The organism is Thalassobaculum sp. OXR-137 (assembly GCF_034377285.1).
GTDB lineage: Bacteria > Pseudomonadota > Alphaproteobacteria > Thalassobaculales > Thalassobaculaceae > Thalassobaculum.
The window spans coordinates 281,866-393,342 of record NZ_CP139715.1 but is presented as its reverse complement, the minus strand read 5'-3'; the positions used below and the strand labels follow the sequence as shown (position 1 = coordinate 393,342).

At 68.2% G+C, this 111,477-nt stretch carries 107 protein-coding genes, 1 pseudogene and 3 riboswitches (2 of these 111 cut by a window edge); of the genes and pseudogenes, 73 read left to right on the top strand and 35 right to left on the bottom strand.

Going from position 1 to position 111,477, the window contains the following annotated elements; translation table 11 throughout:
* From T8K17_RS01870 to T8K17_RS01735, 28 genes are all read left to right on the top strand, one after another.
* A protein-coding gene (locus T8K17_RS01870; protein WP_322331200.1) for a hypothetical protein crosses the window boundary here: on the top strand, positions 1 to 33 show its end. The gene continues 582 nt to the left of window position 1, outside the view; 33 of the gene's 615 nt are visible here — the last part of the coding sequence; its start codon lies off the left edge, out of view; it ends in the stop codon at positions 31 to 33.
* Positions 30 to 227, top strand: a complete 198-nt coding sequence (locus tag T8K17_RS01865; RefSeq protein WP_322331201.1) for a hypothetical protein — start codon at positions 30 to 32, stop codon at positions 225 to 227. The genes T8K17_RS01870 and T8K17_RS01865 overlap by 4 nt, the downstream gene beginning before the upstream one ends.
* Entirely contained in the window at positions 154 to 426 is a 273-nt protein-coding gene (locus T8K17_RS01860; RefSeq protein ID WP_322332821.1) for a TraR/DksA family transcriptional regulator, read from the top strand. The genes T8K17_RS01865 and T8K17_RS01860 overlap by 74 nt, the downstream gene beginning before the upstream one ends.
* The gene (locus T8K17_RS01855; RefSeq protein ID WP_322331203.1) at positions 423 to 827 is read left to right on the top strand and encodes a DUF2730 family protein; all 405 of its coding nucleotides are present in this window, start codon (positions 423 to 425) and stop codon (positions 825 to 827) included. The genes T8K17_RS01860 and T8K17_RS01855 overlap by 4 nt, the downstream gene beginning before the upstream one ends.
* Positions 824 to 1,129: a hypothetical protein gene (locus tag T8K17_RS01850; RefSeq protein ID WP_322331204.1), complete on the top strand. Its 306-nt coding sequence runs from the start codon at positions 824 to 826 to the stop codon at positions 1,127 to 1,129. Before T8K17_RS01855 ends, T8K17_RS01850 begins: the two co-directional genes overlap by 4 nt.
* An 8-nt stretch (positions 1,130 to 1,137) precedes the next feature.
* Entirely contained in the window at positions 1,138 to 1,713 is a 576-nt protein-coding gene (locus T8K17_RS01845) for a phage protein Gp27 family protein (protein ID WP_322331205.1), read from the top strand.
* Positions 1,710 to 3,347, top strand: coding sequence for a hypothetical protein (locus tag T8K17_RS01840; RefSeq protein WP_322331206.1), 1,638 nt, complete (start codon positions 1,710 to 1,712; stop codon positions 3,345 to 3,347). Before T8K17_RS01845 ends, T8K17_RS01840 begins: the two co-directional genes overlap by 4 nt.
* Before the next feature lie 11 nt (positions 3,348 to 3,358).
* On the top strand, positions 3,359 to 4,963 hold the full coding sequence (locus T8K17_RS01835) for a DUF935 domain-containing protein (protein WP_322331207.1): 1,605 nt from the start codon (positions 3,359 to 3,361) through the stop codon (positions 4,961 to 4,963).
* 3 nt (positions 4,964 to 4,966) lie between these two features.
* Positions 4,967 to 6,193 (top strand): phage minor head protein, encoded by a 1,227-nt coding sequence (locus T8K17_RS01830; RefSeq protein WP_322331208.1) that lies wholly within the window; start codon positions 4,967 to 4,969, stop codon positions 6,191 to 6,193.
* Positions 6,194 to 6,779: 586 nt separating this feature from the next.
* Entirely contained in the window at positions 6,780 to 7,817 is a 1,038-nt protein-coding gene (locus T8K17_RS01825; protein WP_322331209.1) for a phage protease, read from the top strand.
* A 3-nt stretch (positions 7,818 to 7,820) separates the two neighbouring features.
* On the top strand, positions 7,821 to 8,660 hold the full coding sequence (locus T8K17_RS01820; protein WP_322331210.1) for a hypothetical protein: 840 nt from the start codon (positions 7,821 to 7,823) through the stop codon (positions 8,658 to 8,660).
* A 15-nt stretch (positions 8,661 to 8,675) separates the two neighbouring features.
* The gene (locus T8K17_RS01815) at positions 8,676 to 9,572 is read left to right on the top strand and encodes a Mu-like prophage major head subunit gpT family protein (protein WP_322331211.1); all 897 of its coding nucleotides are present in this window, start codon (positions 8,676 to 8,678) and stop codon (positions 9,570 to 9,572) included.
* Between the two features lie 2 nt (positions 9,573 to 9,574).
* On the top strand, positions 9,575 to 9,940 hold the full coding sequence (locus T8K17_RS01810) for an HI1506-related protein (RefSeq protein ID WP_322331212.1): 366 nt from the start codon (positions 9,575 to 9,577) through the stop codon (positions 9,938 to 9,940).
* The gene (locus T8K17_RS01805; RefSeq protein ID WP_322331213.1) at positions 9,937 to 10,356 is read left to right on the top strand and encodes a DUF1320 domain-containing protein; all 420 of its coding nucleotides are present in this window, start codon (positions 9,937 to 9,939) and stop codon (positions 10,354 to 10,356) included. The genes T8K17_RS01810 and T8K17_RS01805 overlap by 4 nt, the downstream gene beginning before the upstream one ends.
* A 2-nt stretch (positions 10,357 to 10,358) precedes the next feature.
* Positions 10,359 to 10,895, top strand: coding sequence for a phage virion morphogenesis protein (locus tag T8K17_RS01800; protein WP_322331214.1), 537 nt, complete (start codon positions 10,359 to 10,361; stop codon positions 10,893 to 10,895).
* The gene (locus T8K17_RS01795) at positions 10,892 to 11,323 is read left to right on the top strand and encodes a hypothetical protein (protein ID WP_322331215.1); all 432 of its coding nucleotides are present in this window, start codon (positions 10,892 to 10,894) and stop codon (positions 11,321 to 11,323) included. Before T8K17_RS01800 ends, T8K17_RS01795 begins: the two co-directional genes overlap by 4 nt.
* An 11-nt stretch (positions 11,324 to 11,334) precedes the next feature.
* Positions 11,335 to 11,628 (top strand): hypothetical protein, encoded by a 294-nt coding sequence (locus T8K17_RS01790; protein WP_322331216.1) that lies wholly within the window; start codon positions 11,335 to 11,337, stop codon positions 11,626 to 11,628.
* A 5-nt stretch (positions 11,629 to 11,633) separates the two neighbouring features.
* The gene (locus T8K17_RS01785; RefSeq protein ID WP_322331217.1) at positions 11,634 to 12,896 is read left to right on the top strand and encodes a hypothetical protein; all 1,263 of its coding nucleotides are present in this window, start codon (positions 11,634 to 11,636) and stop codon (positions 12,894 to 12,896) included.
* 168 nt (positions 12,897 to 13,064) lie between these two features.
* Positions 13,065 to 13,598 carry a hypothetical protein gene (locus tag T8K17_RS01780; RefSeq protein ID WP_322331218.1) on the top strand — a complete coding sequence of 178 codons (534 nt, stop codon included), beginning with the start codon at positions 13,065 to 13,067 and terminating at the stop codon, positions 13,596 to 13,598.
* A gap of 8 nt (positions 13,599 to 13,606) precedes the next feature.
* Positions 13,607 to 13,990, top strand: a complete 384-nt coding sequence (locus tag T8K17_RS01775; protein ID WP_322331219.1) for a DUF1799 domain-containing protein — start codon at positions 13,607 to 13,609, stop codon at positions 13,988 to 13,990.
* The gene (locus T8K17_RS01770; RefSeq protein ID WP_322332820.1) at positions 13,987 to 19,749 is read left to right on the top strand and encodes a phage tail tape measure protein; all 5,763 of its coding nucleotides are present in this window, start codon (positions 13,987 to 13,989) and stop codon (positions 19,747 to 19,749) included. Before T8K17_RS01775 ends, T8K17_RS01770 begins: the two co-directional genes overlap by 4 nt.
* Positions 19,746 to 21,362, top strand: coding sequence for a hypothetical protein (locus T8K17_RS01765; RefSeq protein ID WP_322331221.1), 1,617 nt, complete (start codon positions 19,746 to 19,748; stop codon positions 21,360 to 21,362). Before T8K17_RS01770 ends, T8K17_RS01765 begins: the two co-directional genes overlap by 4 nt.
* A gap of 1 nt (position 21,363) precedes the next feature.
* Positions 21,364 to 22,218: a hypothetical protein gene (locus T8K17_RS01760; RefSeq protein ID WP_322332819.1), complete on the top strand. Its 855-nt coding sequence runs from the start codon at positions 21,364 to 21,366 to the stop codon at positions 22,216 to 22,218.
* A 9-nt stretch (positions 22,219 to 22,227) separates the two neighbouring features.
* Complete coding sequence (locus T8K17_RS01755) at positions 22,228 to 22,791, top strand: hypothetical protein (protein WP_322331223.1); 564 nt, start codon at positions 22,228 to 22,230, stop codon at positions 22,789 to 22,791.
* 16 nt (positions 22,792 to 22,807) lie between these two features.
* Positions 22,808 to 23,230, top strand: coding sequence for a hypothetical protein (locus T8K17_RS01750; protein ID WP_322332818.1), 423 nt, complete (start codon positions 22,808 to 22,810; stop codon positions 23,228 to 23,230).
* A gap of 65 nt (positions 23,231 to 23,295) precedes the next feature.
* Positions 23,296 to 24,075 carry a glycine-rich domain-containing protein gene (locus T8K17_RS01745; RefSeq protein WP_322332817.1) on the top strand — a complete coding sequence of 260 codons (780 nt, stop codon included), beginning with the start codon at positions 23,296 to 23,298 and terminating at the stop codon, positions 24,073 to 24,075.
* Between the two features lie 7 nt (positions 24,076 to 24,082).
* Positions 24,083 to 24,730 (top strand): hypothetical protein, encoded by a 648-nt coding sequence (locus tag T8K17_RS01740; protein ID WP_322331226.1) that lies wholly within the window; start codon positions 24,083 to 24,085, stop codon positions 24,728 to 24,730.
* Positions 24,731 to 24,957: 227 nt separating this feature from the next.
* The gene (locus T8K17_RS01735; protein WP_322331227.1) at positions 24,958 to 25,755 is read left to right on the top strand and encodes a DNA adenine methylase; all 798 of its coding nucleotides are present in this window, start codon (positions 24,958 to 24,960) and stop codon (positions 25,753 to 25,755) included.
* A gap of 262 nt (positions 25,756 to 26,017) precedes the next feature.
* Here T8K17_RS01735 and T8K17_RS01730 read toward each other — a convergent pair whose 3' ends face one another.
* The 5 genes from T8K17_RS01730 to T8K17_RS01710 all read right to left on the bottom strand — a co-directional run bounded on the left by T8K17_RS01730 (position 26,018) and on the right by T8K17_RS01710 (position 30,629).
* Entirely contained in the window at positions 26,018 to 26,623 is a 606-nt protein-coding gene (locus T8K17_RS01730; protein ID WP_322332816.1) for a peroxidase-related enzyme, read from the bottom strand.
* Positions 26,624 to 26,696: 73 nt separating this feature from the next.
* A complete protein-coding gene (locus T8K17_RS01725; RefSeq protein ID WP_322332815.1) occupies positions 26,697 to 27,344 on the bottom strand; it encodes a hypothetical protein in 648 nt (215 codons plus the stop codon).
* Between the two features lie 194 nt (positions 27,345 to 27,538).
* Positions 27,539 to 28,351 carry a glucose 1-dehydrogenase gene (locus tag T8K17_RS01720; RefSeq protein WP_322332814.1) on the bottom strand — a complete coding sequence of 271 codons (813 nt, stop codon included), beginning with the start codon at positions 28,349 to 28,351 and terminating at the stop codon, positions 27,539 to 27,541.
* 34 nt (positions 28,352 to 28,385) lie between these two features.
* Positions 28,386 to 28,940: a carboxymuconolactone decarboxylase family protein gene (locus T8K17_RS01715; protein ID WP_322332813.1), complete on the bottom strand. Its 555-nt coding sequence runs from the start codon at positions 28,938 to 28,940 to the stop codon at positions 28,386 to 28,388.
* 225 nt (positions 28,941 to 29,165) lie between these two features.
* Positions 29,166 to 30,629: an amidohydrolase family protein gene (locus tag T8K17_RS01710; protein ID WP_322332812.1), complete on the bottom strand. Its 1,464-nt coding sequence runs from the start codon at positions 30,627 to 30,629 to the stop codon at positions 29,166 to 29,168.
* Between the two features lie 222 nt (positions 30,630 to 30,851).
* Here T8K17_RS01710 and T8K17_RS01705 point away from each other — a divergent pair, with 222 nt between their 5' ends.
* The 3 genes from T8K17_RS01705 to T8K17_RS01695 all read left to right on the top strand — a co-directional run bounded on the left by T8K17_RS01705 (position 30,852) and on the right by T8K17_RS01695 (position 35,153).
* Positions 30,852 to 32,966 (top strand): hydantoinase/oxoprolinase family protein, encoded by a 2,115-nt coding sequence (locus T8K17_RS01705; RefSeq protein ID WP_322332811.1) that lies wholly within the window; start codon positions 30,852 to 30,854, stop codon positions 32,964 to 32,966.
* An 11-nt stretch (positions 32,967 to 32,977) separates the two neighbouring features.
* The gene (locus tag T8K17_RS01700) at positions 32,978 to 34,672 is read left to right on the top strand and encodes a hydantoinase B/oxoprolinase family protein (RefSeq protein WP_322332810.1); all 1,695 of its coding nucleotides are present in this window, start codon (positions 32,978 to 32,980) and stop codon (positions 34,670 to 34,672) included.
* Positions 34,673 to 34,751: 79 nt separating this feature from the next.
* A complete protein-coding gene (locus T8K17_RS01695; RefSeq protein WP_322332809.1) occupies positions 34,752 to 35,153 on the top strand; it encodes a hypothetical protein in 402 nt (133 codons plus the stop codon).
* 32 nt (positions 35,154 to 35,185) lie between these two features.
* Here T8K17_RS01695 and T8K17_RS01690 read toward each other — a convergent pair whose 3' ends face one another.
* The 5 genes from T8K17_RS01690 to T8K17_RS01670 all read right to left on the bottom strand — a co-directional run bounded on the left by T8K17_RS01690 (position 35,186) and on the right by T8K17_RS01670 (position 38,246).
* Positions 35,186 to 35,440, bottom strand: coding sequence for a hypothetical protein (locus tag T8K17_RS01690; RefSeq protein WP_322332808.1), 255 nt, complete (start codon positions 35,438 to 35,440; stop codon positions 35,186 to 35,188).
* Between the two features lie 128 nt (positions 35,441 to 35,568).
* Complete coding sequence (locus T8K17_RS01685; protein WP_322332807.1) at positions 35,569 to 35,808, bottom strand: hypothetical protein; 240 nt, start codon at positions 35,806 to 35,808, stop codon at positions 35,569 to 35,571.
* A gap of 152 nt (positions 35,809 to 35,960) precedes the next feature.
* Positions 35,961 to 36,215, bottom strand: coding sequence for a hypothetical protein (locus T8K17_RS01680; RefSeq protein WP_322332806.1), 255 nt, complete (start codon positions 36,213 to 36,215; stop codon positions 35,961 to 35,963).
* 13 nt (positions 36,216 to 36,228) lie between these two features.
* A complete protein-coding gene (locus T8K17_RS01675; protein ID WP_322332805.1) occupies positions 36,229 to 37,560 on the bottom strand; it encodes an aspartate aminotransferase family protein in 1,332 nt (443 codons plus the stop codon).
* On the bottom strand, positions 37,557 to 38,246 hold the full coding sequence (locus T8K17_RS01670; RefSeq protein WP_322332804.1) for a class II aldolase/adducin family protein: 690 nt from the start codon (positions 38,244 to 38,246) through the stop codon (positions 37,557 to 37,559). Before T8K17_RS01670 ends, T8K17_RS01675 begins: the two co-directional genes overlap by 4 nt.
* Before the next feature lie 92 nt (positions 38,247 to 38,338).
* Between T8K17_RS01670 and T8K17_RS01665 the strand changes: the two genes are divergently transcribed.
* On the top strand, positions 38,339 to 38,926 hold the full coding sequence (locus T8K17_RS01665; RefSeq protein WP_322332803.1) for a PAS domain-containing protein: 588 nt from the start codon (positions 38,339 to 38,341) through the stop codon (positions 38,924 to 38,926).
* Here T8K17_RS01665 and T8K17_RS01660 read toward each other — a convergent pair.
* From T8K17_RS01660 to T8K17_RS01645, 4 genes are all read right to left on the bottom strand, one after another.
* Positions 38,901 to 39,917 carry a C-terminal binding protein gene (locus T8K17_RS01660; RefSeq protein WP_322332802.1) on the bottom strand — a complete coding sequence of 339 codons (1,017 nt, stop codon included), beginning with the start codon at positions 39,915 to 39,917 and terminating at the stop codon, positions 38,901 to 38,903. The two genes, T8K17_RS01665 and T8K17_RS01660, sit on opposite strands and share 26 nt — an antisense overlap.
* 239 nt (positions 39,918 to 40,156) lie before the next feature.
* A complete protein-coding gene (locus T8K17_RS01655; protein WP_322332801.1) occupies positions 40,157 to 41,623 on the bottom strand; it encodes a RimK family protein in 1,467 nt (488 codons plus the stop codon).
* A complete protein-coding gene (locus T8K17_RS01650; protein WP_322332800.1) occupies positions 41,624 to 42,838 on the bottom strand; it encodes a GNAT family N-acetyltransferase/peptidase C39 family protein in 1,215 nt (404 codons plus the stop codon).
* Positions 42,839 to 42,876: 38 nt separating this feature from the next.
* Positions 42,877 to 43,623: a hypothetical protein gene (locus T8K17_RS01645; RefSeq protein WP_322332799.1), complete on the bottom strand. Its 747-nt coding sequence runs from the start codon at positions 43,621 to 43,623 to the stop codon at positions 42,877 to 42,879.
* 194 nt (positions 43,624 to 43,817) lie between these two features.
* Between T8K17_RS01645 and T8K17_RS01640 the strand changes: the two genes are divergently transcribed.
* Positions 43,818 to 45,827 (top strand): methyl-accepting chemotaxis protein, encoded by a 2,010-nt coding sequence (locus T8K17_RS01640; RefSeq protein WP_322332798.1) that lies wholly within the window; start codon positions 43,818 to 43,820, stop codon positions 45,825 to 45,827.
* Positions 45,828 to 45,896: 69 nt separating this feature from the next.
* Here T8K17_RS01640 and T8K17_RS01635 read toward each other — a convergent pair whose 3' ends face one another.
* The 3 genes from T8K17_RS01635 to T8K17_RS01625 are packed head-to-tail and all read right to left on the bottom strand — an operon-like array spanning position 45,897 to position 48,909.
* Positions 45,897 to 46,964 carry a M48 family metalloprotease gene (locus T8K17_RS01635; RefSeq protein ID WP_322332797.1) on the bottom strand — a complete coding sequence of 356 codons (1,068 nt, stop codon included), beginning with the start codon at positions 46,962 to 46,964 and terminating at the stop codon, positions 45,897 to 45,899.
* Complete coding sequence (locus T8K17_RS01630) at positions 46,961 to 47,341, bottom strand: hypothetical protein (protein ID WP_322332796.1); 381 nt, start codon at positions 47,339 to 47,341, stop codon at positions 46,961 to 46,963. The genes T8K17_RS01635 and T8K17_RS01630 overlap by 4 nt, the downstream gene beginning before the upstream one ends.
* 38 nt (positions 47,342 to 47,379) lie before the next feature.
* The gene (locus tag T8K17_RS01625) at positions 47,380 to 48,909 is read right to left on the bottom strand and encodes a CHASE2 domain-containing protein (protein ID WP_322332795.1); all 1,530 of its coding nucleotides are present in this window, start codon (positions 48,907 to 48,909) and stop codon (positions 47,380 to 47,382) included.
* Positions 48,910 to 49,048: 139 nt separating this feature from the next.
* Positions 49,049 to 49,145, top strand: a riboswitch (TPP riboswitch).
* Positions 49,146 to 49,216: 71 nt separating this feature from the next.
* Here T8K17_RS01625 and T8K17_RS01620 point away from each other — a divergent pair.
* The 6 genes from T8K17_RS01620 to T8K17_RS01595 are packed head-to-tail and all read left to right on the top strand — an operon-like array spanning position 49,217 to position 55,046.
* Positions 49,217 to 50,362: an ABC transporter substrate-binding protein gene (locus T8K17_RS01620; protein WP_322332794.1), complete on the top strand. Its 1,146-nt coding sequence runs from the start codon at positions 49,217 to 49,219 to the stop codon at positions 50,360 to 50,362.
* 27 nt (positions 50,363 to 50,389) lie between these two features.
* Complete coding sequence (locus tag T8K17_RS01615; protein ID WP_322332793.1) at positions 50,390 to 51,280, top strand: branched-chain amino acid ABC transporter permease; 891 nt, start codon at positions 50,390 to 50,392, stop codon at positions 51,278 to 51,280.
* Positions 51,281 to 51,301: 21 nt separating this feature from the next.
* A complete protein-coding gene (locus T8K17_RS01610; RefSeq protein ID WP_322332792.1) occupies positions 51,302 to 52,960 on the top strand; it encodes an ABC transporter permease subunit in 1,659 nt (552 codons plus the stop codon).
* The gene (locus T8K17_RS01605) at positions 52,960 to 53,679 is read left to right on the top strand and encodes an ABC transporter ATP-binding protein (protein WP_322332791.1); all 720 of its coding nucleotides are present in this window, start codon (positions 52,960 to 52,962) and stop codon (positions 53,677 to 53,679) included. Before T8K17_RS01610 ends, T8K17_RS01605 begins: the two co-directional genes overlap by 1 nt.
* Before the next feature lie 34 nt (positions 53,680 to 53,713).
* On the top strand, positions 53,714 to 54,400 hold the full coding sequence (locus T8K17_RS01600) for an orotate phosphoribosyltransferase (RefSeq protein ID WP_322332790.1): 687 nt from the start codon (positions 53,714 to 53,716) through the stop codon (positions 54,398 to 54,400).
* Between the two features lie 25 nt (positions 54,401 to 54,425).
* Positions 54,426 to 55,046, top strand: coding sequence for a glutathione S-transferase family protein (locus T8K17_RS01595; RefSeq protein WP_322332789.1), 621 nt, complete (start codon positions 54,426 to 54,428; stop codon positions 55,044 to 55,046).
* A gap of 112 nt (positions 55,047 to 55,158) precedes the next feature.
* Here T8K17_RS01595 and T8K17_RS01590 read toward each other — a convergent pair whose 3' ends face one another.
* The 3 genes from T8K17_RS01590 to T8K17_RS01580 are packed head-to-tail and all read right to left on the bottom strand — an operon-like array spanning position 55,159 to position 57,769.
* The gene (locus tag T8K17_RS01590; RefSeq protein ID WP_322332788.1) at positions 55,159 to 55,875 is read right to left on the bottom strand and encodes a DUF1028 domain-containing protein; all 717 of its coding nucleotides are present in this window, start codon (positions 55,873 to 55,875) and stop codon (positions 55,159 to 55,161) included.
* 42 nt (positions 55,876 to 55,917) lie between these two features.
* Positions 55,918 to 56,859 carry an aldo/keto reductase gene (locus tag T8K17_RS01585; protein WP_322332787.1) on the bottom strand — a complete coding sequence of 314 codons (942 nt, stop codon included), beginning with the start codon at positions 56,857 to 56,859 and terminating at the stop codon, positions 55,918 to 55,920.
* A 25-nt stretch (positions 56,860 to 56,884) separates the two neighbouring features.
* Positions 56,885 to 57,769 (bottom strand): phytanoyl-CoA dioxygenase family protein, encoded by an 885-nt coding sequence (locus tag T8K17_RS01580; protein WP_322332786.1) that lies wholly within the window; start codon positions 57,767 to 57,769, stop codon positions 56,885 to 56,887.
* A 117-nt stretch (positions 57,770 to 57,886) separates the two neighbouring features.
* Between T8K17_RS01580 and T8K17_RS01575 the strand changes: the two genes are divergently transcribed.
* Entirely contained in the window at positions 57,887 to 58,138 is a 252-nt protein-coding gene (locus tag T8K17_RS01575; protein WP_322332785.1) for a hypothetical protein, read from the top strand.
* A gap of 5 nt (positions 58,139 to 58,143) precedes the next feature.
* Here the strand turns inward: T8K17_RS01575 and T8K17_RS01570 are convergent, their stop codons facing one another.
* Positions 58,144 to 58,602, bottom strand: a complete 459-nt coding sequence (locus tag T8K17_RS01570; protein ID WP_322332784.1) for a PaaI family thioesterase — start codon at positions 58,600 to 58,602, stop codon at positions 58,144 to 58,146.
* Between the two features lie 68 nt (positions 58,603 to 58,670).
* Between T8K17_RS01570 and T8K17_RS01565 the strand changes: the two genes are divergently transcribed.
* The 7 genes from T8K17_RS01565 (at position 58,671) to T8K17_RS01535 (ending at position 69,647) form a co-directional block, all read left to right on the top strand.
* Complete coding sequence (locus T8K17_RS01565) at positions 58,671 to 59,480, top strand: hypothetical protein (RefSeq protein ID WP_322332783.1); 810 nt, start codon at positions 58,671 to 58,673, stop codon at positions 59,478 to 59,480.
* On the top strand, positions 59,477 to 61,117 hold the full coding sequence (locus T8K17_RS01560; protein WP_322332782.1) for a DUF6504 family protein: 1,641 nt from the start codon (positions 59,477 to 59,479) through the stop codon (positions 61,115 to 61,117). The genes T8K17_RS01565 and T8K17_RS01560 overlap by 4 nt, the downstream gene beginning before the upstream one ends.
* Positions 61,118 to 61,146: 29 nt before the next feature.
* Positions 61,147 to 61,578 carry a VOC family protein gene (locus T8K17_RS01555; RefSeq protein ID WP_322332781.1) on the top strand — a complete coding sequence of 144 codons (432 nt, stop codon included), beginning with the start codon at positions 61,147 to 61,149 and terminating at the stop codon, positions 61,576 to 61,578.
* A 120-nt stretch (positions 61,579 to 61,698) separates the two neighbouring features.
* On the top strand, positions 61,699 to 65,112 hold the full coding sequence (locus T8K17_RS01550; protein ID WP_322332780.1) for an error-prone DNA polymerase: 3,414 nt from the start codon (positions 61,699 to 61,701) through the stop codon (positions 65,110 to 65,112).
* Positions 65,113 to 65,272: 160 nt separating this feature from the next.
* Positions 65,273 to 67,540, top strand: a complete 2,268-nt coding sequence (locus tag T8K17_RS01545; protein WP_322332779.1) for an ATP-binding protein — start codon at positions 65,273 to 65,275, stop codon at positions 67,538 to 67,540.
* Positions 67,533 to 67,928 carry a response regulator gene (locus T8K17_RS01540; RefSeq protein ID WP_322332778.1) on the top strand — a complete coding sequence of 132 codons (396 nt, stop codon included), beginning with the start codon at positions 67,533 to 67,535 and terminating at the stop codon, positions 67,926 to 67,928. The genes T8K17_RS01545 and T8K17_RS01540 overlap by 8 nt, the downstream gene beginning before the upstream one ends.
* 75 nt (positions 67,929 to 68,003) lie before the next feature.
* On the top strand, positions 68,004 to 69,647 hold the full coding sequence (locus T8K17_RS01535; RefSeq protein ID WP_322332777.1) for a choline dehydrogenase: 1,644 nt from the start codon (positions 68,004 to 68,006) through the stop codon (positions 69,645 to 69,647).
* A 443-nt stretch (positions 69,648 to 70,090) separates the two neighbouring features.
* Here T8K17_RS01535 and gcvP read toward each other — a convergent pair whose 3' ends face one another.
* From gcvP to T8K17_RS01515, 4 genes are all read right to left on the bottom strand, one after another.
* Complete coding sequence (gene gcvP, locus T8K17_RS01530) at positions 70,091 to 72,988, bottom strand: aminomethyl-transferring glycine dehydrogenase (RefSeq protein ID WP_322332776.1); 2,898 nt, start codon at positions 72,986 to 72,988, stop codon at positions 70,091 to 70,093.
* Positions 72,989 to 73,026: 38 nt separating this feature from the next.
* Positions 73,027 to 73,392: a glycine cleavage system protein GcvH gene (gene gcvH, locus T8K17_RS01525; RefSeq protein ID WP_322332775.1), complete on the bottom strand. Its 366-nt coding sequence runs from the start codon at positions 73,390 to 73,392 to the stop codon at positions 73,027 to 73,029.
* Positions 73,393 to 73,415: 23 nt separating this feature from the next.
* Positions 73,416 to 74,513 carry a glycine cleavage system aminomethyltransferase GcvT gene (gcvT, locus tag T8K17_RS01520; protein ID WP_322332774.1) on the bottom strand — a complete coding sequence of 366 codons (1,098 nt, stop codon included), beginning with the start codon at positions 74,511 to 74,513 and terminating at the stop codon, positions 73,416 to 73,418.
* A gap of 53 nt (positions 74,514 to 74,566) precedes the next feature.
* Positions 74,567 to 74,650, bottom strand: a riboswitch (glycine riboswitch).
* A gap of 3 nt (positions 74,651 to 74,653) precedes the next feature.
* Positions 74,654 to 74,772: riboswitch (glycine riboswitch) on the bottom strand.
* Between the two features lie 159 nt (positions 74,773 to 74,931).
* Positions 74,932 to 75,450 (bottom strand): hypothetical protein, encoded by a 519-nt coding sequence (locus T8K17_RS01515; RefSeq protein WP_322332773.1) that lies wholly within the window; start codon positions 75,448 to 75,450, stop codon positions 74,932 to 74,934.
* 177 nt (positions 75,451 to 75,627) lie between these two features.
* Here T8K17_RS01515 and ispH point away from each other — a divergent pair, with 177 nt between their 5' ends.
* From ispH to T8K17_RS01490, 5 genes are all read left to right on the top strand, one after another.
* The gene (gene ispH, locus T8K17_RS01510; RefSeq protein ID WP_322332772.1) at positions 75,628 to 76,587 is read left to right on the top strand and encodes a 4-hydroxy-3-methylbut-2-enyl diphosphate reductase; all 960 of its coding nucleotides are present in this window, start codon (positions 75,628 to 75,630) and stop codon (positions 76,585 to 76,587) included.
* An 18-nt stretch (positions 76,588 to 76,605) separates the two neighbouring features.
* Positions 76,606 to 77,568: a homoserine kinase gene (locus T8K17_RS01505; RefSeq protein WP_322332771.1), complete on the top strand. Its 963-nt coding sequence runs from the start codon at positions 76,606 to 76,608 to the stop codon at positions 77,566 to 77,568.
* Positions 77,565 to 78,026 (top strand): ribonuclease HI, encoded by a 462-nt coding sequence (gene rnhA / locus T8K17_RS01500; RefSeq protein ID WP_322332770.1) that lies wholly within the window; start codon positions 77,565 to 77,567, stop codon positions 78,024 to 78,026. Before T8K17_RS01505 ends, rnhA begins: the two co-directional genes overlap by 4 nt.
* Before the next feature lie 192 nt (positions 78,027 to 78,218).
* Positions 78,219 to 79,226, top strand: a complete 1,008-nt coding sequence (gene dusA, locus T8K17_RS01495) for a tRNA dihydrouridine(20/20a) synthase DusA (protein WP_322332769.1) — start codon at positions 78,219 to 78,221, stop codon at positions 79,224 to 79,226.
* A gap of 21 nt (positions 79,227 to 79,247) precedes the next feature.
* On the top strand, positions 79,248 to 79,787 hold the full coding sequence (locus T8K17_RS01490) for an inner membrane-spanning protein YciB (protein WP_322332768.1): 540 nt from the start codon (positions 79,248 to 79,250) through the stop codon (positions 79,785 to 79,787).
* A 24-nt stretch (positions 79,788 to 79,811) separates the two neighbouring features.
* Here T8K17_RS01490 and T8K17_RS01485 read toward each other — a convergent pair whose 3' ends face one another.
* Together T8K17_RS01485 and T8K17_RS01480 are read right to left on the bottom strand one after the other, a co-directional pair.
* The gene (locus T8K17_RS01485; RefSeq protein WP_322332767.1) at positions 79,812 to 80,411 is read right to left on the bottom strand and encodes a hypothetical protein; all 600 of its coding nucleotides are present in this window, start codon (positions 80,409 to 80,411) and stop codon (positions 79,812 to 79,814) included.
* Between the two features lie 84 nt (positions 80,412 to 80,495).
* Positions 80,496 to 81,653 carry an MFS transporter gene (locus T8K17_RS01480; protein WP_322332766.1) on the bottom strand — a complete coding sequence of 386 codons (1,158 nt, stop codon included), beginning with the start codon at positions 81,651 to 81,653 and terminating at the stop codon, positions 80,496 to 80,498.
* A gap of 82 nt (positions 81,654 to 81,735) precedes the next feature.
* Between T8K17_RS01480 and T8K17_RS01475 the strand changes: the two genes are divergently transcribed.
* The 13 genes and pseudogenes from T8K17_RS01475 (at position 81,736) to T8K17_RS01420 (ending at position 94,725) form a co-directional block, all read left to right on the top strand.
* The gene (locus T8K17_RS01475) at positions 81,736 to 81,912 is read left to right on the top strand and encodes a hypothetical protein (RefSeq protein ID WP_322332765.1); all 177 of its coding nucleotides are present in this window, start codon (positions 81,736 to 81,738) and stop codon (positions 81,910 to 81,912) included.
* A gap of 198 nt (positions 81,913 to 82,110) precedes the next feature.
* Positions 82,111 to 83,193: a Fe(3+) ABC transporter substrate-binding protein gene (locus T8K17_RS01470; protein ID WP_322332764.1), complete on the top strand. Its 1,083-nt coding sequence runs from the start codon at positions 82,111 to 82,113 to the stop codon at positions 83,191 to 83,193.
* Between the two features lie 156 nt (positions 83,194 to 83,349).
* On the top strand, positions 83,350 to 84,231 hold the full coding sequence (locus tag T8K17_RS01465) for a TauD/TfdA family dioxygenase (RefSeq protein ID WP_322332763.1): 882 nt from the start codon (positions 83,350 to 83,352) through the stop codon (positions 84,229 to 84,231).
* Between the two features lie 36 nt (positions 84,232 to 84,267).
* Positions 84,268 to 84,975, top strand: a complete 708-nt coding sequence (locus T8K17_RS01460) for a dimethylsulfonioproprionate lyase family protein (protein ID WP_322332762.1) — start codon at positions 84,268 to 84,270, stop codon at positions 84,973 to 84,975.
* Between the two features lie 6 nt (positions 84,976 to 84,981).
* A complete protein-coding gene (locus tag T8K17_RS01455) occupies positions 84,982 to 85,818 on the top strand; it encodes an urease accessory protein UreD (protein ID WP_322332761.1) in 837 nt (278 codons plus the stop codon).
* Positions 85,819 to 85,902: 84 nt separating this feature from the next.
* Positions 85,903 to 86,205 carry an urease subunit gamma gene (locus T8K17_RS01450; RefSeq protein ID WP_322332760.1) on the top strand — a complete coding sequence of 101 codons (303 nt, stop codon included), beginning with the start codon at positions 85,903 to 85,905 and terminating at the stop codon, positions 86,203 to 86,205.
* A 15-nt stretch (positions 86,206 to 86,220) separates the two neighbouring features.
* Positions 86,221 to 86,523 (top strand): annotated as a pseudogene (locus T8K17_RS26270) (urease subunit beta); the annotation flags it as partial.
* Complete coding sequence (gene ureC, locus T8K17_RS01445) at positions 86,512 to 88,266, top strand: urease subunit alpha (RefSeq protein ID WP_416153189.1); 1,755 nt, start codon at positions 86,512 to 86,514, stop codon at positions 88,264 to 88,266. The pseudogene T8K17_RS26270 and the gene ureC, both read left to right, overlap by 12 nt.
* A gap of 342 nt (positions 88,267 to 88,608) precedes the next feature.
* Positions 88,609 to 89,193 (top strand): urease accessory protein UreE, encoded by a 585-nt coding sequence (locus tag T8K17_RS01440; protein WP_322332758.1) that lies wholly within the window; start codon positions 88,609 to 88,611, stop codon positions 89,191 to 89,193.
* Positions 89,141 to 89,866 carry an urease accessory protein UreF gene (locus tag T8K17_RS01435; protein WP_322332757.1) on the top strand — a complete coding sequence of 242 codons (726 nt, stop codon included), beginning with the start codon at positions 89,141 to 89,143 and terminating at the stop codon, positions 89,864 to 89,866. The genes T8K17_RS01440 and T8K17_RS01435 overlap by 53 nt, the downstream gene beginning before the upstream one ends.
* Complete coding sequence (ureG, locus tag T8K17_RS01430) at positions 89,863 to 90,492, top strand: urease accessory protein UreG (protein ID WP_322332756.1); 630 nt, start codon at positions 89,863 to 89,865, stop codon at positions 90,490 to 90,492. Before T8K17_RS01435 ends, ureG begins: the two co-directional genes overlap by 4 nt.
* Positions 90,493 to 90,663: 171 nt before the next feature.
* Complete coding sequence (locus tag T8K17_RS01425) at positions 90,664 to 92,343, top strand: PAS domain-containing methyl-accepting chemotaxis protein (protein ID WP_322332755.1); 1,680 nt, start codon at positions 90,664 to 90,666, stop codon at positions 92,341 to 92,343.
* Between the two features lie 378 nt (positions 92,344 to 92,721).
* Positions 92,722 to 94,725 carry a methyl-accepting chemotaxis protein gene (locus tag T8K17_RS01420; protein WP_322332754.1) on the top strand — a complete coding sequence of 668 codons (2,004 nt, stop codon included), beginning with the start codon at positions 92,722 to 92,724 and terminating at the stop codon, positions 94,723 to 94,725.
* Between the two features lie 66 nt (positions 94,726 to 94,791).
* Here T8K17_RS01420 and T8K17_RS01415 read toward each other — a convergent pair whose 3' ends face one another.
* Complete coding sequence (locus T8K17_RS01415; protein ID WP_322332753.1) at positions 94,792 to 95,829, bottom strand: asparaginase; 1,038 nt, start codon at positions 95,827 to 95,829, stop codon at positions 94,792 to 94,794.
* A 348-nt stretch (positions 95,830 to 96,177) separates the two neighbouring features.
* On the bottom strand, positions 96,178 to 96,897 hold the full coding sequence (locus tag T8K17_RS01410) for an HAD family hydrolase (RefSeq protein ID WP_322332752.1): 720 nt from the start codon (positions 96,895 to 96,897) through the stop codon (positions 96,178 to 96,180).
* A gap of 74 nt (positions 96,898 to 96,971) precedes the next feature.
* Between T8K17_RS01410 and T8K17_RS01405 the strand changes: the two genes are divergently transcribed.
* From T8K17_RS01405 to T8K17_RS01390, 4 genes are all read left to right on the top strand, one after another.
* On the top strand, positions 96,972 to 97,646 hold the full coding sequence (locus T8K17_RS01405; protein WP_322332751.1) for a GntR family transcriptional regulator: 675 nt from the start codon (positions 96,972 to 96,974) through the stop codon (positions 97,644 to 97,646).
* 286 nt (positions 97,647 to 97,932) lie between these two features.
* Complete coding sequence (locus T8K17_RS01400; RefSeq protein WP_322332750.1) at positions 97,933 to 99,171, top strand: CoA transferase; 1,239 nt, start codon at positions 97,933 to 97,935, stop codon at positions 99,169 to 99,171.
* A complete protein-coding gene (locus T8K17_RS01395; RefSeq protein WP_322332749.1) occupies positions 99,168 to 99,980 on the top strand; it encodes an enoyl-CoA hydratase/isomerase family protein in 813 nt (270 codons plus the stop codon). The genes T8K17_RS01400 and T8K17_RS01395 overlap by 4 nt, the downstream gene beginning before the upstream one ends.
* Positions 99,981 to 100,067: 87 nt before the next feature.
* Positions 100,068 to 100,985, top strand: coding sequence for a hypothetical protein (locus T8K17_RS01390; protein ID WP_322332748.1), 918 nt, complete (start codon positions 100,068 to 100,070; stop codon positions 100,983 to 100,985).
* Positions 100,986 to 101,110: 125 nt separating this feature from the next.
* Here the strand turns inward: T8K17_RS01390 and T8K17_RS01385 are convergent, their stop codons facing one another.
* Genes T8K17_RS01385 through T8K17_RS01370 form a run of 4 tightly spaced genes read right to left on the bottom strand, consistent with a single transcriptional unit; the run spans position 101,111 to position 104,913 of the window.
* The gene (locus T8K17_RS01385) at positions 101,111 to 101,707 is read right to left on the bottom strand and encodes a DUF2889 domain-containing protein (RefSeq protein ID WP_322332747.1); all 597 of its coding nucleotides are present in this window, start codon (positions 101,705 to 101,707) and stop codon (positions 101,111 to 101,113) included.
* 57 nt (positions 101,708 to 101,764) lie between these two features.
* Positions 101,765 to 103,072: an HlyC/CorC family transporter gene (locus T8K17_RS01380; RefSeq protein WP_322332746.1), complete on the bottom strand. Its 1,308-nt coding sequence runs from the start codon at positions 103,070 to 103,072 to the stop codon at positions 101,765 to 101,767.
* 7 nt (positions 103,073 to 103,079) lie between these two features.
* The gene (aroB, locus tag T8K17_RS01375) at positions 103,080 to 104,222 is read right to left on the bottom strand and encodes a 3-dehydroquinate synthase (protein ID WP_322332745.1); all 1,143 of its coding nucleotides are present in this window, start codon (positions 104,220 to 104,222) and stop codon (positions 103,080 to 103,082) included.
* A gap of 10 nt (positions 104,223 to 104,232) precedes the next feature.
* The gene (locus T8K17_RS01370; protein WP_322332744.1) at positions 104,233 to 104,913 is read right to left on the bottom strand and encodes a shikimate kinase; all 681 of its coding nucleotides are present in this window, start codon (positions 104,911 to 104,913) and stop codon (positions 104,233 to 104,235) included.
* 318 nt (positions 104,914 to 105,231) lie between these two features.
* On the opposite strand from T8K17_RS01370, the gene T8K17_RS01365 reads away from it, so the two are divergent.
* From T8K17_RS01365 to T8K17_RS01355, 3 genes are all read left to right on the top strand, one after another.
* Positions 105,232 to 107,091 (top strand): hypothetical protein, encoded by a 1,860-nt coding sequence (locus T8K17_RS01365; RefSeq protein WP_322332743.1) that lies wholly within the window; start codon positions 105,232 to 105,234, stop codon positions 107,089 to 107,091.
* A 1-nt stretch (position 107,092) separates the two neighbouring features.
* Positions 107,093 to 108,010, top strand: coding sequence for a site-specific tyrosine recombinase XerD (gene xerD, locus T8K17_RS01360; RefSeq protein WP_322332742.1), 918 nt, complete (start codon positions 107,093 to 107,095; stop codon positions 108,008 to 108,010).
* 67 nt (positions 108,011 to 108,077) lie between these two features.
* Positions 108,078 to 109,028, top strand: a complete 951-nt coding sequence (locus T8K17_RS01355; RefSeq protein WP_322332741.1) for an acetyl-CoA carboxylase carboxyltransferase subunit alpha — start codon at positions 108,078 to 108,080, stop codon at positions 109,026 to 109,028.
* Positions 109,029 to 109,191: 163 nt separating this feature from the next.
* Here T8K17_RS01355 and T8K17_RS01350 read toward each other — a convergent pair whose 3' ends face one another.
* Both T8K17_RS01350 and T8K17_RS01345 read right to left on the bottom strand, forming a co-directional pair.
* Positions 109,192 to 109,782: a DJ-1/PfpI family protein gene (locus T8K17_RS01350; RefSeq protein ID WP_322332740.1), complete on the bottom strand. Its 591-nt coding sequence runs from the start codon at positions 109,780 to 109,782 to the stop codon at positions 109,192 to 109,194.
* 29 nt (positions 109,783 to 109,811) lie between these two features.
* Entirely contained in the window at positions 109,812 to 110,819 is a 1,008-nt protein-coding gene (locus T8K17_RS01345; protein WP_322332739.1) for a GlxA family transcriptional regulator, read from the bottom strand.
* 184 nt (positions 110,820 to 111,003) lie between these two features.
* On the opposite strand from T8K17_RS01345, the gene T8K17_RS01340 reads away from it, so the two are divergent.
* A protein-coding gene (locus T8K17_RS01340) for a hypothetical protein (protein WP_322332738.1) crosses the window boundary here: on the top strand, positions 111,004 to 111,477 show its 5' portion. The gene runs 54 nt beyond the window's last position; the window shows 474 of its 528 coding nt (coding positions 1-474); it begins with the start codon at positions 111,004 to 111,006; its stop codon lies beyond the right edge, outside the window.

The following is a 111,477-nucleotide window of genomic DNA, read 5'->3' as shown; positions in this document are numbered from 1 at the left end:
GTCTATCTCGCACGCCAGGAGACGGGCCGATGAACGCGTCCATGATCCTGATCGGGATCCAGATCGCCGACGCGATCGCCGCGGGCATCCCGAACGCGATCGCCGCGAAGCGGGCGATCGAGCGCATGGTGGCCGAGAACCGCGACCCGACTGATGCCGAGTGGGCGGACATCAACGCTGTCACCGACGAGCTGCGGGCCAAGCTGCATGGGGACGGCAGTGCCTGATTTCGCCGACCAGGCCAGCGAGTACGAAGAGGCTGCGCGCGCTTCCGCTGTGAGGCGCGCGCTCTCCGTGCCGAAAGGCGACGGTCGGACCCACTGCATCGACTGCGGGGAGGAGATTCCGGAGGCACGTCGAGCGGCCGATCCGGGCGCGGTCACCTGTATCGATTGCCAACGTGACCGGGAGCGCGCGACACGATGATCGAGCTGGTTAAAGAGCTTAACGCGTGGGCCGGCCTGCTGTCGGTCGTCGGGATCGCGATGGTTTCCATCGCGATGCTGTATCTGCGAAGCGTGTTCGCTCCGCGCTCCGACCTGGAACTGGAAGTCGCGGCCAGGGACGAAGCGGCCAAGAAGGTGGTCGACCGAGTGGAGAAGCTGGAGCGAGCAGTCGATCGGCTCGAGCAGCGGGCGGCCACCGCGCCGACACAGACCGATCTGCAGAACATCGTGATCTCGATCGAGTCGTTTCGAGGCGACGTCAAGGCCATGGCGTCGGAGGTGACCGGTCTCGATCGGGAGCTTCGCCAGATCGGCCGGAAGGTCGACATGCTTGTCGAGAACGAGATCAAGGGCGCACAGAGCCAGAGGGTCAGCACATGAGCATCCAGGACATGCTGCGCGAGGAGCTGCGGCTGACGATCATCGTGACCCTCAACGAGGTACCTGGCCAGAGCGCCTACGAGGGCCTGCTGCAGGAAGCGATCGCGCGCTATCACAACCAGTTTCCGACCCGCGCCGAGCTTCAGGCAGAGCTGATCTGGCTTCGCGACGCCGGCCTGCTCACGATCGCCGAGCATCCGCAGCCGGGTCGTGTGAGCTACACGGCCACCCTGACGGCGCGTGGCGAAGCGACCGCCACCGGGCGGCTCAAGACCGCCGGCGTGCGTCGCCCGAACGCGTAGCGCTCCACATGAGAAAGCGCGGCCCGAAGAGCAAGATCGAGAAGCTGGATCCGGCCATCAAAGCCGAGATCGACCGGCTTCTGCACGTCGAAGGGCGCACGATCGACGACGTCGTTGAGTTCCTCCAGACGCTCAAGCTGGATGACACACCGTCGCGCGGTTCGGTCGCGCGATACAGCGCCACGACAGCCAAGATGCGCGGCGACATGGACCGAATGCAGTCTGTGACGTCTCAGCTGGCTAAAGAGTTCGGCGACCAGGACAACGACGCCGCCCGCTTCCTTATGCAGATCGCGCAGACCATCGCCTTCAAGCTGATGGACAAACACGCCGGCGCCGACAACGTCCTCGAGGTCGAGGAGTTCATGCTCCTGATGAAGGGCATGAAGGACATGGCCTCCGCGCGCAAGACCACGCTCGATGCCGAGGAGAAGGTCCTCGCCAAGCTGAAGCGCGAGGCCGCCAAGCTGTTCGACCAGGCGCAGCGAGACGCCCAATCCGCGGGTGAAGGAAAGGGCCTGTCGGCCGAGCGCCTGGCGCAGCTCCGCCGCGACATTCTCGGCGTCCGGGTCCAGGCCACATGAGCGAGCAGCTCCCCACCGCGACCATGCCGCCACCGCGATCGCCGATCGACGATCTGCCCCTGGGAGTGCTGCCGCCAGACGATCTCGATCCTCTGGCGGACGGCATTCTTATGGCCCACCAGGTGGAGTGGGTCTCCGACGAGTCCGACCTGAAGCTCGCCGAGAAGGGCCGCCGGACCGGCATCACCTTCGCCGAGGCCCTTGCGAGCACCTTGATCGGCGCGGCCAGCGCCTCGGCCGGAGGAGACAACACCTTCTACATCGGCGACACCAAGGAGAAGGGTCTGGAGTTCATCGGGACCTGCGCCAAGTTCGCGCGCAACGTCGCCGCCGAGTTGCTGTCCGTGGAGGACTTCCTGTTCGACGACGTCCAGGAGGACGGCAGCTCGAGGCAGATCCAGGCATACCGGATCCGCTTCGCATCCGGTTTCCAGATCTGCGCTCTGTCGAGCCGGCCGGCCAACATCCGAGGCCTGCAGGGGCGCGTGATCATCGACGAGGCGGCGTTCCATCCGAACGTCCGCGGTGTGATCGACGCCTGCAACGCTCTGCTCATCTGGGGCGGCAAGATCCGGATCATCTCTACTCACAACGGCACGCTGAACGCCTTCAACGAGCTGATCAAAGAGACCCGCGAGGGCCGGTACGACTACTCCATCCACCGCATTACGTTCGATGACGCGGTGGCCAACGGCCTCTACGAGCGGGTTTGTCTGCTGCGGAACTGGACGGCTTCGGCCGAGGGCAAGGCCGAGTGGTACCGCAAGGTCCGTCGGAGCTACGGCACGCGTGTCGATGCGATGCGGGAAGAACTGGACGCCGTTCCGCGGGAAGGCGACGGCGTGATGCTGCCCCTGGCTTGGATCGAGGCGTGCAGTATCGAGGACTATCGCGTCGCGCGCTGGGAGCCACCGGTTGAGGGGTTTGTTGACCTCCCCGAGGTTCAACGCCAGGCCGACATGCGCGCCTGGCTCGACGAGAACGTCGGCCCGCATCTAGAGGCTTTGAAGGATCTCCCGACGGCGATCGGTGAGGACTTCGCCATGCGCCAGGACCGGACCTGTATTGTCGTCGGCTACACAGCTCAGAACCTGGTGCGCCGAGCGCCGCTGGTGGTCGAGCTGCGGCAATGCCCCTACGACCAACAGAAGCAGGCGCTCTACTACATAGGGGCTCGGCTCAACCGGCTGCAGCGGATGGTCCTCGACGCCAATGGCAACGGCATGGTGCTGGCCCAGGAGGCTCGCCAGAAGTTCGGATCGAACCGGGTGACCGAGCTGATGGCCAACGACGCATGGTACCGAGAGAACACCCCGAAGTTCACGGCCGCTTTCCAAGATCGGACCATTTGGATCCCGGCCGATCGAGATGTCCGGGACGATCTGCGCCAGTTCCGAGTGGTCGGTGGTGTCGGCAAGATCCCGAGTGATATCCGCAACGAGGGCAGCGACGGTGGACGGCGGCACGGAGACGCCGGCCAGGCCCTGCTGCATTTCTATGTCGCGACGCTGACCGGGATCGTCGAGTTCGGATACGAGGCCGCGATCCCGATGCGTCGCCGGGTCGATGAATCACCCGCATATGGCACCGATGACGAAATGCCGGGCGCCCGGTTTGGACCAGGTGCCTGGTAGGAGACGAGAGCATGGCCAAGATCCCGACACTTGTTGGCCCGGACGGTGTGACGCCGCTACGCCGCGAGGTCCTTCTCGACGAGCTGGCCGGTCCGACCATGGCCGGTGTGCGCCGCCCGATCGGCGAGCACCCGTCGCGCGGCCTCACACCCGCCCGGCTCGGCACGATCCTGCGTGCCTCTGAGGAAGGCGACCCGGTCTCCTATCTCGAGCTGGCCGAGGACATCGAGGAGAAGGACCTCCACTACGTCGGCGTCCTTGGGGCGCGCAAGCGCGCCGTCGCCCAGCTCGAGATCACGGTGGAAGCGGCCGAGGACAAAGGCCCCTGGCAGGAGCACGCGGACTTCATTCGGGAATGGCTCCGCCGAGACGAGCTGGAAGACGAGTTGTTCGACATGCTCGACGCGATCGGCAAGGGCTTCAGCGTTGTCGAGATCCTGTGGGAGACGAGCGAGAAACAGTGGTGGCCGAGGCGTCTGGAATGGCGGGATCCCCGGTGGTTCATGTTCGACCTGGTCGACCTTCGCACCATTCGGCTGCGCGACGACGCCGGTCAGCCTGTGCCTCTTGCGCCGTACAAGTTCATCACGTCGATCATCCAGGCCAAGTCCGGCCTGCCGATCCGCGGCGGTCTCGCCCGGCCGGTGTCGTGGGCCTGGCTGTTCAAAAACTTCGGCCTGAAGGATTGGGTCTCGTTCCTGGAGACCTATGGTCAGCCGCTGCGGCTGGGCATGTATCCGAACGGATCCACGCCGGAAGACCGCCGGATGCTGCTGCGGGCCGTATCGCAGCTCGGTCACGACGCCGGCGGCATCATTCCCGACAGCATGAAGATCGACTTCGTTGAGTCGGCCTCGAAAGGCGACGGCGCCCTCTTCAGCAGCCTCGCGAACTTCCTGGATCAGCAGATCTCCAAGGCCGTGCTCGGTCAGGTGGGGACCACCGACGCGATCGCCGGCGGCTATGCGGTCGGCAAGGTTCACGACCAGGTGCGTCAGGATATCCAGCAGAGCGACGCCAAGCGCCTGGCGATCCCGATCAACCGGGACCTGGTCAAGCCGATGATCGATCTGAATTTCGGCCCGCCGAAGGATGGCAAGTACCCTCGGGTCTTCATCGGCCTGCCCGACCAGACGGACATGGCCAAGCTGATGCCGCTGATCGAGAAGTATGTCGACATGGGCGGCAAGGTCGGATCGTCCGTCGTCCGCGACAAGCTCGGCTTGCCGGATCCCGACAAGGACGAGGAGCTGCTGCAGCCCCGTCGGCGTGCCTCGCCGGGCGCACCGAACGAGAACCGAGATGGTGCGTCGGACCCGGAGCAGGACACGGCAACGGCCGCCGCCCAAGCGCGCGGCGATCGTGACGCCGTAACCGAGCTTGCCGACGAGGCGATTGACGACTGGCGCCCGATGGTCGAGCCGATCGTGGATCCGGTCCGCCAGCTGCTCGAGGACGTGACGAGCCTGGAGGAGCTGCGCGATCGCCTTCCGGAGCTGATCGAAGAGATGGAGCCCGACGAGGTCATCACCGTACTGGCCCAGGCCGGCTTTGCAGCACGACTGGCCGGTGAGGTCGACGCGCCGATCGACGACAGTTCCGACGCGGGTGCCTGATCGATGCCCGCGCTCGAATTGAAACCGCTTCCGCCGCGCGAGGCGGTCGACTACTTCCGCTCGAAGGGCTTCAAGGTGGGCTTTGCCTGGCAGGACGTCTGGCAGAGCGAGCACGCCCGGTACTTCACCGTAGCCAAGGCGATGCAGCTAGACATCCTTGAGGACATCCGCGGCGCCGTCGACCAGGCGCTTGCCGACGGCACCACCTTCGCTCAGTTCCGCGAGGGCCTGGAGCCACTGCTGCAGGCCAAGGGATGGTGGGGCCGGCAGCGCGTAACCGACCCGGTCACTGGCGAGGAGCGCCTGGCGCAGCTCGGCAGCCCGCGACGGCTGAAGACGATCTTCGACGTGAATCTCCGAACCTCATATGCGGCCGGCCGTTGGGAGCAGATCCAGCGCACCAAGCGGCTACGGCCCTATCTGCGGTACGTCGCCGTCGATGATGATCGCACCCGGCCGGAACATCAGGCCTGGCACGGTACCGTGCTCCCCGTCGACGACGCCTGGTGGTCGACCCACTACCCGCCCAACGGCTGGAACTGTCGTTGCACCGTGCGCCAGCTCTCGGCGAGAGAGGCCGAGCGGCTCGGCGGCGTGAGTGAAGCACCCGTCTTGAGGGAACGCCGGTGGGAAAACCAGCGGACCGGCGAGATCCAGAATGTGCCAGCCGGGATCGATCCGGGATGGAACTACCATGTCGGGCTCGCTGCCGACGCCGTCCGACGCGACGCGACCCTGGAGCAGGGCCTGTCGTCCGGCGCCACCCGCGCGCTGCTGGACAAGCTCGCCGGCGCCCGCCCGGATATCGCCCATGCGGCCCTGCGTGACGTTGTGCGATCGCCGGACTTCGCCCGCCAGCTGACGAAGCCGACCGTGCCCATGCCGGTCATGCGCCTGCCGCCGGCGGTAGCCGAAGAGATCGGCGCCAGGTCGCCGATCGCCGTTCTGTCGCCCGAGAGCTTGACGAAGAACCTCCGCCAGCATCCCGACCTGACCCCGGCTCAGTACCGGCAGCTGCCCGAGCTGGGCGCGGCGCCCTCCCTGATCGTCCAGGATCGTGACGTGTCGGTGGTGATCGTCCGGCGGCAGGACGGCCCGCTTATGGCGGCGGTCAAGGCGACGGACACGGGAGCCGCGACCTATGTGACGTCGTTCCGGCGGACCAACTCGGCCGATATCCGCCGGCTGATCCAGCGAGGTCGCATTCTGTTTGGATCCTGGGAGGAGTAGACGGCGCGCGGCGGGGCCTCCCATGAACCCCGCATTGCGCTCCCGTCTTCGTTACCGAGGACGGTGCTACGGCCGGGAGAGTTTCACCGTGTCGCGCGCGCCGCTCCTATCAGGTAGGCTCGCCATGAAATCCAGTCAAGCAATGGCTGAACGACACCACCGATCGGATCGAAGCGCGTTTAAGGTCGTTTAAATTCCAGTGATCGCTCCTCTGGAACAGACAGCCACCGCGCAAGGCGAGGCGCTAGGAAGCCCCAGGACGGCCGAGATCGCTCTGAGACCCCCGGTGATGCCCTGAAATCCCTTAAACGATTTTTAAACGGCCTGGAGCGCCTCCCAGGCCCATTCGGGAGTAGCTCGGCGGACTGTCTCTTGCCCGCGCACCCCGAAACCACCATGCTGGGGCCAGTTCGGGGGACTGATCCAGTCGACCGACCGGGCCTGAAGCCCCACCGAACCGCTTCCCGACCTTCCGTTTAATCGCTCCCCATGGTGACAGGTGTCACCATGTTTTCGGGCTGGTGGCGGCTCCACCATGCTCTCCATGAGCAAGAAGGTCACAGACCCCACGCGCCACGAAACCGGTATGGGCGCGGTTATTCAGCTTCCGGATCCGGTCGCCGGCGTTGCGCCCGAGTGGATCCAGCTGATGCCGCTCGGCCTCATTCAGCCGCGCGACGGACGCCCGCCGTATGAGCTAACCGACACCGCCTCGGTGATCGCGACCTCGATCTCGGCGGCCCGTGGCCTGGATCTCCCGATCGACTACGACCACCAGATCGACCTGTCGGCCGTCAAAGGCGTCGGCGGCACGGCCCGCGCCGCGGGCTGGATCAAAGAGCTTGCCGAGCGGGCCGATGGCATCTGGGGACGCGTCGAGTGGACCGCTGCTGCGGCCCAGGCGATCGCGGCCAAAGAGTATCGCTTCATCTCCCCGGTCTTCGACTACACGAAGGAAGGCCGGCAGATCGTCCGGCTGCGCCATGCAGCGCTGACGAACAATCCCGCCTTCGTCATGACCGCCCTTTCCCACCAGCAGCAGCACAAGGAGGTCCAGGTGGACCCGTTCCTGAAAGCATTGCTTGAGGCGCTGGGCCTCAAGGAGGACACCGACCAGGCGACCGCCCTGGCGCATGTTCAGAAGCTCTCCAGCTCGACGGCGATCGTCACTGCGATGGCCAGCAAGCTCGGCGTGAAGGACACGACCGAGACGGCCCTCGCCGCTGCGATCGACGAGGCGCGGAAGTCGACCGCGCCCGACCCGTCCAAGTTCGTGCCGATCGAACAGGTCACCGAGCTGCAGACCTCCCTGGCTTCGATCCAGAAGGAGCTGTCGACCGACAAGGCGACCGCGGCCGTCGATGCGGCGGTGAAGGCCGGGAAGGTCTCGCCGGCGCTGAAGGAATGGGCGACCGCCTACGCCTCCCAGGATCTCGCCGGCTTCAAGGCCTGGTCGGAGAAGGCGCCGGTGGTTACCGGCACCTCGGGCCTCGCCGCTCAGCCCCAGAAGGGCGAGGACGGGCTCTCCGAGATCGACCGCGCGATCGCGTCCCAGATGGGCGTGCCGCTCGAGGACTTCAAAAAGACCCGCCAGGCAGAGCTTGGCGTGCAGGCGGAGGGCTGATCCATGACGGCGCTGACCGGAGATCGCAACACGCCCGAGCGTTCGGGCGAACTGGTGGTGCTGCTGGTCGCGGCCGCCACCACCATCCATGCCGGCTCCCTGGTGGTCCTGAACGGCGGCTATGCCGAGCCGGGCTCGACCGCCACCGGGCTGATCGCCGTCGGCCGGGCCGAGGAGCAGGTCGACAACAGCCTCGGGGCCAACGGCGCGAAGTCGGTGAAGGTGAAGCGCGGCGTCTTCCAGTACGCCAACAGCGAAGGCGGCGACGCGATCACGGCCGCCAACATCCACAGTGCCTGCTACATCGTCGATGATCAGACGGTGGCCAAGACGTCGGACACCGGCGCCCGGTCGCGGGCTGGACGGATTATCGACGTCGATACCCGCGGGGTGTGGGTCCTGGTCGGCAACGGTCCGTTCGACAGCGATGCCGGCGCACTGCTCGACCAGAACAATCTGGACGACGTCGACGACGCGGCTACGGCGCGGGCGAACATCGGCGCCAACCAGGTGGTGCTCTCCGTCCCGGATGCCGCCGCTCTCGACGGCACCGACCCGATCCGGATCGTGAGCCCCGTCGCGGGGATGATCACCAGCATCCGTTCGGTGATCGACGGCGCCCTGACCACCGGCAACGCCACGCTGACGGCCGCCATCGGCGCGACGCCCGTCACCAACGGCGTGATCACGATCACTCAGGCGGGCTCCGCCGCCGGTGACGCGGACAGCGCCACGCCCTCGGCCGCCAACGTGGTGGCCGCCGGCGATGTCATCACCATCACGCCGGGTGGCACCAACGACGCGGCGCGGACCGCGGCGGTCACCCTGCTGATCGAAACCTGAGCCCCGGAGGCACCCTTGGAAGTCAATCGCGCATCGCTGGCTGGGATCAACACCAGCTTCAACACGATCTTCAACGGCGCCCTGGGCGGCGTCGAGACGACCTGGAACAAGATCGCCATGGAAGTCCCCTCGACCACCCGCGAGAACGACTATCGCTGGCTCGCCAAGCTGCAGGGCATGCGGCGGTGGGTTGGCGACCGTGTCATCAACAACGTGGCCAAGGATGGCTACAAGGTCGAGAACGAAGCGTTCGAGAACACGATCGGCGTAGATCGCGATGACATCGAGGACGATCAGATCGGGGTCTACAACCCGTTGGTCGCCGACCTGGGTCAGACGGCGGCCGAGCACCCGGACTTTCTGGTCTGGAACCTGCTGAAGTCCGGCTTCACTGAGGCCTGCTACGACGGCCAGTATTTCTTCGACACAGACCACCCGGTGATCGGCGAGAACGGCGACGAGCAGAGTGTTTCCAATTTCCAGGGCGGCGCCGGCACCGCCTGGTTCCTGTTGGACACCACGCGGGCGATCAAGCCGCTCATCTTCCAGATGCGCCGCCGGGCGCAGCTCACAGCGCTGATCAACAACACCGACCCGAACGTCTTCATGGCGAAGCAGTTCGTGTGGGGTGTGGACATGCGCTGCGCTGCCGGGTTCGGGCTCTGGCAGCTGGCCTATGCGTCGAAGCAGACGCTCAACTCCGAGAACTACTTCGCCGCCCGCGCCGCCATGATGTCCATGACCGGCGACCATGGCCGCCAGCTGCGGCTGCGCCCGAACCTGCTGGTCGTGCCGCCGAGCCTGGAGAAGAAGGCTCTGGAGGTCCTGAAGGCCGAGCGTGACGCGGCCGGTGCGACCAACGTGGCCCAGGGCACGGCCATGCACCACGTCGAACAGTTGCTGGCGGCCTGATCATGGCGCGCCCCGGCATCCGGATCTCCGCCCAGCGCGACGGCTTCCGTCGCGCTGGCGTCCGCCACCCGAAGAAGCCGACCGATTATCCGGTCGACCGCTTCTCCGAGGACCAGCTCCGCCAGTTTCTGGCCGAGCCGATGCTCTCCGTCTCTCCGGTGGAACTGGAGGACGACGAGGACGACAAGGCCGCCGCCGACAAGGCTGCTGCCGACAAGGCCGCCGCTGACCGGGCCGCTGCCGACAAGGCCGCTGCCGACAAGGCCGCTGCCGACAAGGCCGCTGCCGACAACGCCAACGCAGAGAAGGCCAACGCAGAGAAGGCCGACGCAGAGAAGCCTAAGAAGGGCAGCGGCAAGAGCGCATGACCTACGCCACGCAACAGGCCCTGGTCGATCGTTTCGGTGAGCTGGAGATCCTTCAGCTCACCGATCGCGATAACGTCGGCTCGATCGATGCGGAGGTGGTCGCCTCCGCCTTGGCCGATGCCGACGAGCTGATCGACAGCTACATCGCGGCGCGGGCGGCCCTGCCGCTCGCCACGGTCCCGGAGCGCCTGGTGCGTGTCGCCGGCGACATTGCCCGCTACTTCCTCCACGCCGATGCGCCGACCGAGCAGGTCCGCACCGCCTACAAAGACTCGCTCACCTGGCTGCGCGACGTGGCCGCCGGCAAGGCGACGCTCGGCGACGATGGAGTGACCGCCGCCGGGCCGGCGTCCGCGACCATCGAGTTCGTCGGCGACGATCGCCTGATGTCCCGAACCGGCCTGAAGGACTTCTGACCATGGCCGGCTTCTCCGCTTCCCTGTCGATCGACGAGGTCCGCGCGGCGACCGTGCTGTCGCAGTGGGCGGACGGCGGGCAGGATCTGACGGAGCTGTTGGATCCCATCGGCGCCGCGTTGCGCGACAACGTGCTCGACCGGTTCGAGACGGGCAAGGGTCCGGACGGGACCGCCTGGCCGAAGAGCCGACGAGCTTCTCAGGAGGGTGGCCAGACGCTGGTTGACAGCGCTCGCCTCCGAAACTCCATGACCTACGAGGCCTCCGCCGGCGAGGTCATGGTGGGGACCAACGTGATCTATGCGGCCATCCACCAATTCGGTGGCGTGATCCGCGCTAAGACCGAAAAAGGCCTGTCCTTCACGGTGCCTGGCTTCGCCGCTGAAGGCGGCCAGGAGGGCTTCGTCAACGTCCAGAGCGTGACCATGCCGCCCCGCCCGTTCGTCGGCTTCGGTCCGGAGGACGAGGCGTCCGTGATCGACATGTTCGAGGCTTGGCTGTTCACCCCGATCGCCATGGCGGCCGGGGGTGCGGCATGACGATCCTGTCGCAGACGATCGCACGCCTCCAAGAGGGCAAAGAAGCCAGTGGCCTGGTGCTGATCGAAGGTGTCGCGGAGTTCGCGGCACTCACCGGCAACCCGCCGCGCCACCTGCAACCCGCTGGCTATGTGATCGCTACGACCGACAGAGCCGGCAAGTCCGAGCTGATCGGGAAGCACCGGCAGCTCGTGACCCGCGGCATCGCTGTCGTGCTGGCGTTGGGCAACCTGCGGGATCCGCGAGGCGCCGGCGCAAGTCTGGCCATCGAAGACCTGGAGGCGACCGTCACCGCACAGCTGGCGGGGTGGAAGCCGACCGGGGCCGAGGACTCCATGCAGTTTGCCGGGAGCCGCACCCTCGGCCTGCGCGACCAGGTCGTGTGGCGCCAGCTCGACTTCACCGTCCGAACCAAGCTGCAACCGTAGGGAGCCGTCCGATGTCAGGAGGCCAATTCGTCATCGATCCGAAGACCGGCGAGCGCGTGCGCGTCGGCGAACCGCCGAAGTCTCTGAGCCGCGCCGAGCGTCGGGAGCTGGCGGCCCAGGCCGATAAGAAGGCCGAGCCGTCGGCCGAGAAGCCGGTCCAGGCGCTGCCCAAGCCGGCGGCCGAGCCGAAGTCCGACAAGCCGTCGCCGCGGCGATCGCCGACGAGCGACAGCAGCCCGCGCCCCCTGGGAACGAGCACCAGCTCGGCGAAGGCGGCGTCCGATTCCTCTAGCGGTAAGGAGTGACCGCAATGGCCGACGAAATCTCCATGAACACGGCCGTGCTGTTCAACCAGCTCGAGGAGACATACAACGTCTCTCCGGGTGCGATGGCCGCCAGCAACGCGGTTCTGATCAAGTCCATGACCGCCGTGCCGCTGACCGGCAACCGGGTCGAGCGCGACATCGTCACGCCGTACTTCGGCGCCAACCCCGGCAAGCTGGCCGCCAAGCGCGGGACCATGCAGTTCACCGTTGAGGCGACCGGCGCGGGCGAGACGGCGCTCGATGCCGGCCAGGCACCCGCGTTCGGCCGACTGCTGCGGCAGGCTGGCACGTCCGAGACTGTCCGTGCGCCGGCGGCGACGATCGCGGCGAGCCCGCCGACGGGCGTCGGCGGCCCCACCGGCACGTTCACCTACGCGGCCGGCGACCCCTACGAGGGGATCGTCGATCGCCTGGTCACGCTCCTGTGCACCACCGGGGGTGGGTCTGGCGTTGCGGAGTTCACGGTGAGCGCGCCGGCCACCAAGCACCTGGCGGCCTACGAGGCGACCGCGCAGGTCATGACGGATGCCACGGACTTCGATCTTCTGCACGGTGCGACCATCACGCCGACGGTCGGTACCGCCTTCGAGGTCGGCGACAGCTACACGATCCAGCTGTCCCCGCCTGGCTCCTTCTATGCGCCGATCAGCGACACCTTCGAATCCGGTGAGAGCTTCTTCCAGTATGGCACCAACCGGCATCGCTTCGGCGGGCAGCGCGGCAACGTCACGATCAACGCGGCGGCCGACGGCTACTTCGACCTGCAGTTCGACTTCATGGGTCTGCCGGGGGTGCGCTCGAGCGAAGAGATCCCGGCCGTCGACTTCTCCGCCTTCCAGGATCCGCTGATCGTCGACGACGACAACTCGCCCTACGTGGCGCTCGGCGGCGTGGAGATCGTGCTGCGGAGCTTCAACCTCAACGTCGGTCAGAACACCGTCATGCGGTCCCTGGTCGGTCAGAAGAAGGTCCGCACGTCAGGCCGCGCCTCTTCCGGCACGATCGTGTTCGAGGCGCTGGATCTCGACGACGCCGACTTCTTCGACAACCTGGACGACGGGTCGACCCTCACCTTCGAGCTGATCCACGGCCTGGTGCGCGGCGAGATCGTCCACCTGACCTGCACGCGGCTGGAGATCACCGGTCTGCAGTACCAGGACGAGGAAGGCGTGGCGATGTTCTCGGCCAACGTCACCGCGCTCCCGTCCGACGCCGGCAACGACGAGCTGCTGCTGGCGATCAAGTAGATCCCAAGCGAAACCGAGGAGGGCCTCGCCGCACCCGACACCCAATGGCCGGCGAGGCCCGACGATCCGGGAGTAGGCCCGCAGCTGGGCGGACAGCTGCTGAACGCGGGAGCTATGGCGCGTGACAGCCGGGAGAGACCGGCAACCGTTGTCTCAGAGGAGAGCCGCATGGCGCCCAGGAAACAGAAGCACGAGGACATCGACGCCTCGGACATTCCCCTCGATGCGTTCGAGGAAGGCGGCCTGTTCGTCTTCGATGCCCGCCCGGTGGTCCGCAACTGGCCGGCTCGGATCCGTGTGCCGATCGGCGATGGCCAGTTCCAGACGCACGAGATCCGGATCGACGTCGACTACCTGGACATGGACGCCTACATGCAGCTGCAGCAGGACATGACGGACTATGCGGCCAAGGGCGGCAAGCACGGCGACGCCGCCGACCCGCTCTACAAGCACCTGAAGGGCTGGTCTGGGATCGCCGCCCAGGGCAAGGGCGCGCTCGGTTATTCCGATGCCGCGAAGAGTCAGCTACTGCGCGACCCGCGGATCCGCGGCGCCGTGATGGAAGCCACCGCCCGCATGGTCCTGGGGATCGAGGAAAAAAACTCCGAGACGCCGCCCGAAGATGGGCAACCGCAGGCCGGCGGGCCAAACCGCGCGGCACGTCGGGCGGCGGAGGCGAAGACCAGGAAGGCTACGGAATAGCCGATCAGTTGCGCGATGCCGGTCAGGACGTCGACGCCTTCCTCGACGCACAGCGCCGGCGACGCGCCCGTCAACGCCGGCGGGAGCGGGAGCTGCCGGCGACCAGGCCGGCCTATCCGATCCTGCCGGCCAATACCGAGGCAGTGATGGTGTTTCAGCGGTGCCAGACCCAATGGACGTATGCCGGCGACCCGCCGGCCCATACGGGTCTGCGCGTCGAGGCCGTCACCGCAGTGATTGATGCGCTCGGCGTCCCGGCTGAGCGCCGGTCCGATCTGCTCGGCCGGATCCAGATCATCGAGATGAAGGCGCTCGAGGTGCTCAACCGGATCCGGATGGCGGACCTGGCCCGGATCCGCCGACAGCAACCCCGGCCGGCGAGGTCGCGATGACCGATATCGTCGTCGGCCTCACACTGCGTGCGGACGGCCGGGGCTTCGTCGGCGAGGTCCGCAACGCCCGATCGGAGCTGGCTGGGCTGCGCGACAGCGGTACCGGCGCCGGCCGCGCTCTCGAAGATCTGCGGCTGCGCAGCTCATCCGCGCTCGCATCGCTTCGATCGCTGCAGACCGTCATCGCCGGACTTGGCCTGGCCATCGGCGTGCGCGATGCCGTGCAGGAGTTCGCCGCTTACGAGCGCGGGCTGGTCGGTGTCGCCAAAACCGCCGATCTGAGTGCAGACCAGATCCGAGAGATGGGTGCCGCCGTCACCGAGATGGCCAGGCGCATGCCGTTCGCGCGCACCGAGCTGCTCGGCATCGCCCAGGCCGGCGGTCAGCTGGGCGTCAAGGGCGTGAAGGACCTGACGCTCTTCACCGAGACCGTAGCGAAGCTCGGCACCGCGTCCGACCTCGCCGGTGAGGAAGCGGCGACCAGCCTCACACGGATCCTCAACGTCACCGGCGAGGCGATCGACAGCATCGATACCCTGGCTTCGGTTATCGTGGCGCTGGGCAACAATGCGGCGGCCAGTGAGTCCGAGATCGCCCGTGTCGCCACACAGGTCGCCCAGGCCACCGCGATCTTCGGCGTCTCCGCCGGCGAGGCTGCGGGCTTCGGCGCGGCGCTCCGGTCGGTCGGTGTCCAGGCCGAGCTGGGCGGGTCCGCCGTCGGCCGGACGTTCCGGGCGATCGAAGAGTCCATCCGTGGCGGCGGTCAGCGCTTCCGTGAGCTGGCCGAGATCACCGGCATCGCCGGCGACCAGCTCCGCCAGACGTTCGAGCAGGACGCCACCTCGGTTTTCGTATCGTTCGTCGAAGGTGTGGGGGCGGCGGTCGAGAGTGGAGAGAGCGCGGCCGAGGTCCTGGAACGCTTCGGCCTGCAGGGCGAGGAACTGCTAAAAGTCCTTCCGACCCTGGCCGTCAACAGCGATCAGCTTAGCCGTTTCCTGGGAATCGTCGCCGACGAGACGCGCAATACGACCGCGCTGAACGAAGAGTATCTCCGGTCGGCGCAGACCTTGTCTTCGCAGCTGGCTCTGACCGGCAATGCACTGGACGAGATCGCCGCGTCCCTGGGTTCCGCACTCGCGCCGGCGATTGTTGAGGCGACCGATGATCTGCGGTCGTTCGTCCAGGAGGCGGTGGATTCCGGCGACGTCGCGGCGACCTTCGACGCGGTTGCCTATGCGGTCGGCGCCCTCTCGAGCAACTTGGACATACTCGCCGCCACCGTGGGTGTCGGAATCTTCGCCCGTATGCGGCCGGGGATCGTCGGTGTGCTGCAGTCGATCAATGCGCTGGTTCCGGCAGTCGCCTCGAGCACGGCCAGCTGGGTGACATTGAACGCCGCCGTCGCGACCGGAAGTGCCGTCGACCTTAACAGCGCTCGAGCAACCGAGCTGAAGGCGGCCGCCCAGGTCGCAGCAGCCCGCGCCAGTGTCGAGGCAACCGCGTCCACCCTGGCCCAGGTCAAGGCTGAGCGCGCGCGTGCCGTGGTGGTTGCAGGCTCCGCGGAGGCCGACCTGGCCCGCATTGCCGTCGGGCGCCAGGTGCTCGCAATCGAAGCCCAGCTACTGGCCCAGAAGAACGCGTTGGCCGCCGCCGAGGCCCGGCACCTGGCTGCCCTGCAAGCCACTACGGTCGGCGCCCGCACGGCGACCATCGCCATGCGGGGCCTGTCCGGGGCGATGAACCTGATCGGCGGCCCGGCCGGTGCTGCGCTACTTGCCGCCGGCGGGATCTACTACCTGGCGACCAGGCAGTCGGAGGCGTCGCAGGCCGCAGAGCTGCATGCGCGCGCGATCGAGGGCGTTAACCGCCAGCTCGGCCTGGGCGCCGGCCTCAGCCAGGACGCAGCGCAGCGCGCCCGTGAGGAGGCCGAGGCGAGCCTGGCGCTGACCGAGGCACTGATTGCCGAAACACAGGTCCGCGCGACCCGAGGCGGCCAGATGCGACGGGCCGCCCAGGAGGACCTGGCCGAATACAAGCGGCAGGCCCAGGAACTGCGCGAAGGGCTGAAGCTGCTCGATGTCCAGGGTGAGCTGCGCGCCCTCTTCGACGGCAACGAGGGTCTCTTCGGAGCCGGCGGTCTGTCGGGGATCCTGCCGACCAGTGGTCCAGGTGGCGGCGCCGATTTCGGGGGGCTGGCCACAGACGTCCAGTCGCTGGTGGACCAGCTCGATCCGATGGCGAAGGTCATGCGGGAGGCCAGCGACGCCGAAGAGCAGCTGCGGGCGTCGCATGAGAAGCTGACGGCCGCCGGCTACGACGTCGAAGCCCTGATCAAAGCGCTGAACCACGGCACCGACGCCTACGCCTTCGGGCTGGGCGCCGCCGCTCGAGCGGCCCGCGAGCAGGCCCAGGACACTACGCTGGCGCTACAGGTCCGCAAGCTCGAGGCCGAGGGCACCGAGCAGGCCCGCCAGGAGATCGTGCGGCTGACCGCTGCCCGCGAACTGGATCGCCTGGAGTCCCGTCGCCAGCAGGCCGTCATGGCGGCCGCACCTGGTCAGATCGGGGAGATCAACGCGGCCTACGCCGAGCTGCGCGCCGCGGTGCTGGCCACCCGCGACGCCGAGCTGGAATGGTCATCCGGCCAGGACGAGGCGCTGAAGGCACTGCGCGCGCGTCTGGATCCGATCGCCGAGAAGTATCGCGACGTCGACCAGCAGGCCCAGCTGCTGATGCGGGGCTTCGAGGCGGGCAAGCTCACCTACGAGCAGTACCTGGATCTGATCGCCCGCCTGGGCGACCAGGTGGAGGCATGGGCGGCCGCGCAGAACCAGGCGGCCGATGCCATGGTCCGCTCGGCCGAGGACCTAGAGTTCCAGAACGAGATCCGACGCCTGGAGCTGGAGAACACCGACGAGGCCCGCCGGCGGATCGTCGCGCTGACCACGGCGCGGAAGCTCGAGCAGCTGGAGCTGGAGCGGTCGCGCGCCCTGCTCGAGGCCCTGCCAGAACAGATCGACGCGGTGAACGCGGCCTACGATCGGATGCGCAAGGCGATCATGGACGAGGGCCAGGTGCGCGAGCTGGAGCGCATCAAGGATCAGGCCAACCCGCTGGCCGAGGCCTTCAAGACGGCGGCGGAGGGGATCCAGCGCGGCTTCAGCGACGCGATCACCAATGTCGTGCGCAACGGCAAGCTGCAGTTCAAGGATCTGGCTGGCAGTGCGAAGGACATCTTCGCGCGCATGTTCGGGGAGATCGCCACTCTGGCGATCGCCAAGCCGATCATCGTCCCGATCGTCGGCGCTCTCGGCCAGGCGGTCGGTCTGTCCCCGTCGGCGATCGCCAGCATCACCGGCCAGTTCGGAGGCGGTGCCGGCGGACTGACCGGCGCCCTGCCGGCCTTCTCAGGCGGCGGTGGCGGGCTGATCGGTGGCATCGGCGCCGGCATGGGGCTGATCAACCTGCTGCGCGGGGGCTCGCTGACCACGGGCTCGGCCACGATCGGCAACCTCTTCGCGTCGCTGGGCTCCAGGCTCGGCGGTGCTGAGCTGGGCGCCACGTTCGGCAATGCCGGCCTTGCCTTCGGATCTCCGCTCGGCTCCATCGGCTCCTTCGCCACCAACCTGCTGCTCGACCAGCTCCTGGGCGACCGAGGGATCGGCTCGACGATCGGCTCGACGATCGGCGCCGTCGCCGGTTCCTTCTTCGGTCCCTTCGGCACCATTGCTGGCTCGGCCCTGGGCAATGTCGTCGGCGGCCTCTTCGGTGGCGGTCAGACGCCTTCGGTCGGGCCGACCGGGGTGGCACGGATACCCAATGTCATCGGCACCAGCGAGATCCAGCTCTCCGCCGACAACGACGGCGACCCCACGGCGGCCGGCGAGGTTGCCCGGCGCATCCGGGAGATAGCCACCGAGGCCAGCGATCGCTACGGGGCGACCGGCTCTCGCGCATACGGGCTCGATGTCGGCGCCTTCTCCAATCCGGAGGGTGGTTCGGGTCAGTCGGCCGGCTTCAACCTGAAGGAAATCATCAACGGCCAGCTGGCAGATAAGGACCTGTTTCGAGGCCTGTCGGCCGACGAGGCGGTTACGGAAGGCGTGCGGCTCACGCTGCAGAAGGCCTTCGACGGTTTCGACACGGACCGCGTTTCGACAGCCCTCCAGAATTCGTCGGCCAAGACGATCGAAGAGCTGCTCTCGGACTTGGACTTCGCCGCCGGCCTGGACGAGTTGTTCCTGCCGGACCTCGATATCGCCGGACCGCTGAAGACGCAGCTGGATGCGCTGAAGGACGCTTTCGAAGAGGCCAAGGAACGCGCCAAGGAACTTGGCCTGGCGACCGAGAATTTGGCCGACAACTACGCGACCGCGGTCACCCAGGTGCAGCAGGGCTTCCGCACCAGCCTCGAGGCGGAGGCGGCCGGTGTAGGCGGCCAGTACAACCAGCTCCTCTCCCTTGCGGCACAGCTCAAACAGCTCTCTACCGATGCCGAAGTGGCCGGCGTGAGCGCCGATACCCTGGCGCAGGTGATCGACGGCCGCTTCCGACCCGTCATCGAGGGCCTCGGAGCCGGAGAGCTGCAGGCTCTGATCGATGCATTCAGCGGGGTGGCCGATCAGGTCCAGGGCGCGGACATCATTCTGCGAGAGCTTACCGAGACCCTAAATTCACAGGTGGTGGACTCCCTTACCCAGACTGCCGCAACCACTGCGGAGATCGCCGAGCAGCAAGAGCAAGCCCGCAATACCCTGATCGAAGCTTACAAGCGCGAGAGCGCCGAACTGCAGACCCTTCGCGACCGCATGATGGGGTTCGCAAACTCGATCCGTGAAACCCGGCGCGGCCTGGAAGTCAGCGACCTGGCCAAGGGCGGTCCCACCGATCGGCTGGATGCCGCGAAGGGTATCTTCGACGACGTGTTCGAGCGCGCCCAGGCGGGCAACGAGGACGCGATCGCCGGCATCGAGCAGGCGGCCCAGAACTATCTCCAGATCGCCCGCGAGGTCCTGGTGGGTGCGGACTATAACGCCGCCTTCGACATGACGGCGGACCGCCTGTCGCGTGTCGAGTCCGTTGCAAAGCAACAAGCCCAGATCGCCGATCAGCAGCTGGCGCAAATGCAGATGCAGGTCAGCCAACTCGTTTCGATCAACGACAACGTCATCTCCGTCGCCGACGCGATCCGCGATCTGGAAGCCGTGCTTGCAGCCGCCCCCAACGCTGCAACGCCCAGCGGCGGGTCTGCAGGAGATATCAGCGACCAGTACACGCGAGAGGAGCGGTATCTGGCGCGAAATTCGGACGTTGCGGCGTGGGCACAGGCGACGGCCGCGGCGGAGGGCGTTACCGACCCGGATCAACTACGCGTCCGCCTGAACCAGCTCGCATATCAACACGCTTACGAGTATGGCATCGCGGAAGGGCGAGAGTACGAAAAGGGCGGCTGGCATCCCGGCGGTCCGGCGATCGTGCACCCCGGCGAGCTGCTCTACACCGGCGGGCCGATGCACGTCTTCAACGCCCAGCAGTCGCTGGCGCTGATGTCCCGGCCGGCGAACACCAACACCATGGACATGACGCCGCTGGTCGGCGCGATCGGCCGGACCACCTCGGCGATCTACTCGGCCGGCGATCGCCAGGCCATGGCCACGGCAGATCTGGCCGGCCAGGTGGAGCGCATGGGGATGACCATCGCCGACCAGGGTCGCCAGATCCGCGATCTCTCCATGCAGCTGTCGAAGAGGTCATCATGAGCCGCGGGCGCATCATGGCCTACCTTGCCGAGGTCGACCTGACCGCGGCCGACGGCACGTCGCCGACGACGCTCTATCTCAGCGACCTGCCGATGCGCCCTTGGCCTTCGACGGATGCCAATCGCCCGAACCAGTCCTATGACAGCCGGATTCTGGAGGCCCCGTCGATCGGGCTCGAGGTCTTCGCCGACGCCTCCCGGCTCACCGGAGCGCTCGGCACGGGTGCTCTGGTGCTCTCCAATGCCGATGGCGCCCTCAACCAGTACCGCGGCTCCATCTTCACGGCCGTGCGCGTCTGGTGGGGCGAGATCAAGACGGACGAAGAGGAGGAACGCTCCTTTGCGGCCGACTTCCGCAAGATCGTCGACGCGCGACCGGAGGCGCCGGCCTGGGACGTCACCGGCAGTCGGCCGAGCCGACTGGAGATCCCGATCTACGATCGCCGGGCGGACCTGGAGAACGACATCCAGGAAGAGACCTTCGACGGATCCAACAGCGGAGCTACCGGCTACGAGGGCACCGCCGACGATCTCAAGGACAGCGTCAAGCCGCTGGCACTTGGCGACCTGGTTACCGCCAACATCCCGCTGATATGGGTCAACGCGACCGCCCAGGTCGCCCAGGCCCACGCCGGCGAGATGGAGGAGTATTCGGCGATCTACGATCGCGGGGCCGCCACCGGCCTGACCGACGACGGGGACGTGTCCGGATCTGCCTTCGACAGCGCTAGTCCGTCTGCGGGCCATCGGGTCACCGACCTCGGCCGAGGGCTGCTGAAGGTCAACCAGTCCTTCGGCGGAGTGGTCACCGCCGGCGTGAAGGGTGCGGTCGATCTGGTCGCCGGTGTGGGCTACCTCGACACCGCTCCGGAGCTGATCGCCGCGCTGATCGAGAGACAGGATCCGGCGGCCACGATAGGCCCCACCTTCGCGGCGATCTCCGAGACGGCGAAGGTCGGGCTCTACATCGCCGAGCGAACGTCGACCGCGCGCGTCATCGAGGCCTTGGCCCGGTCGATCGCCTGCTGGGTCCTGCCGGATCCGCTGGGCGTGTGGCAGATCGGCAAGCTGCACCTGCCGACCGGCTCGCCGGATCGCACGATCGATGACGTCGACATCATCTCCATTCGGCCGGGCGATCCCGAGGTCAGCCGGCCAGTATGGTCCGTCACGGTACGCGGCGGCCGGCTCTACCAGACCCATTCGCGCAGCAACCTGGCCGGCAGCATATGGGGCACTGACGCCGAGGAGCGCCTGCGTCGGGAGTGGCGGACCGGCATCAAGAAGGACACCGCGCTGCGCGACCTCTGGTGGCCCAATGTCCGCTCGATCGACCTGGAGACCGCGCTACGCGATCCGGCGGACCTGACCGACGTCGCCGAGCTGCTCTTCGACTGCATGTCGGTGCGCGAGGACGGCACGCCGTTCGCGGAGTGGGTGGTCACCGTGGAGCAGGATGAAGAGTGGCTCGACCTGTTGGCCGATCCTGGCATCGGCAAGGCGGAGGTCCGGCTCCGGTACAGCGCCGACGATATCGACCGGGTGATGATCGTCATGGCTGCCCAGCCCGGCCGGCCGACCGGCGGTCAGCTCACCTTGAGACTGTGGGGCTGAGATGACGACAGGTCGTATCCTCCTCGACAACCTGGCGCTCGACGCCACCCTGTCCGGCGGCAGCTGGGGCGGCACGCTCGACAACGTCCTGGATCCCCGGATTGTCAGCAAACCGGCACGGTGCGCCGATCCGTCCGACCTCGAGGCGAGCCAGTTCCTGATCACCTTCGACCGCAAGGTGTATCTGACCGATCTCCTGATCGGCGGTCACACAGCACTGCTCGACAGTCGCTACAGAGTCACCTGCTACGAGGGGGAGACCACGCTGCAGCAGATCGGATGGCACGACATCTTCGGGCGCATCTACCCGACGTCGTCGCTGCCCTTCGAACAAAGCAATTGGTACACGGGAAAGCCGCGCCTCAAGGACATCCAGGGCTATGCCCGCCATAAACCGATCCGGTTTCCGCTCTTCTGCTCGCCGGACAGTATTCTGGTCGAGCTGGACGTCCGCGATGTCGCCGAAGCTGGCAAGGACTTCGACATCGGATACCTAGCAGCGACCGCCGCGTTGACACCTGGCTGGACCTACGATTGGGGCCGAGAGCTGGCCATCGGCCGGCGCACTCAGGAAGAAGTCACCACCGGCGGCCGGGTGATCAAGTCACGCCGTACCAACGCCCGCGTGCACACGGTCAGCTTCTCGTCTCTGACCAAGGTCGAGGCCATGGCGATCTACGACCGCGCCCTGCTCGATGACGAGCACCCGATCGTCTTTGACCCGGATCGAACCGACTTGGTGCACGAGTTTCGGGAGGTTTTCCCCGCCGTCATGACCGTGGTGAGCCCGCCGCGCCAGGTCGACGAAACCGGCGACTGGTCGGTCACGCTCCGCTTTGAAGAAATGCAGGGATAGGAGATCAGCATGGCTATCGACTTTGCGACAGCGATCAGCCGGCTCCTGGCCGGATATTGGAACTCTGGGTCCAAGACCGACGCCAACCCCGGTGGTTTCGGCAACGACGGACACACCGAGAACCTGCCGGCCCTGGCCGAGGCGCTCGGCGTCGTCGGAAGCGAGGTCGCGACGAAGGCGACGGCTGCCAGCGGCGATGCTTCTGACGCATCGGACGCCGCCGACGCGGCCGGCCTCTCGGCAATAGCCGCTGCCGGCGCTGCGAGTGCAGCGGGTACGGCCCGCGACAAAGCTGAGCAGTGGGCGGACGCCGACGAAGACACTGAGGTCGAAGCGGGACGCTACTCGGCCAAGCACCACGCGGCCAAGGCCGAGCAGTCGGCGACCGATGCGGCGGCGGCCGTGAACGGCGTGAGAGTGTCCGCCAATGACGACACACCGAAGCACCTGGAGGAGGCGCTCCTACCTGGCGCCGGCATCGACATGGCCACTCAAAACGAAGGCGGCAACGAGACGCGCACCATCTCGGTCAATCTCGGTCTGATCGCCGGCATCGCCTACGCACTTAGCTGAGAGAGGAGATAACATCATGGCACTGACCAACACGCCCGCCTGGCCGCAGGTCCCGAAGATCGAGACGGCGGCAATCACCTCGGCCAACACCGCGACGGATGGCACTGGCGCGATTACGACCGTTGCCACGGCTGGAGCGAACGGCCGGCGCATTTCCGGCCTCTACGCCGGGGCGCGGGCCACGGTGACGGCGACGGCGGTTCGGTTCTTTCTGTCGACCGACGAGGGATCAACGTGGACCTATCTTCCGCGCCTCGATGCCCTCATCCCGGCGTACACTGTCACCAACACAACGGCTAATGCCGGGCGGGTTACCGTTATCGATCCGGAGGATCAGTACACGTTCCTGGATCTGCCGGCAGACGCGGTGCTCGGCGCTACCATCGCCGTCGCGCTCGGCGGCGGCGTCGTGATCGTGGCCGAGGGGCACGACTTCTGATGGCGCACCCGATGCAGCCAGCCGGGGGAAGGCCGTCCGGGACGCCGCCAGGTTACTCAAAGGCGGTGCGTGGTGCTGCGCTGGCAACGATTGCTGCGCTGCTCCTTGTTGGCGGCGGCGGCGGAGGAGGAGGAGGGTCTGTTGATGTAGGCGCCATCGGCGCTGGAGGCGGCGGTGGTGAGTTTCTTGAAATCACTACGCCATTCACCATTCAAAAAGGCGTCGATTACCCAATCAGGCCGGGTCTGGGCGGACGGGGCGGTGCCACGACTTCCGCTGCCGGCAATGTGGCGCAACGCGGCGAGAGCGGAGAGGCAACGTTCGCCTTTCGTTGGGCCGTTAACGGCGGCGGTGGTGGTGGCGCTCCGTATACGCCGGGTGGGGCGGGAACAGGAAACGGCAGCGGCTTTGACGGCGGTTCGGGTGGCGGCTGTATCACCGGATCATCGTCATCGGTCAAATTCAACTCTGCAAGCTACGGCTTTGGTTCAACTGGCCCAGGCGGGGCTGGCGCAGGCGGTACAAACGGGGGCGGAACCGCTGCCGGGCCGGGGCGAAGCTCATCCATCACAGGATCACCTGTAACCTACGCCGCTGGCGGACAGGCTGGCGTGACGAATGGGGGCCCGTCATTTCCCGGCGCCACCAATAACTCAGGTAATGGCGGTTTGGGTGGCGGCTCAACAGGCTACGACGACGGCCAAACCGGTGGTTCCGGTGTTGTCATCGTTCGCTTCCTGGCATCGGAAGGAACGCTTGTCGCTACTGGAAGTTTTTCGGTGGCAAATGACGGCTTGTACAAGATCGTCACGTTCACCGGCGCTGGCTCCTTTAAACTGATCTGAGGCTGACATGACCGACTGGCAAAGAGTGGAGCTGTCCGGGCCTACAAGCGTTGGGGAAGTTGGCGCATTGCCCGACTTCCTTGTCGGTCTAGCTCTCGACACGTTGACGGACCTTAGCTTGTTCGCGAGTACCTATCCGGACCTAGACGGTGTCGGTTACTGGCCAGTGGTAGATCTCCCGCCTCCAACACCGGGCCTTGGCCAAACCCTCGGACAGACGCCGGAAATGTCGATCGACGCTGAGCTGAAGCATGTCGGCCGCTCCTATCACTTGGAGTTTCTGCCGTTGGCCGAGCGGAAGGCAGTGCTGAAAGAGGCGATCACCGAGGAGTTCCGTCGTCGGCGAAATGGCGGCACGACCGCGTCGATCGGTGGATTCGACGTCGAAGTCTCAACGACACACGAGGCAGCGGTCGAACTTGATCGGGCAATCGCCAAGATCACCCGCACCAATTCGGCTGGCACCATCCCCGTCGTCACTCGCGGCAAGGCTCGGGTGACCCTGACGGCGGCGATCGCAACAGACATGCTTCGGGCGATCGAGGACCACGTTGCCGCCTGCCAAGAGAATGAGAACAGTCTCTATGGAGAGGTGGACGACGCCGAAACCCAGGCTGATCTGACCGCCATCGACATCATGGCAGGCTGGCCGTAACGGCCGCCGGAAGGCGTTTAAACGGTCCATCGACTGCATTTGAACGCCGTTTAAATACTGCCCCCGCTTCCGGGCGGGGGACGGGCTGCGCTAACAGCCCGAGCCGCGGGATGGACCCCCGCACCGGATACACCGGCCGCCATGGACAACCAGGTCGCCGGTCCCGCCCTCCCCGCGCGGGGGAACGGCGAGCGTAGGAAGGTACAGCGATGGAGTCGACTCCGAGATTGTTCCAAGACGAAGTGGACGTGCTTCAGGGCCTCGCGCCCTGGCTTGGCGGCAAGCGGGCGCTCGCCGGCCGCATCGTGAAAGAGATCCTGAGGATTCCGCACCGATGCTATGCCGAGCCCTTCATAGGCATGGGCGGCGTCTTCATGCGGCGGCCGAGACGGGCGGCGGCCGAGGTGATCAACGACGCGAGCGACGACGTCGTGAACCTGTTCCGCATCGCGCAGCGACACCCTGCAGCTCTGGCCGAGGAGCTGTCAGGCAAGCTGATGGGCAGGGCCGAGTTTGAGCGCCTGGCCCGACAGGATCCGGAGAGCCTCACGGACATCGAGCGGGCTGCCCGGTTCCTTTACCTCCAGTATGCGGGATTCGGAGGCAAGGCCACGTCCAGGACCTTCGGTGTCGACCCCGGTTCCCCTGCGCGCTTCCAGCCAAGCCGGGTCATGCGGCTGCTGAGGAGGGTCCACCAGCGCCTCGAAGGCGTGGTGATCGAGCGTCTCGACGCGGGAGCCTTCCTAGCCCGCTACGACCGGCCCTACACCCTGTTCTACTTGGACCCGCCCTACATCGGGTGCGAGGACGACTATGGAGCGGAGCTGTTCTCGGCCGTCGACCATCGCCGCATAGCCGACCACCTGGAAGGCCTGGCCGGGGCGTTCGTTCTCAGCATCAACGATTGCGACCAGGCGCGAGAGCTATTCGGCCGCCGGCGCTTGCTCGAGGTCGAGCTGTCCTACACGATCAACCCCGCAGCTGCCGACGTCCGGAGGCGAGAGCTGATCGTGACGAACCGATGAAGTGCGAGCTACCGGCCGTGGAGAATGCATGTGCTACAAAACCTGCTGTCCCGGACTCCAAAACCTGCGGTCCGGCTACAGAGGTGCTGGCGTAGGGGAAATCCACCCCCCCCCATCCCATACTCGACTTCCTGGAAGTGCGGAGCACTGTCCAGGATCATGCACCGACGCCGCCGCGTCAGGGTCCCGGATCGACCCCCGGCGCAAGGCCGGGGTTCCGTCCGGGAAGTCGGTTTGGGGTAAGGTAGGGAAGTGACTGCCCCTACCCGTGCTGCCAGTTGTCCGGGTCCGTGTTGTCGCCCGGGGACAGGCCGAGGATGTCGCCCTCGGTGTTCACGCCGAGGCCCAACACCGTGCGGTTGGCGTAGCCGAAATAGGCGGTGACCTGGTTGATCTCCAGAATCTCGCCGTCGTCCCAGCCGACCGACCGCATCTCCTCCACCATATCGGCGGTCATGGTCGCCGGATCGCGGGTCAGGTGCTCGGCATAACGCAGGGCGGCCCGGTGTTTCCTGTCGAAGGCGGGGGCGAAATCGCCGGCCTCCAGCGCGCCGCGGATCTCGTTCGCCCGGTCGTCGTCGGCGAGCAGCCGGCGCAGCCCCTGGAAGTGGTGCTCCACGCAGTAGGAACAGCCGTTCAGCAGGCTGACCTGCACGCCGATGGTCTCCAGGAAATGCTTGGGCACCGTGTTGGCCGCATGGTGCAGCACGTACTTGTAGAGGGTCATGTGCCCCTCCATCGAGTGCGGCCGCAGCGAATGCGCCATCATGATGTTGTCGACGTTGTCGCCCGGCCCCTTCACCCGGTCGTACAGGGTCTTCAGGCGGCCGGTGGCGTCCTCGTAGGGGACGGTGTTTATCCAGGTCATGCGATGCGCCCTCCCGGTTGGTCGTGCGACGGTACACCGACGCCCCGACGGCCGGTACAGGAGAGTCTCGCGTCTACTCCGTGGTCTTTTTGCGCACCCGCGCCTGCTGGCGCGCCTGGTCCTCGCGGGAGAGGTTGAACGGATCGACCGGGATGTTGCCGACAATGAACTGGGAGCAGACCTCGCCCTCGTAGGTCATCGGCAGGACGACGCGGCGCCAGCATTTCGCGCTCACCCAGTCGGGCGAGCGGTGAAGGCTGTAGATCGGGCGCCGCGCCCGATAGGCCGCGAGGTAGATCGCGCGATACATCAGCGCCAGGTTGTTCCGGGTCACCCGGTTCATGTCCGAGACCCTCTCGCCGGTCCAGTCGCGGCCCGCATGGGCCGCCACGCCGGTGCCGTAGAGCCGGTAGCGGGCGTCGAAGCCGTCGCGCAGCACGTCGAGGATCATGATATTGCCCACCGCCGGCAGCAGGGTGAGCATGTCGAACTCCGCCCGGTTCTGGCGGCCGGTCTGCGGGTCGGTGTGTTTCTGCCAGTAGGAGAACAGGAAGCTCAGCTTCGTGTTCTCGAGCGTGTCCGGCGAGGTCGCGAAGAAGCAGGCGAGGCAGTCGGCGCTCAGGCGGCTCGGCGGACAGCCCTCGATGATCGCGGTGGCGGCCGCATCAAGCTCCGCGTCGGTCGGCTCGACCCAGTCGGGGTCGACGGTGCGGTCTACCAAGCGCATTCTCCTGTGCCGCCGCGCCGGGTCGCGGTCCTGCCCCACGTCGTGAGATCCGGCGTTGACGGTCGTCGTCGACCGCAACGCGACCACACTCCCGAGCGGATGTCACCCCTTCTCCCGCTAAGGTCACCGAGGGCGGACGCGGATGCACAACTGGGTTGTGCCGGCGGCCGACAGGGGGCTGCGCCGGCCTATCCGCGCACCGATGTCAGGCCGCCATCCACCGGCATGATCAGCCCGGTGACGTAGCCCGCCTCGTCGGAGGCGAGGAACAGGGCGGCATTGGCCACGTCCCAGGCGGAGCCCATGCGGCCGAGCAGGGGGACGCGGGCGTTGCGCTCCCGGCGGACCTCCTCGCGGTCGATGTTGCGCTCCCGCGCCCGGCGCTCGATCGCCATCGGCGTGTCCATCAGACCCGGCAGGATGGCGTTGGCGCGGATGCCGAACTCGGCGTTTTCGACGGCCAGATGGTGGGTGAGGGTGTTCACCGCCCCCTTGCTGGTCTTGTACGCGACGCCGCTGCGGGCGGTCGGCTCCGTCCGGCCGCTGATCGAGGAGGTGGAGGAGACGTTCAGGATCACGCCCGAGCGCTGGTCGCGCATGACCGGCAGCACATGCTTGCAGGTCATGACCATGCCCTTGAGGTTCATGTCGAACAGCCGGTCCCAGACCTCCATGTCCATCTCCGGCGTCGGCCGGTCGCCCAAGGACATGCCGACATTGTTGTGCAGGATGTCGATCCGGCCGTAGCGCTCGACGCAGGCGGCCGCCATGGCGCGGCAACTCTCCTCGTCGGTGATGTCGGCCTGGAAGGCGGAGGCGGTGCCGCCATCCTGGGCGATCATCGCGACCGTGTCCTGCGCCGAGGCCAGGTCCTTGTCGACGACCAGCACCATGGCCCCTTCCTGTCCGAAGCGCAGGGCGACGGCGCGGCCGTTGCCCAGGGTTTCGCCCGGCTGCTGTCCGCCGCCGACGACGATGGCGACCTTGTCCTTCAGGCGCATGCCCGTTCCTCCCGGTTGATCGTGTTCTTGTGGTTCAGGCCGGGAGCGGGAACTGCTCCAGCCAGGGGGCGTAGTCGTCCTCCACGTCGATCTGCAGGCTGGCGAGGATCCGAACCACCCCGCAGTAGAAGCCGATGGTGACGATGAGGTCGACCAGATCCGCCCGGTCGATCCCGGCTTCCAGGGTGGCGTAGGCGGTGTCGGTGACCGCCATCTCGGTGACCATCTCGCGGGCGGCGCGCAGTACGGCGGTCTCCAGCTCGGGGAAGCCGCCGCTGCACTCGGCCTCGGTCTCGCGGCTGATGGCGTGGATGTCCTCGGCACTGACTCCGAACTGCTCTACGCCGAGGCGGCAGTGGTGGGAGTATTCGTAGGGGCTGCGGGTGAGGTAGCCGACCTGGATGATGGCGAGCTCGCGCAGCCGAGGATCGAGGCCGCTGCCGTAGCGGATATGGCCGCCGATGGTGCCGAAGGCGCGGGCCATGCCGGGGCTGTTCGCCAGCGCCCGGTGCAGGGTGATCGGTCGCTTCAGCAGATCCTGGTCCTCGGGCGCGAGGTCGTCCGGCGTGAGATACGGAACGCGGGCCATGCGGTGGTTCCTCCCAGGGGTTTTATCGCGGAGCGCCTCTTGCGGGCGCCTTTTGGGGCATTCTTCGTGTAGAGGCCCTTCGACACGCCCCCGGATCAAGTCCGGGGGCTGCTCAGGGCGAGGTCTAAAATTTCGCCCTTCGACCTCGCCCCGAGCAGGACCCCGGCGGTTAGCCGGGGGCCGTGTCGAAGGGCCGGGGATCACGCGAAGGGCTGGGTTAAGGCCTCACAGGCTCTCCCGCGTCTCGAACACCATCGGGGCCATCTGGTCGACGGTGCGGCCGGCCCAGTCTCGGGTCGGGATGCTGGAGAACGAGCGTTCCTGTGCGGCCTGCAGCTCGTCCAGGGCGGCGCGCAGGTCGATGGTCGTCACCGCGCCGTCCTTCACCACCTGGTTGCCGTCCACGAACACGTCGCGGATGCCCCGGTCGGTGGCGGCATAGATCAGCGAGCGGATCGGCTCGCGCACCGGCATCATCGACGGCGCGGTCAGGTCGACGCAGACCAGATCGGCGCGGCAACCGACCGCCAGCTTGCCGATATCGTCGCGGCGCAAGGCCCGGGCCCCGCCGACCGTGGCGGCGTTGAAGATGTCGGAGGTGTTCAGGTCGTCCACCGTCTCGGCGATGGTGCGGGCCACCGTGGCGACGTTGCGCATCTCCTCCAGGAAATTGTGCGGATAGGTGTCGGTGCCGATGCCCATGTTGATGCCCTCGCGCACATAGCCGCCGAAGGTGCGCAGGGTGATGCCGCGGCGCATGAACACGGTCGGGCAATGGGCGACGGTGGTGCCGCTGTCGGCCAGCAGGCGCAGGTCCTCGCGGGTCGACCAGTGCACCCAGGGGTGATGGTCGAGGAAGATGCCGTGGCCGATGATCGCGTGCTCGCCCAGCACGCCGATATCGCTCATCCACTGCACCGGGGTGCGGCCGTGGCGGCGGATCATCTCCTGGAACTCGTTCACCGACTGGGCGGCGTGGGTCTGCCAGGGCAGGTTCCGTTCCTTGGCGTAGTCGAAGCTGTCGCGCAGCAGGTCGGCCGAGCAGGTGTCGATCTGCGCCGGCGCCATCATGCCCATCAGGCGGCCCGAGGGGTGCTGGTTGGCGAGGTCGATGGTGCGCATCGCCTTTTCCATCCCGGCCCGTCCGCCCCCGGTCTCGTCCCAGTCGTACTGAAGCTGGTGGCCGTCATTGGTGTACCATTTGGCGTCCTTGAACATCGGCGCCACGCAGGCGCGGATGCCGGACTCGGCCAGCACGTCGAGCCAGGCGTCGAACGGGAAGGAATAGTCGACCACAGTGGTCACGCCGCTGGTCAGCAGCTCGGCCATGGCGACCCGCAGGCTCGCGGCCAGCCCCTCGGGGTCGTTCTCGAAGATGGTGAGGAACTCGTAGAGCGAGGAATGGAAGAAGCCGGGGCTGCGGATCTCGTCGGTCACGCCCTTGCGCAGCGGCTCGCTGGTCGGGTGCGAGTGGATGTTGACCAGGCCCGGCATCACCATGCGCTCGGAGCCGTCCATCTCCACATCGACCTCGCCGGTATAGCGGCCGCCCACCTGGGTCACCACGCCGTTGGCGAAGACCACGTCTCCCCCCTTCAGGTAGACGTGGCGGCTCTCCTTGGCGTCCCAGGCGACGATCCAGGCGGCGTTGCGGATGACGGTGGTGCCGGGGGCGGACGGACCGCTCATGGGGAACTCCATTCTGTGGGGCGCGGCAGCCGGGGAGGCGGGCGCCGGGAAACGGGCGGGGTCGGCAAGGAGTCTAGCCCCACATGCGCGGCGGCCGAAAGACCTCCAAATCGACGTTAGGGACGCTTCTCGCGCATACAGGCGTTGACGTGGCGTCCAATCGTGGGAACGATCCTTCTCTTCCAAAATGCTGCACCGCAAACTCAGGATCGATTGTCTGCCATGGGCGCTAACCCCCAGTCCGTTCGTCTTGCCGTCGATGTCGGCGGCACCTTCACCGACGTGGCCCTCGAGATCGGCGACCCCGCCGCCGACGGCCGCCGCGTCACCTCCAAGGTCCTGACCACGCCGCGGGCGCCGGAGCAGGGGGTGATCGACGGGGTGGAGAAAGCCGTCGCTGAGGCCGGGATCGCGCCGGGCGACGTGACCCTGATCATCCACGGCACGACGCTGGCCACCAACGCGCTGATCGAGCGCAAGGGGGCGAAGACGGCGCTGATCACCACCGAGGGTCACCGGGACTCCGTGGAGATGGCGCAGGAGAACCGGTTCGAGCAGTACGACATCAACATCGACCGGCCGGATCCGATCGTCCCGCGCTACCTGCGCTGGTCGGTGCGCGAGCGCATGAACTACCGCGGCGAGGTGCTCATTGACCTCGACGAGGACAGCGTGCGCGCGCTGCTGCCGCAGTTCGAGGCGAACGGGGTTGAGGCGGTGGCCATCGGCCTGCTGCACTCCTACGCCAACGGGGCCCATGAGACGCGGGTGGCCGAGATCATCGCCGAGGCGCGGCCGAACCTGGCGATCACCCTGTCCTGCGAGGTCTGCCCGGAAATCCGCGAGTACGAGCGCCAGTCCACCGCCTCGGCCAATGCCTATGTTCAGCCGAAGATGGCCGGCTATCTGCGCAAGCTGGAGGACGAGATGCGGTCGCGCGGCTTCGGCTGCCCGTTCCTGCTGATGACGTCCGGCGGCGGCCTGACCGACCTGGATACCGCCGTGCGCTTCCCGATCCGGCTGGTCGAGTCCGGCCCGGCCGGCGGCGCCATCCTGGCGACCGAGATCGCCAAGGAATGCGGCCTCGCCAACGTCGTCTCCTACGACATGGGCGGCACCACGGCGAAGATCTGCCTGATCGACAATTACGCGCCGCAGATGACTCGCACCTTCGAGGTGGCCCGGGTCTACCGCAACATGAAGGGGAGCGGCCTGCCGGTGCGCATCCCGGCCATCGAGATGGTGGAGATCGGTGCCGGCGGCGGCTCCATCGCCCATGTGGACAGCATGGGCCGGCTGCAGGTCGGCCCGGAGAGTGCCGGCTCCGAGCCGGGCCCGGCCTGCTACGGCCGCGGCGGCGAGCGGCCGACCGTGACCGACGGCGACGTGGTCATGGGCAAGGTCGATCCGGCCCGCTTCGCCGGCGGCTCCGTGGCGCTTGACGTGGCCGCGTCCGAGAAGGCGGTGGCGACCGATGTCGGCGCGCCGATGCAGTTGGAAGGCCGGCTCGCCGCTTTCGCGCTGGCCGAGATCGTCGACGAGAACATGGCCAACGCCGCCCGCGTCCATGCCATCGAATGGGGCAAGGACATCTCCGCCCGCGCGATGATCGCCTTCGGCGGCGCCGCGCCGCTGCATGCCGCCCGGCTGGCCGAGAAGCTGGCGATCGATACCATCGTGGTGCCGACCGGCGCCGGCGTCGGCTCGGCCATCGGTTTCCTGCGCGCCCCGGTCTCCTACGAGGTGGTGCGCAGCCGCTACCTGCTGCTCTCCGACTTCGACGCCGGCTCGGTGAACGCGCTGCTGACCGGCATGTCGGACGAGGCCCGCGCCATCGTCAGCGCGGCGGCCGCCGGGGTCGAGCTGTCCGAGACCCGGGTCGCCTATATGCGCTACTCGGGTCAGGGTCACGAGATCACCGTGCCGCTGCCGGAAGGCGACCTGACCGCCGCCGACGGCGACGCGATCCGCAAGTCCTTCGAGACGGAATACGCCAAGCTCTACGGCCGCACGATCCCCGACGTGGAGCCGGAGATCCTGTCCTGGACCCTGACCGTCGCCGCCCCGATCGCGCCGGCGCCGGAACCGGTGGAGGCCGCGTCGGGTGCCGGCACCGCCGCGCCGATCGACAGCCGCGTGGTGTTCGATCCCGACCTGCAGCGCGATGCCGACTACGCCATCCATGCCCGCACGGACCTCGCGCCCGGCATGACCGTGGCCGGCCCGGCGCTGATCGTCGAGGACCAGACCACGACCGTCGTGACGTCGACCTTCAATGCCAAGGTGGACGGCCTCGGCTACCTGATCCTGACCGCCAAGCACAAGACGGCGGCGTGAGGAGAATGACCATGAGCACCAACCGTTCGGCCCTCGACCAGATCCACATCCAGATCCAGTGGAACCGTCTGCTCTCCGTCGTGGAGGAGCAGGCCCAGACCCTCGTGCGCACGGCCTTTTCCACCTCCGCGCGGGAGGCCGGCGACATCTCCGCCGGCGTGTTCGACACCGACGGCCAGATGCTGGCCCAGGCGGTGACCGGCACCCCCGGCCACGTCAACGCCATGGCCGCCTCGGTCGGGTTCTTCCTGGAGGTCTACCCGATCGAGACGATGAAGGACGGCGACGTCTACATCACCAACGATCCGTGGAAGGGCACCGGCCACCTGAACGACATCACCGTCGTCACCCCGACTTTCCTGGACGGCAAGCCGGTCGGTCTGTTCGCCTGCACCTCCCATGTGGTGGATATCGGCGGCCGCGGCTTCGGGCCGGATGGCCGGCAGGTCTACGAGGAAGGGATCAACATCCCGATCATGCCGCTGGCCCGCGAGGGCGAGGTCGATCGCGGCCTGCTGCACCTGATCAAGGTGAACGTCCGCAACCCGATCGAGGTGGAAGGCGACATCTACTCCCTGATGGCCTGCAACGAGGTCGGCGGGCGCCGGCTGGTGGAGATGATGCGCGAGTTCGGCATGGCCGATCTCGGCGAGCTCGGCCGCCACATCATCGACAGCTCCCGCGCCGGGATGCTGGAGGAGATCGGCAAGCTGCCCAAGGGCACCTACCACAACTCCATGCGGATCGACGGGTTCGAGAGCGAGGTCGACCTGGTCGGCTCGCTGACCGTGTCCGACGACGGGATCGACATCGATTTCGAGGGGACGTCCGGCACCTCGCGCTACGGCATCAACGTGCCGCTGACCTATACCCAGGCCTATGCCAGCTTCGGCGTGCGCTGCGTGATCGGCGGGTCGATCCCGAACAATGCCGGCTCGCTCGGCGTGATCCGGATCACCGCGCCCGAGGGCTCGATCCTGAACGCCCCGCCGCCCTGTGCCGTGGCCGCCCGCCACGTGATCGGCCAGATGCTGCCGGACGTCATGCTCGGCTGCCTGAACCACATCATCCCGGACAAGGTGCCGGCCGAGGGCACGAGCTGCCTGTGGAATCCGGTGCTGCTCGGCGGCCGCGGGATCGTCGACGGCGATTACGGCGACAGCCGGCCCTTCGCCATGAACACCTTCCACACCGGCGGCACCGGCGCGCGTCCGGGCAAGGACGGCATGGACGCGACCTCCTTCCCGTCGGGCGTGCGCAACACCCCGGTCGAGGTGAACGAGACCATCGCCCCGCTGATCTTCTGGAAGAAGGAGTACCGGACGGATTCCGGCGGTGCGGGCACCTATCGCGGCGGCACCGGCCAGGTGATGGAGATCGCCCATGCCGACGGCAGGCCGTTCGCCATCTCCTCGATGTTCGACCGGGTCATCCATCCGCCGCGCGGCCGTAACGGCGGGGCGAACGGGGCGACCGGAAAGATCTATCTGAAGTCCGGCCCGAAGCTGCAGGGCAAGGGACGCCAGACGATCCCGGCGGGCGACACGCTGGTGCTGGAGATGCCGGGCGGCGGCGGGCTGGGCAATCCGGCCGACCGCGATGCGGCGACCCTCGCCATCGACGTGCGCGACGGCTTCGTCAGCGAGGCCGCGGCCCGCGAGGCCTATGGCTGGACCGAGCCGCAGCTTGTCGCAGGCGACGATTGAGGTCTTGTCGCTCGCCGCTGAGTTGCGGATAACCGGTGGCGGGGCGTTCTGGGGAGAGCGCCCCGCTGACGGAGCCGGAATGGCGGAACTCGACTGGATCTACGATGAGACGCGGCGGCTGATCCAACTGACCTATACGGGCCCGTTGACCGTCGACGACATGATGCGATCCCGCACCGTGCGCCGGTCGCTCGGGTTGCAGCCCGGCACCGTCCGGGTGCTGGTGGACCTGCGCTACGCCGACCTGAGCGAACTCACCGCGGCGGCCTTCAAGTCGATGGAGACGGAACGCGTCGAGCGGATGGGCGGTCACGCGGACCGCGCGGCAGGCGTGTTCGGACGGGAGACCGATCTCGGCATCGCCGAGCTCTGGGCGGATTATCGGAACCGGTCGGCGCCCGGCTGCACGAGGATCTTCATGAGCAGGCGCGAGGCGATGGCCTGGCTGTTTTCCAACGAGTGGACGCCGCGCGACGTGTGAGGCGGTGGTCTGGCCGCGGCGACGAACCGCTCTTAGACCACAATGTTGAGAATGGACCCGCGCGGTGCGTTGGGGTTGAGCAGACGCACCTGATCGGCCGTCCGCTCCAGGTCGAATTGCCGGCGCTCGGTCTCGTCCAGCGGTTCCGCGAATACGGTCTCCTGCGGCCGCTCGGTGCCGGCGCGGGACGCACGGGCATCCGCCCGACGCTCCGAGGCGTCGGTGACTGCGCCCCGCTGGCCGTCGAGCGGGGGAAGAACCGGTAATCCTGTGGGGCCGATCGCCATGACCGTTGCTCCCGGTTACAAATCATTTTCTGATAATTTTATATAATTTGCTTGAATGTGGTTTCAAGAAGATTCGGCCGCACGGCGCGACCGCGGAAATTTCCAGGGAAAATGAAGGTCTTGGGCGGTCAGGCCAGGATGTCGACCACCTTGGCGCGCTGGCGGTTCAGTGCCGCCCGGCCGGTCTCGCGGATGTAGTCGAGGCGTTCGATCAGATCCATCTCGGCGACATCGCCGGCGGGCCGTCCGCGGACCAGGGGCTGTTGGGCGGGTTCGTTCGGCACACCGCTACCGTCGCCGGCGATCCGGACCTTGTCCGGGCTGGCGATATGCGAATCCCAGATCGGCGCGAGCAACCCGCTGATCATGGAGCTGTGACACCGTCGTTGAACCTACGATGTATATGGCATATCGCGGCGTGAATCGCAAATTCGATCCCGAAATGGCAAAATGGGATCGCATTCGTAAAGTGTGGTTACGGATTGGCGTTAAGGCCCGGTAACCATGCCAGGCTTGGCGCTCACCGCGCGCTTCCGTCGTCCGGCGGCAGCAGCTTCGATTTGAAGCGCTTCGCATAGCCGAGCGGATCGTCGGCGAAGCTGCCGCCTGTCGAGGTCTCGCGGGCCGTCTCGATGATGTGGCGGCCGGCATTCTCCACCGTCGGCCGGGCGCGGCGGGCCGCCTCGCCGGCGATCTCGGCCGCTTTCGCCCGCAGACGGGGGTCGGACGCCGCCCGCCTTACGGCTTCGCGGGCCAGTCGCGCGAACAGGCTCATGCCACCCTCTCCCTCATGCCACGCTCTCCTCCGCCAACGCCGCCTCGATCACGCCCCGACGGCTGTCCAGGAACTCCTCGAAGGCGGCTGCAAGCGTGTCGAACGCCGCCTGGTCCATCGGCAGCGACAGCACCATCATGCCCCGTCGGGCGGTGTAGATGCCGCCCTGGATCAGATCCAGGTGCATCAGGTCGACCAGCCGCCGGTTGCGCCGCCCCGCTTCCGGCGGAGAGGTGGGGGCGGTGCGCCCGGCATGCAATGCCATCATCGAGCCCCGCCCGGTCATCGCCAGCGGCAGGCCGCGATCCTCGATCGCCTTCTGCAGGCGGGCCCGCATGGCGTCGCCGTCGGCGTTGAGGGAGATCGCCCGCTCCGGCGTGTAGACATGGGTCAGGCCGGCCAGCCCGGCGGACATGGTGAAGACGTTGTTGTTGAACGTCCCGGCATGGGGCCAGGCGCCCGGCTGGCGCGGGTCGAACTTGGCCAGGATGTCGGCCCGGCCGCCGAAGGCGCCGAAGCTCAGCCCGCCGCCCAGATACTTGCCGAGGGAGATCAGGTCCGGGGTGATGCCGAGCAGACCGTGCAGGCCGGTCGGCGACAGGCGGGAGGTCATGACCTCGTCGAAGATCAGCAGCGCGCCGGTCTCCTGGGTCGCACTCCGCAGCGCCTTCAGGAAGGCCTCGGACCCGGGCAAGCAGCCGCCGGACCCGGACATCGGCTCGACCAGCACCGCGGCCAGCCGGTCGCCCTGCTCGCGGATCAGCGCCGCGCTGCCCTCGGCGTCGTTGTAGTCGCCCATGACGTAGTCGAACGGCGCGTTCAACGGCGAGCCGGAGAAGTACAGCACCCCGCCGTGATAGCCGCCCTTGAACACCATGACCCGGTCGCGGCCGGTGAAGGCGCGGGCGGTGGCCAGCGCCATCATGTTGGCCTCGGTGCCGGAATTGGTGAAGCGCACCCGCTCCAGCGCCGGGAAGCGGTTGACGATGGCCTCGGCCAGCCGCGCCTCCTGCAGGGTCGGCCCGCCCAGCACCCAGCCGTCATCGGCTGCCTGCTTGATGGCGTCGCGGATCACCGACTCGCTGTGGCCGTAGAGCCCGGCGGTGTATTCGCCCAGGTAGTCGACATACTCGTGCCCGTCCACGTCCCACAGCCGGCAGCCCTCGCCCCGGGCGAAGCGCAGGGGGTAGGGGTGGTAGTGCAGGACGGTGCGGGTGTTGCCGCCGGGCATGGCGGCCAGCGCCTGCTCCTGGATCGCGGCGCTCTTCGGATTGGCGGCGGTGAACCGCTCCGCCGCTTCGGAATAGGCGGCTTCCAGAGTCGCGTTGCTGCCTGCACTGCTCATGCCGTCCCCGCTTTCTTCGCGTCTACCGCGCCGTAGCCCATGGTTCCGAATTTCTCGCCGACCCGCGCGATCTCGTCGTCGGGCAGGATCACCGGCTTTCCGACCTGCAGGGTGCGCCAGTACATGGCCGCCAGGGTCTCGACCTCCACGGCCAGGGCCAGCGCCTTCTTCAGGTTGGGGCCGATGGCGATCATGCCGTGATTGGCCAGCAGGCAGGCCTTGCGGTCCTTCAGCGCCTCCAGGGCGGTGTCCGACAGTTCCTGGGTCCCGAAGGTCGCGTAGTCGGAGCAGCGGATGGTGGAGCCGCCGGCCTGGGCGATCATGTAGTGGAAGGCCGGGATCTCCATGCGCAGGCAGGCGAGCGTGGTGGCGAACATGCCGTGGGTATGAACGATGGCGCCGCAGTCCGGCCGGGCACGCATGATGTCCAGATGGAAGCGCCACTCGCTCGACGGCCGCCGGTTGTCGGAATGGCTGCCGTCTAGTTTCATCGTGACGATGTCCTCCGGCGCGATCTCCTCGTAGGGGATCGAGGACGGGGTGATGAAGAACCCGTCCTCCGGATTTTCTGACACCCGCACGCTGGCATTGCCGGATGTGCCCTGGTTGATGCCCAGAGCATTCATCTTGATGCAGGTGTCGATCACCTCCTGGCGCAGGGCGCGTTCGGCGGCGGACATGGGCATGGATCGGCTCCAGATCGTCGTCTCTGAAGCCGCCAGTCTACGCACGCCCGCAGCGGGTCGCCATCCCGTTCCGAGCCCTGGAGAGGGTCGAGTTGACCGCTTTCACCGGCGCGCCCACTATTCCGGCGCCGTTGGGTGTGACGGGGTGGGCGGCGGAGGATCTGTTGGAGAAGCTGGGCGCTGGTACGCCGGACGAGCTGCCGGCCTCCGTGGTCTCTGCGATCCGGACGCTGCTCACCTATTGGAACGACAAGCGCGGCACCCGGGCCATGCCCAGCCGGGCGGATTTCGATCCGATGGATGTGCCGCGGCTGCTGCCGCGCCTTCTGCTGATCGATGTGGAGGGGGTCCGCTCCGACGGCGCCGGCATCTTCCGCTACCGGGTCGTCGGCGGCACCGAGGTCGCCAATCGCGGACACAACCCCACGGGACGTCTGGTCGAGGAGGGGTTCTACGCAGAATCCCTGGAGAATGCGCTGGCCCATTACGAGGCGGTGCGTCAGTCGAAATGCCCGATCTACGACCGGGTCACCTTTCTCGACGACAGGAGCAGGCCGGTCCATGAGGACACGATCCTGCTCCCGTTCTCCGAGGATGGGACGACGGTGTCCCAGATCCTGGTCTATTCCCAGCAACTGCCCCTGGACGGGGCGTTCAAGCCTTCAGGAACGCGCCGTTGACGCAGTTCCACAGCTCGCCCGTCTCCAGGTAGCGCATCATCGTCTTGGTCGAGTTCGCCCGCGCGTCGTAGCGGCCGGCCTCGCTGTTGAAGGCGGCGTGCGGGGTGAGGATCAGGCGGTCCTTCAGCCAGTCCGGCTGTTCGGCGAAGGCCTTCACCAGCGGATCGTCCAGGCTGGCCGGCTCCACCGGCAGCACGTCGAGCCCGGCGGCGGAAATCTCGTTGTTGCGCAGGGCCTCGATGAGCGCGGCGGTGTCGACGATCGGACCGCGGGCGGTGTTGATCAGGATCGCGTCCGACTTCATCCGCTTCAGGGCGGCGGCGTCGATCATGCCGCGGGTCTCGTCGGTCAGCGGGGTGTGGATGCTCAGCACGTCGGCCCGCTCCAGCACCTCCTCCAGGCTCTCCACCCGCTCGATCTCCAGGGCGATCTCCTGGCCGCGCGGGGCGTATTTGTCGTAGCCGACGATGTGCATGCCGAAGGCCTTGGCCCGCAGCAGGGCGGCGGTGCCGATGCGTCCGAACCCGACCACGCCGAAGGTCTTGTGCCGGATCCGCCGCGGCTCGCCCCGGTTCCAGTGGAAGTTACCGGCCGGGTCGGCGGTCATGGTGCGGTGATAGGCGGTCAGCCCCCGGCTGAAGGTCAGCATCATGGCGATGGCGTGGTCGGCCACTTCGTTGGTGCCGTAATCCGGGCAGTTCGACACCGGGATGCCGGCGGCCCCCGCCGAGGCCAGGTCGATATGGTCGAAGCCGACGCCGCAGCGCACGATGATCTTGCAGTTCTTCAGCCGCGACAGGACCCGCTGGTCGATCGGCAGCACGTGCCAGACCAGCAGGGCGTCCACCTTCTCCCAGGTCTCGTCGGGGACGTCGGAGGCGTCGGCGGTGGTGTAGTGGATGAAGTCGACATCGCTCCCGGCGACCTCGCGCTCGACCCGGTGGTCGTCGTCGTGCTGGGCATCGGGAGTAAGAACGGTATAGCGGGCCACAGGCGCCTCCGGTTGGTTTCTTGCTTTGGTTGGGCGCGATGGTGGCTTGAGCGCGGGTCCGGGGCAACCCTTCGACACGCCCCCGCTGTCGCGGGGGCTGCTCAGGGCGAGGTCTGAAAATTAATCTCTGACCTCGCCCTGAGCAGCGCCCCTATGGGCGCGTGTCGAAGGGCCGTTGCCGGACTCGAAAACAGCAATCCCAGAGTAAATCCGGGACGGGGAGTGTGGAACGATTACACTTACCGCGCCTTTATGCGCGTGATGAAGCTGTCGATCAGGCGCTCGTAGAGCTTGTCCTTGAGCACCTTGTCTTCCACGCCCTGGTCGATGTTCGGGTTGTCGTTCACTTCCACGACGAACACGCCGCGGTCGTTCTGCTTCAGGTCGACGCCGTACAGCCCGCTGCCCATCAGGTTCGCCGCCTTCATCGCCACGTCGAGCACGTCCTTGGGCGTGTCCTGCACCGCGAAGGTGGCGAAGCCGCCGGATTTGCCCCGGCCGGTGGCGCCGTGGTTGTAGATCTGCCAGTGCTTCGGCGCCATCTTGTACTGGGACACGAAGAGCGGCTGGCCGTCGAGCACCCCGACCCGCCAGTCGAAATCGGTCGGCATGAATTCCTGGGCCAGGATCAGGTCGCTGTCGGCGAACAGGGTCTTGGCGATCTTCTTCAGCTCCGCCGGGGTCTCGGCCTTGAACACCCCGCGCGAGAACGAGCCGTCGGGGATCTTCAGCACGATCGGGAAGCCCAGCTCGTTCGCCGCCTTGGTCAGGCCCTTGGAGTCCAGGATTAGGGTCTTCGGCGCCGGCACGCCCTTGGCCAGCAGGGTTTCCGCCAGATAGACCTTGTTGGTACAGCGCAGCATCGAGGTCGGGTCGTCGATCACCGGCATGCCCTCGTCCTCGGCCTTGCGGGCGAAGCGCCAGGTCGGGTTGTCCAGGGCGGTGGTCATGCGGATGAACAGGGCGTCGAATTCCGACAGCCGGGCATAGTCGCGGGTGCGGATGCGCTCCACCGACACGCCCATCTTCGCGCCGACCCGCTCCAGGGCGTCCAGCGCCTTGGGATCGGAGGGCGGCATCGGCTCCTTGGGATCGATCAGGACCGCCAGCGTATAGCGCACCGGCCGCTTAGCCGACGGGTCGCGCCACTCGCGCCGCGTATGCGCGTCGAGCGCGGCGGCGAAGGTGTCGTGCTCGTCGGCCCGCAGCTCGTCGATGGTGCGCTGGCTGACGGTGCGGACATAGAAGCCCCAGGTCGCGTCCAGGGTGACCTTGACCCGCAGGATTGGCGCGCGGAACCGGTCGAACGCCTCGCGGGCGACCCGGGCGAACCGGGCGTCCTGGGTCCGGCCGAAATAGACGTCGATCGAAAACGACGCCTCCGGCGCTTCCTTCATCCTGCTCAGCGCCCGGGTCAGCACCCGCTCCACCGCGCGCACCCCGGTCCAGACCCGGCCCCGGTCCTTCAGCGCCAGGATGGTCGCCGCCGTCGGCAGCACCTTGTGGCCGCGCGCGTCGGCCAGCAGCGAGGCGTAGTAGCCCTGGCCGAGATAGACCAGGTCGCGGGACAGGTTGATGATCCGCACCGGCGCCTTGCCGGCGGATTTCGGGTCGGTGAGGTAGTCGGACGTGGCGACGACACGCAGACCTTCCGGCGCGGTCGGCAGATCGCTCGGCCGGTCGATGAGAATAACGGGCTGTGTCACTCAAGCGTCTCCGTTCGCGATGTAGACGACCGCCTGCAGGCGCGACCGCCCGAACCGCGTCATGGAGGTGAAGGCCGACCTAGGTATTGGCACATGGGTGCAGTCCATATCGGATTTCAACAGGTCCTCGTCCATATCCGGGTCATGCACCATGATAAATCTGTCGTCGACGCCGGTGACGACGACCCAGTGGGGCGCCTTCTCGGCGTTGAAGCGGTAGGAGCTGACCAGCATCAGCGGGATCCAGCCGGCGGCGATCGCCTTCTCCAGGTCGTCCGGCGTCGACCGGGTGACGTCGACCCTCACCCCGGCCTTGATCAGGTCCTTGGTCAGCATGGCCTGGACCCGCTGCAGCACCTGTTTCTTGGCCGGCGAGCGCACCGTGTCGATGAACAGGGTGCCTTCCTGGCTGATACAGACCCACGCGCGGAAACCGCGGTGATGGGCGGCGAGTGCCAGGCCGCGCGGTCCGCAGCCGCCATGGCCCGACGTCATGAAGATGGTGGTGGCCTCGCGCCAGATCCGCAGCTCCTCGTCCGGATCCGGGACGGAGCCGGGCTTCAGCGCCGCCATCGCCATCATCAGACTGGCCGGACCGCAGGTGAAGTCGGTGGTCTGGTGGATATACGGCACATGCGGGCCGTTCGAGCCCGGCACCCAATGCAGCCGCTTCTCGTAGCGCCAGCCGTCGCCGTCGTCCTCGTAGTAATGCGGCAGGACCCGCAGGCGGCGGTAGCCGAGCCGTTCGTACAGGGCGATGGCGGCGGCGTTGTCGGCGCGCACCTCCAGCCGCAGGGCGACGCATTCGTGTGCGCGAGTCACCTTTTCCGCGTGCTCGATCAGGGCGGTGCCGATGCCGGCGCCGGCGGCTTGCGGACGCACGGCGATGGAGTACAGCCGGGCGAGCGCCGTGCCCGCATGGAACAGGACGAGCCCATATCCCAGGATGATGCCGGACGCCTGTTCGGCGACGAAGAGGCTGGCCTTGGCGCGGGTCAGCATGCGGTGGAAGCTGCGCCGGGTCAGGCGGTCGCTATCGAAGCAGGCGGCTTCGATCTCGAGCAGCGCCGGGATGTCGGCGACGGTGGCCGGACGCAGGTCCGGGGCGGAGGTGGACTCCGCGCGAAGTTGGTTCATCGAAGTAGGATAGGCCCCCAGGACGGCCGGCGCATCAGGCAACGCGATGCCGGTCTCGACATTCCGCTCTTCGGCCATTCCGCGATCCGCCGCAATCGTGATTTTCGCATGGCTGGTCAGCGGTTTATGCGATCCACCGCGACCACCCGGTGGCGCACCGAATAACGCCGGTCGATCTCGCCGCGCGGGGCGATGTCCCACAGCCATTCCTCGTCGCCCTCCGGCAGGCGGGCGCCCTTGTTCGGGTCGAGCGTCGCGATCACGGCACCGCTCTCGTCCAGGATCTCGATCTCCCGGTCGGCCACCAGGCAGGTCGGGCAGGAGAAGGCGGCGAGCCAGGCGAGATGCGCCTCCCCCAGGTCGCATCCGATCCTCTCCGCCTCGGCATCGTCGCGGTGCCGGGTGGCGACCGTCGCGAGCTGCGAGATCAGGTTCACCGAGGCGACGAAGCCGATGGACGGGTCGTCCAGCCAGGCGGCGGGCGGGCGGATCTCCGCCAGCGCGTCGAGGCTCTCGGTGACGTCGTGCAGGCGGCAGACCACGTTGCCGAGACTGTCGGCCAGACGCCGGGTCCGCCGGGAGAAGGCCAGGTCCACCAGCACGACGGACCGGAACCGACCGCTCAGCGCCTCGAGCGGGACGTCGTTCACATGGCCGGCGCCGAGGATCAGGGCCGTCCCGTCCGGATCGCCGGCCTGCGCCGCCCGCATGACGGCGGCCCGCGACCGGGCCTCGTGCCCCGCCCAGGCGGCGGCGTTGCGCTGCCGGCGCGCGGCGATGGCCACGAACTCCCCGAGATGCCCCGACCGGCGCGCCAGCGGCAGGGACGGGGTGCGGATCCAATCGAATGCCTCGCGCAACATGGGGGCAAGAATGGCGCAGCCGCGACACCGCGCCTAGCCCGGGCAGCGGCGCCCCCGCTCTCCGGCGCGCGTCAGTTTTTATTATGATTCTAACATGCTGATTTAAAACAAAAAATTTTAGATATTCATAAACGGTTAACTGCTGGGAGAGAGAGTGCGCGCCGAACGAGAAGTCCCTTTTTGGAGAGTGGGAAATGGGTATCGGTAACACGATGACCAACATGAAGATCGGCACGCGCCTGACGGGGGCGTTCGGCGTCATCCTGGCGCTTCTGGCGGTCATGGCGGGAATCGTCAGTTTCAATCTGCTGGAGTCGCGCCAGCTCGTCGGTGAGTACCGCAGCACCGCAATGAATTCCAACCAGCTCAGCCGGGTGCAGGCCGAGGTCCTGACGACGCGCATCTACACCAAGGACGTGATCGCGGGGGCCAATCGCACCGTCATCGACAGCGCCCGCGCGGGCCTGGCCGCCGCGATCGGCCTGATCGACGAGACCATGGAGACGATCGTCGATCCGGATCAGGCGCGCCGGCTGAAGACGCTGCACGAGATGATGGAGACCTATGGCGCCGGCATCGACCAGGTCGTCGATCTGGACAAGCGCGCGCGGCTCCTCGAGCGCGACCTGCGGGGCCAGGCGGCGAGCCTGACCGCCGAGGTCGACACGCTGATGTCGGCGATGGCCGACGATGTCGACGCCAGCTGGACGATCTCCGTCCTGACCATGCTGTCCAACGACATCGAGGGCATGCTTGGGGCGACCCTGGAGTTCACCGAGTCGCGTAACGCCGACCACATGAAGGACGCGTTGGCCGCCAACGCGAAGATCGCCGATCACCTCGACACGCTGCGCGGCGCGGCCGATGCCGCGGCGCTGCAGCGGCTGTCGGCCACCCAGGCCGAGTTCCAGGCGGGCGTCGGGAACCTCAACGCCCTGTTCGCGCAGCGTACGGCGGCCACGGTGGGCACCCTCGAGCGGATCGGCCCGGAGGCCGCCGAGCTGATCGACACGATGCGGGACGCGTACGAGGAGATCCAGGACGGCATCGGGTCGGCGATGCAGTCCAATGTCGAGACCTCCCTGCTGGTCGCGGTGTCGGTTTCGGCGGTCATGGTGCTGCTGGGCGCGCTGGCCGCCGTCGTCATCGGCCGCAGCATCGCCCGGCCGATCATCGCGCTGACCCGTGCCATGGGCCGCCTGTCCGAGGGCGATCTGGACGCCGACATTCCGTCGACGGAACAGAAGGACGAGATCGGGCTGATGGCCCGGGCGGTTCAGGTGTTCAAGGAAAACATGATCCGCGCCAAGGCGCTGGAGGCCGAGGAAGAGCGTCAGCAGGAGGCGCGCGACCGACGGGCCGAGGCGGTCGAGCGGGCGATCCAGGATTTCCAGACCCGGATCGCCGAGCGGCTGGACGCCCTGCGCGGGGTGTCGGACGAGCTGTCCCACTCCGCGGACACGCTCACGGGCGTGGCGGCCGAGACCAAGGAGCAGAGCACGAATGCCGCGGCGGCCTCCGGGCAGACGGCGGCGAACGTGCAGAGCGTGTCGGCGGCGGCCGAGGAGATGGACTCCTCGTTCGGGGAGATCGTCGGCCAGGTCACCCGGGCCAGCACCTCGGTGGAGACGACCTCCGACCGGGCCCGCGACACCCTGATGGCGATCGAGGAGCTGAAGGATCAGTCGGAATCCATCGTCCAGGTGGTCGAGCTGATCAACAGCATCGCCGACCAGACCAACCTGCTGGCCCTGAACGCCACCATCGAGGCCGCCCGCGCCGGGGATGCCGGCAAGGGCTTCGCGGTCGTCGCCTCGGAGGTGAAGAGCCTGGCGACCCAGACCGGCAAGGCGACCGAGGAGATCGCCGAGAAGATCCGGCGGGTTCAGGCGTCCTGCGTCGCGTCGGTCGAGGCGGTGCGCGAGATCGTGGATCGGATCGAGGAGGTGAATTCGATCTCCGCGGCGATCGCGGCGGCGGTGGAGGAACAGAAGGCGGCGACCTCGGAGATCACCCGCAACATGCTGGAAGCGGCCCGGGGTACCGAGCAGCTCTCCGAGAGCATCACGCGGGTGAGCGACGCGACCGACCGCACGTCGGTGACCGTGGGCGGCGTGACCGAGGCGGCACGCCAGACCAGCACCGAGGCCGGCGAGATCAAGACGGCCATCGACCGGTTCATCCACGAGGTCCAGGCGGCGTAGCGTCTGGGGTCACGCGGAGCACCACGGAAGCAACCTCCCGGCCCGGAGGTTGCTCTCCTTTGAGCGGGCCTAGCCGCCGTAGCGCTTCTTGAGTGCCGCCCATTCGGTCGATTCCTTGAAGACCCGCCACTGGGCCAGGGCGTCCCGCATCTTGTTCATGTCGAATTTCGGCGCCTTGTAGTACTCCTTCTCGTAGAGGTTCAGGAGCTGGCGCCGGTCGGTCTGCGAGCGGGTGTGGTGTTCCTCTGAATCCGACAGGGCGGTGAGCCCGGTGGCGAAGGCGGTGCCGAGCCCCTTGAAGATGCCGCCCAGCCCTTCCTTCTCCTGGTCCTTGGATTTGTTGCGGGCCTCCAACTCGCGCTGGGTCTCGAAGACCGACGTCTCCGAGTGCCAGTCGCCGATCGTCTCCAGGACCTTGAAGGCGAGGGCGGTGTTGTAGCCGCACTCCCGCATGGCATCGATCCCGTAGAAATCGGCGTGGTCCTCGTGCCGGCGCTTCAGCATGTTCTCGAAGCTCTTGTTGCCGGCGAAGTGCTTGAAGGCGCCGACCGCCGTCCGCGCGCCGGCCGACGCATCGCTTTCCAGCATGGCTTCGAACTCGGCCGAGTTGTTGGGGTGCTGCATGGCGACGTGGCCGTACTCGTGCGCCAGCAGGAAGCCGAGCTCCAGCGGGCTGTCCAGAAGCTGGAGCGTGCCGACCGAGATCAGGATCAGCCCGCTGCGGTTCGCCAGGATCGTGCTCATCGGCTCCCCGGTCTTCGAATAGGAGGCGATCAGGTTGACGGTGACCGGCAGGTTGGGCCGCGGTCCGACGGTGGACAGGCAGTTCGCGAGGACGGCGTTCAGGTACTTGTTGGTCTTGGGGGCATCGAGAAAGACGTAGCCTTCCTTCTCCATCGCGCGCCGGTCGGCGGTGAGGCGTTGGCGCATCGCCTCCGGCCGGGCCTTCACCTCGCCGTAATGGCTCTGGAACACGCTGAACAGCCGGTCCCGTCCGATCTCCCGGGTGGTGACGGGGCCGGTCTGATTGTCGTCGCCCGGATCGGCGACGGCGCTTCCTGTCGAAAGGACCGTCGTCAGGGCCGCGCCCGCGACGAGCAGAGCGGCGACATACCTTGTGACGCGGGGGGCGGTCATTGACAGCCGCTCCCGAACGCGCGGGCGGTGCTCGAGCTCGCCTGGGTTCCCGCATTCGCGTGGCACCGCTCCTTCAGCGCGGCGGCGTCCGAGGTGACGACGTCGGCCGGGTTGATCCAGACCTTCTTGCCGTCGATCACCGCGTCGTACATGCCCATCTCGTTGAGCTGCGCGTCGAGCGGAAGCCGCTGCTGAGCGGCGGCGGCCGACAGCCGGTTCAGCTCGGCCATGGTCTCTGGCTGATACAGCGGCAGATCGTTGCTGAGCAGCTTCTCGATCACGACCTGCTCCGAGGCGGCGGGCAACGGCGCCAGGCCGATGCCGCAGAATCCGGCCAACAGCAGTATCGCCGTTCTTCTGTTCCATGATCCGGTCATGCGCGGGTCCTTCTGGTTGGCCGTGCTCGGGGCAGCAGTCACGGACGGGGGCGCTGGGGTTGCGGAGGCGGAAAGCTGAGCGACCGCATCAGGGTCTGCAGGCGGTCCTCCAGGTAGCCGAAGTACTCGGAGCTGTGGACGGACGAGATGGCGAAGACGATGGAGATGATCCCCAGCAGGTTCGCCGGCGCGATGTGGAAGGCGGCGACCTGAACCGTCGTCAGCAGGATGCCGACCATGCTGAGCATCACGAAGGACGAGAGGTCGAACAGGAAGCGGTAGCCGATCGAATGCTCTGGCCCGGGGGCGATCGGCTTCAGCACGGCGGCCCCGAAGGAGACCACCAGGCACAGCACGGTCCAGATCGTCAGCTCGAAGAGGCTTTTCAGGCTGACGCCCAGGACCTTCCTGTCCATCACGTAGTAGTCCTTGCCGAACATCAGCAGGTTTTCGAGCGCGGTGGCGTGGGTGTAGGTAGCGGACAGCGCCTCATGGGTGGGCGGCGCGGTCCACACTGTCGCGCCCTCGATCTCCGGCCCGTAGAACACGATCTTGTCGGTCAGGTATTCCGCCAGCTTGTCGTCGGGAAAGCCGCCCAGCAGATTGTCCAGCAGCAGCGTGGGATATCGCGGACAGCGTTGCAGCGTGTCCTCCGGCTCCAGCGAGACCCAGTTGATCACCTGACCGTGCCAGCTGGTGCCGACCTCCGGATTGCACCTGAACGCCTTCCAGTTGGCCTCGGCCTCCTCGGTTCCCCAAAGCAGCAGCATGGTCTCGGAGTCGAAGCTGAGGGTGACCTTGGTCTCGGAGTCCCGGCCGCGCTCCAGCTCCGATTTGGCGTTGGGGTTGGGCAGCACCACGGTCTCGGACTCAGTGCCGCGCTGCTTGGGATCGAGGAGCCGGCTGCAGGCCAGGCCCCAGGCCTCGTGGCGCTCCGGATCGCGCGGCATGCGCGCGCAATACGCACCGATCAGGGCGTTGGCCGGCGCCTGATGGGTCATCGAGCTTTCGCGCCACAGCCGGTAATCCAGGTAGTCGATCTCGTCCCGGGTCAGCCGCGTGGTCACCGGCGTCACGAGATTGGCGATCTGCGGCAGCATCCCGGAGCGGGATTCCGCCGATGTGACGAAGACCTTGATGTTCTTCCGCTTGTATTCGTTGAGCACCAGGATCAGCGGCACGATGCCCTTGACGTCCTTGTCCTTGGTGAAGAGCAGGTCGACGAAAACCGCTCTGGGCTCGAAGGTCAGGATCTTCTTCAGCACCCGGGCATGGTCGATATAGGGCATCGGCCATTTCGAGTGGGTCTCGACGAAGACATCGTCGATCAGCACCACCGCCATTTCCTGGTTCCACGTCGACGGCAGCTCGGGCCCCATCATGAAGCTGAACAGGTCGAGGGTCTTTTTCTCGGTGTATTGCAGGAAGCCGAAAGGATCGATGCTCTGGAGCGTGAGGCCCAGCAGCAGCATGGTCAGGAACCGGGCAAAATACCGCCGACGCCGGTCCGCCGGCCGGGGCGGGCTCTGCGGTGACGCGCGCGCTATCTCAGTCGTGTCCGTGTTCATGTCGCGGTCCCCCAACCCAGCCGCTTCCATCAACGCATGGACGCTGCTCCCGACAAGACAACGTTAAAAAAGAGAATTACTGGAATCAAGTGCACGTATTGTGGGATTTGACACGGGCCGGGGCAGGGCTCATGGTCGCGGGGTGATGCTGGGGTGCCTCCCGACGGGGGCTGAGATCAAACCCATCGAACCTGAACCGGGTCGCGCCGGCGGAGGGAGTCGTCACGGCGCTTGTCGATTGCCCTCCTTCGAGAACGCCGAACGCTCGGTCCCTCCCCCGGAAAGCCGTCCCGAGGAGTGAGACGCCATGCCTTTGCCTTTTGCCCGTTCCCTCGCGAGTCTCGGTGCCGCCGCCGCGATCCTGGCCGGTGCCGCGCAGACCGCCCGGGCCGACGATCCGCTTGCGGTTTCCGTGCTGGTGCCGATCACCGGCTTTCTGGCGCTGGAGGGCACCGCTCAGCGCAACGGTGCCGTCCTGGCCCTGGACAATCCGCCGGACGGGGTCGCCGTCGCCTATGACGTGGCCGACACCGCCACCTCGCCGGAAGTCGCCGTCACCGCCCTGCGCCGGGCGCTGGACCGGCAGAATCCGGTCGCCATCGCCGCGCCGATCTTTGGCACCCAGATGCTCGCCATGGCGCCGATCGCCGACCGGGCCGACGTGCCGCTGATCACCGTGTCCGGCACCGCCAAGCTGACCGAACTCGGCTACGACGTGGTGTTCCGCTTCTTCCCGACCGACGCGGTGGTGAAGGTTGCCCAGGCCCGCTATGCGGTCGAGGAGCTCGGCATGGAGAAGCCGGCGATCCTGTACCAGACCACCGCCTACGGCCAGAGCGGCCATGCCGAGCTGGTCCGCGTCCTGGCGGAACTCGGCGTCGAGCCGGTGCTGGAGGAAGCCGTCGATCCGGGCGTGAAGGACTTCGTGCCCGCCCTGGAGCGGGTGGCGGCGGCCGGGGCGGACGGTATCCTGCTGCAGCTCCACTCAGGCCCCACCGCGCTCGCCGTGCGCCAGGCCCATGAGCGCGGCTTCGCCGGCAAGATCGTCGCGGGCTCGGCCCTGCACCAGCCGACCACCGCCGCCCTGGTCGAGCCCGCCGCCCTGGCCGGCGTCTGCGCCGAAAGCGCGTCCTCGCCGATCTCCGAAAGCACGCCGGAGATCGCCGCCTTCGCCAAGGCCTACCGCGCCCGCTTTCAGGCCGAGCCCGACGCCTTCGCGCTGGCGCAGTATGACGGCATGAACATGGTGCTGGCGGCGCTCGCCGACGGGGCGCGCACCGCCTCCCAGGTCAGGGACTGGCTCGCCGGGCACCGCTACCAAGGGCTCGCCATGGAGTATGTCTCCGACGGCACCGGCAACATGGCCCATGACGCCATCATCCTGTGCTACGACGGGCAGACGCGGGTGCCGTCGGTGAAGAAGCGCTACGACAACGTCGACGGTATCCGCTGACCCGGTTCTCGCTGATATAATGCGGGCATGGTGGAAACGGCTCTCCAATTGCTTGCGACGGCGCTCGCGCTCGGCTCGGCTTACGCGCTGACAGCATTAGGTTTTGTGCTGATCATCAATGCCGTGGGTGCGGTTAATTTCGCCCATGGCGACCTGGTGATGGCCGGCGGATTCGCGGCAGTCGCGCTGGCGAGTCTCCTGCCGGACGGCCTGCCGGTTCCGGGGCTGATCCTGTTGCCGGCGGTCCTGGCCGCGATGGCGGCCGGCGGCGTGCTGCTGGCGGCGGTCGCCTACGTGCCCTTGCGCCGGGCGCCGCCGGTCTCGGTGTTCATCTCGACCATCGCCGTGGGCCTGATCCTGCAGCACGCGATCGCGCTGGGTGCCGGGCCGCAGCCCCGTGTCGGTCCTCCGCTGGTGGGGGGCGGCATGGTCGAACTGCTGGGCGCGGCGCTGTCCTACCAGCAGCTCGCGACCATCGCCGTGGCGGGCGTGCTCTGCGCGGCGGTCCACATTCTGCTGCACCGGACCCGGTTCGGCCGGCGGCTGCGGGCGGCGGCGCAGGATCCGGAAATGGCCAGGGCCTGCGGCATCGACCTGCGGATCACAATCGGCGCCACCTTCGCTCTGGCCGGGGCGCTGGCCGGCGGCGCGGGGTTGCTGCTGTCCAACCAGTATTTCGTGACGCCGACCGACGGCGCGGGTTTCATGCTGAAGGCGTATATCGCCGTGGTGGTCGGCGGCTGGGGCCGGATCTGGGGAGCGGCACTCGCCGCGCTGCTGATCGCCGTGTTCGAGGTGATGGTCGCCGCCGCGGTCTCCTATCTGGTGGCCGAAGCGATGCTTTATCTCGGGGTGCTGGTCCTGCTCATGCTGCGTCCCCAGGGTCTCTTCGGCGAGGCCGAGGGGCGCCGGGCATGAACGGTCCGCAGTGAGGGTGGAGTGAACAGACGCAGCCTTGTCTACGCCGTGCTGCTGCTGGCGGCGGGCGGTGCCCTGATCGGCGCCGGGGACGATTACGCCCTGCGGATCGCCACCCTGGCCGGAACCTACGCCATCGCCGCGATCGGCTTCCAGCTCGTCTTCGGACGGCTCGGGCTGCTGGCGCTGAGCCAGGGCGCGCTGTTCGCCGTCGGCGCCTATGCCCTGGCGCTGGCGACCGTGAGCTGGGGCTGGCCGCCGCTGGCCGGGCTCGGCCTGTCGATCGTGGTGCCGGCTCTGGCCGGCGCGCTGGTCGCGATCCCCATCGCCCGGCTAGAGTCCCATTACGTGGCGCTGGCCACCCTCGGTCTGGCCCAGCTCGTCCTGCTCGCCGTGACCAATCTGGAGGTCACCGGCGGGGCGAACGGGATGTATGGCATCCCGCCGCTGACGGTGCTCGGCCTCGACCTCGGCGGCGGCTGGCGCCTGCTCGCGGTGGTCTGGGGCGGCGTGGCGCTGGCGCTCGGAATCTTCTGGTGGGTGACCGCATCCGGGAGGGCCGCGCGGCTAGCGACCCTGCGCGATGCGCCGCTGACCGCAATCGCCCTGGGCCTCGACCCGGTCGGCGCCCGGCTGCTGGTCTTCGCCGTCGCCGGCGCGCTGGCCGGGTTCGCCGGCGGGTTCCAGGCTCTCGGCCTCGGCGTCGTCTCTCCCGCCGTCGCCCGGTTCGACGTCATGGTCACCCTGCTGGCGATCGCCGTGGTCGGCGGCCGGGGCAGTGCGTGGGGCGCGGTCGTCGGCTCGGTCCTGCTGGTGCCGCTGCCGGAGGTGTTCCGCGGGCTGGAGCAGGCCTATCTGCTGGCCTATGGCGTCGTGCTGCTGGCCGCGGTGATCCTGCTGCCGCGCGGGATCGATGGGCTGCTGGCAAAGGTCCTGCCCGACCTGCCCGGACCGGTGCCGCAGCCGCTGCGGGCCAAGGGCCGCAAGATCTCGGTGCTGCGCGCCGAGAAGCTGACCAAGCGGTTCGGCGGGGTTCAGGCGCTGGACGGGGCCGGATTCGACGCCCGCGCCGGCGAGGTGACCGGCATCATCGGCGCCAACGGATCCGGCAAGACCACCCTGCTCAACATCGTCACCGGGCTGGAGAGCGCCGATGGCGGGATCGTCCGGCTGGATGCCATCCCGCTGCTGGCCCAGCCGCCCCGCGCCCGCGCCGCCCTGGGCCTCGCCCGGGGCTTCCAGCATCCGGAGATCCCCGACGGGGTCGACGTGCTGGCGGCGGTCTCCGCCGCCGCTCCGGCCGCCGCCGGCATGGCCGCGCTGGAGCGGGTCGGACTGGCGCACAAGGCGCGCGCCGCCACAGCGTCCCTGGGTCCGGCCGACCGGCGGCGCCTGGACATCGCCCGGGCGCTGGCCACGGGCCCCACCGTCCTGCTGCTGGACGAACCGGCCTCGGGGCTGAGCGCGTCGGAGCGGGCCGACCTCGCCCGGCTGCTGCGCGATCTCGCGGGGGACGGGATGGCGGTGGTGGTGGTCGAGCACGGCATGGACTTCCTGCTGCCGATCGCCGACCGGCTGGTCTGCCTGGATGCGGGCCGGGTGCTGGCCGCCGGATTGACCGATGCCGTGCGCGCCGATCCGGCCGTGGTCGCCGCGTACCTCGGGGAAGAGGCCGCCTGATGACCCAGCGCCTGGAACTGGACGGGCTGACGGTGACCCATGCCGAGGGCGTGGCGGTCGATCAGGCCAGCTTCTCCTGCGGGGCCGGCGAGGTGGTCGCGGTCATGGGGGCGAACGGCGCGGGCAAGTCGAGCCTGATCCGCGCCGTGGCCGGCGCCGACCCGGTGACCGCCGGCGCGATCAGGGTCGACGGCAGGGACGTCACCCACCTGCGGCTGGAACAGCGGGTGCGCGCCGGCATCGGCTGGTGCCCGGAAGGGCGGCGGCTGTTCCCCGGTCTGACCGTGGCCGAGACCCTGGACGTCGCCGCGGTCGGTCCGGCGGCGGCGCGCGCAAAGGCGTTCGACCGGGTCTGCGCCCTGTTCCCTGTTCTGGCGGAGCGCCGGGACGCCCTGGCCTGGACCCTGTCCGGGGGGCAGCAGCAGATGCTCGCCATCGCCCGCGCCGTGATCGCCGAGCCGACGGTCATCCTGCTGGACGAGCCGTCCATCGGCCTGGCGCCGGTGGTGCTGGACGACGTCTTCGCCGCCATCCGCGGCCTCGCCGAGTCGGGGGTGGCGGTCGTGCTGGCGGAGCAGGCCGTACCCCGGGCGCTGGCGGTCGCCGACCGGGCCATCGTGCTGCGCCGGGGCGTGGTGGTGCTGGATGTGCCGGCCGAGCGCATCGACGCGGGCGTGGTCGCATCCGCCATGCTGGACGCTGGTTCGGAGCGCGCGTAAGAGAAGGTCTCCCCATCCCTGCAGGAGATCCTTCATGACCGGCACCCTTTCGCCTGACTGGCGTCGTACACCCGCGCAGACCGCCGCCGACATCCTGCTGGAGATCCAGGCGATCCATATCCGCCCGGAGGAGCCGTTCACCTTCACCTCCGGCCGCCTGTCGCCGGTCTATGTGGACTGCCGCAAGATCATCTCCTTCCCGCGCGCCCGGCGCCGGCTGATGGAGATGGGCGTGGAGCAGCTCACCGCGCTCGCCGGGGCCGAGGCCTTCGACATGGTGGCCGGCGGCGAGACCGCGGGCATTCCCTTCGCCGCCTGGATGGCCGACTCGCTCGACCTGCCGATGCTCTATGTGCGCAAGAAGCCCAAGGGCTTCGGCCGCAACGCCCGGATCGAGGGCGAGGTGCGCGACGGCGCCCGGGTCCTGCTGGTGGAGGATCTGGCGACCGACGGCGGCAGCAAGATCTCCTTCATCGACGCGATCCGCGAGGCGGGGATGCAGGTCGCTCACTGTTTTGTGGTCTTCCATTACGGCGTGTTTCCGCAGAGTGTGACCACTCTCAAGGAGAAGGGCGTGGACCTGCACGGCCTGTGCACCTGGTGGGACGTGCTGTCGGTCGCCGAGCGGCACGGCTACTCCGCCGAGCAGCTTGCCGAGGTCCGGGCGTTTCTCGCCAATCCGGAAGAATGGGACGCGCGCCACCGCACCGTGACGGCGTAAGCGCGCTGCGAAGAGGGAGAAGGGAATGCTGAAGATCCTGGGTCGGGCGAATTCGGCCAACGTCCAGAAGGTTCTGTGGGTCTGCGAGGAACTGGGCGTTCCCTTCGAGCGCGAGGATTACGGCGGCCCGTTCGGCAAGACCAAGGAGAAGGCCTATACCGAACTGAACCCGAACAGCGTGGTGCCGACGATCATCGACGGCGATTTCGTGCTGTGGGAGTCGAACGCCTGCACCCGCTATCTCGCCGCCAAGCACGGCAAGGGCACCCTCTGCCCGACGGACCCGCAGGACTACGCGGATGCGGACCGCTGGATGGACTGGCAGCAGACCACGGTGCTGCCGTTCATGACGCCGATCTTCTGGGGCCTGGTGCGCACCGCCGAGGCCGACCGCGACATGGCGGCGATCGGCGCCGCCATCGAGAAGGGCAACTCGGTCTACGCCATTCTCGACAGGCGGCTGGAGGGCCGGAAGTTCATCATGGGCGACAACCTGACCATGGCCGACATCCCGGTGGCCATCCAGGCCTACCGCTTCGTCACCCTGGTCAAGGACCGGCCGTCCACGCCGAACCTGGACGCCTGGATGCAGAACTGCCGGGCGACCAAGGGCTTCAAGAAATGGATCGACCTGCCGCTCACCTGAGCGGGGTCTTCCACCTCACCCAAAATCGTCGTCCCGGACTTGATCCGGGACCAAGCCGCTGACCCGTCCGCTGCTTGGTCCTGAAACAGGTTCAGGACGACGGCAGGTGTGGTTAGACCACACCATTCGTCGCCTTCCACGCCGCGATGAACGCCTCGCGTTCCTGCGGATCGTAGATGCCGCTGCGGTCGGCGCGGGTCGGCAGGGTCGCCATGTACGGCCGCCGCTCCGCCCAGAACAGATCGAAGATCCGGCGCAGCTCGGCCACGGGATCCGGGTGCTCGTCGACCCGCAGGTCGACCGCCGCATGCACCTCGGCGCCGCGCACGAGGAGCGCCGCGGACTGCCGGCCCCGCTTGTCGCCGCCGGCCGCCTGACCCGCCTCCAGCGCGCCCAGCAGCCGGTCGGCGAAGGAGCGCTCCTCGCCCTCGCTCCAGGCGGTCACCGTCGCGTCCAGCACCTGCGGCCCGGCCAGCATGTTGCCGGCGATCGAGACCGCCTCGCCCGTCCAATGGCCGCACCAGTCGATGCAGCTCTCCCCGGTATGGGCGAAGGGCCGGCCGGCCGCATCGACCCCGTGGATCTGCCGCCACATGTGCCCGTCATCGCCGGCCAAGGCGTGCTCGATCGCCGTCTGCCCGCCGGTCCCGTTCGCCAGCGCCTCCAGCAGCCGCTCGCCGGCGACCGGGCTGGTGTAGGACTGGGAGGACAGGGCCCCCGCCCCGTCGCGGAACATCGGGCAGAGCGCGCCGACGGCGATCACCCTGGAAGAGATGGCGATGCCGATCTGTCCGCTGGACGGATCGCGGGCAACGATGGACCAGGTCATGGGGCGGCTCCTTGGCGGATGGCTGGGGGATCGGCGGGTGGATCAGCCGTGCGCTGCGACGATGCGGCGGATCACCTCCACCGGCAAGTCGCGACCGCTGGCCTCGGCATTCTCGTGCAGGTGCCGCAGGTCGGCGGTGGCGAAGGCGGCGCTGTGCACGTCGGGATGGGACAGCACGAAGCCGAGGCAGGCCTGGGCCGCCGTCCAGCCGGGCACCGCGGTGAGGAACCGGCAGCGCTGCGCCCGGCCGACATGGTGGCTCGCCACCAGCCGGTCGGCCAGCCGCCGCCTGGCCTGCCACCAGGTGCGCGGCAGCGACCAGTCGGCGTCCAGCGGGGCGAAGCTCAGGCGGGCCAGGGTTCCGGTGGCGATCACCCCGAGCCCGTCGCGGGCGGCATGCTCGATCGCCGTCTCGCTGTCCTGATCGGCCGGGCTGTAGCTCGGCATGATCACGTCGATCAGTCCCGTTCCCCGGGCGGCGGCGCGGCCGGCGGCGATCTGCTGCGGCGTGCCGGCGATGCCGATCAGGTCGGCCGCCCCTTCGCCCTTGAGCGCCGCCAGGGTGTCGAGCAGGTCGTCGCTCAGATACGCCATCTCCGGCCGGTCGAGACAGACCAGCGGCAGCCGGTCGAGACCCAGGCGGTCCAGGCTCTCCGCCACCTGCTGTTCCACCGTATCGGGAGAGAAGTCGCGGGCGACATGGCTGCGGCCGAGCCGGACGGTGCCGACGCAGGTGGAGATCAGCAGGCCGTCGCGTTCCGGCCCCAGGGTGCGCAGGGCCTTGCCCAGCCGCTCCTGGGCCCGCGCGGCGGCATAGGCCGGGCCGGTATGGAAGCCGGTGATGCCGAGCTTCACCGCCTGCCGGATCAGGGCGACGGCCGAGGCCTCGTCCATCCAGCGCCCCGACCAGGGCTCGGCGCAGGACAGGCTGAGCTCGGACACGGTCCATCCGGTACGGCCGAGCCGGCGGGGGGCGACGGGCATGGGGACGGATATCCGGTCGGGGCGGTCAGGCGCTGGCGCGGCGCGACTCCTGGCCCTGGACGGTGAAGAACGACGCCGATTTCGGCTGCTTCGGCAGTTCGACCTCGATCGGGATCATCCGGGCCACCGGGCTCTCCTGGCCGCGCACGATCTTGCCCTCGTTCGGGTTGGCCATCGGGTTGCGGGCGATCGGTACCGCGTCGGCGGCGGTGTAGACGCAGATATACAGGCCGCGCGGCCGCTGGGAGGCGTTGGCGGCCGAACCGTGGGCGAGGCGGGTGTGCATCAGGCAGACCGCGCCCGCCGGGCCGGTCACCGCAACCTGCTTCGCCTTCATCTCCGCCTCGGCCTCCGGGCGCATCTTGCCGACGAAGACGCCGTTCTCGAACAGGGTGTGCATCGGGCCGCGATGGGTGCCCGGCACCACCATGAGGCAGCCGTTCTCCTCGGTCACGTCGTCCAGCATCAGCAGCGCGGTGATCACGTCGTCGTTGGTGTGCGGGGTGAAGGCGAAATCCTGATGGTAGCCGACCTCGGTCTTCGTACCCGGCAGCTTCACGTTGATCTTGCAGTGGTGGAACTTCAGGTTCGGGCCGATCAGGTCGGCGATCATGTCGACCGTGCGGGCATTGGTCATCACGTCGAGATAGGCCGGCGAGATGTCCGACGGGTTGTTCACCCGGCGCAGGGCGGGGTGCTCGGCCGTGTGTTCGGCGCCCATGTCGAAGCGGGCGCGGCCGTCCACGGTCTGCGGGCCGAACGGCTCGTCATGGGCCCGGCTCTCCTCCACCCATCCGGCGAGATCGGCCTTCAGGGCGGCGAGCTGCTCGGGCGTGACCGCGTTCTCGACGACGAGAAAGCCGTCCCGGTTGAAGGCGTCGATCTGGTCGGCGGTGAGCGCGGTAGCCATGGCGTCCTCCTTGTCCTGATGCATTTCCATCGGGCCGCCTATTTGTGCACGAACTCGTGTGACCTGCAAAGCTGGCGCTGAGACGTCCCCGCCCCATCTTACGGGGTGGAGGTACCCATGCGCGCTACTGTTTCGGTCATCGGCCTGTCCGGCGTTCTCATCGCCCTCGTCGCCGTCGGGGCGATGTGGCTGTGGGAGGGGTCGGGCGGCCAGGCGATGAGCATCCACGGCTATCTCGCCCTGGGTCTGGGCGCGCTGTTCACCTTCTGGCTGACCGCCGGGCTGATGGCGCTGGTGTTCTATTCCAGCCGCCACGGCTATGACGACGAGGCCGGCTCCGGCGACGAGATCGACGAGCGGATTCCCTAACCGAGCTAAGACTTGCTGTAGGGATCGCTGCTACGGATGCGGTAGGAGCCTTCGCCCATGGCCAGCACGTTGCCCTCGGCATCGGTGACCTCGCCCCAGGCGAAGAAGATCTTGCGCCCGCCGCCCTTGCGCACCGCCTTCGCGCGCACCGTGCCCTCGCGGCTCTGGCCCATGAAGTTGGTGGTGAGCGTGAGGGTCAGCGCCTTGGCCGGCGGTTCGCCCGCCGGACGCCACACCCCGCAATAGCCGCAGACCGCGTCGATCAGCGTCGCCATCACCCCGCCATGCAGCACGCCGGACCGGTTCAGGTGATGCTCCTGGATGTCGAGCTCCATGATCGCGTGCTCCGGCGTCCATTCCACCAGCCGGAAGCCCAGGGTGGCGTTGAAGCCGACCAGCTCCTCGAGGGACTCGGACGTGCCGCCGGGAGAGGCACCGGCGGCGGGTGTGTCAGTTTGACTCATGACGCGATCCGTATTAGAACAAAACAAGAACATTCGTTCCCCTGCCCCGATCCATCCCGGAGCGAACGATGGCCGATCCTATCCATGCCGCCCGTGCGAGGCCAGACCGCGATGCCCTGATGGCGGAGATCCGCCGGCTGGAGCGTGCCTACGACACCGGCCTGCCGGCGCGGACGGCCGCGCTGGGCTGCGACGCCCTGGCGGCGCATCTGCCGGAGGGCGGGCTGGCGCTCGGCCGGGTGCACGAGCTGGTGGGCGAGGCCCGCTCCGAAGTGCGCGACGCGGCGGTGTTCGGCTTCGCCTGCGCGCTGCTCGCCCGGCTCGGCGACGGCCCGGTTCTGTGGTGCGCGCGCCACGCCAATGTGCTGGGCGGCGCGCCCTCGGCCCGGGGACTGGCCTCGCTCGGCCTCGATCCCGCCCGGGTGATCTTCGTCGATGCGGCGGAGGAGGCCGACCGGCTCTGGGCGATGGAGGAGGGGCTGTCGGTGCCCGGCCTCGCCGCGGTGGTCGCCGAGCTCGATCCCGCCCGCCGGGGCGAGGTGACCGCCAGCCGCCGCCTGCAGCTCGCCGCCGAGAAGAGCGGGGTGACCGGCCTGATCCTGCGCCCCCGTCTGGTCACCCGGCACGGGGAAGGGGACCGGGTGCCGCTGGCGGTGGAGACCCGCTGGCAGGTGACCGCCGCCCCGTCGCCCTACGGCCCCCACGACACCCGCCCGGTCTGGGACGTGACCCTGGAGCGGGCACGCCGCGGCCGGCCGGGACGCTGGCGGGTCGCCTGGAACCCGGCAACGGGCGGACTGGAGGAAGCGATACCGGCGGCGATCCCCGCGCAGATTCCGCGGATCGGTGACCGGAACGACGAGGAGGTGGCGGCATGACGACGGGTAACGCGATGACGGGGCAGCACCCGGCCTTCCGGGCCGAACGGGGGCGCCGGGTGATCGCGCTCTGGTTGCCGCATTTCGCGGTGGAGCGGCTGGGAAGGGGGCGCCCCGCGGCGGAGCGGGGCGGCGCCGATCCGGTACAGGCCGTGGTCGCCACCGAGCGGGGGCGTCGGGTGATCGCCGGGCTCGCCGCCGGGGTGGCCGGGCTCGCCCCCGGCATGGCGCTGGCCGATGCCCGCGCCCTCACGCCGGACCTGACCGTCGCCGATTGGGACGCGGCGGCCGACCGGGCGGCGCTGCGCGACCTCGCCGCCTGGTGCGTGCGCTATACCCCGCTGGTCGCCTTCGACCCGGCCTCCGCCTGCTTGACCGGCGGGATCGGCGGCGACGCCGCCCTGTGGCTCGACGCCACCGGGGCCAGCCACCTGTTCGGCGGCGATGGGGAGATGGTGGCCGACCTGGTGAACCGGCTGGCCGGCTTCGGCTATACCGCGCGGGCCTGCATGGCCGATACGCCGGGCATCGCCTGGGCGGTGACCCGGGCCGCGGCCACCCGCCGCCCCGACGTGGTGGTGCCGCCGGGGGCCGGGATCGCGGCGATCGCCAGGCTGCCGGTCGTCGCCCTGCGGGTGCCGGGTGCCACCGCCGAGGCCCTGGCCCGCAGCGGGTTACGCGCGATCGGCGACGTGGCCGGGCTGCCGCGCGCCCCGCTCGCCGCCCGGTTCGGCCCCGAGCTCGCCCGCCGCCTGGATCAGGCCGCCGGCAACCAGCACGAACCGATCGAGCCGCTCAGCCCGCCGGCGCCGCACCGGGTCCGCCTCGGCCTGCCGGAGCCGGTGGGCCTGCGCGAGGATATCGAGCACGGGGTGCGCCGGCTGCTGGAGCGGCTGTGCGACCGGCTGGAACGGGAGCGTTCGGGGCTGCGGCGGCTGCGGGTCGACTTCTTCCGGGCCGAGGGCGACGTGCGCTCGCTGACCGTCGGCACCGGCCGGCCGGTGCGCGATCCGGTTGCCCTGTTCCGGCTGATTGCCGAGCATCTGGACAAGCTCGATCCCGGCTTCGGCATCGACGTCATGGTGATCGAGGCCGAGCGGGTCGAGGGACGGGAGGAGGCGCAGAAGGCGCTCGCCGGTGCCCTGCTCGGCGCGCCGGCGACGGGACGGATGGACGAAGGCGTGCAGGACCTGGTCGACCGCCTGGCCAACCGCCTGGGCGAGGACCGGGTGCACCGCCTGGAACCGGTGGAGAGCCACATCCCCGAACGCGCGGAGCAGGCCGCCCCGCCGGCCAGCGTCTCGCGCTGGTCCACTGCGGTCCATCCGCCGGTGCCGCGGCCGGCCCGCTTGCTGCGCCGTCCCGAGCCGGTGCAGGCGACGGCCCTGCTGCCCGACCACCCGCCGGCCCGGTTCCGCTGGCGCGGCGTCGACTACCGCATCGCCCGGGCCGCCGGGCCGGAGCGGATCGCGCCGGAATGGTGGGAGGACCTGCCGGCCGGCCAACGGCGCGGCGGCCGCACCCGCGACTATTTCCGTCTGGAGGCGCGCGACGGCCAGCGCTTCTGGCTCTACCGCGAGGGTCTGGCCGAACGGGGCGAGGCGCCGCAATGGTTCATGCACGGCCTGTTCGCCTGAGCGGCCGGAACGCAGCGACGGAGACGAGAATGGAACAGCGGGTCAGCCTGATCACTCTGGCGGTGGCCGATCTGGAGCGCAGCCGGCGGTTCTACGAGACCGGCCTCGGCTGGGCGGTGGTGTCCGGCGAGACGGAAGGCATCGTGTGCTTCCAGCTCGGCGGTCTGGTGCTGGCGCTCTACGGCCGCGAGGCCTTCGCCGAAGATGCCAAGCTGACGGGGCCGGCAGAGGCGGTGCGCCCGTCGGTGGCGCTGGCCCACAACACCCGCTCGCGCGCCGAGGTGGACGCGGTCATGGCCGAAGCCGTGGCGGCGGGCGCGCACCCGCAGAAGCCGGCGGCGGAGACGTTCTGGGGCGGCTATGCCGGCTATTTCGCCGATCCGGACGGTCATCTCTGGGAGATCGCCTGGAACCCGTTCTCCCCGCTCACCGAGGACGGCTGTTTCCTGTGGCAGGCGTGAGGGACGAGGCCGACACCTCACGTCGTCATCCCGGACTTGATCCGGGATCCACCGGTCGGACAGGCGGGTCTTGGACATAAAGTTCCTGGATCGAGCCCAGGATGACGGGGAGAGAGGATCATGCGCCCACCGGTTTCCCCCACCCCACGCTACGCCGAGCTGCAGGTCACCACCAACTTCTCCTTCCTGCGCGGCGGCAGCCATGGGGAGGAGCTGGTGGAGCAGGCGGCATCCCTCGGGCTCGCCGCCCTGGCGGTGACCGACCGCAACACCCTGGCCGGGGTGGTCCACGCCCATGTGGCGGCCAAGGAGGTCGGCCTGCCGCTGCTGATCGGCGCCCGGCTCGACCTGATGGACGCCCCGGACCGGCTGGTCTTCCCGGTGGACCGGGCCGCCTATGGCCGGCTGTCCCGGCTAATCAGCCTCGGCCGACGCCGCGCGCCGAAGGGCGAGTGCTACCTGTACCGCGCCGATCTGGAGGCCCAGGACGAGGGCCTGCTCCAGGTTCTCGTTCCGCCCGAGGACGCCGCCGCCTTTACCCCCTTCGCTGACGACCTCGCCCGCGCCGCGGCCCGGCGTCCGGGCGACACCTATCTGGCGGTCAGCCGGCTCTACCGCGGCGACGACGCGGCCCGGGTCGCCGCCCTGGTCGAGCTGGCCGCGGCCGCCGGCGCGATCCCCGTGGCGACCAACGACGTCCATATCCACGTGCCCGAGCGCCGGCCGCTGCAGGACGTCCTGACCTGCATCCGCGAGGGCGTGACCGTGGACGCCGCCGGCTACCGGCTCGCCGCCAATGCCGAGCGCCACCTGAAGACGCCGCAGGAGATGGCCCGGCTGTTCCGCGACCATCCCGCCCTGGTGGCGGCCACCGTCGACCTCGCCGGGCGCTGCCGGTTCTCCCTGGACGAGCTGAAATACGAATATCCCGACGAGGTGGCCGCCGGCGAGGACCCGCAGCAGCGCCTGATCCGGCTCACCCTGGAGGGGGCGGACGAGCGCTATGACGGCGCCGTTCCGGCCAAGGTCCGGGCCCAGCTCGACCACGAACTCGCCCTGATCGGCCGACTCGACTACGCGCCCTACTTCCTCACCGTGCAGGACGTGGTCCGCTATGCCCGGTCCAAGGGGATTCTCTGCCAGGGCCGCGGCTCGGCGGCGAACTCGGCCGTGTGCTACTGCCTCGGCATCACCGCCGTCGACCCGGCCCAGGCCGATCTGCTGTTCGAGCGCTTCGTCAGCGAGGCGCGGGGCGAGCCGCCGGACATCGACGTGGATTTCGAGCACGAGCGGCGCGAGGAGGTGATCCAGTACGTCTACGCCAAATACGGCCGCGAGCGGGCCGGGCTGGCGGCCACCGTGATCAGCTACCGCGCCCGTTCCGCCCTGCGCGACGTCGGCAAGGCGCTCGGCCTGTCGGAGGATACGGTCGGCGCCCTGGCCGGCCAGGTCTGGGGCTGGCGCGGCGATCCGGTCAGCGACGAGCGGGTGCGCGAGATCGGGCTCGATCCCGACGACCGGCGCCTCGCCCTGGCCCTGGCGCTGGCCCGCCAGCTCGCCGGCTTCCCGCGCCACCTGTCCCAGCATGTGGGCGGCTTCGTCATCACCCGCGGCCGGCTCGACGAGCTGGTGCCGATCGAGAACGCGGCGATGGAAGACCGCACGGTGGTGGAATGGGACAAGGACGATCTGGAGGCCCTCGGCATCCTCAAGGTCGACCTGCTCGCCCTGGGGATGCTGAGCTGCGTGCGCCGCGCCTTCGGGTTGCTGGAGCGGCATTACGGCGTGTCCCACAGCCTCGCCTCCATCCCCGCCGAGGACCCGGTCGTCTACGACATGCTGTGCCGGGGCGACAGTCTGGGCGTGTTCCAGGTGGAAAGCCGGGCGCAGATGGCGATGCTGCCGCGCCTGCGCCCGCGCTGCTTCTACGACCTGGTGGTGGAGGTGGCGATCGTGCGGCCGGGCCCGATCCAGGGCGACATGGTCCATCCCTATCTGCGCCGCCGCAACGGGGAGGAGCCGGTCACCTTCCCGTCGCCGGAGCTGCGCGCGGTGCTGGGCAAGACCCTGGGTGTGCCGCTGTTCCAGGAGCAGGCGATGAAGATCGCCATCGTCGCCGCCGGCTTCACCCCGACGGAGGCCGACCGCCTGCGCAAGGCGATGGCCACCTTCAAGCGCAGCGGCGACATCCACAAGTTCAACGAGAAGCTGGTCCAGGGCATGATCGAGCGCGGCTACGAGGCCGAGTTCGCCGAGCGCTGCTTCAAGCAGATCGAGGGCTTCGGCACCTACGGTTTTCCCGAAAGCCACGCCGCCAGCTTCGCCCTGCTGGTCTATGTCTCGTCCTGGCTGAAATGCCACTACCCGGCGGTGTTCGCCGCCGCCCTGCTGAACTCCCAGCCCATGGGCTTCTACGCGCCGGCGCAGATCGTGCGCGACGCCCGCGATCACGGGGTGGAGATCCGCCCGCCCGACGTGAACGCCAGCCACTGGGACTGCACCCTGGAGCCGCGGCCGGACGGAGCCATGGCCCTGCGCCTGGGACTGCGCCAGATCAAGGGGATGAAGGAGGAGCACGCGGCCGTCCTGGTGGCGGCGCGGGGGGCGGGGTACGGCGATCCGCTGGACCTGTGGCGCCGGGCCGGGCTCGGCGCGCCGGTGCTGGAGGTGCTGGCCCGCGGCGATGCGTTCCGCTCCCTGGGGGTGTCGCGGCGCGAGGCGTTCTGGGCCGCCCGGGCGCTGGCCACCGCGCCGGACGGGCCGGCCTCCGGAAACGAGGAGGATGCCCTGCCGCTGTTCGCCGCCGCCGAGGCCAAGGTCGCGCTGCCGGCCGCGCCGATCGGCGAGGAGGTGGTGGACGACTATGCCTCCCTGCGGCTGTCGCTGAAGGCCCATCCGGTCGCGTTGCTGCGTAGCCGGCTGCAGGAGGAGGGGCGGGTGCCGTGCTCGGTGCTGGAGAGCGATGCGGGGCTGGGCCGGGCCGGCCGGCGGGTGCGGCTCGGCGGGCTGGTGCTGGTGCGCCAGCGGCCGGGCACGGCCAAGGGGGTGATCTTCATCACCCTGGAGGACGAGACCGGCATCGCCAATCTGGTGGTCTGGGCCGACACGTTCGAACGCTACCGCCGCGAGGTGCTGGGGGCGAAGTTGCTCGGCGTCACCGGTCGGGTGCAGCGCGAGGGCCGGGTGGTCCATGTGGTGGTGGAGCATCTGGAGGATCTGACCGGGCGGCTGGCGGCGCTGACCGACGGCACCCTGGACAGGGCCGGGTTCGCCAGCGCCCTGGACGGCGCGACCGCCAATGCCGACGAGGTGCGCCGTCCGACCACCGACCAGCGCGCGGAGCAGAGCGAGGCCAAGAAACAGCGGGAGCTCGACAGCGACCGCCGCCGGGCGATGCGCGAGGCAAGGGAGGCAGAACCGGTCTTCGAGCCGGAGGCACCGCCGGTCCCGGCCCGCGCCACTCGCTCCGAAGGCATCCGCCATCCCCGCAACGTGAAACCCGACCTGAAGGTGGTCAGCCGGGACTTCCACTGAGGGATGCGCCACAGTGCCCTTGTTTCACCCCGTCATTCTGACCTTTAGTCCGGATGGCGCCGGAGAGGAGGCGTGGCGGTTGATCGATGTCAAGGTTGCCGGCCGACGGGCGGGCTATCAGGGGCGACATCCGAACCCGGAGGCCCGATAACCCGCACCGATGCCAGCGCCCATCACTCACAACAGCGCAGAGCGCGCCGCCGTCCCGTTCATCGGGCGTTACCCCGGTGCGTTCGCCGCCATCGTGGTGGCGATCCTGACCATCACGGCGATTCTTCTGGTGCTGGCGATCAACCGCATTCAGACGACCCAACTGGAAGCCGACGCGATCGCGCGGGGCGAGAGTTGGTCTTCGGCGCTGATCTCCGTGCTGGAGTCGGTCGACCAGGTGTTTGAAGGCGGTCAGTTGTCCGAGAAGGACCGCTCCACCATCGCGCTCGCCTCGCGCATCGGCGGGTTGGAGAAATTCATCATCTTCGATGCCGCAGGGACGGCGATCGCCGCCAGCGAGCCGGCGGATCTCGGGACCGTCAACCGCTCCCCCTACTGGGTGGATTCCGTGTTGCGCGGCCGCGTTCACGCCACCATCGAGCATCAGGCTTCCGGCGAATTTGGGCCAACGGAAGCAGATGCGGCCCCGACCGGCGACGGGATCGTGGTGGCCGAGACCTATGTGCCGGTTTTTGCCGGCGACGGCGCCGGCCGCCGGGTCATCGGCGCCTTCGAGACCTATCTGGACGTCACCGACAGCGCCCGCAGCTACGCACGGATCGGCTTCTATGCGTCTGCCGCCGGGATTGCCCTCATTGCCGCCGCTGCGGCGATCGCCGTGATCTTCGCCCGTCGGACCCTGGCCTATCGCCTGGAGCGCGAGACCATTCTGGCGCAGGCCCGGCACAGCGCCGAATCCGCCAACCGCGCTAAGTCATCGTTTCTGGCGACGGTCAGCCATGAGATCCGGACCCCCATGACCGGCATCCTGGCGACCGCCGAGCTCCTGGAAGAGTCCGGCCTGGATGCCGAGCAGAAGACGATGGCCGGCATTGTCCGCAGATCGGCGACATCCCTGCTGGGCCTGTTGAACCAGCTTCTGGACCAGTCGAAAATCGAGGCAGGCAAGCTGGATATCGACCCGGTGCCGTTCCTTTTCGCGCCTTCCGTGCTTGCCGTCGTCGAGCTGTTCTCGTCGGCGGCCGGCGCCAAGGGCCTGAGCCTCACCGTCCACATCGACGACGCGCTTCCCAAGACGGTGGTTGCCGACAGCGCGCGGATCGAGCAGATCCTGGCCAATCTCCTCGGCAATGCCCTCAAGTTCACCGAGACCGGCGGCGTCACGGTGTTGGCGGTCCCCGACAGCGACCGGGCCGGCTGGGTGAGGGTTGACGTGTCGGATACCGGGATCGGCATCTCGCCGGACGCGGCCGGCCGCCTCTTTGACCCTTTCGAGCAGGCGGACAGCGGCACGACCCGGCGGTTCGGCGGAACCGGCCTGGGACTGACGGTCTCGCGACAACTGGCGGAGCTCATGGGCGGGACGTTGTCGGTCGCCAGCACACCCGGACAGGGCAGCACCTTCACATTAACACTGCCGATGCCGGCCGCCGCCACGGTGAATGCGGATGCCGCCCCGTCGCACCGCGTGCCGAGTGCGCATCTGCGGGTGCTGGTGGCCGAAGACGACGCGACTCTGCGCTGGGTGATCGGTCGCCAGTTGGATCGGCTGGGATGCGCGGCCACTATTGTCGAGGATGGGGCGGCCGCCCTAGCCGCGTGGCGTGGCGATCCAGACGCCTGGGATCTCATCATCACCGATTGGCACATGCCGCGTCTCGACGGCTTGGGGCTGATGCGGGCCTTGCGGGACAGCGGACAGGACGATCCGCCGGTGATCATGCTGACGGCGTCGGGCATGCCCGAGGAGATTGAGACCGCCCGCCGAGCGGGGGTGAGCCAGGTGCTGGTCAAGCCGGTGCAGCTCGACGGTTTGGCGACGGCCCTGGCGGCTGCTGAGCAGGGGGCTGAGCGAGGGGCCGAGCGGGGGGTGGAGCGCGGCGGCGCGGCGGCGGCCGTGCCGGCGTCGGTGGACGACGAGAAGACCGAGGTCCTCGACACCTCGGCACTGGAAGAGCTGAGCGGCGGCGATCTGGAGATGGTCGATCTTCTGCTGCGCGACTTCGCCCGGCGGCTGGAAACCGACCGACAGGCTCTCGCGGTGGCGGACGCTGAGACCCGCCGCCGGACGGCCCATGCCCTGCGCGGGGCCGCGGCCGCCGTGGGGGCCGCCGCCCTGGCGGCGGCGTGCGAGCGTCTGGAACACGACGGCGATACCGACGCCTGGACGTCCTTCGAGCGAGCGGCTAATGCGTTGGCGATCAGGTTGCGGTCACGCAGGCAGGCGGTTGCCGAAAACGGGGCAAACGATGGATGACGTATATCAGGATCTCGATGCTCTCGTGGTCGAGGATGACGAGATCCAGCGCAAGATCACGGTCCAGGCCTTGAAGGTCCTGGGTTTCGCCTCGGTCCGCAGCGCCGAGGACGGAGAGACCGGATTGCGGGCCTGCATGGACAAGCTGCCCGATGTCATCGTCTGCGACATCGAGATGACGCCGATGGACGGGATGACGTTTCTGCGCGCGTTGCGCCGCACCCGGATGCTCAAGGTCCGGGAGATCCCGGTCGTGTTCCTGACGTCCCACAACGAGTCCGCAACCGTCCAGGAAGCCGTGAAGCTCGGCGTCGATGCGTTCATCGTCAAACCGCCGACCCTGAAGTCCCTGAAGAGCCGGATCGACGTCGTTCTCGGCATTGCCTGACCACTCCCCCGTGCCGTCGCGGCGACCGCCTCTTTCCCCATTGAGCGCCCGACCGGCCCGCGCCACACTCCCGGCATGCGCGAGGTCGATTACATCATCGTCGGTGCCGGCTCGGCGGGCTGCGTGCTCGCCAACCGGCTGAGTGCGGATCCGGACGTCTCGGTGCTTCTGCTGGAAGCCGGGGGCAAGGACTGGAACCCGCTGATCCATATCCCGCTCGGCACCGGCAAGCTGGTGCGCTCGTCCATGCATAGCTGGGGCTACTGGACCGAGCCGGAGCCGCATCTGGACAACCGCCGGCTCTACTGGCCGCGCGGCAAGGTGCTGGGCGGGTCGTCTTCCATCAACTCGATGATCTATGTGCGCGGCCATCCGCGCGACTACGACACCTGGGCGCAGCTCGGCAACCGGGGCTGGGCCTGGGACGACGTGCTGCCCTATTTCAAGCGCTCCGAAGGCCATGTGGACCGACGCGCCGACGCCCTGCACGGCACGTCCGGCCCGCTGAAGGTGCAGCGCGGGCGCGGCGACAACCCGCTCTATGACGCCTTCGTCGCCGCCGGGGTGCAGGCCGGCATGACCCGGATCGACGACTGCAACGGCCCCGAGCAGGAAGGGGTCTGCCGCTACGACTTCACCATCCATGACGGACGGCGGGCCAGTGCGGCGGTGTGCTACCTGCGCCCGGCGCTGGGCCGCTCCAACCTGACGGTGGAGACCTCGGCCCTGACCCATCGGGTGGTGCTGGAGGGCGGGCGCGCGACTGGCGTGGAATACACCCGGGGCGGCTCGCTGGAGCGGGTGCATGCACGGCGCGAGGTGATCCTGTCCGGCGGGGCGCTGAACTCGCCCCAGGTGCTGATGCTGTCCGGCATCGGCCCGGCCGATCACCTGAAGAAACACGGCGTTGCCCCGCTGCACGACCTGCCCGGGGTCGGGCGCAACCTGCAGGACCATCTGGATATCCCGCTGCAATACGCCTGCCCGGAGCCGGTGACCCTGCACAGCCTGATCCGGCTCGACCGGGCGGCCCTGGCCATGGCCCAGGCGGCGCTGTTCCGCACCGGTCCGGCGGCGACCTTCCCGGCGGAGGGCGGGGCTTTCGTGAAGACCCGGCCCGAGCTGGAGATGCCGGACATGCAGTGGCACATGCTGATCGGCCTGGGGGCCAAGCGGGTGCGGCTGCCGTGGCTGTGGCACCTGTGGAAGGACCGGATGGACCAGGACGGCTTCACCATCCGCATGTGCCAGCTCCGTCCCGAGAGCCGCGGGCATCTGGAACTGGCCTCGGCCGACCCGGCGGCGAAGATCCGGATCTTCGCGAACTACTACGCCACCGAGAACGACCGGCGGGTGTTCCGCGACGGGCTGCGCATGGCGCGCGGCTGGGTGGCGCAGTCCGCCTTCGACCGCTGGCGCGGCGAGGAGCTGAACCCGGGCCCGTCGGTGACCACGGACGACCAGATCGACGCCTATGTCCGGCGGATCTCGGAGACGATCTACCACCCGGTCGGCACCTGCCGCATGGGCAGCGACCCGGACGCGGTGGTCGATCAGGAACTGAGGGTGCACGGGGTCGAGGGGCTGCGCGTGGTCGATGCGTCGATCATGCCGCGGCTGATCGGCGGCAACACCAACGCGCCGACCATGATGATCGCGGAGAAGGCGGCGGATATGATCCTCGGGCGGGCGGCCGCCGGGGACCGGGCGGCGGCTTAGGGGGCTGCTTCTGTCGTCCGTGGCTAGGTCCTGAAACGAGTTCAGGACGACGAAGTATCGTTCTTCAAAACTAAAACCGTCGTCCTGAACTCGTTTCAGGACCAAGCCTCCGACATATCAACCCCGCGACCTCGGCCTGAGCAGCCCCGGAGGGGCGTGTCGAAGGGCCTGGACCAGGAGCGGCCCTTCGACACGCGTCCTGCGGACGCTGCTCAGGGCGAGGTCAGGGGGAAAGATCCGGTCTTGAACTTGTTTCAGGACCAAGGTGCTGGCGCGCGTCCTTCTCCCAAATCGACTTCCTGGACGGAAGCCGGCGCCGGGGTGATCCGGGGACCGATCCAGGACCGTGCGCCGGGCGTCGATCACAGGGTCCTGGATCACCCCCGGCATAGAGCCGGAGGCGTCCAGGAAGTCGGTTGGGGGTAGAAGGGCGAGGCGGCGGATTACTCCGCCGCGTCCTGATAGGCCTCGATCGGCGGGCAGGTGCAGATGACGTGGCGGTCGCCGTACACGTTGTCGATCCGCGAGACCGGCGGCCAGTATTTGGAGGCCTCCATGCCCGGCAGCGGGAAGGCCGCCTGACGGCGCGAATACGGCCGGTCCCAGGCGTCCGCCAGCAGGTCGTCGCTGGTATGCGGCGCGTTGCGCAGGGCCGAGGCCTCGACCTCCACATCGCCGTTCTCGACCGCCCGGATCTCCTCGCGGATGGCGATCATGGCGTCGCAGAACCGGTCGATCTCCGCCTTGCTCTCGCTCTCGGTCGGCTCGATCATCAGGGTGCCGGCCACCGGGAAGCTCATGGTCGGGGCATGGAAGCCGTAATCCATCAGCCGCTTGGCCACGTCGTCGACGCTGACGCCGCAGGCATCCTTGATCGGCCGCAGGTCGATGATGCACTCGTGCGCCACCAGCCCGTCCGGCCCGGCATAGAGCACCGGGTAGTGGTCGGACAGCCGCTTGGCCAGGTAGTTGGCGTTGAGGATCGCCGACTGGGTCGCCTTCTTCAGGCCCTCGGCCCCCATCATGCGGATATAGGCCCAGCTGATCGCCAGGATGCCCGCACTGCCATAAGGAGCGGCCGAGACCGCGCCGATGGCGTTCTCGCCGCTGTCCAGTTCCTCGTGGCCCGGCAGGAACGGGACCAGATGCTGGGCGACGCCGATCGGACCGACGCCGGGCCCGCCGCCGCCATGGGGGATGCAGAAGGTCTTGTGCAGGTTCATGTGGCTCACGTCGGAGCCGAACTCGCACGGGCTGCACAGCCCGACCAGGGCGTTCAGGTTGGCGCCGTCGGTATACACCTGACCGCCGTTGTCATGGACGATCTGGCAGATCTCGCGGACCTTCACCTCGAACACGCCGTGGGTCGACGGGTAGGTGATCATCAGCGCGGCCAGATTGTCGGCATGGGCCTCCGCCTTGGCCTTGAGGTCGTCCACGTCGACATTGCCTTTGTCGTCGCAGGCGACCACGACCACCTTCATCCCCGCCATCGCGGCCGAGGCCGGGTTGGTGCCGTGGGCCGAGGACGGGATCAGGCAGATGTCGCGATGGGCCTCGCCGCGCGCCCGGTGATAGGCACGGATCACCAACAGGCCGGCATACTCGCCCTGGGCGCCGGAATTCGGCTGCACGGAGACCGCGGCATAGCCGGTGGCCGAAGCCAGCATCCGCTCCAGCTCGCCGATCAGCCGCAGATAGCCCTGGGTCTGGTCGGACGGCGCGAAGGGGTGGATGTTGGCGAATTCCGGCCAGGTGACCGGGATCATCTCGGTGGTGGCGTTCAGCTTCATGGTGCAGGAGCCGAGCGGGATCATCGAGCGGTCGAGCGCAATGTCCTTGTCCGACAGCCGGCGCAGGTAGCGCAGCATCTCGGTCTCCGACCGGTTCTCGTGGAACACCGGATGGGTCAGGAATGCCGACGTCCGCCGCAGGTCCTGCGGGATCGTGTCGCCGACGGTGTCGCTGAACGCCGCCTCGATCTCCTCGAAGGTGAACTCGGCCTTGGAGCCCTGCCAGAAGCAGGACCAGATCCGCTCCACTGTCTGCCGGTTCGAGGTCTCGTCCAGGCTGATGCCGACGGCACCCTCCAGGAACCGCAGGTTCAGGCCCTCGACCCGGGCCGCTTCCCAGATGGTGGCGGCATGGTCGGGGGCGTTCACGGTGATCGTGTCGAAGAAGTCGTCGCTGTCCAGCTTGTAGCCGAGCCGGCGCAGACCCTCGGCCAGGATGGCGGCCAGACGGTTCACGCGGGTGGCGATGCGGGTCAGCCCCTCCGGTCCGTGATAGACCGCATACATGGAGGCGATGACCGCCAGCAGCACCTGGGCGGTGCAGATATTGGAGGTCGCCTTCTCGCGGCGGATATGCTGCTCGCGGGTCTGCAGGGCGAGGCGGTAGGCCGGGCGGCCGGCGGCGTCGACCGACACGCCGACGATGCGGCCCGGCATGTTGCGCTTATGGGTGTCGCGGGTGGCGAAATAGGCGGCGTGCGGGCCGCCGAACCCCATGGGTACGCCGAAGCGCTGGGTGGTGCCGATCACGATGTCCGCACCCCAGTCGCCCGGCGGGGTGAGCAGGGTCAGCGCCAGCAGGTCGGCTGCGACCACGACGATGGCGTCGTTGCCATGGGCCCGCTCGACGATGTCGCGGTAGTCGTTCACCGAGCCGCGGGTCGCCGGGTACTGCAGCAGGTAGCCGAACGCCTCGGCGGGAAGGCCGGCGAATTCGTCACCGACCTCGATCTCGATACCGATCGGCTCGGCCCGGGTGCGCAGCACGTCGATGGTCTGCGGATGCACCCGCTTGGAGACGAAGAAGACCGCGCCCTTGTTCTTGGCCAGCTTGCGGCCCAGCGCCATGGCCTCGGCCGCCGCCGTGCCCTCGTCGAGCAGGGAGGCGTTGGCGATGTCCATGCCGGTCAGGTCGGCGACCATGGTCTGGAAGTTCAGCAGGGCCTCGAGCCGGCCCTGGCTGATCTCGGCCTGGTACGGCGTGTAGGCGGTGTACCAGGACGGGTTCTCGAGCACGTTGCGCTTGATGACCGCCGGCGTGACCGTGTCGTAGTAGCCCATGCCGATCAGCGAGGTCGCGACCTTGTTCTGGGAGGCGATCTCCGCCAGTTCGGCCAGGGTCTCGGCCTCGCCCTTGGGGGCGTCCAGGGCGAGCGGCTGGTCCAGGTGGATCGACCGGGGCAGGGCGGCGTCGCTCAGGGCGTCCAGGCTGTCATAGCCCAGCGCGGCCAGCATGGCGGCACTCTCGTCCGGGCTCGGTCCGATATGCCGGCCGATGAAGGCGGCCTGATCGTGCAGCTGCTCGACGGTCATACGGGTGTCGGTCATAGGGTTCTCCAGGCGGGCACGCGCTCGGGTGTCTCGGCTCAGCCGATCAGGTCGTTGTAGGCGGCTTCGTCCATCAAACCGTCCAGCTCGGACGGATCGCTGAGCTTCACCTTGAAGAACCAGCCGGCACCGGTCGGGTCGGAATTGGCGGTGCCCGGCGCGTCGGCAAGGGCCTCGTTGACCTCGACGATCTCGCCCGCCACGGGGGCGTAGATCTCGCTGGCGGCCTTCACGGATTCCACCACGCCGGCCTCGTCGCCCTTGGCGACGGTCTTGCCGACGTCGGGCAGTTCGACGAACACGATGTCGCCGAGCTGTTCCTGGGCGTGGCCGGTGATGCCGACGGTGCCGACACCGCCGTCGACGGAGATCCACTCGTGGTCTTCGGTGTACTTAACAACCATAGTCCCGCTCCTAAGCGATTGTTTTAGCGTTTATATCCAGGAGTAACGAAAGGCAGTTTGACGATCGTCGCCGGCAGGGGCTTGCCGCGCACCATGAGCGAGACGGCGGTGCCGACCGCCGCGTGGGCGCTCTCTACGTAGCCCATGGCGACGGGGCCCTCGACGCTGGGGCCGAAGCCGCCGCTGGTGACCTTGCCGATGGGCGTGCCGTCGGCATCCACGATCTCGACGCCCTCGCGGGCCGGGGCGCGGCCTTCCGGTTTCAGGCCGACCCGCTTGCGCGTGGTGCCCTCGGCGATTTCCTGTTGGATGCGCGCGGCACCCGGAAAACCGCCCTCCTCGCGCCGGCGCTTGCCGATCGACCAGAGCAGGGCCGCCTCCACCGGGGAGGTGGTGGTGTCGATGTCATGGCCGTAGAGGCAGAGCCCGGCCTCCAGGCGCAGGGAATCCCGCGCGCCGAGACCGATCGGCTCGACATCCGCATGGTCCAGCAGTTTGCGCGCCAGGGCCTCGGCTCCGTCGGCCGGGACGGAAATCTCGTAGCCGTCCTCGCCGGTATAGCCCGAGCGGGTGACGAAGCAGGGGAAGCCGGCCACGTCTATCGCCGCCCCGGTCATGAAGGTCAGCTCGGCCGCTTCGGGAGCCAGTTCGGCCAGCACGTCGACCGCCGCCGGTCCCTGCAGCGCCAGCAGCGCCCGGTCCTCCAGCACGCTCAGCCGGTCGCCGAACGCGTCCTTCATCAGCGCGATGTCCTGGTCCTTGCAGGCGGCGTTGACGACGACGAACAGGTGGTCGCCCGCATGGGTGACCATGAGGTCGTCCAGGATGCCGCCCTCGGCATTGGTGAACTGGGTGTAGCGCATGCGCCCGGCGGCCAGCCCGCCGATGTCGCCCGGCACCAGGGTCTCCATGACCGTCGCTGCATTCTCGCCGTCGATCCGCACCTGACCCATATGGGAGACGTCGAACAGCCCGGCCTTGGCCCGCGTGTGCTTGTGCTCGCCGAGCACGCCCATCGGGTACTGCACCGGCATCTCGTAGCCGGCGAAGGGCACCATCTTGGCGCCGAGCTCGCGGTGGAGCGCATTGAGCGGGGTGGTCTTCAGCGTGGCATCGGTCATCGAGACTCCGTGACAAAGGGTGCATGCGACCGGGGTTCCGGTGCACGCCCCCTCTCTGTCCCGAGACCTGAAAGATTGACCGCGATGGGCTGCGGCTTTCCTCGTCGGTGGGGCGATCGCTCGCCCGCTCTCCAGAGTCACCTCACCTCGGGGTACGGGCGCCTGAGAGTTTCCGGGGGCGGTTGCTCCTTCGGCGGCGCCGCGATCCGGGGAAGTTCAAGATACGGCCGGATCCGCCGCTCTCTCCCCCGAGGGTCGTGGGTTATGACGGCGCAGAGAGTAGCCGAAGAAACGGAATCTGCAACCGCTTCTTGGCCGTCCGCGCCGGATCGTCCGATCCGCGAGGGCCGCCGGGCGCGGCGCCGTCGCCGGTCGTAACCGGGGCGGCAGAAGCCGCGAACCCGGTCGGCAGGCCGGCTCAGGGGCCCTTGGTCCGCCTGTTGTACTCGACCTGTTCGGGGGTGATCTGCAGGCCCACCAGGATCCGGACCCCGGAGAAGTCATTGTCGGCCGGGGTGGGAATCGTGATGTCGACCTCCTCCACGATGCCGATCCGCCGCCGGTTGCCCTCGAACGGCAGCGTGACGTCGTAGATTTCCTTGGCGATGAAGTTGGCCGAGCCGTTCTCGATCGCGACGAAATACTGGAGCGTGGCCTCGCGCGCCGTGTCGGCGGGACCGCGCTCGGCGCTCAGCAGGACGTTCATCGCGACCTCGACGCCCTCGTCACCGTACCGGCAGACCGACTCGACCGAATCGACCTTGGCGGTGAAGGCCACTTCCGTGAGGTCCTGACCGCCGCCCGGACGGAAGCTGGTCATCCGCTCGGTCCCGGCCACGGCGGCCGCCGGCGGGCAGGTGCGCTCCACCGGCTTTTCGCTGGCGCAGGCGGAAAGGGCGAGCGTGGCGGCAGCCGCCAGAAGAAGATGTGAACGCATCAGAGTCCGTTATCGGTTCCGTCGCAGGGCGGCTGGCCGCGGCATCGCGTCCGGCCGGGAAAAGCCTGTCGGCCGACGATAGCCCGCCCCCCCGCCGCGTGCAATTGACCCGGCGCGGGACGGACGGATGCGGCGGTCATTGACGGCGGCCCCGCATTCGTCGGAAAACGGGGCGTGATGACAGCGCACCAGAAACAGCCTCTGACCATCGTGCTCGCGGCCCCGCGCGGGTTCTGCGCGGGCGTCGACCGGGCCATCCAGATCGTCGAGCAGGCGCTGCAGAAATGGGGCGCCCCCGTCTACGTGCGCCACGAGATCGTGCACAACCGCCATGTGGTGGAGAGCCTGGAAGCCCAGGGGGCGGTCTTCGTGGAGGAGCTGGACGAATGTCCGCTCGACCGCCCGGTGGTGTTCAGCGCCCACGGCGTGCCGAAATCGGTGCCGGCCGAGGCCGAGCGGCGCGAGATGATCTTTGTCGACGCGACCTGCCCGCTGGTGAGCAAGGTGCATCTGGAGGCCGAGCGGCACCACCGCATGGGCAGCCACATCATCCTGATCGGCCATGCCGGCCACCCGGAGGTGATCGGTACCATGGGCCAGCTTCCCGACGGGGCGATCAGCCTGGTCGAGGACGAGACCCAGGCCGAGACCTTCACCCCGCCGCCGGGCGTGCAGGGCCTTGCCTTCGTTACCCAGACGACCCTGTCGGTGGACGACACGGCCCGGATCGTGGAAGCGCTGCGCCGCCGCTTCCCGGAGATCGCCGCGCCGAAGAAGGAAGACATCTGCTACGCCACCACCAACCGCCAGGAGGCGGTGAAGGCCATCGCCCCCCAGGTCGACGCGATGGTGGTGATCGGCGCGCCGAACTCGTCCAACTCCAAGCGGCTGGTCGAAGTCGGTAAGGTCTGCGGCTGCGACGATTCCCGGCTGATTCAGAAGGCGGCGGAGCTGGACATGGACTGGCTCGCCGGGGTGCGCCGTCTTGGCGTGACCGCCGGGGCCTCGGCGCCGGAGCTGCTGGTCGAGCAGGTCATCGCGGCCTGCCGCGAGCGTTTTACCGTGACCGTGGAGGAAGTGGAGGTCGCCCGCGAGGACGTCCGCTTCAAGCTGCCCCGCGCCGTCGCGCCTGCCTGACGCAAGGATCCAAGGGACATGGCGGTCTACACGCAGATCTCCGACGGGGAGTTGGAAGCCTTCCTGGGTGAGTACGACCTGGGCGAGCTGGTCTCCTTCTCCGGCATCGCCGAGGGGGTCGAGAACTCCAACTTCCTGGTCCGCACCACCAAGGATACCTTCATCCTCACCCTCTACGAGAAGCGGGTGAACAAGGACGATCTGCCGTTCTTCATCGAGCTGATGCGCCATCTGGCGAAGAAGGGGCTGAACGTGCCGAGCCCGGTGCCGGGCCGCGACGGCGCCACCCTGCGCGAGCTGAACGGCCGTCCGGCCGCCATCGTCACCTTCGTCAACGGGGTCTGGCGGCGCCGTATCCGCCCGTCCTGCTGCCGCGAGCTGGGTGTCGGCATGGCCGAGATGCATGTCGCCGGCCTGGATTACGAGCGCAAGCGCGAGAACAATCTCTCGGTCGCCGGCTGGCGTCCGCTGTTCGACAGCTGCGAGCTGCCGAAGCGCGAGATCTATCACGCGATGCATAACCAGCTGAACATGGAGCTGCATCATCTGGAGGCGCACTGGCCGCGCGACCTGCCGGTCGGCACCATCCATGCCGACCTGTTCCCCGACAACGTGTTCTTCCTGGGCGACAAGCTGTCCGGCTTCATCGACTTCTATTTCGCCTGCACCGACATCCTGGCCTACGACCTGGCGATCTGCCTGAACGCCTGGTGCTTCGAGACCGACGGCAGCTTCAACGTGACCAAGGCCCGGAACCTGGTGATGGGTTACGAGAGCGTGCGGCCGCTGAGCGCTGCCGAACGCGAGGCGCTGCCGATCCTGGCCCGCGGCTCGGCGATCCGCTTCCTGCTGACCCGCCTGTACGACTGGCTCAACCATCCCGAAGGGGCGCTGGTGAAACCCAAGGATCCGATGGAGTACCACCAGAAACTGCGCTTCCATCAGGGCGTGTCCGGTCCCGCCGCCTACGGCCTCACATGAGCGGCGAGGAGGCGGGGGAGAAGGTCCAGGTCTTCACCGACGGGGCGTGCAGCGGTAATCCGGGGCCGGGGGGCTGGGGCGCGCTGCTGCGCTGGCGCGGCAACGTGAAGGAGCTCTCCGGCGGCGAGGCGGAGACCACCAACAACCGCATGGAGCTGATGGCGGCGATCTCCGCCCTGGAGGCGCTGACCCGGCGGATGCAGGTCGACCTGACCACCGACAGCACCTATGTGCGCGACGGCATCACCAAGTGGATGAAGTCCTGGAAGGCCCGGGGCTGGAAGACCGCCGACAAGAAGCCGGTGAAGAACCGCGACCTGTGGGAGCGGCTCGACGCGGCGACCCAGCGCCACGATGTCGACTGGCACTGGGTCAAGGGCCATGCCGGCCACCCGGAGAACGAACGCTGCGACGAGCTGGCCCGCGAGGCGATCAAGACGATGCGGGAGCGAAGGTAGCTTCTCCCCCCTTCCTCACTCCCCGGATTTATTCCGGGGTGAACCCATCGGTGGCTTCATCCTTCGGAAGTAATCTCCGGTCACGTCGCGCCCGGCGCTTACCCCGGAATAAATCCGGGGAGTGAGTGTGGAGGTGGGGGGCGACCCAGCGGGGCTGACGTCGATACCCGATTTCGTGTAAAACCCCGCGCCATGACGCACCCGATCGCACCTTTGGACCGCCGCTTCACCGTGGCGCCGATGATGGACTGGACCGACCGGCATTGCCGGGTGTTCCACCGTCTGCTGACACGCCGCGCGGTGCTGTACACCGAGATGGTGACCGCCGATGCGGTGCGTTTCGGCGACCGGTCGCGGCTGCTCGGCTACTCGGCCCAGGAGCACCCGCTGGCCCTGCAACTCGGCGGCTCGGAGCCCGAGGCGATGGCCGAGGCGGCGAGGATCGCCGAGGACTGGGGCTATGCCGAGGTGAACATCAATGTCGGCTGTCCCTCCGACCGGGTGCAGTCCGGCCGGTTCGGCGCCTGCCTGATGCGCGAGCCGGAGACCGTGGGCCGGGTGGTCGCGGCCATGCGCGCCGCCGTGTCGATTCCGGTCACCGTAAAATGCCGCATCGGCGTCGACGACCAGGATCCGGAGACGGCCCTCGACGCGCTGGTCGACCGGGTGGTGGATGCCGGCTGCACCACGATCATCGTCCATGCCCGCAAGGCCTGGCTCCAGGGCCTGTCGCCCAAGGAGAACCGCGACGTCCCGCCGCTCGATTACGACCGGGTGCGGCGGCTGAAGGCGGCCCGTCCGGAGTTGGAGATCCACCTCAACGGCGGACTCGGCGACCTGGACGTCGCCCTGGCCGAGAGTGCCGGGCTGGACGGCATGATGGTCGGCCGCGCGGCCTATCAGACGCCGTGGATGCTGTCGGAGGTCGACGCCCGGGTCTATGGCGAGGCGCCGCAACCCCTGGACCGGCACGCCGTGGTGGACGCCATGGCCGAGTATGCCGACCGGATGCGGGCGGAGGCCGGCACGCCGCTGAAATCCATCGGCCGGCACATGCTCGGCCTGTTTCAGGGACTTCCGGGTGCCCGGGGGTGGCGCCGCCGGCTCTCCGAGACCATGTATGGCGACGATGCCACCGGTGCCGTGCTGCGCGAGGCGGCGTCGATCGTTCCCGCCGGCGAGTCCAGACACGCTGCCTGACCCCACCCGAAGGAGACCGCGATGACCCGGACCCGGGCCCTGACCGAGTACGGCCCCCTGATCCTGTTCTTCGTGGCCAATTACATCTGGGGGATCATGCCGGCGACGGCGGTGCTGGTGGCGGCCACGGTCGTCGCCACCGCCTACACGGTCTATGCCGAGCGCCGGATTCCCTGGATGCCGGTGATCGGCGCGGTGCTGGTGTCGATCTTCGGCGGCCTCGCCCTGGTGTTCGACGATTCCTTCTTCCTGAAGATCAAGCCGACCGTGGCGACCCTGCTGATCGCCGCCGGCCTCGGCATCGGGCTGCTGTTCCGCAAGTACTTCCTGCGCACCATCCTGGCCGGCGTGCTGGAGCTGGATGAGACCGCCTGGCGCAATCTGACGATCTACTGGATCTGCGCCTTCTGCATCATGGCCGCCGCCAACGAAGTCGCGTGGCGCACCCTGTCCACCGACGGGTGGGTCACCTTCAAGGCGTTCGGGCTGACAGGCCTGTCGGTGCTGGCCGCCATCGGCGCGGCACCGCTGATGAAGGCGGTGCGCGGCGGGGAGTCCTGACCCGCCGCACACCCGGTCATCGGATCAGCTATCGACCTTGGCGGTCGCCCACTGGCTCTTGAGCTGGCTGATCTCGGTCGCGCCCGCGGTCTCCGCCACGCTGACCTCGCGCTTGCAGCCATCGTCGTCCTTGCACGCGGCCTTGATCTGGGCGACGGCGGCGTCGGTGCGCGCCTGGGCCCGGTCGATGGCGCTCTGGAAGAATGTGTCCTTCTTCTGCTCCGTCGGGAAGGACTCCGGCACCAGCAGCAGGGTGATCTCGGACGGGTACTGGTTCATCGCCCCGGAGCTCGCGTCGATGGCCAGGCCGATCAGGCCGCCGAACACCACGTTGCCCACCGTCATGTCCTGGAACTCGGAGGCGAGGGTCGCGAAGGTGTCCTGATGTCCGTCGGCGGAGCATTTCACCACGACCGCATTCTTCGACTTGTCGATCTGGACGGTTCCCGGCGTCGGGTTCACGACGGCGATGGTCATCCCCTCGCGCTCCATGCGGCACACCGCGCCGGCGGGATCGGTCTGAATGGTCACCGTCTGGTCGGCGCCTTTGGTGATGGTGGCGCAGGCGGACAGGGCGAGGCCCGCAAGCGCGAGACCGGCGAGGTGTGAGTACGGCAAAGGCATCGGATCGAATTCCCCCTAGCATGATGCGAGTCGTAAGGGGATCCGGACTATCATGGATGGTCCCGGCGGTGGTCCAATAATTCTCTACATTTGGTGTGGATTTTTCATCAGACCCGCCAGCAGTAGCGACAGCCCCAGGCCGATCATCCCGAGCACGCCCATCGCCAGATAGGCGAGCTGACCGTAGGATTCGTAGAAGAAACCCGCCGCCGGCATGGCCATGCCCATCACCACGCCGGACACCAGGGCGTAGTAGAAGGCCTGGGCCGTGGCCTCGAGCCCCTCGGGCGCGTTGTCCTGCAGGTAGCGCATTGCCCCCAGATGGGCGGCGCCGAAGGTCAGCCCGTGCAGAAGCTGCAACGCTCCGACCGCGTAGAGATCGTGGGTGACGGCGGTCAGCGGCCAGCGGATTAAGGCGCCGATCCCGGCGATCGCCAGCAGAGCCGGGGCCGAGGCGAAGCGGCCGAGCCGGGCGGCCAGGGCGAAGACGACGATCTCGGCCACCACGCCCAGCGACCACAGCACGCCGATGGCGCTCTCGCCGAACCCGACCGCGCGCCAGGAGATCGTGCCGAAGCCGTAGAACACCGCATGGCTCGCCTGGGCGCAGCCGGCGGCGCCGATGAACACCAGATAGCGGCGGTTGGAGACCAGCCGGGCCGCGGCCGTCCAGGACCAGGGCTTGCGGGCCTGTCCCCCGTGCGCCGGCAGCCACAGGCAGCTCGCCACCAGCACCACCATCGTGCCCAGGAGCAGCGGCAGGATGACCGGATCGCCGAACCGCTCGGTGGCAGCGCCCACGGCGAAGGCGGCGACGATGAAGGAGACCGATCCCCAGATCCGGATCGGGCCGTAGGCGAGGCCGCGCAGCTTGACTTCGCTCAGGGCCAGCGCCTCGCCCAGCGGCATGATGCTCTGGACGGTGAAGCCCAGCAGGACGGCGAGGACCAGGTAGCTCCAGAACGGCTCGGCAAACCAGAAGGCGCCGTAGACCGCGCAGCCGGCGAGGGCGAGCAGGACGGTGGTCCGCTTGAGCGCACCCGTGGCGTCCGCCACCGTCGCGAGCACCGGATGGGCGGCCAGCTTCACCCAGAAGCCGACCGCGAGCACGGTGCCGATCGCCACCGGCGACAGGCCGCGGCTCTCCAGCCAGGCCGGCCAGTAGGGCAGCATGATCCCGACCACCGCGAAATAGGCGGCGTAGAACAGGGACAGGCGTGCCGAGATCGGGTTGAAGGTCATGGCGCGGCTTTCGCTCGGAGGGATCGACGCGGACTGGCGATGCTCCAGACCGACGCCATATAGTGTCGCCAGGAGACGGACAATGACCGAACGACACGACCGGGACATCGACGAGAGCGGCCGCCGCATGACGACGGTGTTCTATCTTGCCTTCGCCGTCATGCTGACCGCCGCCCTGGCGGTCCTGCCGATGGTCGCGGACACCTATCGGCTGTCGGGTCTCTGGGTCACTTTCTGCGCGGCCATCGGCATCAACTGACGCGCGAACCGTCCCCGGGGTCTGGGCGTCCGGGCCGATCTCACGGTTTCGTGAAGTCGGTGGCCAACCGGGCGACCTTTATTGACAGTGCAATTCATTCTCATTAGTGCTCCCCCTTCGTGGCGCCGTGTGCGGCATCTGACTCGGCTCACAGTGACAGGCGTCCGGGAAGACGCAGCCATCTGCAGGAGAGCAATTATGAATCGTTTGGGAGGAATCCGGCGCGGCGGACCGAAGGGCCTGACCGGGGTGCTGGCGCGGATCGCGACCAGTGCGGCGATCGCCCTGGCGGCGGCCGGCAGCTTCGTGGCCCCGGCATCGGCGGCCGGCGAGCTCAACCTCTATTCCTCGCGCCACTACGACACCGACGAGCGCCTCTATTCGGAGTTCGAGGAAAAGACCGGCATCAAGATCAACCGGATCGAGGGCAATGCCGACGAGCTGATCCAGCGCATCAAGAGCGAAGGGCGCAACAGCCCCGCCGACGTGCTGCTGACCGTCGATGCCGGCCGGATCTGGCGGGCCGAGCAGATGGGCATCTTCCAGCCGGTCAGCACCGAGTATCTGGAAGCGCGGATTCCGTCCCATCTGCGGCATCCGGACGGCCTCTGGTACGGCTTCTCCCAGCGCGCCCGGATCATCTTCTACGACAAGGACCGGGTCTCGCCGCTGCAGATCCAGACCTATGACGATCTGGCCGACCCGGCGCTGAAGGGCATGGTCTGCACGCGCTCCAGCTCGAACGTCTACATGCTGTCGCTGATGGCCGCGCAGATCGAGCACAAGGGCGAGCAGGGGGCCAAGGACTGGGCCGCCGGCGTCTACGAGAACCGCGCCCGCGATCCCCAGGGCGGCGACACCGACCAGCTGCGCGCCATCGTCTCCGGCGAGTGCGGCGTGGCGCTGGCCAATACCTACTACTTCGCCCGCGCCCTGCGCAGCGAGGTGAAGGGACTGGGCGAGACCGAGATCGCGAAGATCGGCTGGATCTTCCCGAACCAGAGCACCACCGGCGCCCATGTGAACATCTCCGGCGCCGGCGTGGTCGCCACCGCGCCGAACAAGGAGAACGCCGTCAAGTTCCTGGAGTACCTCGCCTCCGACAGCGCCCAGGCGTATTTCTCGGCCGGTAACGACGAATACCCGGCGGTTCCGGGCGTCGAGCTCAGCGCGTCGGTCGCCCGGCTCGGCCTGTTCCGCCAGGACACCATGAACCTGGCCAAGCTCGGCGAGAACCAGCCGCTGGCGCAGAAGCTCTACGACGAGGTCGGCTACAAATAAGTCGTCCCGCGCAGACCTGACATTCGGCGCCGCCCCGTCTCCTCGGGGCGGCGCTTTTCGTTTCGGCAAGCCCGTGGAATACGGCGGCTCTTGACCGTTGCCGACCGGGCAGTGACCATTCCCGGGTTACCGCGACGCCCGTCAGAGGAGGCCCCCATGGCTCTGTCGATCACCCCGCTCACGCCGGTCCTCGGCGTGGAGGTCACCGGCATCGACATCGGAAACCTCAGCGAGGCCGATTTCGCCGCCATCGAGCGGGCGTTCGAGGATCACTCCGTCCTGGTCATCCGCGGCCAGCACGGCATCGACGACGCCAAGCAGGCCGCCTTCTCGCGCCGCTTCGGCGATCTGGAGAGCACGATCTCCTCCAATCCCGGCGGCGAGGGGACGGCCATCGCCATCTTCTCCAACGTGGATGCCGAGGGGAACCTGATCCCGCCGAAGGACAAGCGGATGATCTTCAACTCGGGCAACCAGATGTGGCACACCGACAGCTCCTACAAGCCGGTGCCGGCCAAGGCCTCCATGCTGTCCGGCCGGGTCGTCCCGCCCGAGGGCGGCGAGACGGAATTCGCGTCCGGCCGCGCCGCCTGGGACGCGCTGACGTCGAAGGAACAGGCGGAATACGAGCCGCTGATCGCGGTGCACGACTTCCTCTACAGCCGCGGGCTGATCGACAAGTCCCTGCTGACGGAGAAGGACCGCAAGGAGCTCCCGGCGGTGCGCCAGAAGCTGGTCCGCACCAATCCGGTCAACGGGCGCCACGCGGTCTATGCCGGTGCCCATGCGAGCCATATCGAGGGAATGCCGGTGGAGCAGGGCCGCGCCCTGCTGCGCCGCCTGACCGACCTCGTGACCCGGCCGGAGCATTGCTATACCCACCGGTGGCAGGACGGGGATCTGGTCATGTGGGACAACCGGGCGGTCCTGCACCGCGGCCGGCCCTGGGACGAGAGCAAGTATCCCCGCGTCATGCACCGCACGACCGTCGCCGGCCTCGGACCGAGTGTCGAGGACGGCAAGCCGCTGGCGGCCTAGCGTGCATCGCCGGGCTGTCGGACCGGAGGGGCGCCCATGACCATGCCGGTCTCCGACGGCGAGGCCTGGACGGAGGAGCGGCACAGCCCGCTCTCCAGCCTGCACGACTGGGTCTATCTCGCCCGCGAGTTCGACTACGCCTACCGCCGCGGATCGGCCGGGGGGAGCCTGAAGGTCCGCTCCCACATGAAGCAGGTGCGCGACCGTCTGGCCAAGATCCTGGCCGGCAAGACCTCGGTCCGCTTCCCCGATCCCGCCGCCAAGCCGGTGACCGCCCACCTGCGCCGCGCGCTGGACAACGGGCTGGACGGCTCCATGCGCTCCATGGTGCGGGCGATCGGCAATGTGCAGGAGCAGCTCGCCTGGGAATACGGCTACGAGCGGATGCCGCGCTACCTCATGGAGCGCTATGCCTATGCGGACATCATGGGACCGAAGGGACCGATCATCTCGCCGACCCTGACCCTCGGTCTGGTTCTCTTCGCGCCGCGCACGACCTATCCTGCCCACAGCCATCACGGCATCACGGAGAGCTATCTCTCGCTCTCGGGTCACTGGAGCGAGAATGACAACGGCGTCTATGCCCCGGGCTCGATCGTCCTCAACCTGCCGCAGCACATGCACACCATCACCACGGCCGATCGCGAGCCGGTGCTGCTGGCCTATGCCTGGTGCGGCGAGTCCGAGGTCCTGTCGGCCCCCGGCATGCGTTTCAGCCGCAAGCCCAAGACGCCGCCGGCCTGAGCGGTCATGCCCGTGACCGCCCGCAAGGAGGCGCTGCAGCGCTATGCCGGCGCCCTGGAGGTGTCGGTCGGGTCGGGCCGGGTGCTGCGCAGCTACTACACCCCGCCGATGCGCCTGTTCCGCCCCTATGGGGAGGGCGGCGAGCCCCGGACCTTCGTCGTCGCCAATGTGGCCGGCGGGGTGGTCGGCGGCGACCGGCTGAGCGTGTCCCTCGATGTCGGCGCCGACGAGGCGCTGCTCGCCACCACCCAGGCCGCCGAGAAGGTCTACCGCAGCGACGGGGCCGAGGCGGTGCTGACCAACAGCTATCGGGTCGGCCCCGGCGCGGTGCTGGAGATGCTGTCCTCCGGGACCATTCTGTTCGACGGCTCCCGGCTTCTGCGCTCCACCGAGATCGACGTCGCCGCCGGCGGCCGCTTCGCCTATGCCGAGACCGTCGTGCTCGGCCGCATCGCCCGCGGCGAGGTGTTCGCCAGCGGCAGCCTGAAGGACCGGATCCGCCTGCGCCGCGACGGCAGGCTGGTCTGGGCCGACGATTTCGGGCTCGACGGCGATATCGCCGGGACCATGGCGGCGGCGGCCGGTCTCGACGGGGCGAAGGCGCTGGCCATGCTGCTGCTGGTCGGCGAGGGGGCGGGGCAGGCGGTCGAGATCGCCCGCGCCCAGGCCCCGGTCGACGGCCTGCGGATCGGCGCCAGCGCGTTGTCGGGCGACTGCGTGGCGGTGCGGATCCTGGCTGGGGATCCGGCCGCCGCGCGCACTGCGCTGGCCGCGATCTGGAGCGCCACGCGGTCCGCCTGGCTGAACCGGCCGGCGCGGATGCCGGTGATCTGGTCGGTATAGCGCCGTTTTCGCAGGTGCGAAAAAGGATCGACGCCGAGGCGAACCGGCGGCAACCTATGCGGTGCAGAGGAGCGGGAGGGTCTTATGCAACTCAGTCCACGCGAGAAGGACAAGCTGCTGATCGCCATGGCGGCGATGGTCGCGCGCCGGCGCCTGGAGCGCGGCGTGAAGCTCAACTATCCCGAGGCGATCGCCCTGATCACCGATTTCGTGGTCGAAGGCGCGCGCGACGGCCGCTCGGTCGCCGACCTGATGGCGGCGGGGGCGGAGGTCGTCTCCAAGGATCAGGTGATGGAGGGCATCGCCGACATGCTGCACGAGGTGCAGGTCGAGGCCACCTTCCCCGACGGCACAAAGCTCGTCACCGTCCACGACCCCATCCGCTGAGCGAGGAGAGAGGCCATGATCCCGGGTGAACTCATCCCCGCCGAGGGCGAGATCGAACTCAATGCCGGCGCCGACCGGCTGACGGTCACCGTCGCCAATACCGGCGACCGGCCGGTGCAGGTCGGCTCCCACTACCATTTCGCCGAGACCAATCCGGGCCTGGAGTTCGACCGCGACGCCGCGATGGGCCGCCGCCTCGACATCCCGGCCGGTACGGCGGTGCGCTTCGAGCCCGGCCAGACCCGCGAGGTCACGCTGGTGCCGTTCGGCGGGGCGCGCAGCGTCTTCGGCTTCAACGGCAAGGTCATGGGGGCCCTGCCGGAAACCCAGAAGGGCCAGGGCAACGTGCCGCCGCGCATGATGCCGCGGGCGGCCTATGCCGGCATGTTCGGCCCGACGAAGGGCGACAAGTTCCGGCTGGCCGATACCGACATCATCATCGAGGTGGAGAAGGACTACACCACCTATGGCGACGAGGTGAAATTCGGCGGCGGCAAGGTGATCCGCGACGGCATGGGCCAGTCCCAGGCGACAAGGGCGCAGGGCGCCGTCGACCTGGTCATCACCAACGCCACGGTTCTCGACGTCACCGGCATCTTCAAAGCAGATATCGGCGTGCGCGACGGCCGCATCGTCGCCATCGGCAAGGCCGGGAACCCCGACGTGCAGACCGGCGTCGACATCGTCATCGGCCCCGGCACCGAGGCCATCGCCGGCGAGGGCAAGATCCTCACCGCCGGCGGGCTCGACGTGCACATCCACTTCATCTGCCCGCAGCAGGTCGATGAGGCGCTGTCGTCGGGCGTGACCACCATGATGGGCGGCGGCACCGGCCCCGCCACCGGCACCAACGCCACGACCTGCACGCCGGGTCCGTGGAACATCATGCGGATGATGCAGGCGGCCGACGCGCTGCCGATCAATCTGGGCTTCTTCGGCAAGGGCAACGCCGCCCTGCCCCAGGCGCTGGAGGAGCAGATCCGCGCCGGTGCCTGCGGTCTGAAGCTGCACGAGGACTGGGGCACCACCCCGGCGGCGATCGACTGCTGCCTGTCGGTGGCCGACGCCATGGACATCCAGGTGATGATCCATACCGACACCCTGAACGAGTCCGGCTTCGTGGAACATTCGGTCGCCGCCTTCAAGGGCCGCACCATCCACGCCTTCCACACGGAAGGCGCCGGCGGCGGCCACGCGCCGGACATCATCAAGGTCTGCGGCGAGGCGAACGTGCTGCCGTCCTCGACCAACCCGACCCGGCCGTTCACGGTCAACACGGTGGACGAGCATCTCGACATGCTCATGGTCTGCCACCACCTCGACCCGCGCATCCCCGAGGACGTGGCCTTCGCCGAGAGCCGCATTCGCAAGGAGACCATCGCGGCGGAGGACATCCTGCACGACCTCGGCGCCTTCTCGATCATGGCGTCGGACAGCCAGGCCATGGGCCGGGTCGGCGAGGTGGTGATCCGCACCTGGCAGACTGCCGACAAGATGAAGAAGCAGTTCGGCCGGCTCGACGGCGAGACGGGCGACAACGACAACCTGCGCGCCCGGCGCTATGTCGCCAAGTACACCATCAACCCGGCGATCGCCCAGGGCGTGTCCCATGAGGTCGGCTCCATCGAGGTCGGCAAGCGGGCCGATCTGGTCCTGTGGAGCCCGGCCTTCTTCGGCGTGAAGCCGGACATGGTCCTGGTCGGCGGCCTGATCGCCAGTGCGCAGATGGGCGACCCGAACGCTTCCATTCCGACGCCGCAGCCGGTGCATTCGCGGCCGATGTTCGGCGCTTTGGGCGGGGCGCGGACGGCGGGCTCGGTCACCTTCATCAGCCAGGCGGGGCTGGAGCGCGACATCCGGCACCAGTACGGCCTCGCCAAGCAGACGGTGGCGGTGGCCAACACCCGCGGCGGGATCTCCAAGCAGTCGATGCGGATGAACGACTACCTGCCGAAGATCACGGTGGATCCGGAGACCTACGAGGTCACCGCCGACGGCCGCCTGCTCACCTGCGAGCCGGCCCAGGTGGTGTCGATGGCGCAGCGGTATTTCCTGTTCTGAGGGGGAGCGCCCATCGATTCATCCACGCCCGTCATCCCGGACGACCCCGGATCCAATCCGGGGGCGGGCCGGGACCGTGATGCGGACGGATGCGCTGGGTCCCGGCCGACCCCCGGGTCACGCCCGGTGGTCGCCGAGATGACGATGAATGGTAGAGACCTGAAGAATGTTTAATCTCGGCCACTCCCCGGCCTTGTGCCGGGGCCCACGTGAGGGGTGGCGCGAGAGGCGGGCTTTTGATCTCTGGCGATCCGGCCCGCTGACGGGTGGGCCCCGGAATGATCCCGGATTAAATCCGGGACGGGGAGTGAGTAAGAGAGACTGGGGAAGGAAAAGAAGAACATGACCCGCGCCACCGAACATGCCCGGGCCGGGCACTGGCCCGCCGAGGAGGCGAAGGCCGCCGTCACCCTCGATTTCGACGCACGGTTCCGGCGCCGGATGATGCTGACCACCGATGCCGGCGAGGAGGTCCTGCTCGACCTGGCCAAGCCGGTGGCCATGGCCGGCGGCGACGGGCTGAAGCTCGACGACGGCGGCTGGCTCAAGGTGGAGGCCGCACCCGAAGAGTTGGTGGAGGTGCGGGCGAGCTCGCCCCACGCCCTGCTCCGGCTGGCCTGGCACCTGGGCAATCGCCACCTGCCGGCGGAGATCCATGCCGACGCGATCCTGATTCGCCCCGACCATGTGATCGAGGACATGCTGAAGGGGCTCGGCGCCGACATCGCCCGCGTCACCCAGCCGTTCCAGCCCGAGGGCGGCGCCTATGGCGATCCCGCCAGCCCCGGCGGCCACCATCACCACGATCACGACCATGGGCACGACCATGGGCACGACCATGGGCATGACCACGGTCACAGCCACGATCACGGGCATGACCACAGTCACGGCCCCGGGCATCACCACCACCATACCCATGGACACTGACGGCCTGCTGAAACTGGCGGCCTGGACCTCGCCGTCCTTTCCGATCGGGGCCTTCGCCTACAGCCACGGGCTGGAATGGGCGGTGGAGGCGGGTCTGGTCACCGACGCGGCGAGCCTGAACGCCTGGGCCGCCCGTCTGCTGGAACACGGCGCCCCGCGCCAGGACGCGATCCTGCTCGCCCGCGCCTATCGCCAGCTCGACGACGAGGCGGCGCTGCTGGAAACGGCGGAGCTGGCCGCCGCCCTGAAGGGCACCGCGGAGCTGGCCCAGGAGACGGTGGTCCAGGGCGGCGCCTTCCTGCGCACGGTCCGGGCCGCCTGGCCGCAGCCCCGGCTGGATGCGCTGGCGGCGGTCTTCGCCCGCGACAGGCTCGAGCTCGCCCTGCCGGTGGCAGTCGGGATCTGCGCCGCCGCTCATGGCATCGACCTACCCTCCACCCTGCGCTTCTTCCTGCACGGGGTGGCGGCCAACACGGTCTCCGCCGCGATCCGCCTGTCGATGATCGGCCAGACCGACGGTCAGCGGGTCACGGCGACGCTGGAACCGGTTATTCTCTCCACCGCGTCGCAGGCGGAAGCCGCCGACCCCGACGCGCTCTGGTCTTCCGTCCCGATGGTCGACTGGTGTTCCATGCGACACGAAACCCAGCACACGAGGTTGTTCCGGTCATGAGCACGGCGTTCGATATGTCCCCCCACGGTCCCTTCCGCGTCGGCATCGGCGGGCCGGTCGGCTCCGGCAAGACCGCGCTCGTGGAAGCGCTGTGCAAGGCGATGCGCGACGTGAACGACCTGGTCGTCGTGACCAACGACATCTACACCGACGAGGACCGCCGCATCCTGGTCCGCGCCCAGGCGCTGGAGGAGGAGCGGATCATGGGGGTGGAGACGGGCGGCTGCCCGCACACCGCCATCCGCGAGGACGCCTCCATCAACCTCGCCGCGGTCGAACGCATGGCCGGCCTGTTCCCCTCGGCCCAGATCTGCTTCATCGAGAGCGGCGGCGACAACCTGGCCGCCACCTTCAGCCCCGAGCTGGCCGACATCACGATCTACGTCATCGACGTGGCCGCCGGCGAGAAGATCCCGCGCAAGGGCGGTCCCGGCATTACCCGATCCGACCTGCTGATCATCAACAAGATCGATCTCGCCCCGCTGGTCGGTGCCGACCTGTCGGTGATGGAGGTGGATGCGAAGCGGATGCGCGGCGACCGGCCGTTCCTGTTCACCAACCTGAAGGACGGCACCGGCGTGCCCGAAATCGTCGCCTTCATCCGGCGCCATGGCGGGCTGATGTAGCCCCGCCTGCCGGCTGGTCGGGATCGACGGTTTAAACCCGTAAACCACTTGGGGCTTCTCGCCTGGGATTTAATCGTTTGTTATTGGATCTGCCGTAAGTTTCCCCCGTTCGCGGAGCATTTCATCCGGATGCAGCGCAAGGGCCACGGTGCCTGGTTACGGGGAAGTATGATGTTTCTTTTCATGCGGCGGTCGGACAACGAGAACAAGCCTGAGGTTGCGGAGGCGATCAACCATTCGCAGGCCCTCATCGAGTTCGATCTCGACGGCACCATCAAGAGCGCCAACGAAAACTTCCTGACGGCGATGGGGTACTCCCTGGCGGAGATCGTCGGCAAGAACCACAGCATGTTCGTGCCTGTGCGCGAGCGCGAGTCGGAGGAGTACCGGGGGTTCTGGAAGGCGTTGCGCGCCGGTCAGACCCAGGCTCGGGTGTTCCGCCGGATGAAGCGCGACGGCTCCGACATCTGGCTGCGGGCGAGCTATGTGCCCGTGAAGAACCGTACCGGCGCGCTGACCGGCGTGATCAAGATCGCGACCGACGTGACCGAGCGGGTCCTGCGGGACTCCAACTTCGCCGGCCAGGTCGATGCCATCGGCAAGACCATGGCGGTGATCGAGTTCGAGCTCGACGGCACGATCGTCACCGCGAACCAGAACTTCCTCGACACCATGGGCTACTCCCTGGACGAGATCCGCGGCAAGCCGCACAGCATCTTCGTGGAGCCGGAGACCGCCGGCGGCGCCGACTACCGGGCGTTCTGGAAGTCCCTGGCGGCGGGCGAGCCCCAACGGGCGGAGTACAAGCGGATCGGCAAGGGCGGCCGGGAAGTCTGGATCCAGGGGTCCTACAACCCGATCCGCGATCTGGACGGCAAGCCGTTCAAGGTGGTGAAATTCGCCACCGACGTGACCGAACAGAAGCTCAAGGCGGCGGATGCGAGCGGTCAGATCGACGCCATCCACGCCTCCCAGGCCGTCATCGAATTCGACCTGAACGGCGTCGTGCGCACCGCCAACGCGAACTTCCTGAATACAATGGGCTACACGCTGCCGGAGATCCAAGGCAAGCACCACCGCCTGTTCGTCGACCAGGCCTATCAGGCCAGCCCGGACTACGCGGCGTTCTGGGACACGCTGCGGCGCGGGGAATTCCTCGCCGGCGAGTACAAGCGCATCGGCAAGGGCGGGCGCGAGGTCTGGATCCAGGCCTCCTACAATCCGATCCGCGACATGAACGGCCGGCCGTTCAAGGTGGTGAAGTTCGCCGCGGACGTGACGCCGCAGGTGCTGGCCCGCAAGCGCGCCGAACATGTGCAGCAGCTCATGGAAACGGTCGCCGCCGGTGCGGAAGAACTGAACGCCTCGGTCAAGGAGATCGCGGCGAGCATGATCAAGTCGAAGGACACGACCGCCGGCGCCTTCGACCTGGTTGTCGCCGCGGGGGATCACACCACCGAGCTGGAACAGGCCACCACGGCCATGGGCGGCATCGTCGAGGCGATCAACACGATCACCGGCCAGATCAGCCTTCTGGCGCTGAACGCGACGATCGAGTCCGCCCGGGCCGGCGAGGCGGGTAAGGGCTTCGCGGTGGTCGCCAACGAGGTGAAGACCCTGGCGAACCAGGCGAAGAACGCCACCGACAGGATCGCCGAGAATATCGGCCGGATGCAGCATGTCTCGGCCGAGGTGGTCGGATCGCTCGCCTCGATCCGCTCGGCCATGGACGAGGTCCAGGAATACGTCGCCTCCACGGCCGCTGCCGTCGAGGAGCAGAGCACGGTCGCCAACGACATGTCGGCGAACATGCAGCGTGCGTCTGCGGAAGCCAACGCCATGGGACGCTGACCGGCGTTCCTGTCCGTATTTCCGCGCAGATTTCCCTCGGCCGTCGCCGCGCCGACCATCGGCGTAGAAAATTTTCGGCCGAGGGAATGCGGTACCCTGCGGCAGGGCCTTGCGCAATCCGACAGCGCAACCGTGCGCTGCACCGTGAGGCCGCACGCCTCAACTATTTGAAATCACCCGAAAGTTGTTATTCCTCGCTGTCTCTTGTTGCTCTGCAACACGGGATACCCCCAACTTTTTTGCGGTCGCGAAAGATTATGGCGTCCACATGGGGTAAAAGTGAGATAAATATGACCATTTTTTCATTCAGGAGAAATTAACTTTTCTGTTAGATCGTAAGGCTGTGGAGGAACGTACAAGCAAGAAGGGTATGCTGACATGTCGGCCCATTCCTATCTGTCGAACTTCCGGATCGGCACCAGGCTCGCCGCGGGCTTTGGCATTATCCTCGTCCTGCTTCTCGTCTTGGCGGGGCAGGCCGGATACAGCCTCTGGCAGTCCCGGGAAGGCGTGTCGGCCTATCGCGCGATCGCGACCAACACCAACCTGATCGCGCGGGTCCAGGCCAAGATCCTGACCAGCCAGATCAGCGCCAAGGCGTTCGAGAGCAGCGGGTCCGCCAGTGCCGCGGCCATGGTCGAGATGCGGCTTGCCGACGTTCAGTCTCTGCTCGACGAGGCGCGCACCTCCGTGACCGATCCGGATCAGGCCGCCCTTCTGAGCCAGGTCCAGGACAACATCACCACCTACGGCACCACGTTTGCCGCCGTCTCGGCGCTGCAGGACGAGCGCAAGAAGATCGTGCTGACGCTGGACGAGACCGGGGAGCGCTTCACCACCCTGATCAAGGAAATGGTCGAGGACGCCAAGGGCTGGGGTGACGTCAACGCCATGGGCGATCTGGCGCGCGCGCTCGAAGGCGCCCTGGAGGTCCGGTTCGCCTCCCAGCGGTTCCTGGTGACCAACGACCCGGAGGCGATCGGCTATGTGCGCCGGTATCTCGGCAACGCCCTCGAGATCGTCACCGAACTGGTCGATTCCGGCGACTTCCGGGCGATCACGGTGCAGGAGGACCTGACCACCTTCGGCGAGACCTTCGACGCGATCGTCCAGCTCACGGTCAAGCGGAACCAGATGATTTCCGACACGCTGAACGTTCTCGGCGACCGGTCGGCGGAACTGATCGAGGAAATGGAGACCCGGTACCTCGACCAGCAGAACGATCTCGGCGCCGGCATGCTGAGCACCACGGAGATCTCGCTGCTCATCGCCGGCGGCGTCGCCCTGGCGGCCCTGATCATCGGAATCCTGTCGGCCATTCTGATGGCGCGCAGCATCACGGTGCCGGTGGGCTCTCTGACCCAGAGCATGGGCCACCTTGCCGATGGTGAGCTGTCGACCGAGGTCCCGTCCACCGAGGCGCAGGACGAGATCGGCCAGATGGCGCGGGCGGTTCAGGTGTTCAAGGACAACATGATCCGCACCAAGGAGCTGGAGGCGGAACAGGCCAAGCTGGACGAACGGCGCCAGGAGCGGGCCTCGGCCCTGGAGGCGGCGATCTCCGAGTTCCAGACCAGCATCGGCGAGCGGCTGGAGAAGCTGCGCGGCGTGTCGGAGGAGCTGGGCGGATCGGCGGAAACCCTGCGGAGCGTGGCCGGCGAGACCAAGGACCGCAGCTCCGAGGTCGCCTCGATCTCCGAGCAGACCTCCGCCAACGTGCAGAGCGTGTCGGCGGCGGCGGAGGAGATGGACTCCTCCTTCGGCGAGATCGTCGGTCAGGTGACCCGCTCCAGCGACACCGTCCGCAATACCTCCGAAAAGGCGCGGGTCACCCTGTCCTCCATGGAGGATCTGGCGGCCCAGTCCGAGGCGATCGCCCAGGTCGTGGAGCTGATCACAAGCATCTCCGAGCAGACCAACCTGCTCGCTCTGAACGCCACCATCGAGGCGGCCCGTGCGGGCGAGGCGGGCAAGGGCTTCGCGGTGGTCGCGTCGGAAGTGAAGAGCCTCGCCACCCAGACCGGCAAGGCGACCGAGGAGATCGCCGACAAGATCCGCCGGGTCCAGGAAGCCTGTGGCACCTCGGTGGAGGCCGTGCGCGAGATCGTGTCCAGCATCGAGAAGGTCGACGAGATCTCCGCGGCGATTTCTGCGGCGGTCGAAGAGCAGAAGGCGGCCACGGCGGAGATCACCCGCAACATGCAGGAGGCCGCCCGCGGTACCGAGCAGCTCTCGGCGAATATCGGCGGCGTGAACGAGGCGACGGACCGCACGGTGGAGACCGTCGGCGACGTCGCCGACGCGGCGGGCCGAACCAACACGGTGTCGGGCGAGCTGCGCGACGTGGTCGATCACTTCGTCGGCCGGGTGCAGGCGGCTTAACGGCAAGAGTTGACCTGGGGGACGGGCGGCGCTCCGGGAAACCGGGGCGCCGCTGTCTTTTGGGGCTCAGTTGGCGGCGGCCCAGACCCGGTCCATGGCCGCCTGGTCGAGACCGCCCATCAGCATCGCGGTCAGCAGCATCCGCGCCTTGAGCGGCGGCAGCCGGCCGGCCGAGCGCACGCCCCGGCGCAGCAGGTCCATCTCCGATCCCGCGCGCTCGTAGGTCTTGGCCAGCACATAGCCGGCCTGCATCCGTCCGGCCATCACCACCGGCAGGCGGGCGACCAGGTCGTCCATCTGCGGCGCGATCCAGGACGGGGTGTGCCCGCCGCCCATCGCCCCCAGCACGACGCCGGCATAGCCGAAGCTCTCCGGGTCGGCGAGCATCGCGGCGACCAGCCCGCCGCTTTCGCCCAGGCCCATGGTCAGCAGGGCGACCGTTGGCAGCGGCGGCTCGATCCCGGTCAGCAGGGTGTCGCCGAGTTCGGCGTCCAGCGCGGTCTTGTGGTCGCGCACCGGCCGGCCGGTCAGCCGCACCCGGTCCTCCACGATCACGCCGAGCGGTCCGGCCTCCGGGCTGGCGAAGGCGTCGATCCGGCTGGAGTTCATCTTGGCCACGTCGACGGCGGCGTGGATGGTGTCGAGCATGACGACCATCACGCCGAGCGACCGGGCCTCCCGGCGGACCGCCGGATCGGTGACCACCTGCATGGCGGCATAGACGTTGCCGGGCCCGTCATGGGAGATCGAAAGCGGATTGCGCATGGCGCCGGTGACGACCACCGGCACGTCCACCCGCAGGGCGAGGTCGAGCAGGAAGGCGGATTCCTCCATCGTGTCGGTGCCCTGGGTGACGATGGCCCCGTCCGCTCCGTCGGCGACCGCCGCCTCGATGGCGCGGGCAACCTCCAGCACGTTGTCGACGGAGAGGTCGGAACTGCCGATGGTGCTGACCGTGCGCGCCTCGATCCGCGCCAGGGCGTCGATGCCCGGTGCGGCGGCGACGAGCTGCTCTGCGGTGAGACCCGGGCGCACCCCGGCCTCGCCCTTCACCATTGCGATCGTCCCACCGAGCGCGAAGACCGCGATCCGAGGTTTGGCCATGTCTTCCCTCCTTTTTGGTTGGCGGGAAGATGCGCGGAAGCCGGGATGTTGTCGAGATGGGAAGACCGCTCCTTCCCACACCCGCGACCTCCCCCTGGGCAGGACCCCGGCGTTCTGCCGGGGGACGTGTCGAAGGGGCACTGGGTCCCGGCCGACCTCCGGGTCAGGCCCGGAGCTCGCCGGGATGACGGATGAGTTATTTTTACAACACGACCGTCATCCCGGACGGCCCCGGGCCTGACCCGGGGGCGGGCCGGGACCCGGAGGACATGGGGCGGCCGGCCCTTCGACACGCCCCCGTCCCGGATTAAATCCGGGACGGGGGCTGCTCAGGGCGAGGTTATTGTTTCAATTCAAGAATTCTTCCACGAAGGCTTCCATGGTCGGGTAGGTGGCGTCGGGCACCGCCAGTTCGGCGCCGAAGCCGGTATGGCCGAGCGCCTTGCCGCCGCGATCGATATGCACCACCGGCTGGCCCAGCAGGTTGCAGGGGCGGACGTCGGCCCGGCGGCTCTGGGCCACGTGCAGCACCCGGTGCGGCGGGATACCCCGTGCGGCGAGATCGGTGAGCGACAGCACGAAATGCCGCAGCGACGGCTTGTAGGCGCCGGCGCGCTCGGCGGTGACGAGGATCTCGAACGGCTCGCCGAGCCGGGCCCGGGATAGGGCGAAGGAGGCGTCGTCCATGTTGGTCAGCGCGCCCAGCACGAAGCGCTCCTTCAGCCGGGCCAGGGCGGCGACGCTGTCGTCATAGGCGACCCACTCGCCGACCGAGGCGCCGAAGGCGGCCTGCTGGTCGGGATCGACGCGCCCGCCCCATTCCCCGGCCACATAGGCGATGGCCAGCTCCAGGATTCGCGGATAGGGCCGGGCCGGCGACAGCATCTGGTAATGCGCCCGGGCCCGGTCGAAGGCGTCGATCAGCGCGGCATCGGTGGGGGCCACGCCGGCACCGTCGGCCCCCTGGCTATCCACACAGGCCCGCAGCCGCGCCAGAATGCTGGGCTCCCAGTCGATCAGGGTGCCGTAGACGTCGAAGGTGATCGCGTCGAAATCGTCCGGTCGCATTTCGCTTCTCCAAATTATCGATAATCGATAAAATGATCCATGGACAGGCCGCCGTCAACAACCAGGATGGGCGCATGCGTTCCCGGTCGACCCCCTTGCCTCACCCCGCGTCCCTGCGCCGTTCGATGCCGGAAGAGGTCGCCGCTTTGCTGCGCGAGGAGATCCTGGACGGGGTCCTGGCGCCCGACGCGCGGCTGCGCCAGGAGCATCTGGCCCAGCGCTTCGGCACCAGCCAGGCGCCGATCCGCGAGGCGTTCCGTCGCCTGGAGGCGGAGGGGCTGGTCGTGGCCGTGGCCAACCGGGGGGTGCGGGTCGCCGGGCTCTCGGCGGCGGAGGCGGAGGAGATCGGGGCGCTGCGGCTGTCCCTGGAGCCGGGGCTGGCGGTCCGCGCCGCCGAGAACGCCACCAATGTCGACGCGGCGGCAGCACGGGCGGCGATCGAGGCGATGGGGCAGGCGTCGACGCCGGCGGCGTTGATGGTCGCCAACGCGGCGTTTCACGACGCGCTCTACGCCGCCGCCGGCCGGCCGATCACCCTGGACCTGGTGACGGGCCTGCGGGCGCGGTTCGAGCGCTATCTGCGGCTGATGTGGCGGATGACCGGCCATGCCGCGCTGTCGAACGACGAGCACGGCGAGATCCTGGACCTGGTGCTGGCCGGGGACGGGGCCGCCGTGGGTCGGGTCATGGCGCGGCACATCGAAGGCTCGACGGCGGAGATCCTGAAGGCGCTGACGGCCGGCCGATAGCCCGCCTTCTCCTCCGTCGTTCTCTCTCCCCACTCCCCGGATTTATTCCGGGGTGAGGCTTGGGATCCGTCGAAGCTTGAAGGCTTCCTCTGACACGCGGGCCTGGGCCCCGCCCCGGAATAAATCCGGGGAGTGGGGGAGAGGGGTCAGTGTGTGACGGGACAGTGTGTGAGGGGAGTGAGAGCGAAGAGGAGTGTGGTCTGAACGCTCCCCACCTTGACCCCCGCGCGCCCGCATGGGGAAATGCCCTTAACCAAGAACAAGACACGATAACCGGGAGGATCGAATGGCGAACCGGGGGTTCGGCCCGCTCCAGGGCATGACGGTGATCGAGCTCTGCCACCACATGGCCGGGCCCACCTGCGGGCTGATGCTCGCCGATATGGGCGCCGACGTGATCAAGGTGGAGAAGATCAAGGGCGGCGACGACACCCGCCGGAATCTGCCGCCGGAGATCAACGGCGAGGCCGCCGCCTTCATGATGATGAACCGCAACAAGCGCGGCGTGGTCATCGACCTGAAGACCGAGGAGGGGGCGGAGATCCTGCGCAAGCTCGTCGCCAAGGCCGACGTGCTGACCGAGAACTTCCGCCCCGGCGTGCTCGAACGGCTCGGCCTCGGCTACGAGGATCTGAAGGCGATCAACCCCGGCCTGATCTATGCCTCCATCTCCGGCTTCGGGCGCACCGGCCCCTATGCCAGGCGCGGCGGCTTCGACCTCGTCGCCCAGGGCATGAGCGGGCTGATGAGCATCACCGGCGAGCGGCCGGACGGCCCGCCGGTGAAGGTCGGGGCCCCGATCTGCGACATCACCGCCGGCCTGCTGCTGGCGCTCGGCGTCTGCGCCGCCTATTCCCACCGGCTGAAGACCGGCGAGGGCCAGCGGCTCGACACCTCGCTGATGGAGGCCGGGATCACCCACACCTATTGGCAGTCGGCCATCGCCTTCGCCACCGGCGTGGCGCCTCGGGCCATGGGCTCGGCCCATCCGCTGAACGCGCCCTATCAGGCGGTGAAGACCGCCGACGGCTATATCAACATCGCCGCCAATACCGGGACGTTCTGGACCGGCATGCTGGACATGATCGGCGCGCCGCAGCTCGCCGACGACCCGCGGTTCAAGACCAACGGCGACCGCATGGCCAACCTGAAGGATCTCGAGGCGGAGCTGAACGCGCGGTTCGAGACCAGGACCAGCGACGCCTGGCTCGCCGAGTTCGAGACGCGGGGGATTCCCGCCGGGCCGATCTTCGACGTGCTGGAGATGCACCGGGACCCGCAGACCATCGCCCGCGAGATGGTGCCGACCACCGAGCATCCGGTCGCCGGCACTGTCCAGACCATCGGCCTGCCGATCAAGTTCGAGACCACGCCGGGCAAGGTGGCCACGCCGTCGCCGCTGTTCGGTCAGCATACCGAAGGCGTGCTCGAGGAGCTCGGATACGGCGCCGAGGAGATCGCCAGATTGGCCGAGACGGGCGCCGTCCTGCTCGGCACGTTGCCCAACCAGGAGGCTGCCGAATGAGTGAGGTCAAAGGGACGAGCGAATTGAGCGGCACCGACGACGTGCTCGTCCATGTGGAGGACCGTATCGCCACGGTGACGATCAACCGGGCGGCCAAGCACAATGCCATGAACCTCGAGGTCTTCGGCGCGCTGGGCAAGGTCTTCACCGCGCTGGACGCGGACGCGGAGCTGCGCTGCGTGGTGATCCGCGGGGCGGGCGGCAAGGCGTTCTCCGCCGGGGCCGACATCTCTGAGTTCGAGAGCGTGCGCAAGGACAAGAAGGCGGCCATCGACTACGCGAAGACCTCCAACCCGTCCGGCCATGCGGTGGTGTCCTGTCGCCACCCGACCATCGCCCTGATCGAGGGGCTGTGCGTCGGCGGCGGCTTCGGGCTCGCGGCCCTGTGCGACCTGCGGATCTGCGGCGAGAGCAGCCGGTTCGGCGTGCCGGTGAAGCGGCTGGGCCTGGTGGAATCGCCGGAGGAGCTCGAGTTCCAGGTGAAGAAATACGGCGCCACCGCGATGCTGGAGATCCTGCTGGTGGGCGACCTGCTGAACGCGGAGAAGGCCTTCCATTACGGCATCGTCAACAAGGTGGTGCCGGATGCCGAGGTCGAGGCCGCGGCCTATGAATGGGCGGCGAAGATCGCCGAGGGCGCGCCGCTGACCGCGCGCTGGCACAAGAAATTCGTCTACCGCCTCACCGACCCGGCGCCGCTGAGCGACGCGGAGATCGACGAGGGCTACGACGCCTTCGACACCGAGGATTTCCAGCGCGGCTACAAGGCGTTCCTGGCCAAGGAGAAGCCGAGCTTCGTGGGGCGTTGACGCTCCCGTGCGGCATCTGGAATGAAGAAAAGCACATAAGTATCATCCACTCCCCGGCCTTGTGCCGGGGCGAGGCCGGGAATCTGCATGGGCGGTGAAATCGACCTCCCAACGGTCGAGCCCGCTACACGGATTGCCCCGGCACAAGGCCGGGGAGTGCGCGAAGAGAGAGAAAAGCCCGGTCATCCGGTCTCTGCCTGGGGACGATGCGGAATATCCGGACGGGCGAGCGACGAAGCAGGTGCTGCGCTACATGTCAAAGGGAGCGATGAGTTTTTTGGTGCGCCCTGTCGTTCTTATATTGGCAGGAGTGACTGCAGTGGGCTCGTCAATTGCGTTCTTCGGCACATCAGACGCACGCGCACAAATAATTTTGGGAGTTGTATGGATTTCTTGTCTTTGTTTTTATTTCTGATGGCGAATAGTCTAAGGCCAGGATGGGATGTCATCATATCTGCATTGTATTTATTGTCATTAAATTTGGTGTTTGAATTATTATTTTATTTAAATGGGGACATTGCTTATAAAAATATTAGTCATTTCGGTAATTTTTTCATTGGAGAAAAATCAATTGAAATGTGGAGATATAAGAGCTTTGAAAATAAAGAAGAGTTGTATCAAGTTCTGTCAACAAAAGCCGTGTCAGATATAGCAGCTCTATTCGTTTTGGTGTTGTTTGTAGTATATTTGGCAGTTCTTCATAAATTTAGAAAAAATGAACATTTCAAAAAAATAAAAACACGTCAAATAAATAAAAATTTCAAAGTTTATAAAAAACTAGGAGTTCTAGGAATTTTTTGCGCGATATTGTACATAAGTTCAATATTCAATGTCAAATATTGGATCAAAGTAGTTGAGTATGAAGACCTGAGATATATAGGGTTTTCGAGTGTATATCTCGTATTTTTCGTATTATATATAATTTATAATATCTATGTGTGGTTTTTCATTTTGACGGGAGAAAATATTAAACCAAAATCGGAGAGTAGAAACTCAATATCTTGAAGGTATTGGAAATATGGGGGCTATCTATCGCTAATCTCGGAGAAAAATTGTTCGGAACTTCGAGGCATGATCGCAAAATAATCCTGGATTAAATTCGGGACAGGACGACGGGATGGGCGCGCGCCCTACTCCCCCGCCTCCGCGTTCGGCCGGTGCCATTGCGGCCACATTTTCTCGACCACCGGGCCGGTGTCGGAAAACGCGTGGCACGTGTTGAGCAGGCGCGGGGGCCGGCTGGAGCCCTCGGTCTTCTTCGGCGCCTCGCCCCGCTCCTCCGCCTCGCGCTGCATGCGGGACTTCTCGCCGAAGATCGTCTGGTAGGCCACCGTCGCCAGCGGGCCGAGCAGTTCGACCAGATGGGTGCAGCCCTCCACGCCGCCCAGACGCTCGCGCACCTGCTTGCGCCAGCCGGCGCCGATGGACAGGCCCTCCAGCCGCTTGAAGTTCGGCGTGATCGACGGGCAGATCGGGAACGGGCTGGCGTCGGTCGAGGCCTCGGCGCCGTGAACCGTCATGTCCGCGTCGATGGTCAGGCGCAGCCACATGTCGTGGATCGCCTGGCCCGGCTCCACGGTGCCGCGGAACTCGTTGGGGAAGGCGTAGCTCTTGGTGTCGACCAGATGGCCTTCGATGTCCCACATTCCGTCGCTGCGCCGCCAGCCCTTGCAGACGATGGTGCGGTCATGGACGGGTTCACGCTCTACGGGAGGGCTCAGCGGCATGGATGTCTCTCGTGTTGGCGGAAGGGCGGGGCAGCAGACGGAGCGCCGGGCCGGCCGTCAGGAACTGGCCGGCTGGGTGATCGGGGTCATGCGCAGCAGCGTCATCTGGTTGCGGTGCCGGCGCAGGATCCGGAAGCGGAAGCCGTGGAAGGAGAATTCCTGCCCGACCTCGGGGATCTTCCGGGCCTCGTATAGCACGAGCCCGGCGATGGTGGAGGCCTCTTCGTCCGGCAGGTTCCACTCGAACTCGCGGTTCAGGTCGCGGATCGTCACCGATCCCTCGACCACGAAGGACCCGTCGGGCTGCGGCCGGACGCCGGAGACGGCCACGTCGTGCTCGTCCAGGATGTCGCCGACGATCTCCTCCAGGATGTCCTCCAGGGTCACCACGCCCATGAAGCTGCCGTACTCGTCGACCACCACGGCGAAATGCTCGCGCCGCTCGCGGAACGCCTGGAGCTGGTCGAGCAGGGTGGTGGTGTCCGGGATGAACCAGGGTTCCGCCGCGATCGCCATGACGTCGAAGGCTTCCGGCGTCATCCCCTTGGCCGCGCGGATCGCCCGCAGCAGCGCCTTGACGTGCAGCACGCCGACGATGTTGTCCTGGTCCTCGCGGTACAGCGGCAGGCGGGTGAACGGGCTTTCCAGCACCTGGGCCAGCAGCTCGTCGATCGGGGCGTCGGCATCGATCATCCGCACCGAGCCCCGGTGGGTCATGATCTCCTCGACCTCCACATCGGCCAGGTCGAGGATGGAGCGCAGCATGGCGCGCTCGTGCTCGACCTCCTGGCCGCCATCCGCGTGCATCTCGATCAGCCCGCGCAGTTCCTCCTCGCGCTCGTCATGGCCGAGACCGGCGGCGACGGAGACCCCGAACAGTTTCAGGGTGGCGCCGACGATCACCCGGGTCGCCCAGGTGAAGGGGGTGAGGACGAAGACCAGGGCGCGGATCAGCGGACCGACCACCAGGGCCATCTTGTCCGGGTTGTTGATGGCGTAGGTCTTCGGCAGCACCTCGGCGAAGATTACCACCAGCACGGTCATGACGACGGTGGCGATGGCCACGCCGTTCTCCCCCATCAGCGCGATCATGGCGCTGGTGGCCAGGGCGGAGGCCAGGATGTTGGCGATGTTGTTGCCGATCAGGATGGCCCCGATCAGGCTGTCGCTCTTCTCCTTCAGCTCGACCACCGTGGCCGCCCGGGTGCTGCCCTTGCGGGCGAGCTGGCTCAGCCGCGCCTTGCTGGCGGCGGTCAGCGCGGTCTCCGAGCCGGAGAAGAAGCCGGACATCAGAATCAGGAAGAAGATCACCCCAAGGGTGATCGCCGTCTCGACATCGATCTCGATCGTCGTGAGGAAGTCCATTGCCGGCTCAGGCCGCCTTCTGCCGGGTGAGAAGGGCGCGGGCCTGCGCCGGGTCGACATCGTCGCGCACCCGGGCCTCGCCGAGCGCGTCCAGCAGCACGAAGACGATGCGGCCGTCGCGCGCCTTCTTGTCCTTGGTCATGTGCGCCAGCAGCTCGTCCGCGCTCCAGGTGCGGTGGGGATCGACCTGGTCCAGCTCGGTGCGCAGGCCGACCGCCGCCAGATGCTTGGTCAGCCGCTCGGCGTCCTGGCCGGTGCAGGCGCCGATCTGTACGGACAGCCGCGCCGCCAGCACCATGCCGACCGCCACCGCCTCGCCGTGCAGCAGCGAGCCGTCATAGCCGGCCATGGCTTCCAGGGCGTGGCCGAAGGTATGACCCAGATTGAGCAGGGCGCGCCGGCCGCCGGCCTGTTCGCGCTCGTCGCCGGCCACGACCTCGGCCTTGGCCCGGCAGGAGGCGACGATGGCCTTGCGCCGGGCCGCCGGATCGCCGGCGACGACCGCCTTGCCGTGCTGTTCCAGCCACTCGAAGAAGCCGCGGTCGCCGAGCGCGCCGTATTTCGCCACCTCGGCATAGCCGGCCAGCAGTTCGCGCTCCGGCAGGGTGTCGAGGACGGCGGTGTCGATCAGCACCCGGCGCGGCTGGTGGAAGGCGCCGACAAGGTTCTTGCCGTGGGCGGTGTTGATGCCGGTCTTGCCGCCGACCGAGCTGTCCACCTGGGCCAGCAGGGTGGTCGGGATCTGGATGAAGTCGAGGCCGCGCAGCAGGCTGGCCGCCACGAACCCGGCGAGGTCGCCGACGACGCCGCCGCCGAAGGCGACGATCAGCGTGCGCCGGTCGATGCCCAGCGCCAGGGCGCGCTCGCACAGGTCCTGGTAGCGGGCGAAGGTCTTGCCGGACTCGCCGGCCGGGGTGGTCAGGGTGTCGACCCGGCGCGCGGTGGAGCCGCGCAGCGCCGCTTCCAGCGCGCCGAGATGCGGGCCGGTCAGCCCTTCGTCGGCGATGATGACGAGGTGGCGGCCGTCGATCAGATCTGACAGTTCGCGGTCGGCCGCGGCGATCAGGCCGGCGCCGACACGGATGTCGTACCGCCGGTCCGCGAGATCGACCTCCACGGTTTCGATGTCGCTCGATGCGGTCTGGGTCATGCGTCGTCCATCATGGGTAGGGCGTGGCCTCACGCGCCAGGTGGTCGAGGACGGCGTGATAGACCTTATCGACCGTCTCCTCAATCGGAACGCGCTGGGTTTCCACGACGAGATCGGCCTCGCCATAGATGGGATAGCGCTTCTGCATCAGGTCGCGCAGGGTCGCCTTGGGATCGGCGGTCTTCAGCAGCGGCCGGTTCGACCGCTTGGAGACCCGCTCGAACAGGGTCTCGAAATCCGCCTTCAGCCAGAGCGAGGTGGCCTCCGCCTTGATCAGGGCGCGGGTGTCGTCGGCCATGAAGGCGCCGCCGCCGGTCGCCAGGACGCGCGGGCCGCCGCTTTCGATCAGGCGGCGGATCACCCGCCGCTCTCCGTTGCGGAACTCCTCCTCGCCGAACGCCTCGAAGATCTCGGGGATCGTCCGGCCGGCCGCCTTCTCGATCTCGGTGTCGGCATCGGCGAAGGCGACGCCGAAGCGGTGGGCCAGACGGCGTCCGATGCTGCTCTTGCCGGCGCCCATCAGCCCGACCAGCACCAGGGGACGGGCGAGCAGGGCCGCGGGCGGGGCCTCGGCGCCGGCCTCGTGCTCCAACGGCTCGTCGACGAGATCGCCCATGACCTCACCGATCTCCGCGACGTTCTGGGAGGTCGATTCGGTCAATGCAGCCTGTGAGCTCGGACGAGCCGCCATGAGCAATGTCCCGGACATGGCCGGATCCCGTAGGTTCGTTTGCACGCGCGGTGCCCCACCGGTTAAAGTGCCACCGTCGCGCCTTAGTTAGGACCGTAGCATATGCGTCGCGACACCCGCCAGCCGAGTGACGGTCCAACTCGACGTGCTCGGCCAGGTGGGAGTCGTTCTGTCTCGATTCCGGCGACCGGGCCTTGGCCATGCGTTTTACACTGTTTCTGCTGTTTCTTGTCATTCTGATCCTCGCCGGCGGCGCGGTGTTCCTGTTGACCTGGGACATACCCGCGCCGACAGCGCCGATCGAGAAGGTGATACCGAATGATCGGTTCCCGCGTTAGGCACCGGAACGGGGGTTCGCGGCGGCTCAGCGCCGGGGTGCTCGCCGCCGTCTGGCTCCTCGCCCTCACGCCGCCGGATGCGCGCGCCCAGATCGGCGCGCCGATCCAGATCGGGCCGCCGCCGACGACCGACACCCGACAGGAGCCGCCCGTCCTCGGCCTTCCGCCGGCCGTCGGCCAGCCGGCGGTGCCCACGGTCATGCCCGCACCGGTGCAACCGGAAACCCGAACCACCGTCGACGGATCCATCACCATCGACCCGCTGGCCGGGCTGACCCTCGACGCGACCGGAACCCTCAGCCCTGCGACCGGCGGCCTGCGCTCGGATTTCTGGGCCGGTACGCCGGGAGATATCGCCCTGCGGCTGGTGCCCCTGGTGCCCGCGGCGCCGACCAGCCGCACGCTGCGCGATCTGGCCCGCCGTGCCCTGCTGAGCGCCGGACCGGCGCCGCGCGACCTTGCGCCCGAAGGCGATCTGTTGCTGGCCCGCGCGGAGCGGCTGCTGGCGATGGGAGCGATCGACGATCTGGCGGCGCTGGCCGAGCGCGTCTCCGACGACCGTATCTCGCTGGAGCTCAGTGCGCCGCTGGCCGAAGCGGCCTTCGCCCGGGAAGACGACGCCCGCGCCTGCGGCCTCTACGACCGCCTGACCGGGGCGGCCACCGACACGTTCTGGATCAAGGTCGCGGCGGTCTGCGACGCCCTGGCCGGCCGCAACGCCAAGGTCGATTTCGGCGCCCGTCTGCTGTCAGAACTGGGCGACGAGGACGAGCTGTTCGCCGCCCTGGCCCAGGCCGCCACGACGGCCCAGACCGGCTCGCCCTTCCGCATGGGCGGGGCCGGGCCGGTGCATCTGGCCATGGCACGGGTCGCGAAACTGAAGATCGAGCCGGACATCGGTGAGATCGAGTCCCTGCCGGTGCTGGTGGCGCTGGCCCGCGGCTCCGGCAATCCGCCCTTCGCCCAGCGTCTGGAGGCGGCCGAGAAGGCGGAACGGGCGGGTGCCCTGTCCGCCGCCGAGGTCACCGGCCTCTACAGCGACGTGTCGGTGTCCACCGCCTCCGTCGAGGCGGCGATCGCCGCCGCCCAGGCCGATCCCGGACCGCTGAGCCGGGCCATCCTGTGGCGGGTGACCGAGGCGCAGACCGCCCCGGCCGAGCGCGCCCGGGCGATCGACAAGGCCATGGAGATGGCCGAGGACGACGAGACCTGGCAGCAGACCGCCCGGCTGTTCTCGAGCTTCCTGGTGGCGCTGGATCCCGGCGCCGATGTGGACTGGTTCGCCGAGGACGCGGTCCGCGGCCTGCTCGTGGCCGACCAGTTCCGCGCGGCCCGGCCCTGGATCGAGCGGCTGCGCCGGATGGAGGCGTCCGGATCGGAGGCGGCCTCGACGTCCTGGCTGCGGCTGTGGGCGGCGGTGCGGCTCGCCGGCGGCGACCAGATGACGGCGTTCGACGAGGCCGCCGTGGCGCGCTGGTGGGCGTATCTGCGCTCGCTGGACGAGCAGCAGGCCTCCCTGCGCGGGTCGGCAGCCCTGGCGCTGATGGCGGCGCTGGGCGATCCGGTGGGCGCCGACGCCTGGCGCGCCCTGGTTACGGTTCCCGCGGTGGACATCCGCGCCGTGCCCGAGACCGCCTTCGCCTTCGCGATCCGCGCCGCCGCCGACAGCCGGCGGCTGGGGGAGACGGTCCTGCTCTGCGCCGCCGCACCGGGCGAGACCCCGCTGGGCGAAATCGCCATCCCGGCTCTGGCCGACATGGTGCGGGCGCTCGCCGCCGTCGGGCTGGAGCCGGAAGCGCGGCGTCTGGCGACCGAGGCGGCCCTGGCCCACGGCCTCTGAGATGTCCGATCCGGCCGTCGCCGCCGACTTCACGGTGGAAGCCTTCCTGGAGATGCTGGTCGCCGAACGCGGCGTGTCCCGTAATACCCTGGACGCCTATCGCCGCGACCTCGCCGATGCGGGCGGCTGGCTGACCGGACGCAAGCGGGCGCTGGCGACGGCGGACAGCGACGACCTGCGTGGCTATCTCGACGGATTGGAGCGCGCCGGCATGGCGCCGCGGACCGCCGCCCGGCGGTTGTCGGCCCTGCGCCAGTACTACCGGTTCCTGTACAGCGACGGCCACCGCACCGACGACCCGACCACCGTGCTCGACGCGCCGCGCCAGGGCCGGCCGCTGCCGAAGATCCTGTCGGAGACCGAGGTCGACGCCCTGCTGGACGCCGCCCGCGGCCTGGACGGGCCCGAGGGGCTGCGGCTGGTCTGTCTGCTGGAGGTGCTCTACGCCACCGGCCTTCGGGTGTCGGAGCTGGTCGGCCTGCCCTTCGCCGCGGTCGCCCGCGATCCCCGCGTGCTGCTGGTGCGCGGCAAGGGCGACAAGGAACGCATGGTGCCGCTGACCGACGCGGCCATGGCGGCGATCGCCGACTACAAGGCGGTGCGCGGCGTCTTCATGACCGGCAAGTCCTCGCCTTTCCTGTTCCCGTCGCGCTCGGCCGAGGGGCATCTCACGCGCCGCCGGTTCGGCCAGTTGCTGGACGAGGTGGCGCTGGAGGCGGGGATCGACCGCAAGCGGGTCTCGCCCCATGTGCTGCGCCACGCTTTCGCCACCCATCTGCTCGACCACGGGGCCGACCTGCGCAGCGTGCAGCAGATGCTCGGCCATGCCGATATTTCCACAACGCAGATCTATACCCATGTATTGACCGAGCGCCTTCGGGCATTGGTCGAGACACACCACCCTCTGGCACAGCGTTAGCCCCGCGCTTGAGAGGGAGCGGCGGCATCGGTATGGTGCGCCGCCGCAAACGGAGTAGTTTTCCCGCATGCATCAGTTCCTCGACTTCGAAAAACCGATCGCCGATCTGGAAGGCAAGATCGAAGAGCTCCGCCATCTGTCGAGCGACGGCGACCTCAACATCGCCGAGGAGGTCTCGAAACTCGAGGCCAAGGTGGAGCGCCAGCTGCGCACCACCTATCAGAAGCTGTCGCCCTGGCAGAAGGTGCAGGTCGCGCGCCATCCCGGCCGCCCGCACGCCCAGGCGGCGATCGACCATTTGATCGACGAATACGTGCCGCTGGCCGGCGACCGGTCGTTCTCCGACGATCCGGCCATCGTCGGCGGCGTGGGCCGCTTCAAGGGCCGGTCCGTCGTGGTGATCGGCACCGAGAAGGGGGCGACCACCGAGGAGCGGGTCCGCCGCAATTTCGGCATGGCCCGGCCGGAGGGCTATCGCAAGGCGCGCCGCCTGATGGAGTTCGCCGACCGCTTCCGGATGCCGATCCTGACCTTCGTGGATACCGCTGGCGCCTATCCGGGCGTCGATGCCGAGGCGCGCGGACAGGCCGAGGCCATCGCCCGGGCGATCGAGGCGTGCCTCGCCGTCCGCGTGCCGCTGATCGCCACGATCCTGGGCGAGGGCGGTTCCGGCGGCGCGGTGGCCCTGGCCGCCGGCAACCGGGTGCTGATGCTGGAGCACGCGATCTATTCGGTGATCTCGCCCGAGGGCTGCGCCTCGATCCTGTGGCGCTCCGGCGAGCATGCCAAGGACGCCGCTGAGGCGCTGAAGATGACGGCGCAGGATCTGGAGAAGCTGGGGGTGATCGACGGCATCGTGAAGGAGCCGCTCGGCGGCGCCCATCGCGAGCCGGCCCCGGCGCTGGATGCCCTGGGCGTGGCCCTGGACAAGCACCTGAGCGAGCTGGTCGGCCGCGACGGCGGCGCATTGCGGGCCGAACGCCGCGACAAGTTTTTGGCGATCGGCGCGGCGGAGTAGAGCGCCGCTTTCCTCTCTTCTCCTGCATCGTCATCCCGGGCGATCCCGGACCTGATCCGGGAGCGGCCCGGGACCCGGCACGCTCATCGCCTGGGTCCCGGCCGACCTCCGGGTCGAGCCCGGAGCCCGCCGGGATGACGGAGAGATCAGGTGCTCTTGAGCGCTACACCGCGCCCTGATGCGGCGGGGCCGGGTCGTATTCCATGTTGCGCTGGACCTGACGGGCGAAGGCCGGCTCCCAGATCTCGCCGATCAGCCACAGCGCCATGTCGATCCCCGCCGACACGCCGGCCGAACTCACCACATTGCCGTCGCGCACATAGCGCACGTCGTCCAGCACCTCGCCCGCCTCGCCGCGGCCGCGCACCAGGTCGACCGCCCGCCAGTGGGTGGTGATCCGCCTGCCCTTGGCCGGACCGGCGGCTGCCAGCAGCATGGAGCCGGTGCACACCGACGTCACCCAGGTGCAGCCCGCTGCCGTCCTGGCGATCCAGGCCAGCAGCTCCGGATTGTTCACCTCGCGCCGCGTGCCCTGGCCGCCCGGCACCACCAGCACGTCGAGCGGCGGGCAGGCGGCCATCGTGTGGTCGGGGACGACGCGCAATCCCTTGGCGCAGCGCACCGGCGTCTCGGCCGGGCCGATGGTCACGCACTCGATCTCCGGCTTCAGGTGACCGGCCATGGTCCAGACCTCCCAGGGGCCGACCATGTCCAACTCCTCCAGATCGTCGAACATCAGAAATCCGACACGCATGGAACTCTCCTGTTTCAGGGGGGAACTCGTCAGGTGGGAGCGGGCCCGCCGAACTGACGGCGGTATTCGGCGGGCGATACCCCGAAGGCGCGCTGGAAGCTGCGGCGCATCCGTTCGGCATTGGTGAAGCCGGTCTCGCTGGCCACCCGCTCGACGGCCGCCCCCGGCCGTTCCAGCCGGCGGCGGGCGGCGTCCAGCCGCGCCCGCTCGACGAAGGCGGCGGGCGTCTCGCCGACCGCCTCGCGGAAGCGCCGGGCGAAGGTGCGCGGCGACATGCCGACCCGGGCCGCCAGATCCTCCACCGACAGCCGGTCCTCCAGGTGGTCGAACATCCAGGTCTGCAGCGCCGCCAGCCGGTCGTCGGCCGCCGATTGCAGGGCGAGTTCGCTGCTGTACTGGCGCTGGCCGCCGCTGCGCTGCATCGCCATGACCTTGGAGCGGGCGATGCGCAGAGCCTCCTCGCGGCCGAGATCGCGGGCGATCATGGCGAGCGTCAGGTCCATGCCGGCGGTCACCCCGGCGGAGCTCCAGAACTTGCCGTCCTCCACGTAGATACGGTCCGGCTCGACCCGGATGGCCGGGTGGCGCGCGGCCAGGGTGTCGGCGTGCTGCCAGTGGGTGGTGACGGTGCGCCCGTCCAGCAGCCCGGTGCGGGCCAGCAGGAAGGCGCCGGTGCAGACCGTCGCGGCCCGGCGGCTCGCCTCCGCCGTGGCCACCGTCCAGTCCCGCAGCGCCCCGGTCACCGGCGTGTGCCGCGAGCCCGGCCCGCCGGCGACGATCAGGGTATCGACCGTGGCCGGATCCAGCGTGGCGATGGTCTCCTGGGCTTCCAGGCCGAGGCCGGCTTCGGTGGTCACCCGGCCATCCTGCGGCGCCACCAGGACCACCCGGTAGGCGGCGGCGGGAGAGCCCGGGCGGATCGCGGAGGCGAAGAGTTCGAACGGACCGGCCACGTCCAGAAGCTGGCAGCCGGGCACGGCGAGGATCGCGACGACGGCGGGCGGGGCATAGGCCGGGGCGGGGGTAACGGTGCTCATGTCCCAAGCCTGCTCTCGCCCCGCGATGGCGGCAATGTCAAAGATCCCTCATTTTCCGCCAAGGGCCGCCGGCCGGCGAAACCGGACCGCTCCCCGCCCGAAATCGCCCCGCGCCTGCCATAGCCCCCGCAGTCCACCGGGCCGCGGATCGCCTCCGACGGCCCGCCTGCGAGAGGAGATCCGCATGACCCTGGGATGCGACGGTCCGGGAGAAGAGCGCTGGGCGCTGGCCGGGCCGGAATGGTTCGACGACCTGCGCCGCTATTGGGTCGATCAGCGGGCGGGGGCCGAGCTGCCGGACGCGGACGAGCTGTTCCTGGCCGATCTGTGCGAGATCATGCCGAGCCTGCTGCTGGCCTATCTTGATCCGCTGCGCGGGTCGTACCGGATCGAGTTCTCCGGCTCCATCGCCCGGGGGCTGCTGGGCGGCGAATTGCTCGGCCAGTATCCGGAATGGGCGGAGCCGGGGACGGCCCTGTCCTGGATCGGGGCGGGCTATGCCGGGGCCGGGCGGCTGATCCCGCCGGGCATCGTGCAGATCCGCCACCAGGACCTGATGGCCACCCACCTGCCTTACCGCAATTCCGACGGCAAGGTCGGGCTGATCCTGACGGCGCTTGCCGAGAAACCGCTGCGCGCGGCGAACCGGCAGGGGGCG

What these genes read in the sequence shown, in the direction of transcription:
- T8K17_RS01605 (WP_322332791.1), top strand. Translation starts at nt 52,960, where the DNA reads ATGACCCAGCGCCTGGAACTGGACGGGCTGACGGTGACCCATGCCGAG.
- T8K17_RS01565 (WP_322332783.1), top strand. Translation starts at nt 58,671, where the DNA reads ATGGCCGATCCTATCCATGCCGCCCGTGCGAGGCCAGACCGCGATGCC.
- T8K17_RS01465 (WP_322332763.1), top strand. Translation starts at nt 83,350, where the DNA reads ATGGCTCTGTCGATCACCCCGCTCACGCCGGTCCTCGGCGTGGAGGTC.
- ureG (WP_322332756.1), top strand. Translation starts at nt 89,863, where the DNA reads ATGAGCACGGCGTTCGATATGTCCCCCCACGGTCCCTTCCGCGTCGGC.
- T8K17_RS01380 (WP_322332746.1), bottom strand. Translation starts at nt 103,072, where the DNA reads ATGGACTTCCTCACGACGATCGAGATCGATGTCGAGACGGCGATCACC.
- T8K17_RS01645 (WP_322332799.1), bottom strand. Translation starts at nt 43,623, where the DNA reads ATGTTGCGCGAGGCATTCGATTGGATCCGCACCCCGTCCCTGCCGCTG.
- T8K17_RS01350 (WP_322332740.1), bottom strand. Translation starts at nt 109,782, where the DNA reads ATGCGTGTCGGATTTCTGATGTTCGACGATCTGGAGGAGTTGGACATG.
- T8K17_RS01425 (WP_322332755.1), top strand. Translation starts at nt 90,664, where the DNA reads ATGTTTCTTTTCATGCGGCGGTCGGACAACGAGAACAAGCCTGAGGTT.
- T8K17_RS01865 (WP_322331201.1), top strand. Translation starts at nt 30, where the DNA reads ATGAACGCGTCCATGATCCTGATCGGGATCCAGATCGCCGACGCGATC.
- T8K17_RS01700 (WP_322332810.1), top strand. Translation starts at nt 32,978, where the DNA reads ATGAGCACCAACCGTTCGGCCCTCGACCAGATCCACATCCAGATCCAG.
- T8K17_RS01635 (WP_322332797.1), bottom strand. Translation starts at nt 46,964, where the DNA reads ATGACCGCCCCCCGCGTCACAAGGTATGTCGCCGCTCTGCTCGTCGCG.
- T8K17_RS01580 (WP_322332786.1), bottom strand. Translation starts at nt 57,769, where the DNA reads ATGGCTACCGCGCTCACCGCCGACCAGATCGACGCCTTCAACCGGGAC.
- T8K17_RS01460 (WP_322332762.1), top strand. Translation starts at nt 84,268, where the DNA reads ATGACCATGCCGGTCTCCGACGGCGAGGCCTGGACGGAGGAGCGGCAC.
- T8K17_RS01765 (WP_322331221.1), top strand. Translation starts at nt 19,746, where the DNA reads ATGAGCCGCGGGCGCATCATGGCCTACCTTGCCGAGGTCGACCTGACC.
- T8K17_RS01740 (WP_322331226.1), top strand. Translation starts at nt 24,083, where the DNA reads ATGACCGACTGGCAAAGAGTGGAGCTGTCCGGGCCTACAAGCGTTGGG.
- ispH (WP_322332772.1), top strand. Translation starts at nt 75,628, where the DNA reads ATGACAGCGCACCAGAAACAGCCTCTGACCATCGTGCTCGCGGCCCCG.
- T8K17_RS01825 (WP_322331209.1), top strand. Translation starts at nt 6,780, where the DNA reads ATGGGCGCGGTTATTCAGCTTCCGGATCCGGTCGCCGGCGTTGCGCCC.
- T8K17_RS01470 (WP_322332764.1), top strand. Translation starts at nt 82,111, where the DNA reads ATGAATCGTTTGGGAGGAATCCGGCGCGGCGGACCGAAGGGCCTGACC.
- T8K17_RS01450 (WP_322332760.1), top strand. Translation starts at nt 85,903, where the DNA reads ATGCAACTCAGTCCACGCGAGAAGGACAAGCTGCTGATCGCCATGGCG.
- T8K17_RS01440 (WP_322332758.1), top strand. Translation starts at nt 88,609, where the DNA reads ATGACCCGCGCCACCGAACATGCCCGGGCCGGGCACTGGCCCGCCGAG.
- T8K17_RS01540 (WP_322332778.1), top strand. Translation starts at nt 67,533, where the DNA reads ATGGATGACGTATATCAGGATCTCGATGCTCTCGTGGTCGAGGATGAC.
- T8K17_RS01570 (WP_322332784.1), bottom strand. Translation starts at nt 58,602, where the DNA reads ATGAGTCAAACTGACACACCCGCCGCCGGTGCCTCTCCCGGCGGCACG.
- T8K17_RS01585 (WP_322332787.1), bottom strand. Translation starts at nt 56,859, where the DNA reads ATGCCCGTCGCCCCCCGCCGGCTCGGCCGTACCGGATGGACCGTGTCC.
- T8K17_RS01795 (WP_322331215.1), top strand. Translation starts at nt 10,892, where the DNA reads ATGACGATCCTGTCGCAGACGATCGCACGCCTCCAAGAGGGCAAAGAA.
- T8K17_RS01455 (WP_322332761.1), top strand. Translation starts at nt 84,982, where the DNA reads ATGCCCGTGACCGCCCGCAAGGAGGCGCTGCAGCGCTATGCCGGCGCC.
- T8K17_RS01620 (WP_322332794.1), top strand. Translation starts at nt 49,217, where the DNA reads ATGCCTTTGCCTTTTGCCCGTTCCCTCGCGAGTCTCGGTGCCGCCGCC.
- T8K17_RS01600 (WP_322332790.1), top strand. Translation starts at nt 53,714, where the DNA reads ATGACCGGCACCCTTTCGCCTGACTGGCGTCGTACACCCGCGCAGACC.
- T8K17_RS01490 (WP_322332768.1), top strand. Translation starts at nt 79,248, where the DNA reads ATGACCCGGACCCGGGCCCTGACCGAGTACGGCCCCCTGATCCTGTTC.
- T8K17_RS01720 (WP_322332814.1), bottom strand. Translation starts at nt 28,351, where the DNA reads ATGCGCCTGAAGGACAAGGTCGCCATCGTCGTCGGCGGCGGACAGCAG.
- T8K17_RS01560 (WP_322332782.1), top strand. Translation starts at nt 59,477, where the DNA reads ATGACGACGGGTAACGCGATGACGGGGCAGCACCCGGCCTTCCGGGCC.
- gcvP (WP_322332776.1), bottom strand. Translation starts at nt 72,988, where the DNA reads ATGACCGACACCCGTATGACCGTCGAGCAGCTGCACGATCAGGCCGCC.
- T8K17_RS01595 (WP_322332789.1), top strand. Translation starts at nt 54,426, where the DNA reads ATGCTGAAGATCCTGGGTCGGGCGAATTCGGCCAACGTCCAGAAGGTT.
- T8K17_RS01860 (WP_322332821.1), top strand. Translation starts at nt 154, where the DNA reads ATGCCGAGTGGGCGGACATCAACGCTGTCACCGACGAGCTGCGGGCCA.
- T8K17_RS01730 (WP_322332816.1), bottom strand. Translation starts at nt 26,623, where the DNA reads ATGACCTGGATAAACACCGTCCCCTACGAGGACGCCACCGGCCGCCTG.
- T8K17_RS01835 (WP_322331207.1), top strand. Translation starts at nt 3,359, where the DNA reads ATGGCCAAGATCCCGACACTTGTTGGCCCGGACGGTGTGACGCCGCTA.
- T8K17_RS01395 (WP_322332749.1), top strand. Translation starts at nt 99,168, where the DNA reads ATGAGTGAGGTCAAAGGGACGAGCGAATTGAGCGGCACCGACGACGTG.
- T8K17_RS01650 (WP_322332800.1), bottom strand. Translation starts at nt 42,838, where the DNA reads ATGGCCGAAGAGCGGAATGTCGAGACCGGCATCGCGTTGCCTGATGCG.
- T8K17_RS01365 (WP_322332743.1), top strand. Translation starts at nt 105,232, where the DNA reads ATGATCGGTTCCCGCGTTAGGCACCGGAACGGGGGTTCGCGGCGGCTC.
- T8K17_RS01385 (WP_322332747.1), bottom strand. Translation starts at nt 101,707, where the DNA reads ATGCCGCTGAGCCCTCCCGTAGAGCGTGAACCCGTCCATGACCGCACC.
- T8K17_RS01780 (WP_322331218.1), top strand. Translation starts at nt 13,065, where the DNA reads ATGGCGCCCAGGAAACAGAAGCACGAGGACATCGACGCCTCGGACATT.
- T8K17_RS01390 (WP_322332748.1), top strand. Translation starts at nt 100,068, where the DNA reads ATGGGCGGTGAAATCGACCTCCCAACGGTCGAGCCCGCTACACGGATT.
- T8K17_RS01675 (WP_322332805.1), bottom strand. Translation starts at nt 37,560, where the DNA reads ATGAGCAGTGCAGGCAGCAACGCGACTCTGGAAGCCGCCTATTCCGAA.
- T8K17_RS01545 (WP_322332779.1), top strand. Translation starts at nt 65,273, where the DNA reads ATGCCAGCGCCCATCACTCACAACAGCGCAGAGCGCGCCGCCGTCCCG.
- aroB (WP_322332745.1), bottom strand. Translation starts at nt 104,222, where the DNA reads ATGACCCAGACCGCATCGAGCGACATCGAAACCGTGGAGGTCGATCTC.
- T8K17_RS01830 (WP_322331208.1), top strand. Translation starts at nt 4,967, where the DNA reads ATGCCCGCGCTCGAATTGAAACCGCTTCCGCCGCGCGAGGCGGTCGAC.
- T8K17_RS01805 (WP_322331213.1), top strand. Translation starts at nt 9,937, where the DNA reads ATGACCTACGCCACGCAACAGGCCCTGGTCGATCGTTTCGGTGAGCTG.
- T8K17_RS01710 (WP_322332812.1), bottom strand. Translation starts at nt 30,629, where the DNA reads ATGAGCGGTCCGTCCGCCCCCGGCACCACCGTCATCCGCAACGCCGCC.
- gcvT (WP_322332774.1), bottom strand. Translation starts at nt 74,513, where the DNA reads ATGACCGATGCCACGCTGAAGACCACCCCGCTCAATGCGCTCCACCGC.
- T8K17_RS01415 (WP_322332753.1), bottom strand. Translation starts at nt 95,829, where the DNA reads ATGGCCAAACCTCGGATCGCGGTCTTCGCGCTCGGTGGGACGATCGCA.
- T8K17_RS01840 (WP_322331206.1), top strand. Translation starts at nt 1,710, where the DNA reads ATGAGCGAGCAGCTCCCCACCGCGACCATGCCGCCACCGCGATCGCCG.
- T8K17_RS01345 (WP_322332739.1), bottom strand. Translation starts at nt 110,819, where the DNA reads ATGAGCACCGTTACCCCCGCCCCGGCCTATGCCCCGCCCGCCGTCGTC.
- T8K17_RS01480 (WP_322332766.1), bottom strand. Translation starts at nt 81,653, where the DNA reads ATGACCTTCAACCCGATCTCGGCACGCCTGTCCCTGTTCTACGCCGCC.
- T8K17_RS01625 (WP_322332795.1), bottom strand. Translation starts at nt 48,909, where the DNA reads ATGAACACGGACACGACTGAGATAGCGCGCGCGTCACCGCAGAGCCCG.
- T8K17_RS01355 (WP_322332741.1), top strand. Translation starts at nt 108,078, where the DNA reads ATGCATCAGTTCCTCGACTTCGAAAAACCGATCGCCGATCTGGAAGGC.
- T8K17_RS01800 (WP_322331214.1), top strand. Translation starts at nt 10,359, where the DNA reads ATGGCCGGCTTCTCCGCTTCCCTGTCGATCGACGAGGTCCGCGCGGCG.
- T8K17_RS01785 (WP_322331217.1), top strand. Translation starts at nt 11,634, where the DNA reads ATGGCCGACGAAATCTCCATGAACACGGCCGTGCTGTTCAACCAGCTC.
- T8K17_RS01590 (WP_322332788.1), bottom strand. Translation starts at nt 55,875, where the DNA reads ATGACCTGGTCCATCGTTGCCCGCGATCCGTCCAGCGGACAGATCGGC.
- T8K17_RS01640 (WP_322332798.1), top strand. Translation starts at nt 43,818, where the DNA reads ATGGGTATCGGTAACACGATGACCAACATGAAGATCGGCACGCGCCTG.
- T8K17_RS01850 (WP_322331204.1), top strand. Translation starts at nt 824, where the DNA reads ATGAGCATCCAGGACATGCTGCGCGAGGAGCTGCGGCTGACGATCATC.
- rnhA (WP_322332770.1), top strand. Translation starts at nt 77,565, where the DNA reads ATGAGCGGCGAGGAGGCGGGGGAGAAGGTCCAGGTCTTCACCGACGGG.
- T8K17_RS01755 (WP_322331223.1), top strand. Translation starts at nt 22,228, where the DNA reads ATGGCTATCGACTTTGCGACAGCGATCAGCCGGCTCCTGGCCGGATAT.
- T8K17_RS01705 (WP_322332811.1), top strand. Translation starts at nt 30,852, where the DNA reads ATGGGCGCTAACCCCCAGTCCGTTCGTCTTGCCGTCGATGTCGGCGGC.
- T8K17_RS01535 (WP_322332777.1), top strand. Translation starts at nt 68,004, where the DNA reads ATGCGCGAGGTCGATTACATCATCGTCGGTGCCGGCTCGGCGGGCTGC.
- T8K17_RS01575 (WP_322332785.1), top strand. Translation starts at nt 57,887, where the DNA reads ATGCGCGCTACTGTTTCGGTCATCGGCCTGTCCGGCGTTCTCATCGCC.
- T8K17_RS01690 (WP_322332808.1), bottom strand. Translation starts at nt 35,440, where the DNA reads ATGGCGATCGGCCCCACAGGATTACCGGTTCTTCCCCCGCTCGACGGC.
- T8K17_RS01405 (WP_322332751.1), top strand. Translation starts at nt 96,972, where the DNA reads ATGCGTTCCCGGTCGACCCCCTTGCCTCACCCCGCGTCCCTGCGCCGT.
- T8K17_RS01715 (WP_322332813.1), bottom strand. Translation starts at nt 28,940, where the DNA reads ATGGCCCGCGTTCCGTATCTCACGCCGGACGACCTCGCGCCCGAGGAC.
- T8K17_RS01685 (WP_322332807.1), bottom strand. Translation starts at nt 35,808, where the DNA reads ATGATCAGCGGGTTGCTCGCGCCGATCTGGGATTCGCATATCGCCAGC.
- T8K17_RS01750 (WP_322332818.1), top strand. Translation starts at nt 22,808, where the DNA reads ATGGCACTGACCAACACGCCCGCCTGGCCGCAGGTCCCGAAGATCGAG.
- T8K17_RS01670 (WP_322332804.1), bottom strand. Translation starts at nt 38,246, where the DNA reads ATGCCCATGTCCGCCGCCGAACGCGCCCTGCGCCAGGAGGTGATCGAC.
- T8K17_RS01845 (WP_322331205.1), top strand. Translation starts at nt 1,138, where the DNA reads ATGAGAAAGCGCGGCCCGAAGAGCAAGATCGAGAAGCTGGATCCGGCC.
- T8K17_RS01515 (WP_322332773.1), bottom strand. Translation starts at nt 75,450, where the DNA reads ATGCGTTCACATCTTCTTCTGGCGGCTGCCGCCACGCTCGCCCTTTCC.
- T8K17_RS01435 (WP_322332757.1), top strand. Translation starts at nt 89,141, where the DNA reads ATGACCACAGTCACGGCCCCGGGCATCACCACCACCATACCCATGGAC.
- gcvH (WP_322332775.1), bottom strand. Translation starts at nt 73,392, where the DNA reads ATGGTTGTTAAGTACACCGAAGACCACGAGTGGATCTCCGTCGACGGC.
- T8K17_RS01760 (WP_322332819.1), top strand. Translation starts at nt 21,364, where the DNA reads ATGACGACAGGTCGTATCCTCCTCGACAACCTGGCGCTCGACGCCACC.
- T8K17_RS01855 (WP_322331203.1), top strand. Translation starts at nt 423, where the DNA reads ATGATCGAGCTGGTTAAAGAGCTTAACGCGTGGGCCGGCCTGCTGTCG.
- T8K17_RS01410 (WP_322332752.1), bottom strand. Translation starts at nt 96,897, where the DNA reads ATGCGACCGGACGATTTCGACGCGATCACCTTCGACGTCTACGGCACC.
- T8K17_RS01790 (WP_322331216.1), top strand. Translation starts at nt 11,335, where the DNA reads ATGTCAGGAGGCCAATTCGTCATCGATCCGAAGACCGGCGAGCGCGTG.
- T8K17_RS01505 (WP_322332771.1), top strand. Translation starts at nt 76,606, where the DNA reads ATGGCGGTCTACACGCAGATCTCCGACGGGGAGTTGGAAGCCTTCCTG.
- T8K17_RS01615 (WP_322332793.1), top strand. Translation starts at nt 50,390, where the DNA reads ATGGTGGAAACGGCTCTCCAATTGCTTGCGACGGCGCTCGCGCTCGGC.
- T8K17_RS01550 (WP_322332780.1), top strand. Translation starts at nt 61,699, where the DNA reads ATGCGCCCACCGGTTTCCCCCACCCCACGCTACGCCGAGCTGCAGGTC.
- T8K17_RS01475 (WP_322332765.1), top strand. Translation starts at nt 81,736, where the DNA reads ATGACCGAACGACACGACCGGGACATCGACGAGAGCGGCCGCCGCATG.
- T8K17_RS01400 (WP_322332750.1), top strand. Translation starts at nt 97,933, where the DNA reads ATGGCGAACCGGGGGTTCGGCCCGCTCCAGGGCATGACGGTGATCGAG.
- T8K17_RS01420 (WP_322332754.1), top strand. Translation starts at nt 92,722, where the DNA reads ATGTCGGCCCATTCCTATCTGTCGAACTTCCGGATCGGCACCAGGCTC.
- xerD (WP_322332742.1), top strand. Translation starts at nt 107,093, where the DNA reads ATGTCCGATCCGGCCGTCGCCGCCGACTTCACGGTGGAAGCCTTCCTG.
- T8K17_RS01695 (WP_322332809.1), top strand. Translation starts at nt 34,752, where the DNA reads ATGGCGGAACTCGACTGGATCTACGATGAGACGCGGCGGCTGATCCAA.
- ureC (WP_416153189.1), top strand. Translation starts at nt 86,512, where the DNA reads ATGGGGGCCCTGCCGGAAACCCAGAAGGGCCAGGGCAACGTGCCGCCG.
- dusA (WP_322332769.1), top strand. Translation starts at nt 78,219, where the DNA reads ATGACGCACCCGATCGCACCTTTGGACCGCCGCTTCACCGTGGCGCCG.
- T8K17_RS01810 (WP_322331212.1), top strand. Translation starts at nt 9,575, where the DNA reads ATGGCGCGCCCCGGCATCCGGATCTCCGCCCAGCGCGACGGCTTCCGT.
- T8K17_RS01680 (WP_322332806.1), bottom strand. Translation starts at nt 36,215, where the DNA reads ATGAGCCTGTTCGCGCGACTGGCCCGCGAAGCCGTAAGGCGGGCGGCG.
- T8K17_RS01485 (WP_322332767.1), bottom strand. Translation starts at nt 80,411, where the DNA reads ATGCCTTTGCCGTACTCACACCTCGCCGGTCTCGCGCTTGCGGGCCTC.
- T8K17_RS01630 (WP_322332796.1), bottom strand. Translation starts at nt 47,341, where the DNA reads ATGACCGGATCATGGAACAGAAGAACGGCGATACTGCTGTTGGCCGGA.
- T8K17_RS01555 (WP_322332781.1), top strand. Translation starts at nt 61,147, where the DNA reads ATGGAACAGCGGGTCAGCCTGATCACTCTGGCGGTGGCCGATCTGGAG.
- T8K17_RS01820 (WP_322331210.1), top strand. Translation starts at nt 7,821, where the DNA reads ATGACGGCGCTGACCGGAGATCGCAACACGCCCGAGCGTTCGGGCGAA.
- T8K17_RS01370 (WP_322332744.1), bottom strand. Translation starts at nt 104,913, where the DNA reads ATGGCGGCTCGTCCGAGCTCACAGGCTGCATTGACCGAATCGACCTCC.
- T8K17_RS01770 (WP_322332820.1), top strand. Translation starts at nt 13,987, where the DNA reads ATGACCGATATCGTCGTCGGCCTCACACTGCGTGCGGACGGCCGGGGC.